The 115,343-nt window shown below is 34.2% G+C and carries 103 protein-coding genes, 1 tRNA gene and 1 pseudogene (1 of these 105 running past the window's edge); 18 read left to right on the forward strand and 87 right to left on the reverse strand.

The window, feature by feature from the left end; translation table 11 throughout:
• From uvrB to FP433_RS05770, 12 genes are all read right to left on the reverse strand, one after another.
• A protein-coding gene (gene uvrB, locus FP433_RS05715; protein WP_265486559.1) for an excinuclease ABC subunit UvrB crosses the window boundary here: on the reverse strand, nucleotides 1-940 show its 5' portion. 1,058 nt of this gene lie to the left of the window's left edge; the window shows 940 of its 1,998 coding nt (coding positions 1-940); the start codon lies at nucleotides 938-940; its stop codon lies off the left edge, out of view.
• Between the two features lie 114 nt (nucleotides 941-1,054).
• Complete coding sequence (locus FP433_RS05720) at nucleotides 1,055-2,779, reverse strand: phospho-sugar mutase (protein ID WP_265484137.1); 1,725 nt, start codon at nucleotides 2,777-2,779, stop codon at nucleotides 1,055-1,057.
• Between the two features lie 52 nt (nucleotides 2,780-2,831).
• Nucleotides 2,832-3,761: a thioredoxin-disulfide reductase gene (gene trxB, locus FP433_RS05725; protein WP_265484135.1), complete on the reverse strand. Its 930-nt coding sequence runs from the start codon at nucleotides 3,759-3,761 to the stop codon at nucleotides 2,832-2,834.
• A 66-nt stretch (nucleotides 3,762-3,827) separates the two neighbouring features.
• Nucleotides 3,828-4,853: an NAD(P)H-dependent glycerol-3-phosphate dehydrogenase gene (locus FP433_RS05730; protein ID WP_265486560.1), complete on the reverse strand. Its 1,026-nt coding sequence runs from the start codon at nucleotides 4,851-4,853 to the stop codon at nucleotides 3,828-3,830.
• 36 nt (nucleotides 4,854-4,889) lie between these two features.
• Nucleotides 4,890-5,726: a prolipoprotein diacylglyceryl transferase gene (gene lgt, locus FP433_RS05735; RefSeq protein WP_265486561.1), complete on the reverse strand. Its 837-nt coding sequence runs from the start codon at nucleotides 5,724-5,726 to the stop codon at nucleotides 4,890-4,892.
• Complete coding sequence (gene hprK / locus FP433_RS05740; RefSeq protein WP_265484132.1) at nucleotides 5,723-6,676, reverse strand: HPr(Ser) kinase/phosphatase; 954 nt, start codon at nucleotides 6,674-6,676, stop codon at nucleotides 5,723-5,725. Before hprK ends, lgt begins: the two co-directional genes overlap by 4 nt.
• Nucleotides 6,669-6,950, reverse strand: coding sequence for a hypothetical protein (locus FP433_RS05745; RefSeq protein ID WP_265484131.1), 282 nt, complete (start codon nucleotides 6,948-6,950; stop codon nucleotides 6,669-6,671). The genes hprK and FP433_RS05745 overlap by 8 nt, the downstream gene beginning before the upstream one ends.
• A 20-nt stretch (nucleotides 6,951-6,970) precedes the next feature.
• Nucleotides 6,971-8,087 (reverse strand): peptide chain release factor 2 gene (prfB, locus tag FP433_RS05750; protein ID WP_265486562.1). Its coding sequence is split into 2 segments (ribosomal slippage): nucleotides 6,971-8,014 and nucleotides 8,016-8,087, totalling 1,116 coding nucleotides; the frame shifts between segments, so codons are not numbered across the junction.
• Between the two features lie 57 nt (nucleotides 8,088-8,144).
• Nucleotides 8,145-10,544: a preprotein translocase subunit SecA gene (gene secA, locus FP433_RS05755; RefSeq protein ID WP_265486563.1), complete on the reverse strand. Its 2,400-nt coding sequence runs from the start codon at nucleotides 10,542-10,544 to the stop codon at nucleotides 8,145-8,147.
• A 132-nt stretch (nucleotides 10,545-10,676) separates the two neighbouring features.
• A complete protein-coding gene (hpf, locus tag FP433_RS05760; RefSeq protein ID WP_265484128.1) occupies nucleotides 10,677-11,222 on the reverse strand; it encodes a ribosome hibernation-promoting factor, HPF/YfiA family in 546 nt (181 codons plus the stop codon).
• 77 nt (nucleotides 11,223-11,299) lie between these two features.
• The gene (locus FP433_RS05765; protein ID WP_416202969.1) at nucleotides 11,300-11,974 is read right to left on the reverse strand and encodes a ComF family protein; all 675 of its coding nucleotides are present in this window, start codon (nucleotides 11,972-11,974) and stop codon (nucleotides 11,300-11,302) included.
• The gene (locus FP433_RS05770) at nucleotides 11,971-13,245 is read right to left on the reverse strand and encodes a DEAD/DEAH box helicase (RefSeq protein ID WP_416202982.1); all 1,275 of its coding nucleotides are present in this window, start codon (nucleotides 13,243-13,245) and stop codon (nucleotides 11,971-11,973) included. Before FP433_RS05770 ends, FP433_RS05765 begins: the two co-directional genes overlap by 4 nt.
• 39 nt (nucleotides 13,246-13,284) lie before the next feature.
• Here FP433_RS05770 and FP433_RS05775 point away from each other — a divergent pair, with 39 nt between their 5' ends.
• Entirely contained in the window at nucleotides 13,285-13,947 is a 663-nt protein-coding gene (locus FP433_RS05775) for a YigZ family protein (protein ID WP_265486566.1), read from the forward strand.
• Nucleotides 13,948-13,958: 11 nt separating this feature from the next.
• Here the strand turns inward: FP433_RS05775 and FP433_RS05780 are convergent, their stop codons facing one another.
• The 13 genes from FP433_RS05780 to FP433_RS05840 form a co-directional block, all read right to left on the reverse strand.
• On the reverse strand, nucleotides 13,959-15,107 hold the full coding sequence (locus FP433_RS05780; protein ID WP_265486567.1) for a glycosyltransferase family 4 protein: 1,149 nt from the start codon (nucleotides 15,105-15,107) through the stop codon (nucleotides 13,959-13,961).
• Nucleotides 15,108-15,203: 96 nt separating this feature from the next.
• A complete protein-coding gene (gene rny / locus FP433_RS05785; protein WP_265484122.1) occupies nucleotides 15,204-16,847 on the reverse strand; it encodes a ribonuclease Y in 1,644 nt (547 codons plus the stop codon).
• A 124-nt stretch (nucleotides 16,848-16,971) separates the two neighbouring features.
• Nucleotides 16,972-18,024 carry a recombinase RecA gene (gene recA, locus FP433_RS05790; RefSeq protein ID WP_265484121.1) on the reverse strand — a complete coding sequence of 351 codons (1,053 nt, stop codon included), beginning with the start codon at nucleotides 18,022-18,024 and terminating at the stop codon, nucleotides 16,972-16,974.
• 161 nt (nucleotides 18,025-18,185) lie between these two features.
• Nucleotides 18,186-18,764: a CDP-diacylglycerol--glycerol-3-phosphate 3-phosphatidyltransferase gene (gene pgsA / locus FP433_RS05795; protein WP_265484120.1), complete on the reverse strand. Its 579-nt coding sequence runs from the start codon at nucleotides 18,762-18,764 to the stop codon at nucleotides 18,186-18,188.
• Between the two features lie 2 nt (nucleotides 18,765-18,766).
• Complete coding sequence (locus tag FP433_RS05800) at nucleotides 18,767-19,750, reverse strand: helix-turn-helix domain-containing protein (RefSeq protein WP_265484119.1); 984 nt, start codon at nucleotides 19,748-19,750, stop codon at nucleotides 18,767-18,769.
• A 55-nt stretch (nucleotides 19,751-19,805) separates the two neighbouring features.
• Entirely contained in the window at nucleotides 19,806-20,534 is a 729-nt protein-coding gene (ymfI, locus tag FP433_RS05805; RefSeq protein ID WP_265484624.1) for an elongation factor P 5-aminopentanone reductase, read from the reverse strand.
• Nucleotides 20,535-20,556: 22 nt separating this feature from the next.
• Entirely contained in the window at nucleotides 20,557-21,774 is a 1,218-nt protein-coding gene (locus tag FP433_RS05810; protein ID WP_265486568.1) for a M16 family metallopeptidase, read from the reverse strand.
• Nucleotides 21,771-22,985, reverse strand: a complete 1,215-nt coding sequence (locus tag FP433_RS05815) for a M16 family metallopeptidase (RefSeq protein WP_265486569.1) — start codon at nucleotides 22,983-22,985, stop codon at nucleotides 21,771-21,773. Before FP433_RS05815 ends, FP433_RS05810 begins: the two co-directional genes overlap by 4 nt.
• A gap of 4 nt (nucleotides 22,986-22,989) precedes the next feature.
• The gene (locus tag FP433_RS05820) at nucleotides 22,990-25,431 is read right to left on the reverse strand and encodes a DNA translocase FtsK (protein ID WP_265486570.1); all 2,442 of its coding nucleotides are present in this window, start codon (nucleotides 25,429-25,431) and stop codon (nucleotides 22,990-22,992) included.
• Between the two features lie 18 nt (nucleotides 25,432-25,449).
• Nucleotides 25,450-25,860 carry a DUF1149 family protein gene (locus FP433_RS05825; protein WP_265484115.1) on the reverse strand — a complete coding sequence of 137 codons (411 nt, stop codon included), beginning with the start codon at nucleotides 25,858-25,860 and terminating at the stop codon, nucleotides 25,450-25,452.
• 17 nt (nucleotides 25,861-25,877) lie between these two features.
• Nucleotides 25,878-26,390: a tRNA (uridine(34)/cytosine(34)/5-carboxymethylaminomethyluridine(34)-2'-O)-methyltransferase TrmL gene (trmL, locus tag FP433_RS05830; protein WP_265484114.1), complete on the reverse strand. Its 513-nt coding sequence runs from the start codon at nucleotides 26,388-26,390 to the stop codon at nucleotides 25,878-25,880.
• 74 nt (nucleotides 26,391-26,464) lie between these two features.
• On the reverse strand, nucleotides 26,465-27,646 hold the full coding sequence (locus FP433_RS05835; RefSeq protein ID WP_265484113.1) for an AI-2E family transporter: 1,182 nt from the start codon (nucleotides 27,644-27,646) through the stop codon (nucleotides 26,465-26,467).
• Nucleotides 27,647-27,670: 24 nt separating this feature from the next.
• A complete protein-coding gene (locus FP433_RS05840; protein WP_265484112.1) occupies nucleotides 27,671-28,051 on the reverse strand; it encodes a PTS glucitol/sorbitol transporter subunit IIA in 381 nt (126 codons plus the stop codon).
• A gap of 123 nt (nucleotides 28,052-28,174) precedes the next feature.
• On the opposite strand from FP433_RS05840, the gene FP433_RS05845 reads away from it, so the two are divergent.
• Entirely contained in the window at nucleotides 28,175-29,197 is a 1,023-nt protein-coding gene (locus FP433_RS05845; protein ID WP_265484111.1) for a lactonase family protein, read from the forward strand.
• A gap of 23 nt (nucleotides 29,198-29,220) precedes the next feature.
• Here FP433_RS05845 and FP433_RS05850 read toward each other — a convergent pair whose 3' ends face one another.
• Genes FP433_RS05850 through FP433_RS05860 form a run of 3 tightly spaced genes read right to left on the reverse strand, consistent with a single transcriptional unit; the run spans nucleotide 29,221 to nucleotide 31,537 of the window.
• Nucleotides 29,221-30,108 carry an RluA family pseudouridine synthase gene (locus tag FP433_RS05850; protein WP_265486571.1) on the reverse strand — a complete coding sequence of 296 codons (888 nt, stop codon included), beginning with the start codon at nucleotides 30,106-30,108 and terminating at the stop codon, nucleotides 29,221-29,223.
• Nucleotides 30,108-30,914: an NAD kinase gene (locus FP433_RS05855; RefSeq protein ID WP_265486572.1), complete on the reverse strand. Its 807-nt coding sequence runs from the start codon at nucleotides 30,912-30,914 to the stop codon at nucleotides 30,108-30,110. Before FP433_RS05855 ends, FP433_RS05850 begins: the two co-directional genes overlap by 1 nt.
• A complete protein-coding gene (locus FP433_RS05860; protein ID WP_265487257.1) occupies nucleotides 30,914-31,537 on the reverse strand; it encodes a GTP pyrophosphokinase in 624 nt (207 codons plus the stop codon). The genes FP433_RS05855 and FP433_RS05860 overlap by 1 nt, the downstream gene beginning before the upstream one ends.
• An 81-nt stretch (nucleotides 31,538-31,618) precedes the next feature.
• Here FP433_RS05860 and FP433_RS05865 point away from each other — a divergent pair, with 81 nt between their 5' ends.
• Both FP433_RS05865 and FP433_RS05870 read left to right on the forward strand, forming a co-directional pair.
• A complete protein-coding gene (locus FP433_RS05865) occupies nucleotides 31,619-32,248 on the forward strand; it encodes a CYTH domain-containing protein (protein ID WP_265484107.1) in 630 nt (209 codons plus the stop codon).
• A 106-nt stretch (nucleotides 32,249-32,354) separates the two neighbouring features.
• Complete coding sequence (locus FP433_RS05870) at nucleotides 32,355-32,957, forward strand: DsbA family protein (RefSeq protein WP_265484106.1); 603 nt, start codon at nucleotides 32,355-32,357, stop codon at nucleotides 32,955-32,957.
• Nucleotides 32,958-32,972: 15 nt separating this feature from the next.
• Here FP433_RS05870 and FP433_RS05875 read toward each other — a convergent pair whose 3' ends face one another.
• From FP433_RS05875 to FP433_RS05900, 6 genes are all read right to left on the reverse strand, one after another.
• Nucleotides 32,973-33,839, reverse strand: coding sequence for a competence protein CoiA (locus tag FP433_RS05875; protein WP_265486573.1), 867 nt, complete (start codon nucleotides 33,837-33,839; stop codon nucleotides 32,973-32,975).
• 49 nt (nucleotides 33,840-33,888) lie between these two features.
• A complete protein-coding gene (locus tag FP433_RS05880; protein WP_265486574.1) occupies nucleotides 33,889-34,566 on the reverse strand; it encodes an adaptor protein MecA in 678 nt (225 codons plus the stop codon).
• A 138-nt stretch (nucleotides 34,567-34,704) separates the two neighbouring features.
• Nucleotides 34,705-35,103, reverse strand: coding sequence for a transcriptional regulator SpxA (gene spxA / locus FP433_RS05885; RefSeq protein WP_265484103.1), 399 nt, complete (start codon nucleotides 35,101-35,103; stop codon nucleotides 34,705-34,707).
• A 246-nt stretch (nucleotides 35,104-35,349) separates the two neighbouring features.
• Nucleotides 35,350-37,089 (reverse strand): phosphoenolpyruvate--protein phosphotransferase, encoded by a 1,740-nt coding sequence (gene ptsP, locus FP433_RS05890; RefSeq protein WP_265484102.1) that lies wholly within the window; start codon nucleotides 37,087-37,089, stop codon nucleotides 35,350-35,352.
• Complete coding sequence (locus FP433_RS05895) at nucleotides 37,089-37,355, reverse strand: phosphocarrier protein HPr (RefSeq protein ID WP_265484101.1); 267 nt, start codon at nucleotides 37,353-37,355, stop codon at nucleotides 37,089-37,091. The genes ptsP and FP433_RS05895 overlap by 1 nt, the downstream gene beginning before the upstream one ends.
• A 119-nt stretch (nucleotides 37,356-37,474) precedes the next feature.
• Entirely contained in the window at nucleotides 37,475-37,660 is a 186-nt protein-coding gene (locus FP433_RS05900) for a hypothetical protein (RefSeq protein ID WP_416202970.1), read from the reverse strand.
• Nucleotides 37,661-37,797: 137 nt separating this feature from the next.
• On the opposite strand from FP433_RS05900, the gene FP433_RS05905 reads away from it, so the two are divergent.
• The gene (locus FP433_RS05905) at nucleotides 37,798-39,954 is read left to right on the forward strand and encodes an ATP-dependent Clp protease ATP-binding subunit (RefSeq protein WP_265486575.1); all 2,157 of its coding nucleotides are present in this window, start codon (nucleotides 37,798-37,800) and stop codon (nucleotides 39,952-39,954) included.
• Nucleotides 39,955-40,038: 84 nt separating this feature from the next.
• A complete protein-coding gene (locus FP433_RS05910) occupies nucleotides 40,039-40,320 on the forward strand; it encodes a DUF1827 family protein (protein ID WP_265484098.1) in 282 nt (93 codons plus the stop codon).
• A 1,336-nt stretch (nucleotides 40,321-41,656) separates the two neighbouring features.
• Here the strand turns inward: FP433_RS05910 and FP433_RS05915 are convergent.
• Both FP433_RS05915 and FP433_RS05920 read right to left on the reverse strand, forming a co-directional pair.
• Entirely contained in the window at nucleotides 41,657-43,225 is a 1,569-nt protein-coding gene (locus FP433_RS05915; protein WP_265484097.1) for a peptide chain release factor 3, read from the reverse strand.
• Nucleotides 43,226-44,101 carry a hemolysin family protein gene (locus tag FP433_RS05920; protein ID WP_265484096.1) on the reverse strand — a complete coding sequence of 292 codons (876 nt, stop codon included), beginning with the start codon at nucleotides 44,099-44,101 and terminating at the stop codon, nucleotides 43,226-43,228.
• A 92-nt stretch (nucleotides 44,102-44,193) separates the two neighbouring features.
• Here FP433_RS05920 and FP433_RS05925 point away from each other — a divergent pair, with 92 nt between their 5' ends.
• Nucleotides 44,194-44,655, forward strand: coding sequence for a hypothetical protein (locus tag FP433_RS05925; RefSeq protein ID WP_265484095.1), 462 nt, complete (start codon nucleotides 44,194-44,196; stop codon nucleotides 44,653-44,655).
• A gap of 9 nt (nucleotides 44,656-44,664) precedes the next feature.
• Here FP433_RS05925 and FP433_RS05930 read toward each other — a convergent pair whose 3' ends face one another.
• Genes FP433_RS05930 through recX form a run of 3 tightly spaced genes read right to left on the reverse strand, consistent with a single transcriptional unit; the run spans nucleotide 44,665 to nucleotide 46,562 of the window.
• Complete coding sequence (locus tag FP433_RS05930) at nucleotides 44,665-45,144, reverse strand: hypothetical protein (RefSeq protein ID WP_265484094.1); 480 nt, start codon at nucleotides 45,142-45,144, stop codon at nucleotides 44,665-44,667.
• Nucleotides 45,144-45,704 (reverse strand): DUF402 domain-containing protein, encoded by a 561-nt coding sequence (locus tag FP433_RS05935; protein WP_265487258.1) that lies wholly within the window; start codon nucleotides 45,702-45,704, stop codon nucleotides 45,144-45,146. The genes FP433_RS05930 and FP433_RS05935 overlap by 1 nt, the downstream gene beginning before the upstream one ends.
• A 39-nt stretch (nucleotides 45,705-45,743) precedes the next feature.
• Nucleotides 45,744-46,562, reverse strand: coding sequence for a recombination regulator RecX (gene recX / locus FP433_RS05940; protein ID WP_265486576.1), 819 nt, complete (start codon nucleotides 46,560-46,562; stop codon nucleotides 45,744-45,746).
• A 93-nt stretch (nucleotides 46,563-46,655) separates the two neighbouring features.
• Between recX and rlmD the strand changes: the two genes are divergently transcribed.
• A complete protein-coding gene (rlmD, locus tag FP433_RS05945) occupies nucleotides 46,656-48,029 on the forward strand; it encodes a 23S rRNA (uracil(1939)-C(5))-methyltransferase RlmD (RefSeq protein ID WP_265486577.1) in 1,374 nt (457 codons plus the stop codon).
• A gap of 35 nt (nucleotides 48,030-48,064) precedes the next feature.
• Here the strand turns inward: rlmD and FP433_RS05950 are convergent, their stop codons facing one another.
• From FP433_RS05950 to FP433_RS05965, 4 genes are all read right to left on the reverse strand, one after another.
• Nucleotides 48,065-49,228 (reverse strand): hydroxymethylglutaryl-CoA synthase, encoded by a 1,164-nt coding sequence (locus tag FP433_RS05950; RefSeq protein ID WP_265486578.1) that lies wholly within the window; start codon nucleotides 49,226-49,228, stop codon nucleotides 48,065-48,067.
• The gene (locus FP433_RS05955) at nucleotides 49,225-50,445 is read right to left on the reverse strand and encodes a hydroxymethylglutaryl-CoA reductase, degradative (RefSeq protein ID WP_265486579.1); all 1,221 of its coding nucleotides are present in this window, start codon (nucleotides 50,443-50,445) and stop codon (nucleotides 49,225-49,227) included. Before FP433_RS05955 ends, FP433_RS05950 begins: the two co-directional genes overlap by 4 nt.
• Nucleotides 50,445-51,605 (reverse strand): thiolase family protein, encoded by a 1,161-nt coding sequence (locus FP433_RS05960; RefSeq protein ID WP_265486580.1) that lies wholly within the window; start codon nucleotides 51,603-51,605, stop codon nucleotides 50,445-50,447. The genes FP433_RS05955 and FP433_RS05960 overlap by 1 nt, the downstream gene beginning before the upstream one ends.
• Nucleotides 51,606-51,723: 118 nt before the next feature.
• On the reverse strand, nucleotides 51,724-52,671 hold the full coding sequence (locus FP433_RS05965; RefSeq protein ID WP_265484086.1) for an alpha/beta hydrolase: 948 nt from the start codon (nucleotides 52,669-52,671) through the stop codon (nucleotides 51,724-51,726).
• Between the two features lie 84 nt (nucleotides 52,672-52,755).
• Here FP433_RS05965 and FP433_RS05970 point away from each other — a divergent pair, with 84 nt between their 5' ends.
• Nucleotides 52,756-53,046, forward strand: a complete 291-nt coding sequence (locus FP433_RS05970; protein WP_265484085.1) for a hypothetical protein — start codon at nucleotides 52,756-52,758, stop codon at nucleotides 53,044-53,046.
• 29 nt (nucleotides 53,047-53,075) lie between these two features.
• Here the strand turns inward: FP433_RS05970 and galU are convergent, their stop codons facing one another.
• Genes galU through map form a run of 3 tightly spaced genes read right to left on the reverse strand, consistent with a single transcriptional unit; the run spans nucleotide 53,076 to nucleotide 55,803 of the window.
• The gene (gene galU / locus FP433_RS05975) at nucleotides 53,076-53,981 is read right to left on the reverse strand and encodes a UTP--glucose-1-phosphate uridylyltransferase GalU (protein WP_265484084.1); all 906 of its coding nucleotides are present in this window, start codon (nucleotides 53,979-53,981) and stop codon (nucleotides 53,076-53,078) included.
• A gap of 56 nt (nucleotides 53,982-54,037) precedes the next feature.
• A complete protein-coding gene (locus FP433_RS05980) occupies nucleotides 54,038-54,976 on the reverse strand; it encodes a YihY/virulence factor BrkB family protein (protein WP_265484083.1) in 939 nt (312 codons plus the stop codon).
• 5 nt (nucleotides 54,977-54,981) lie between these two features.
• On the reverse strand, nucleotides 54,982-55,803 hold the full coding sequence (map, locus tag FP433_RS05985) for a type I methionyl aminopeptidase (protein ID WP_265486581.1): 822 nt from the start codon (nucleotides 55,801-55,803) through the stop codon (nucleotides 54,982-54,984).
• Nucleotides 55,804-55,948: 145 nt separating this feature from the next.
• Here map and FP433_RS05990 point away from each other — a divergent pair, with 145 nt between their 5' ends.
• On the forward strand, nucleotides 55,949-56,395 hold the full coding sequence (locus FP433_RS05990) for a flavodoxin (RefSeq protein ID WP_265486582.1): 447 nt from the start codon (nucleotides 55,949-55,951) through the stop codon (nucleotides 56,393-56,395).
• Complete coding sequence (locus FP433_RS05995) at nucleotides 56,388-56,900, forward strand: GtrA family protein (RefSeq protein ID WP_265486583.1); 513 nt, start codon at nucleotides 56,388-56,390, stop codon at nucleotides 56,898-56,900. The genes FP433_RS05990 and FP433_RS05995 overlap by 8 nt, the downstream gene beginning before the upstream one ends.
• A gap of 145 nt (nucleotides 56,901-57,045) precedes the next feature.
• On the opposite strand, the gene FP433_RS06000 is transcribed toward FP433_RS05995, so the two are convergent.
• From FP433_RS06000 to FP433_RS06130, 27 genes and pseudogenes are all read right to left on the reverse strand, one after another.
• The gene (locus FP433_RS06000) at nucleotides 57,046-57,882 is read right to left on the reverse strand and encodes a hypothetical protein (RefSeq protein ID WP_265486584.1); all 837 of its coding nucleotides are present in this window, start codon (nucleotides 57,880-57,882) and stop codon (nucleotides 57,046-57,048) included.
• Between the two features lie 2 nt (nucleotides 57,883-57,884).
• Nucleotides 57,885-58,643 (reverse strand): ATP-binding cassette domain-containing protein, encoded by a 759-nt coding sequence (locus FP433_RS06005; protein ID WP_265486585.1) that lies wholly within the window; start codon nucleotides 58,641-58,643, stop codon nucleotides 57,885-57,887.
• Nucleotides 58,644-58,973: 330 nt separating this feature from the next.
• Nucleotides 58,974-60,095, reverse strand: coding sequence for a non-hydrolyzing UDP-N-acetylglucosamine 2-epimerase (wecB, locus tag FP433_RS06010; RefSeq protein WP_265486586.1), 1,122 nt, complete (start codon nucleotides 60,093-60,095; stop codon nucleotides 58,974-58,976).
• A gap of 53 nt (nucleotides 60,096-60,148) precedes the next feature.
• Nucleotides 60,149-60,221: transfer RNA gene (locus FP433_RS06015), tRNA-Arg, on the reverse strand.
• 80 nt (nucleotides 60,222-60,301) lie between these two features.
• The gene (locus tag FP433_RS06020) at nucleotides 60,302-61,627 is read right to left on the reverse strand and encodes a PTS sugar transporter subunit IIC (protein WP_265486587.1); all 1,326 of its coding nucleotides are present in this window, start codon (nucleotides 61,625-61,627) and stop codon (nucleotides 60,302-60,304) included.
• Nucleotides 61,627-62,862: a DEAD/DEAH box helicase gene (locus FP433_RS06025; RefSeq protein ID WP_265486588.1), complete on the reverse strand. Its 1,236-nt coding sequence runs from the start codon at nucleotides 62,860-62,862 to the stop codon at nucleotides 61,627-61,629. Before FP433_RS06025 ends, FP433_RS06020 begins: the two co-directional genes overlap by 1 nt.
• A gap of 19 nt (nucleotides 62,863-62,881) precedes the next feature.
• Entirely contained in the window at nucleotides 62,882-63,598 is a 717-nt protein-coding gene (locus FP433_RS06030; RefSeq protein WP_265486589.1) for a GH25 family lysozyme, read from the reverse strand.
• A 57-nt stretch (nucleotides 63,599-63,655) separates the two neighbouring features.
• A complete protein-coding gene (hpt, locus tag FP433_RS06035; protein WP_265486590.1) occupies nucleotides 63,656-64,225 on the reverse strand; it encodes a hypoxanthine phosphoribosyltransferase in 570 nt (189 codons plus the stop codon).
• 99 nt (nucleotides 64,226-64,324) lie between these two features.
• A complete protein-coding gene (locus tag FP433_RS06040; protein ID WP_265486591.1) occupies nucleotides 64,325-65,650 on the reverse strand; it encodes a hemolysin family protein in 1,326 nt (441 codons plus the stop codon).
• A gap of 79 nt (nucleotides 65,651-65,729) precedes the next feature.
• Nucleotides 65,730-66,002: a hypothetical protein gene (locus FP433_RS06045; RefSeq protein WP_265484073.1), complete on the reverse strand. Its 273-nt coding sequence runs from the start codon at nucleotides 66,000-66,002 to the stop codon at nucleotides 65,730-65,732.
• A gap of 55 nt (nucleotides 66,003-66,057) precedes the next feature.
• On the reverse strand, nucleotides 66,058-66,708 hold the full coding sequence (locus tag FP433_RS06050) for a nitroreductase (RefSeq protein WP_265484072.1): 651 nt from the start codon (nucleotides 66,706-66,708) through the stop codon (nucleotides 66,058-66,060).
• 133 nt (nucleotides 66,709-66,841) lie between these two features.
• Nucleotides 66,842-69,250 (reverse strand): phosphoketolase family protein, encoded by a 2,409-nt coding sequence (locus FP433_RS06055; protein ID WP_265486592.1) that lies wholly within the window; start codon nucleotides 69,248-69,250, stop codon nucleotides 66,842-66,844.
• Between the two features lie 134 nt (nucleotides 69,251-69,384).
• Entirely contained in the window at nucleotides 69,385-70,047 is a 663-nt protein-coding gene (locus FP433_RS06060) for a DNA alkylation repair protein (protein WP_265486593.1), read from the reverse strand.
• Between the two features lies 1 nt (nucleotide 70,048).
• Nucleotides 70,049-70,777, reverse strand: coding sequence for a GntR family transcriptional regulator (locus tag FP433_RS06065; protein ID WP_265484068.1), 729 nt, complete (start codon nucleotides 70,775-70,777; stop codon nucleotides 70,049-70,051).
• Entirely contained in the window at nucleotides 70,777-71,709 is a 933-nt protein-coding gene (locus FP433_RS06070) for a nucleoside hydrolase (protein ID WP_265484067.1), read from the reverse strand. Before FP433_RS06070 ends, FP433_RS06065 begins: the two co-directional genes overlap by 1 nt.
• 43 nt (nucleotides 71,710-71,752) lie before the next feature.
• A complete protein-coding gene (rpiA, locus tag FP433_RS06075; protein ID WP_265486594.1) occupies nucleotides 71,753-72,454 on the reverse strand; it encodes a ribose-5-phosphate isomerase RpiA in 702 nt (233 codons plus the stop codon).
• Entirely contained in the window at nucleotides 72,447-73,382 is a 936-nt protein-coding gene (rbsK, locus tag FP433_RS06080; RefSeq protein WP_265486595.1) for a ribokinase, read from the reverse strand. The genes rpiA and rbsK overlap by 8 nt, the downstream gene beginning before the upstream one ends.
• A gap of 149 nt (nucleotides 73,383-73,531) precedes the next feature.
• Nucleotides 73,532-75,301, reverse strand: coding sequence for an ABC transporter ATP-binding protein (locus FP433_RS06085; protein ID WP_265486596.1), 1,770 nt, complete (start codon nucleotides 75,299-75,301; stop codon nucleotides 73,532-73,534).
• 113 nt (nucleotides 75,302-75,414) lie between these two features.
• Nucleotides 75,415-75,873, reverse strand: coding sequence for a MarR family winged helix-turn-helix transcriptional regulator (locus tag FP433_RS06090; protein WP_265484062.1), 459 nt, complete (start codon nucleotides 75,871-75,873; stop codon nucleotides 75,415-75,417).
• 104 nt (nucleotides 75,874-75,977) lie between these two features.
• On the reverse strand, nucleotides 75,978-76,676 hold the full coding sequence (gene phoU, locus FP433_RS06095) for a phosphate signaling complex protein PhoU (protein WP_265484061.1): 699 nt from the start codon (nucleotides 76,674-76,676) through the stop codon (nucleotides 75,978-75,980).
• Between the two features lie 18 nt (nucleotides 76,677-76,694).
• Nucleotides 76,695-77,450, reverse strand: a complete 756-nt coding sequence (pstB, locus tag FP433_RS06100) for a phosphate ABC transporter ATP-binding protein PstB (protein ID WP_265484060.1) — start codon at nucleotides 77,448-77,450, stop codon at nucleotides 76,695-76,697.
• A 9-nt stretch (nucleotides 77,451-77,459) separates the two neighbouring features.
• Nucleotides 77,460-78,260, reverse strand: a complete 801-nt coding sequence (pstB, locus tag FP433_RS06105; RefSeq protein ID WP_265484059.1) for a phosphate ABC transporter ATP-binding protein PstB — start codon at nucleotides 78,258-78,260, stop codon at nucleotides 77,460-77,462.
• 11 nt (nucleotides 78,261-78,271) lie between these two features.
• A complete protein-coding gene (gene pstA, locus FP433_RS06110; protein WP_265484058.1) occupies nucleotides 78,272-79,162 on the reverse strand; it encodes a phosphate ABC transporter permease PstA in 891 nt (296 codons plus the stop codon).
• A gap of 1 nt (nucleotide 79,163) precedes the next feature.
• Nucleotides 79,164-80,159, reverse strand: coding sequence for a phosphate ABC transporter permease subunit PstC (gene pstC, locus FP433_RS06115; protein WP_265486597.1), 996 nt, complete (start codon nucleotides 80,157-80,159; stop codon nucleotides 79,164-79,166).
• A gap of 12 nt (nucleotides 80,160-80,171) precedes the next feature.
• Nucleotides 80,172-80,990 (reverse strand): phosphate ABC transporter substrate-binding protein, encoded by an 819-nt coding sequence (locus FP433_RS06120; protein WP_416202983.1) that lies wholly within the window; start codon nucleotides 80,988-80,990, stop codon nucleotides 80,172-80,174.
• A 256-nt stretch (nucleotides 80,991-81,246) separates the two neighbouring features.
• Nucleotides 81,247-81,981 (reverse strand): amino acid ABC transporter ATP-binding protein, encoded by a 735-nt coding sequence (locus FP433_RS06125; protein WP_322555906.1) that lies wholly within the window; start codon nucleotides 81,979-81,981, stop codon nucleotides 81,247-81,249.
• Nucleotides 81,974-83,472, reverse strand: a pseudogene (locus tag FP433_RS06130) (ABC transporter substrate-binding protein/permease). The gene FP433_RS06125 and the pseudogene FP433_RS06130 overlap by 8 nt, the downstream one beginning before the upstream one ends.
• Before the next feature lie 298 nt (nucleotides 83,473-83,770).
• Between FP433_RS06130 and udk the strand changes: the two are divergent.
• Nucleotides 83,771-84,406, forward strand: coding sequence for a uridine kinase (gene udk, locus FP433_RS06135; protein ID WP_265484054.1), 636 nt, complete (start codon nucleotides 83,771-83,773; stop codon nucleotides 84,404-84,406).
• A gap of 99 nt (nucleotides 84,407-84,505) precedes the next feature.
• Here udk and FP433_RS06140 read toward each other — a convergent pair whose 3' ends face one another.
• The 7 genes from FP433_RS06140 to FP433_RS06170 form a co-directional block, all read right to left on the reverse strand.
• Nucleotides 84,506-85,162, reverse strand: coding sequence for an amino acid ABC transporter permease (locus FP433_RS06140; protein WP_265484053.1), 657 nt, complete (start codon nucleotides 85,160-85,162; stop codon nucleotides 84,506-84,508).
• A gap of 21 nt (nucleotides 85,163-85,183) precedes the next feature.
• A complete protein-coding gene (locus tag FP433_RS06145) occupies nucleotides 85,184-85,825 on the reverse strand; it encodes an amino acid ABC transporter permease (protein WP_265484052.1) in 642 nt (213 codons plus the stop codon).
• A 14-nt stretch (nucleotides 85,826-85,839) separates the two neighbouring features.
• Entirely contained in the window at nucleotides 85,840-86,646 is an 807-nt protein-coding gene (locus FP433_RS06150) for a transporter substrate-binding domain-containing protein (protein WP_265484051.1), read from the reverse strand.
• Between the two features lies 1 nt (nucleotide 86,647).
• A complete protein-coding gene (locus tag FP433_RS06155; RefSeq protein WP_265484049.1) occupies nucleotides 86,648-87,397 on the reverse strand; it encodes an amino acid ABC transporter ATP-binding protein in 750 nt (249 codons plus the stop codon).
• 151 nt (nucleotides 87,398-87,548) lie between these two features.
• Nucleotides 87,549-88,313: a transporter substrate-binding domain-containing protein gene (locus tag FP433_RS06160; RefSeq protein ID WP_265484620.1), complete on the reverse strand. Its 765-nt coding sequence runs from the start codon at nucleotides 88,311-88,313 to the stop codon at nucleotides 87,549-87,551.
• A gap of 110 nt (nucleotides 88,314-88,423) precedes the next feature.
• A complete protein-coding gene (locus tag FP433_RS06165) occupies nucleotides 88,424-88,867 on the reverse strand; it encodes a MarR family transcriptional regulator (RefSeq protein ID WP_265484048.1) in 444 nt (147 codons plus the stop codon).
• A 130-nt stretch (nucleotides 88,868-88,997) separates the two neighbouring features.
• Nucleotides 88,998-90,056: an LLM class flavin-dependent oxidoreductase gene (locus tag FP433_RS06170; RefSeq protein ID WP_265486599.1), complete on the reverse strand. Its 1,059-nt coding sequence runs from the start codon at nucleotides 90,054-90,056 to the stop codon at nucleotides 88,998-89,000.
• A gap of 315 nt (nucleotides 90,057-90,371) precedes the next feature.
• Between FP433_RS06170 and FP433_RS06175 the strand changes: the two genes are divergently transcribed.
• Nucleotides 90,372-91,805, forward strand: coding sequence for a basic amino acid/polyamine antiporter (locus tag FP433_RS06175; RefSeq protein WP_265486600.1), 1,434 nt, complete (start codon nucleotides 90,372-90,374; stop codon nucleotides 91,803-91,805).
• 19 nt (nucleotides 91,806-91,824) lie between these two features.
• The gene (locus FP433_RS06180) at nucleotides 91,825-93,111 is read left to right on the forward strand and encodes a phosphatidylserine decarboxylase family protein (protein WP_265486601.1); all 1,287 of its coding nucleotides are present in this window, start codon (nucleotides 91,825-91,827) and stop codon (nucleotides 93,109-93,111) included.
• A gap of 72 nt (nucleotides 93,112-93,183) precedes the next feature.
• Here FP433_RS06180 and FP433_RS06185 read toward each other — a convergent pair whose 3' ends face one another.
• Together FP433_RS06185 and FP433_RS06190 are read right to left on the reverse strand one after the other, a co-directional pair.
• Nucleotides 93,184-94,050, reverse strand: a complete 867-nt coding sequence (locus tag FP433_RS06185) for an aldo/keto reductase (protein ID WP_265486602.1) — start codon at nucleotides 94,048-94,050, stop codon at nucleotides 93,184-93,186.
• Between the two features lie 68 nt (nucleotides 94,051-94,118).
• On the reverse strand, nucleotides 94,119-94,529 hold the full coding sequence (locus FP433_RS06190) for a hypothetical protein (protein ID WP_265484043.1): 411 nt from the start codon (nucleotides 94,527-94,529) through the stop codon (nucleotides 94,119-94,121).
• A 224-nt stretch (nucleotides 94,530-94,753) separates the two neighbouring features.
• Between FP433_RS06190 and FP433_RS06195 the strand changes: the two genes are divergently transcribed.
• A complete protein-coding gene (locus tag FP433_RS06195; protein ID WP_265486603.1) occupies nucleotides 94,754-95,959 on the forward strand; it encodes a multidrug efflux MFS transporter in 1,206 nt (401 codons plus the stop codon).
• A 42-nt stretch (nucleotides 95,960-96,001) separates the two neighbouring features.
• Here FP433_RS06195 and FP433_RS06200 read toward each other — a convergent pair whose 3' ends face one another.
• Nucleotides 96,002-97,312, reverse strand: a complete 1,311-nt coding sequence (locus FP433_RS06200) for an APC family permease (protein ID WP_265487262.1) — start codon at nucleotides 97,310-97,312, stop codon at nucleotides 96,002-96,004.
• A 502-nt stretch (nucleotides 97,313-97,814) separates the two neighbouring features.
• Here FP433_RS06200 and FP433_RS06205 point away from each other — a divergent pair.
• The 3 genes from FP433_RS06205 to FP433_RS06215 are packed head-to-tail and all read left to right on the forward strand — an operon-like array spanning nucleotide 97,815 to nucleotide 102,285.
• A complete protein-coding gene (locus FP433_RS06205; RefSeq protein WP_265484037.1) occupies nucleotides 97,815-99,455 on the forward strand; it encodes an APC family permease in 1,641 nt (546 codons plus the stop codon).
• 40 nt (nucleotides 99,456-99,495) lie between these two features.
• Entirely contained in the window at nucleotides 99,496-100,827 is a 1,332-nt protein-coding gene (locus tag FP433_RS06210) for a C1 family peptidase (protein ID WP_265484036.1), read from the forward strand.
• Between the two features lie 33 nt (nucleotides 100,828-100,860).
• On the forward strand, nucleotides 100,861-102,285 hold the full coding sequence (locus tag FP433_RS06215; protein WP_265484035.1) for a C69 family dipeptidase: 1,425 nt from the start codon (nucleotides 100,861-100,863) through the stop codon (nucleotides 102,283-102,285).
• Nucleotides 102,286-102,361: 76 nt separating this feature from the next.
• Here the strand turns inward: FP433_RS06215 and FP433_RS06220 are convergent, their stop codons facing one another.
• The 4 genes from FP433_RS06220 to FP433_RS06230 all read right to left on the reverse strand — a co-directional run bounded on the left by FP433_RS06220 (nucleotide 102,362) and on the right by FP433_RS06230 (nucleotide 115,076).
• Nucleotides 102,362-103,828: an MFS transporter gene (locus FP433_RS06220; RefSeq protein ID WP_265484034.1), complete on the reverse strand. Its 1,467-nt coding sequence runs from the start codon at nucleotides 103,826-103,828 to the stop codon at nucleotides 102,362-102,364.
• 215 nt (nucleotides 103,829-104,043) lie between these two features.
• Nucleotides 104,044-107,841 (reverse strand): Rib/alpha-like domain-containing protein, encoded by a 3,798-nt coding sequence (locus FP433_RS06225; RefSeq protein ID WP_265486604.1) that lies wholly within the window; start codon nucleotides 107,839-107,841, stop codon nucleotides 104,044-104,046.
• On the reverse strand, nucleotides 107,732-108,019 hold the full coding sequence (locus FP433_RS07540; RefSeq protein ID WP_416202984.1) for a mucin-binding protein: 288 nt from the start codon (nucleotides 108,017-108,019) through the stop codon (nucleotides 107,732-107,734). The genes FP433_RS06225 and FP433_RS07540 overlap by 110 nt, the downstream gene beginning before the upstream one ends.
• Nucleotides 108,003-115,076 carry a Rib/alpha-like domain-containing protein gene (locus tag FP433_RS06230; protein WP_265486605.1) on the reverse strand — a complete coding sequence of 2,358 codons (7,074 nt, stop codon included), beginning with the start codon at nucleotides 115,074-115,076 and terminating at the stop codon, nucleotides 108,003-108,005. Before FP433_RS06230 ends, FP433_RS07540 begins: the two co-directional genes overlap by 17 nt.
• Nucleotides 115,077-115,343 lie beyond the last annotated feature (267 nt).

The following is a 115,343-nucleotide window of genomic DNA, read 5'->3' on the forward strand; positions in this document are numbered from 1 at the left end:
AGTTTTCTACCCCATTTGTGTAGCCAACTTCGCTAAGCATTTCAATATCATACGTTGTTCTTTGCTTTATTCTTTGTGCTTCAAGCAGTTTTCCTTTTCCTTCAAAGTCTTTTACTTGAATATCTAATTCATCTTTAATTGAATTTAAAGCCTTGGTCATGCGCTCTTCATTCGTCATAAAGTGAGTAGCTGGAAAAAGTGAAATTTGTTCCCTTTCACCTATTATTTCTCCAGTTAATGAATCTAATTCAACGATTCTGTCAATATCATCGCCAAAAAACTCTACTCGATAAGAATGCTTTGAGTTACCAGCTGGGAAAATTTCCACACTATCTCCACGAACTCTAAAGCGTCCACGTTGGAAATCAATATCATTACGGTCGTATTGAATATTTACCAAATCACGCAATAAATTATCGCGCCCATATTCATCCCCCTCATGAAGTGAAAGTACACTTTTAGCATATTCATTTGGGTCACCTAAACCAAAAATAGATGAAACTGATGCTACTACAATTACATCATTACGTTCCATTAAAGCTGAGGTAGCTGCATGTCGCAATTGATCAATTTCATCATTAATGGAAGAATCTTTTTCAATGTAAGTATCAGAACTTGGTACATAAGCTTCTGGTTGATAATAGTCATAATATGAGACAAAGTACTCTACGGCATTCTTAGGAAAGAATTGCTTAAATTCTCCATATAATTGTCCTACTAATGTTTTATTATGCGACAACACCAAAGTAGGTTTATTTAACTTAGCAATTACATTGGCCATGGTAAAGGTCTTTCCAGTCCCAGTAGCACCTTGCAAAATTTGTTCTTTAGTACCTGTTTGAAAATTATGTGTTAACTGATCAATCGCTTGCTGCTGATCTCCAGCCGGTTTAAACTTAGATACCAATTCAAATTTACGATCTTTTTGTCTTTTTATCATCTCAGCCACCTACTTTCAATTTAACACTGCAAAAAAAGCTGGACTAAAGTCCAACTTTTTATTTATCTATAATAATTTTACTACATCGAACAAATTTTCGCACTAAATAATGTTCTATTTTAATAAGGCATTTAAAGCTGCTTGATATTCTTGAGCAGCCTTTTTAGCAGATTCAATATCTGGCTTATTCACTCCGACATAGGCCTTAATTACAGGCTCAGTACCAGATGGACGTAATGCTACCCAAGTTTCGTCAGCAAGTAAATATTTCAAAACATTTGATTTTGGAAAACCAGTTAATGGTTGCTTTTGTCCATCTATAATAATTTCTTGGGTTAAAAAGTCCTGGATTTCCACAACCTTTTCACCATTTATTTCAGTAAGATGATCATTTCTTAAACTGGTCATCAATTCTGCCATCTTCTTTTGGCCTCCAATACCTGGCATCTCAATGGCTCTTGTTATTTCATAAGCAGTACCATATTTTTGCCAAATTTCTTGTAACCCATCAAAAACTGTCATCTCTTTTGAAGCATAGTACGCAGCAACTTCCGCAAACATGATGGCACCTTGCATTGCATCTTTATCACGAGCAAATGGCTGGAAAAGATAACCGTAACTTTCTTCAAATCCCATTAAAAATTTACCGTCATCTTCTTTATTCATGCGGTCAACTTCTTCACCAATATATTTAAAACCAGTTAAAACATGGTGAGTTCTAATTCCAAAATCTTTAGCTATCTTAAAGGGAAGAGCACTAGAAACTACTGAAGTTACAATTTCATAATCAGGTTCCAATTTACCCTCATTCTTTAAGTTTTCTAATAAATAATATGCCATTAAAGTTGCAATTTGATTTCCTGTTAATACTTGAAAATCTCCTTTATCTGTTCTAACTGCTGCTCCCATTCGATCAGCATCAGGATCAGTTGCCACAATTAAATCCGCATTTTCTTGATTAGCTAATTCAATTCCTGGAAGAAAAACATCCTTATACTCTGGATTTGGTTTAACAGTAGTTGGAAATTCAGGATCAATTATTGATTGACTTGGAACAGGAATTACTTTAGTAAAGCCACCTTGTCTAAAAGCACGATCATATAACATCTTTCCAGTACCATGCAAAGGCGTATAGACAATTTTTAAATTATCTGCATTTGCTTTAACTAGCTTTGGATTAACAGTTACCTTTTTTAATTCAGCTAAGTAAGCTTCATCAACATCTTCACCAATTAATTGTAAAAGTCCCTTTGCTCTTAATTCTTCAACAGGAGCTGCTTTTACCGCAAAAAGGTCAGTAACTTTTTGAGCAAATTCAAATAAGCGTTCCGCATTTTCTGGAGCCATTTGTGCTCCATCTTCCCCATAAATTTTATAACCATTATATTGTTTAGCATTATGAGAAGCAGTAATATTAATTCCTGCAAAAGTTTTTAAGTAGCGCACTGCAAAAGAAAGTTCAGGCGTCGGACGTAAATCATCAAAAAGATATACTTTAATACCATGATTACCTAAAATTCGAGCTGCATGCATTGCAAATTCACGTGAATAATACCGTGAGTCAAAAGAAATTGCTACTCCACGCTCCTTAGCAGTTGGGCCTTTTTCTTCAATTAAACGAGCTAATCCTTCTGTTACTCGCCCAATAGTAAACAAGTTAATTCTATTAGTACCAGGCTCTAATTTTCCTCGCATCCCTGCTGTACCAAAATTAATATCTTGGCCAAAAGCATCTTCAATCCACTCTTCATTTTTACCTAATTCATTTAACTGGGTTTGAAGATAATCAGGCATATTGCTAGCTTGTTGCCAGACGGTAAAACTTTCCTTTGCGTTCATAAGGTCCTCCCAAAAATTAATTTCATCTCTACAAGTATTATTTTACTATTTTTTACTTATCATTTAAATCTTGCAAATACTTAAATGCTTCTTGTCCAGCAATGCTTCCTTCGCCAACTGCAGTCGCAATTTGACGTAAATCCTTTTTTCTCACATCCCCAAAAGCAAAAATTCCAGGAATTGTGGTCTTCATATGATCATCACTGATAATCCATCCTTGCTCATCAGTAATCCCCAAATTTTTAAAAGGCTTACTTTGTGGAATAACTCCAACATAAATAAATACCCCAGCTACTGGCAAAACTTCTTGCTCTCCAGTTTCTTTATTTTTATACTTAACTCCTGTAACTTTTTGTCCATCACCAATAATTTCTTCAGTTTGAGCATTCCAAATAAAATTAATTTTATCATTAGCAAAAGCTCGTTTTTGTAAAATTGGTTGGGCTCTCAAGGTATCACGACGATGAATAATAGTAACTTTTTTGGCAGTTTGGGCTAAAAAGATTCCTTCTTCTACTGCTGAATCTCCGCCACCGATTACTGCAAGGTTCTCATTTTTAAAAAACGCTGCATCACAGACTGCACAATAAGATACTCCTCGGCCGCTATACTCTTCTTCTCCAGGAACACCCAAATGCCGATGGTCAGCTCCTGTACCAATTAAAACAACTGGCGCTTCAAAGTCGCCATTATCTGTAACCACAATTCTCTTTGTACCTTCTAACTTAATATCTTTAACTTCTCCATAAGCAAATTCAGGTCCAAATTTCATTGTTCCTTGATACATTTTTTCACTTAGCTCTGGTCCTGTAATATCTGGTAGCCCAGGGTAATTATCAATTGCACCCGTATTATTCATTTGACCACCATAAATACCTCGATCAAGCATTAAAACTGACAAATTAGCTCTTGCCGCATATAAAGCGGCTGTCATTCCACCAGGGCCTGCTCCAATAATAATTACATCATACTTTTTTGTCATAAAAATCTCTCCTTTAAAAAAAGGACATGATTATTTTTCATATCCTTTTCTTTATTATACTTTTTATTATAAATTAATCTCAGATTTTGGCTCTCTACCCATCATTTGTTTAATTTCTTCGTCTACATCCGCATCTTCATATAATACACGATATACTGCTTCACTAATTGGCATTTCGATTGCTTTTTCTTGGGCAAGTTCATGAATGGCTTTTACAGTAGTTGCACCTTCAACAGTTTGTCCCATATTTTCCAAAATTTCTTTTAAGTGTTTGCCTTCACCCAGTTGCTTCCCTGCGCGCCAATTACGTGAATTTACTGATGTGGCAGTAACAATTAAATCACCAATTCCTGCTAAACCACTAAAAGTCATTGGTTCAGCATCAAAGTACTGTACTCCTAGGCGAGTAATTTCAGCTAATCCTCTTGTCATCAATGCTGCTTTGGCATCATCACCGTAATTTTTACCAGCTAAAATTCCTGCAGCAATAGCAATTACATTTTTAACGGCCCCACCGACTTCAACACCATTCAAATCAGAATTAGTGTATAAACGTAAATAGTCATTTGAAAATAACTTTTGCACTCTTTTTGCATTTTCTTCATCCAAAGATGCACAAGCAATCGCAGTCAAATCTTTTTTAGCAACATTTTCTGCATGACTTGGTCCAGAGATTGCTACAATCTTTTTAGCATCTTCAGCTTCTGGATAAATTTCTTCAGTTAAAATTTCAGTAATTAGTTTTTTACTTCCAGGTTCGATACCTTTTGTTGCTGTAACTAAAAGTGGCTTATTATTTGTTTTATCTAAAACTTTGCGAACATTTTTAGCTACAATTCTCACAGCACTTGTTGGTAAAACAAACAATACTATTTCTGCACCTTCAAGTGCTTTTTCTAAGTCACCAGTGGCACTAACTGAAGGATTCAAACTCCAGTCCTTCATATAATGGCTATTGGTATGTGTAGCATTAATTTCTTCATTAACACTTTCAATATTTCCATAAAGGACAACATCTTCACCATTATCAGCTAATAATGATCCTAATACTGAGCCCCATGACCCATTACCTAAAACTGCAATCTTTGTCATTCTTATTTACTCAAACTTTCTATTTACAATTATGCTTCAATCTATATTATACGGGTATTTTAAACCACTTCCAGCTAAATACCACTTTGGCTTAACAACTTTTCTACGGTAAACCCATAATAAAATTGCTCCAAAAAATAGTATTAAACTTAACGCTTGCGAAACCCGAATAGTATTTGCAATGTATAAACTATCCGTTCGCATCCCTTCAACAATGAATCTTACCAGTGAATACCAAATAACATATGATAAGAATATTTCTCCTTGTTTAAAAAGATGCTTTCGATGTCTTAAAGACAAAATCAAAATTAATCCAATCAAATTTCCAACAGATTCATACAAATAAGTTGGTTGATAATAATGCCCATTGATATACATTTGTTGGATTACAAATTGGGGAAGATGTAATTTTTGTAAAAAAGCCAAGGTAGTAATTCCCCCATGTGCTTCTTGATTCATAAAATTTCCCCATCTCCCAATTACTTGGGCAGCCATAACACCAGGAGCAATAATATCTAACATTAAAAAAATTGGTAAATGTCTTTTTTTACAAAAAACTATTAGTACTGCTAATCCGGCTAACAGCCCCCCATAAATTGCAATTCCACCATTCCAAATTGCAATTATTTCACCAGGATGCTGGGAAAAATAGCCCCATTCAAAAATTACATAATAAATTCTAGCACCAACAAAGCCAATTGGGACAGCCCAAAGCAAAAAATCAATAAAATCATCAGGCATTATTTGCCGTCTTTTTCCCTCTTGAATTGCCATTAAGGTTGCTACTACTACCCCAGTGGCCATTAAAATTCCATACCATTTCACTGATAAATTTCCAAGGTGAAAGGCAATCGGACTTAAAGCTGCACTCATTTAATTTCTCCTTCGGAATGAGAATTATCTGAAATTAACTCTGTAAGGTTTTTTTCAAATTTTTTACTAGCATCATAACCCATTTTTTTAGCTCGAAAGTTCATCGCAGCTACTTCTATAATAATTGCAAGATTTCGTCCAACCTTAACGGGAACTGTTACTTGAGGTACATAAACATCACAAATCTCTTTCTTGTCTTCATTAAATCCCAAGCGGTCATAATTTGCATTTGGATCCCAATTTTGCAAACGAATGATTAATTGAATATCCGACTTATCCTTAACTGCACCTGCTCCAAACAAATTCATTACATCAATGATTCCAATTCCTCTAATTTCCATTAGATGTTTAAGAATCTTAGGTGCTTCACCAACTACAGTTTTTTCATCTCTTTGGTAAACATCTACTCGATCATCCGCAATCAAGCGATGTCCTCTTTTGACCAAATCTAAAGCTGTTTCTGATTTTCCTACGCCTGAATTTCCAATGATCATGACACCCATCCCATAGATTTCTACTAGCACCCCATGGATACTCTTTCTTGGCGCAAGCTTTTCATCTAGATATTCCATTAACACACTCGATAAATGAGTGGTTGCCATATCACTACTTAAAACTGGAATTCCAGTTTTTTGAGCTGCAACAATTAATTCATCAGGAATTGGTAAGCCACGAGAAATGATAAAACACGGCGTTTCTGGAGTACACATTTTTTCAAAAACTTTCTGCCTTGAAGCAGTATCTAGTCGTGCACTATAAGAAATTTCGGTTCGCCCCAATAATTGGATTCTTTCTTTAGGATAAAAATCAAAATAACCTGTTAGTTCTAGACCTGGACGAGAAATATCGGAAACCTTGATTACTTTTTTAGATAAAAATTCTTCTCCCTCTACAACACGTAAAGTAGGATTATCTTTTACTAACTGACTTACTTTAACTCCTTCAGCCATTGTCGTCACCCCCATCGTCAATATCTTTGATTTCTACATCTCGTGCTGGTTTACGCTTAGAATTACCATCTGAATGTCCATTAGAAGACGCTGCTTTTTTATCAGTTGATATAGTGTTTTTATTTTTATCAGAGCGATAAATAAGCCAAAAAATGAAGGCCACTATGATCGCTGCTGGTAATAATCCAATCATAAATTTAAAAACTGCAAATAAAATGCTTAAAATTACCAAGGCAACTATTACTAATAGAAGAATTATCATAAAAGACATCATCTGCTCTCACCTCTAATTCTTTAAGTTGGATTCTTTTGACTTAATAACCATTGCAGATAACTATAAATAAAGTTATCTATTTTCCCATCCATTACAGCACTGACATTACTTGTTTCTTGACCTGTCCGCAAATCTTTAACCATGCTATAGGGATGGAAAACATATGAACGAATTTGGGAACCAAAGCCAATTTCTTTTTGATTTCCCTTCAATTCTTGAGTTTGTTTCCGCTTTTTTTCTTCTTCTAATTGAAAAAGTTTAGCTCGCAACATATTCATTGCTGTTTCACGATTTTGAATCTGAGAACGTTGTGCTTGAGATGAAGTTACAATTCCTGTTGGCAAGTGCGTAATTCGGACTGCACTAGAAGTTTTATTAATGTGCTGACCACCTGCTCCACTAGAGCGAAAAACATCTACACGTAAATCATCAGGATTAATTTCAATATTAATACTCTGGTCTATTTCTGGAATTACTTCTACCGAGGCAAAGGAAGTGTGGCGACGCTTTGCAGAATCAAAAGGAGATAAACGCACAAGACGATGGACTCCATTTTCTGATTTCAATAATCCAAAAGCATTTTTTCCTTGAATTCGGATACTTACACTTTTTACTCCCGCTTCATCTCCTGGTTCATAGTTTTCAATCTCAAATTTTAAATTATGATTTTCACTATAACGCCTATACATTCGTAATAGCATATCTGCCCAGTCCATTGCTTCTGTTCCTCCTGCACCAGGATGGATCTCCATTAATGCATTATGATCGTCATACTTTTCAGATAGCAACAGGGATAATTCATAATTTTGAAAGCTAATCTTTAACTCTTCAACTTGTGCTGCTACTTCACTTTCTAAATCTTTATCCTCTTCTTCTCGCAAAAGTTCTAAGGCTGCCTCAGTATCTTCAAGTTGAGTAGATAAATTTTGAAAGCTTTCACTTTTTTCTTTCATGCGATTGGTTTCACTAATCACTTTTTGTGCTTGCTCTTGATGATCCCAAAAATTAGGTTCAGACATTTTCTGTTCATTAATTGAAATTGATTCGCTTAATGCTTCAAAGTCAAAGAGACCTCCTAAAATGAGCTAATTTAGTTTTTAAGTTATCTAATTCATTTTGGATTTCACTAATTTCCATTGCTTTTCTCCCTTTTCTCTTTAACGAAAAAAGGGGGGCTTAATGCCTCCCTTTTGATTAGCGACTAAGATTTTGTCTAATTTGAGCTTTCATAAATAAGCGGGTGGCATCATATTCGATGTTGCTTATCATTTCCTCAAACATTCGATAACCAGCTTCTTGATATTCAACTAATGGGTTTAATTGTCCATATCCACGTAATCCTACCGATTGACGCAACTGATCCATTGCATCAATATGATCTGTCCAGTGATCATCAACTACACGTAGGATAACAACCTTTTCGAATTCTAATAAGTCCTTAGGATCTGCTAGTTGCTTTTCTTTTTCTTCATAATTTTTATTAGCAATCTCATATAACTTCTTCTTTAACTCTTCTGCAGAAAGATTTTTAAGATCTACCTTTTTAGCGGTTTCCTCATCAGTTAAGCAGGAAGCAATGAAATCACGGATTTGGTCATTACGCCAATCCTTCTTATCACCTTGCGTATACATGTCAATTTGATGATCAATTGTACGTTTAATCATTGGACGTAAAACATATTGAAGAGAATGGTCTTCTTCAATAACTTTCATTCGTTCGGCATAGATAATTTCACGTTGAATTCTCATAACATCATCATATTGTAATGTTTGCTTACGTGTATCATAGTTATTACCTTCAACACGCTTTTGTGCTGATTCAACCTGTTTGGTTATCATACGACTTTCAATGACCTTTTCATCATCATTATCCGAAATTCTATCTAAAAACATTTTTACACGTTCTGAGCCAAAACGTTTCATTAAATCATCTTCTAGTGAAAGATAGAATCTTGTAGTTCCTGGATCACCCTGACGACCAGAACGTCCTCGTAACTGGTTATCAATTCGACGTGATTCATGTCTTTCGGTACCGATAACTGCTAATCCTCCAAGTTCTTTAACACCTGGTCCCAGTTTAATGTCAGTACCACGTCCGGCCATATTGGTAGCTATTGTTACTGCACCTTTTTGACCCGCATTCATAACTATTTCAGCTTCTTTAGCATGATTTTTAGCATTTAAAACTGCATGAGGGATGCCTTCCTTATCCAGTAAGTGACTTAGGCGCTCTGAACTTTCAATTGCAACAGTCCCTACTAGAACAGGTTGTCCCTTAGCATGACGCTCCTTAATTTCTCTAACTACAGCATCAAATTTAGAATCTAATGATGGGTAAAGAAGATCTGGTTTATCCTTTCTTGCAATTGGGCGATTAGTAGGAATTGGAATAACTTGCATATTGTAAATTTCACGAAATTCTTCTTCTTCAGTTTTACCTGTACCAGTCATCCCTGATAATTTTTTGTACATTCTAAAGAAGTTCTGATAAGTAATAGTCGCTTGAGTTTGAGACTCTTCCTGAATTTGAACGCCTTCTTTGGCTTCGATAGCTTGGTGAAGACCGTCCGAGAAACGACGTCCTTCCATAACACGTCCTGTGAAAGAATCAACGATCATTACCTCACCATTCTGCACCACATAATCAATATCTTTAAGCATAATATAGTTTGCTCGTAAAGCTTGATCAATATGGTGCACTAATGCTTGGTTTTCAATATCATACAAATTCTTTAACTTAAAGTATTTACATGCTTTTTGAATTCCTTGATTGGTCAAACCTATAGTCTTAGTTTGCCAGTCAATCTTATAATCACCATGATCTTCTTTATCGTCTGCATCATCATCACTTTTATCTTCAACTAACGTTTTAACAAAACGATCAGCTTGGATATAATCACCAGTAGCTTGCTGTGCTTGTCCAGAAATAATTAAAGGTGTTCTAGCCTCATCAATTAAAATCGAATCAACCTCATCAATAATTGCATAATTTAATGGTCTTTGCACCATTTGATCTTTATAGACAACCATATTGTCTCTTAAATAATCAAATCCTAATTCTGAATTAGTAGAATAAGTTACATCACAGTTATACGCTTCTCTTTTTTCGTCTGGGGAAAGCTCGTTAAGGTTTAATCCTACAGTTAAACCAAGCCACTTATATAACTGACCCATTTCACTTTCATCACGACTTGATAAATACTCGTTAACAGTTACTACGTGTACACCCTTACCAGTCAAAGCATTTAAATACACTGGCATAGTAGCTGTTAAAGTCTTACCTTCCCCCGTCATCATTTCAGCAATATTACCCTTATGCAAAGCAATACCACCAATTATTTGAACACGATATGGATAAAGTCCTAAAACCCTTTTTGCTCCTTCGCGTGCAGTTGCAAATGCTTCTGGTAAAATATCATCTAATGTTTCCCCATCTTCTAGGCGCTTGCGAAACTCAGGGGTTTTTTCTTTTAATTGTTCATCAGTTAATTTGCTATATTCATCTGCTAACGCTTCTACTTTGTCAGCAATTTTTTCGAATTGTTTTAATTCACGTTTATCAACGTCATAAAGTTTTTTTAGAATATTTGCCATTAAAATCGGTCCTTATATTTTATAGTTTTACATAAGTCTAAATATACTAAGTAATTTTACCATTTTTTAGCCAAAATGAGAAATCGATAGTAAATAAAAAATCTTCTAAGTTGACCTTAGAAGATTTTTTATTTATTCGTTGGTTTCAATCAAGCCATATTTACCATCATTTCTTTTATAAACGATACTAGTACCATTTGTATCAGCATCTTCAAAAACAAAGAAATCATGTCCTAGCAAATCCATTTGCAATACAGCTTCTTCAGCTTTCATTGGCTTTAAGTCTAAATGCTTATTACGTACAATTTCAAATTCACTTGGAGTTTCTTGTTCTTCACTTGTTTCTTCTAAGAAGTAATCCTTTAATCCCTTTTCACGGTTGCGACGATTAATCTTAGTTTTATACTTTCTAATTTGACGTTCAAGCTTTTCAGATACAAAATCAATGCTCTTATACATATCATCAGTAGTCTCTTCAGCACGTAAAACTAAGTATGGAAGGATAATCGTAACTTCAACTTTTGCACTGTCATCCTTATAAACTTTCAAATTAACATGTGCAACTACATCAGAGTCTACTTCAAAATACTTTTCTAATTTTGAAAGGCGTTTTTCAACATATTCTCTTAAAGCATCTGTAACTTCGATATTTTCTCCACGAACATTGTATTTTAACATAAAGCTTCTCCTTTCAACGTCGTTTAAATTTTATCTATAATAATTATAGCAGTAATGAAAGCGCTTTGTCTAATGTTTTACCTTGCAATTGTAAAACTTTTTATTTCTAAATTAGGATATTTTTTTATTAAAGCATCCCTTGCATGATAAAGGGTTCTACCGGTTGTATAAATATCATCTAATAAGACTACTTGGCCCTCAATCTTTACTCCTTCAATTGCTTCAAAGCTCTGGTTAGCCATCATCCTCTCTTTTTTACTCTTTTCCCCTTGAGCCTCTTCAGTATTTAATTTGGTTAAAAGTGGTGTAAGCGGCACTAAAGAATTAAAAATTTCATAGATTGTATCGTACTTTCTCTTTTTTCGGTGATCCAAAGATGTTGGAATTGGCACATAATAATCTGCTTGCGGCACCTTATCATAAACTAATTCTGCTAATACTTTTCGTAATACATAATCCCCATAACGCTTATAATTTACCATTAAATCATGAAAAGCACGATTATATTCGTAACAAGCCTGATTAATTAATACTTTATCTTTATAACTTTCCTGCCATTTTTTGCAATCTTGGCAAATATCATCTTTATCCATCTTTTTATGGCAAATTTTACAATATTTATTTGAAATCTTTTTGAATTTTTTAAAACAAGTACTACAAATAACTGGCTCATGAATTTTTTTAAACAAAAATAATTCTTTAAAATTTATGGTCGGTCTATAGTGACTCTCACATAATAAACAATAACTCATCGATTCATCTCCAATATTTTCCTTTTAGCCTCTTTAATTTCCTTGGTGTAACGATGGTAACAAAAAATAACATTTCCTGTTTTATCAGCTTTATTTCTTCCTACTCTTCCTGCAATTTGAACTAAAGAAGGTGTTGTATATATTGGATCATCTGCTGCAACCACAATTACCTGTACACTTTTAAAAGTAACTCCTCGCTCCAAAATAGTTGTGGTAAGTAATAAATCAAACTTTCCTTGGCGAAAATCCAAAATTTTTTCTTGTCTATATTCATCTTGTGCATGAACACCTGTTATCCTTAGCTTAGAAAAATTATGCTTTAAAATTTTTTCATAGACTGGAATTTGAACTATTTTCGGAACAAATACTAATACAGGTTTTTTCAAAGTCAGAAGGCTTCTAATTTCCTTTACTAATTTCGGATGAATCCTTTTATTTTTTATAAATGGTCTTACGAACATCTTTTCTTGCGGAACAGGTAATTTTCCACCATGGAAGCGATGCTTCAAAATTGAATACCCTATCTTATTACTTTTTGCTTGAATTAATAGCGAGTGATCAGGTGTAGCAGTTAGATAAAAAATTACTCCTTTTTCTTTAATAGCATTTTTTGTTCCATAATATAACATTAGGTTGTTACGATAAGGAAAAGAATCAACTTCATCAATAATTAAGAGGTCAAATGCTTGATAAAATTTTAAAAGTTGGTGAGTAGTACAAATAATTAATTGTTCATCCCTTGCCTCAAAGTATTCTTTTCCATGGTATTTACCAATTTTCACACTTTCAAACGCAGCTTGAAACCTTGGGAATAATTCATTTACTACATCAATTCTCGGGGTAGCTACCCCTACTCTTTTACCAGTGCACAAAGCAAAATTTATTGTTTCAAACAGCATTTCTGTCTTTCCAGCTCCTGTTACTGCATGAACTAAATGATTACGTCTTTGTTTTAAAGAATTAAGTAAATCTTGTGAAACTTGCTTTTGGTCTAAAGTTAGCTCACCTTGCCAGCTTAATAAATTCTCTTTTGGAGGATACTGAATTTGCTCCAAACTTTGGTATAGAAAATCTCCCTCACAAATTCTTCCTAATCCAATACAAACTCGACAGTATTTTTTCCCATTAGGAAGTGTAAACTTAACCAGAGAATTACACCTTTGACACCTATTTTGAAAAATTCCGGCAACTTTTTTCAATTTCAAATTTGTGGTATCGTTATTTTGACCTTTAAGCCACTGACGACCTGCAAGAACTATCTTCACTTCAATTCACCTCAATTTTAATTACGCAAAGGAAAGGAAATAATTTTGGCAGAAATCAAAAAATATCTTACTTTAAAAGAGGATGGCGCCCACGAACTAATTATCAAAAAAAGTCGTTTTATTTGTTCAATGAAGCGAACCGAAAATGTACAACAAGCTCAAGAATTTATTAAATCTATTTCAAAAAAATACCATGATGCCACCCATAATACTTTTGCTTATACAATTGGTTTAAATGATGATCAAGTTAAAGCAAGTGACAATGGAGAACCATCTGGAACAGCAGGAATTCCAGAACTCAAAGCTTTACAATTAATGAATCTAAAAAACGTAACCGCCGTCGTCACAAGATATTTTGGTGGTATCAAACTAGGTGCTGGTGGTTTAATTCGCGCTTACTCTAATTCTATAACTGAAGCCAGTGAAGCAATTGGTGTAGTTAAATGTGTATTACAACAAGATATTACTTTTGAAATACCTTATAATCGTGTTGATGAAATTAATCACTATTTTAAAAAAAATAATACCTTTGTTGCAAAGCAAGAATATGGAACTCAAGTTACTATTACTGTTTCTTTAGATATGGACCAAATTGAAGGATTCAAAAACGATTTAACTAACCTCTTGGCTGGAAAAATTGCATTTAACGATGGCGAAAAGCACTTCAACGAAATTCCTGTATCAAAAATGAATTATCGCGAGCAATAAAAAAAACACCTTTATTGGTGTCTTTTTTTATTATGAGTTTTTTTATCTTCTAAGTGGTGTACTGAAACTTCTGGATCTTTACGCCCCATCTTTTCAATATTTTTTTGAAACAAATGTAATAATGGTTTGTACCTTTCTCCCAATAACCCTATTGTTTCTACAAAAATTTCTAATGCAAACGCTAGTCCAATTATTAATAGCCAGACACCCCACTTTGGTGCAGCTAACATCAATAATGATACAAAAGCAAATATCAATGAAAGCCCATAAATAGCTAATACAGTTTGACGATGAGTTAATCCCATTTTCATCAATTGGTGATGCAAGTGATGCTTATCTGCTTCTGAGATTGGCTTTTTGTTTAATTTACGTCTAATCATCGCATAGACAGTATCAGTAATAGGTACTCCTAAGATAATAATGGGAACTAGCAAAGTAATAAAGGTAACGTTTTTCAAGCCTTTTAGAGACAAAACTGAGATCATGAAACCAATATAAAGTGCGCCAGTATCTCCTAAAAATATTTTTGCGGGATGAAAATTATAAGGTAAAAATCCTAACAAACAGGCTGCTAACATGATACAGGCAATTGGAACGTAAACTTGCGCATTCTGCAAGAAGAAAAAGCCTACAATACCCATTGTTACTAAGGAAATCATGGAGACTCCTGTTGCCAATCCATCTAACCCATCAATTAAATTAACAGCATTGGTTAATGCTAAAATCCAAAAAATAGTTAAAGGTAGGCTCCACCACCATCCCAATTGTAGGGTACCCACCCAAGGAAGTGTAATTTCACTCATCTTTATTCCAGCTAAAAAATAAATAATTAATGCTGCAACAAAAATTCCTAACATTTTTTGTCGGGGTTTTAATTCTAAAATATCATCAACTAATCCAGTCAAGATAATAGCACTCTCTGCTAATAAAATTGAAAACAATTCATGCGTTGGAAATTGGTTCCTTAATAAAATAAACTCCCCAATACTGAAAGCTACAAAAATTCCTAGCCCACCAATCGTCGGCATTGGCTTTTTATTAACTCTCCTAGCATTTGGATTATCCACTGCCCCTAAGACGAATGCTAGCTTTCGAATAAAAGGCGTGATAATTGCTGATATTATAATTAATAAAAATATCTTAATGATTATTTGAAACATAAACAGCTACTTTCTTAATCTTCTTGTTCAATTATACAAATCTCCCACAAGAAAGACAATTTCCAAATAAAAAAAGCCGGAATTATCTTCCGACTTTTATTTAGCAATCGCAACTGCTCTTTTTTCTCGAATAACCGTAATTTTAATATTACCAGGATAATCCATTTCATTTTCAATACGATTTTTCAGATTTCTTGCTAATATTATTGTACGATTATCAGAAATTTTATCAGGTTCAACCATTACTCTAATTTCACGCCCTGCTTGAATTGCGTAAGCTTGTGCAACTCCTTGATAACTCTTAGCGATTGTTTCTAATTGTTCCAATCGCTTGACATAGTTTTCAAGAGATTCACTTCTAGCTCCGGGACGAGCTGAAGAAATTGTATCTGCAGCTACAACCAATTCTGCAATAAATGACAATTTTGGTACATCATCATGATGGGCCGCAATCGCATTAATAACAACATCAGGTTCATGGTATTTGCGAGCTAGTTCAACACCAATCTCAACATGAGAACCATCAATTTCGTGATCAATTGCTTTCCCAATATCGTGTAATAATCCTGCACGTACCGCTACCTTTTCATCTAAACCAAGTTCTGCGGCCATAACTCCTGTTAACTTACCTACTTCAATTGAATGAGCTAATACATTCTGACCATAAGATGTCCGATACTTTAAGCGACCTAGAATTTTAACCAATTCTGGGTGCATCCTATGAATTCCTAATTCCATTAATGCACCCTCTCCTGCTTCGTAAATATCGTCATTAACTTCTTTACGAGCACGATCTACTACTTCTTCAATACGAGCTGGGTGAATTCTACCATCCTTAATTAAGCGCTCTAAAGCTCTTTTGGCAATTTCACGTCTAATTGGATCAAAGCCACTAAGCACCACTACATCCGGCGTATCATCAATAATGACATCTATTCCAGTTAAAGCTTCAAATGAGCGAATATTACGTCCCTCACGACCAATAATCCGCCCCTTCATGTCATCATTTGGTAAATTGACTACAGAAACAGTTTTTTCAGCTACAGTATCAGCTGCGCTACTTTGAATAGCGTCTACAATAATCTTTCTAGCAAAATGATCAGCCTTGGCCTTAAATTTTTCATTGCTTTCTTTAATTAAAGTAGCTTTTTCGTTAACTAATTGTTCTGAAAGTTGATCTAAAATAATCTTTTTTGCATCTTCACGTTCTAAGTGAGCTACTTCATAAAGTTTATTTTCTCGTTCAGTAATTAACTCATCAGCTCTTTTGTCTTTTTCTAAAACTTCTTGCTGATGCTGATTTACTTGGTTTTCCTTTAAAGTGAGCTGATTTTCTCTCTTATCGAGAAGATTATCTTTGTGATCAATCGCATCTTCGCGTTGTAATAAACGGTTCTCTTGACGAGTAATTTCTTGGCGACGCTCATTTAATTCAGTTTCTACTCTTTCCCGATAGTTATGAATTTCTTCTTGCGCTTCCAGAATTTTTTCTTTTTTACTTGCAGCAGCTTCTTTTTTAGAATTTTCTGTAAATTCTTTTAACGCCTTTTTTTTCTGTTCAATCTCATCTTGAGCTTTTTTTCTTTCATTATTTGCTTCGCTCAAAATATGTTTTGCATCATTTTTGGCGTTTTGAGCCTGCTTTTCCCATTTATTTTTACGAAGTGAATAACCACCAATTCCACCCACACAGGCAAAAACAATAGCGACAGCTACAGGAACTATAATTGTGTTTATCATATATACTATCGCCTTTTTATTAGAATTATTCACACATATTAATAATAAAAGTATCGTTAAATAATGTCAATCTAACAATCTTTACCTGTAATTTTATTTCTCAACAAAAAAACTAGGATAAATCCTAGTTTTCCTTCTTATTTCCCTCATCTTTAGTTTTTTCTTGAGGTGTTTCTTCGTTCTCTTCTTCCATTCCATACGCTTGGCGCACAAGTTTGTTTACTTCTGCATAAACATCTGGATTCTCTTCAAGATAATGCTTAGCATTTTCTCTACCTTGTCCAATACGGTCATCTCCGTAAGAATACCAAGCACCCGCTTTATTGATAATGTCTTTTTCAACAGCCATATCAAGCAATTCACCAGTCTGAGAGATTCCTTGCCCATACATGATGTCTACTTCAGCTAGTCTAAATGGAGGAGCCACCTTATTTTTGACTACTTTAATTTTTGTTCTATTACCTACGGCTTCGCTATTTTGTTTAATTTGTTCACCTCGACGAACTTCCAAACGAATCGTTGAATAGAACTTCAAAGCACGTCCACCTGGGGTGGTTTCTGGATTACCAAACATTACTCCAACTTTTTCACGGATTTGATTAATAAAAATCGCAATTGTTTTTGTTTTAGAAATATTACCAGATAACTTACGTAAAGCTTGACTCATTAATCTTGCTTGTAAACCAACATGGGAATCTCCCATTTCTCCATCAATTTCTGCACGTGGAACCAAAGCAGCTACAGAGTCCACTACCAAAATATCAATTGCACCACTAGCTATTAAAGTATCCGCTATCTGTAAACCTTCTTCTCCAGTATTTGGCTGGGAGAGAATTAATGAATCAATATCTACTCCCAAAGCAGTAGCGTAAGCAGGGTCCATTGCATTTTCAGCATCAATATAAGCAGCTGTGCCACCACGCTTTTGAACCTCTGCTACTGCATGAAGTGCCACAGTAGTCTTACCAGAACTTTCTGGTCCGTACATTTCAATGATTCTTCCACGTGGATATCCACCAACACCTAGCGCTGCATCTAAAGCTAATGAACCAGTAGGAACAGTAGAAATTTGGGTATCTACTTTATCACCCATTCTCATTACTGCACCTTTACCAAAGTCCTTTTCAATCTTTTTCAAAGCAGCTTCTAAAGCTGATTTCTTACCATCTTTAGCCATGTTCTCGCTACCTCCTTAATAAAAGTTACTCTTAATATTATACTTGGTTTTCTTGCTAAAAACAAGAAAAAAGCGAACATAAGTTTTTTATTTTTACTTCAACTCTATTTACGCAAATATTAATTTTTTTCACAAAAAAAAGCGAAATTAATCGCTTTTAATTACATTGAACCTTTAAATACATCCCAACTTTGGTGGAAATAATCCCAACCAGAGTAGATAGTAAATACTAAACAAATATATAACAAAATTGATCCAATATAGAAAATATTTCCAATTAATAAGAAAATTATCGATAACATTTGAGTGGTCGTTTTAATCTTACCTGGCATCTTTGCAGCGATAACTTCACCATCATTTTCAACTACAATTAAACGTAGTCCAGTTACTGCAAGTTCGCGACAAACAATAATTGCAACTACCCACGCAGGTGCCAAACTTTGTCCATTACTCTTAAGGTTTACTAAAAAGATAAATGCAGTCATTGTTAACATTTTATCAGCTAAAGGATCGGCAAATTTTCCAAAGTTTGTTACCAAATTTCTAGCTCTCGCAATGTGTCCATCTAAGAAGTCTGTAAATGAGGCAATTGCAAATACAATAGCAGCTAAAACTTGATTCCAATAAATTGTGAAGCCTGCTACATCCACATGACCAGCTGGCCAATTAAAGATTAAAAGTAGCATAAACACAGGAATCATAAAAATTCTAAATACGGTTAATTTATTTGGTAAATTCATTCTTAGTTATTTTGTCCTCCATTTACTCTAGTAGTATTTTGGTTGTTAGTTGTAGTGGTTGAGCCACTTGTTACCACTTGACTAGTGGCCGCCTGAGACGATGACTGAGTAGTACTTTGAGTACTTGATTGTGTAGCACTACTACTTGAGCTAGTAGCTTTTGCATTTCCAAATACCAATTTTACAGTTAAAGGTCTATTCGATTTGGTGAAAGGAACAGTCTTGCCACCAATCGTTAAAGTGGTAGTTTGAGTATTACCTAAGTTAATTGAAACATTTTTAACATTTTCTCCTAACTTTAGCGTATGCTTTTGATTTGCTGTCAGCGTTCCTTGCCAAATCGCATTGTCGTTAGCAGAAACTTGAGCCCAAACAGTAGCAGTCGTCGTTGCTAATTTTAAAGTTCGGTTAGTCTTTAAACCAGTTACACGGTAAGAATTATCTCCAATCTTTGTGACTTTAACACCTGTAGCTACTGATGGCTTTACACTAGATTTTTTGACACTGCTCTTAGAAGAACTAGTTGAAGAGACTGTTACATTATCTTGTTGATCAGTTGCAGATTGTTGGTTTGATCCTGAGAAAAAGTGTGCATATACTAAGTAAACAATTAAAATAATTACTAAAACTCCGATAACAGTCGCAATCTTAGGTAAATATCCTTGCCATTTACCCTTTTTACTGTTTGTCGTCTTTTTAATTTCTTCACTTTTATTATCAATTGAATTTTCCACATATTCTTCTGGTTTTGCTTGTGGTACTTCTGATTGAAAATCTTCTAGTAATTCTTTTCCATTGAGCCCTACAACATCTGCATACTGACGAATAAAAGCTCTAACATAAAAGTCACCAGGTAATTGATCAAATTCATTATTTTCGATTGCCGTTAAATACCGTCGTTGAATTTTTGTAATCTTCTCAACATCTTCAACAGACATTCCTTTATCTTTTCTAGCTTTTTTTAACTTATCTCCAATATCTGCCATAATAACCTCTCACTTTAAGCAATATTTACTATGAGTATAACAAAATTAGCGCCCTTTAAACAAGCCATCCACCATCAACATAAATCGTTTGCCCAGTAAAATAATCAGCTTGAGGACTTAAAATATTTTTCACCCAAAATGAAATATCACTTGTCTTGGCTAAACGGGCAGCCGGAATTTCTTGTCTTACTTCTTCAAGAGTCTGCTCGGAAAATATCGAATTCATTTCCGTAGCGACTGCTCCTGGTGCAATAACATTTACTGTTAAGTGACTAGAAGCTACTTCTCTTCCGTAGCCTTGAGCAAAACTACTTAATGCACCCTTAGTTGAACTATAAACTGTTTCCATTGCGCTGGCTTGTTCTCCATAAACTGAGCCAATAAAAATTACTCGACTATGGTCTTTATTCATTAATTTTGATTCTAATAAATTCAAAATTTTAATTGGTGTAATAACATTGATTTGAAAAATTTGGTCAATTTTTTCTAAAGATTGACTTCCTAAAAAGTTAAAATCAGTAATTCCTTGAGAAAAAATTACTGCATTCACTGGGAGTAAATTTAAAATAACTTTTTTCAATTCTTCGTTTCCTACCTGAAAACTCAATTTTAATGGTAAAAAATCCTGCTGAGGATATGCAATAGTCAATTCTTCACACATTCTTTTTGCCTTTTCAACTTGATGGACACCATGGATATACAAAGACCAGCCATCTTTAGCTAAATCTTGTGCAATTTGTTTACCTATTCCACCAGTCGCACCAAAAATTATTGCTCTTTTCACAACTAATTTCACTTTCTAACCTTTAACGCATTATTGCGCTAAAAATTTCGACCTTATCGACGATTTCATTATAATAATTTGCAAAATCATTGAAACTTAAATTACCAAATCTTTGAACTAATTTAAGTAAATCCTCTTTTTCAAGCATCATTTCTGCACTTTCAATCGCTAATTCTTCAATTTGATCCAATTTTCTTTTCATTTCAGCAATATACTCTTTTTTCTGAATTTCAAATAATGCTTGATCACCCTTACCATTAAAAATTAATTTTTTTATTTCTTCAATTAATTCTTCAGGCTTTGGGCTCATACCAGATATTAAGGCAAAATTTCCTTCACGTGTATAATTTACCTTAATTGCAAGGGGAGAATTAAGTAATTTATCTTTTTGAAATTTTTCAAATCCCTTACTCATTAAACCTAGATTTTGCTCTAGATAAGCTTCAACTATTGTTTCCATTAATTCATTACTTGAATCAAATAATTTAAAATCAGGTAATTTAATTCCTATGCATACCCGCGCACTAATTACTTCTGCTGGAATTTCAAGTTGAGTTTCCTCTTTTGAAATAGCAGGTTTAATTTGAGGAAGGGGGCGACTTTGAGGACGCAAGTATTTTTTCTGAAGTTTATCTACTTCCTCTAAAATTTCTCTTACTTCTGCTTTAGTAAAACCTCCACAGGCCACAAATTTCATATTTCCAGCAAAGTAATGTTCTTCATAAATTTCTTGCAAAATTTGTGGGGTCATTTCTGATAGTGATTGCTGAGTTCCTGTCAAATCAAGTGCTAAATTTGTTTGTGGGAACATCATTTCCAAAACTTGGTGTTGTAACTCCCAATTTGGATCTTCTTGATACATTGCTAATTCTTGTGCAATAATTTCCGCTTCCTTTTGTACATTCTCCTTTGTAAAATAGGTTGTTCCTACTAATTCAAAGAGCAAATTTGTCACTTGAAGTGAATGGTCAATAAAATTAGCAAAATACATTGTTTCATTGTAAGAAGTGAAAGCATTAGTATTCGCTCCTAATTCTTCAAAGCGATGCGAAATATCTCCATGCTTTTTAGCAAATAATTTATGTTCCAAAAAATGGGCCCCACCAGCTAATTTTTGCGGATCACTTCCCCCAAAATCAACGATTATCCCCATAAACTTTTTCACAAAATGATGACGAAGAATTATTTGTGCTTCAAACCCAGATGAAAAGCTTTTCTTTATAGTGTCTAATTTTTTCATACTAAATAATACCTTTCGTTTATAAAGAGTGTTTTTGCAAATTCAATCATTTGCTCACTAGTGAATTCTTCTACTACTTTGACCCGATCTTTAAAAGTTGTCTCTCTACCGCGCAAACTATTAGTTAACATTTGTACAATTTCGATTCCTTGACGATCTGGAGCTTCCAAATAAATTCTTTTAAGTGCTTTCTTTGACTTCTTAAATACTTCTTGATCCACTACCCCATTTTGAATTTTCTTAATGGAATCAATAATTATTTTTTCAACTTCACTATATTTATTTTTATCAATTGAACTACTAATTAAAAACATGGAATTATTGAAATAATCAACAGCTTCAATTCCATAAGCTGCTCCAAGCTTTTCTCGCACATCGGTAAATAATTTAGAAGATTCATCCCCAGCCAAATAATGACTTAAAAATAGTCCCCCAAATTGGCGAATCCGTCGCTCTAATTTTTGCCCATAGCCATATCCCACTAATATTTGACCTTGCAAACTTTTATGGGGAGCAACTTTTTCAATTGGTTCTTCTATGGCTGCAATGGTTAAATCCTCTACTTTAAATTCTTTCTCAAAGCCTTCATTTGTTAAATGTTTTTGGAGATAGTCTGTAATTGTATCAGGATCCATTGCTTGGCCTAAGCAGATACTTGGAGCCTTCTTTAACCCTTCAAAAAAATCTTGAAGATCTTTTATACTAGCATCTTCTAAATCTTCAATTGAGCCAAATAGTTGACTAGCATACTGTGGTTTATTTCGATACCAAGTTTCTAAAAATTCCTTATATCCTAAATTAGCTGGAATATCATAGAAACTTTCATATTCTTCCTTTAACTGATTTTTAGCTAATTGCATCAATGTTTCATTAAATAAGGGATTATCAATTATTTCAAAAAATAGTTCAATAATTTTTTTATAATTATAATCAGGATCCAAAATTTGACTTGGTTCTACGAAATTTATTACATATTGCATAATAATTTGATTACCAAATACCTCTGGAAAAATATCTAGTTGAGCATCATATAGTTCGTCCAAAGCAGTGGTTTGGTTACGAATTCCTGGATAAAGAATACTTGCATTTGACTGCATAGTAGCTAACAAAGTAGCTAATGCTAAATTTTTCTTTGATAGTGGCACACGCAAAAAACAGCCAATAGTGGCTGTTGTAAATTTAATGTTATGATCAATTTTTATATTTGTCATTTAACTAACCTTCCTGATTATCTGGTGGAACTAAAACTTGACGTGGCTTGGAGCCTTCTGAAGGACCGACAACCCCTTTAGCTTCCATCTCATCAATAATTCTTGCTGCTCGATTATAGCCAATTCTAAAGCGTCTCTGAAGCATAGAAACACTTGCAGATTGCTGCTTTTTAACTAACGCTACTGCATCTTGATACAATTCATCTTCTGGTTCTTCATTGTCATCAGCTGTTTCTTCTTTAGCAGATGGAATCATCTGCTCATCATATTGAGCTTCTTGTTGCTGCTTTACCCATTGCACTACTTTTTCTACTTCATCTACTGAAATATAGGCACCTTGTACACGTTCAGGCTTAGAAGCGCCAATTGGTAAAAAGAGCATATCGCCTCGACCAAGTAATTTTTCAGCTCCTACTTGATCTAAAATTGTTCGTGAATCCACTCCACTCGAAACAGCAAAAGCAATTCTAGAAGGAACATTTGCCTTAATTAAGCCAGTAATAACATCTACACTAGGACGTTGAGTTGCTAAAATCATGTGAATTCCCGCTGCTCTAGCCATTTGAGCTAAGCGGACAATTGCATCTTCAACTTCTCGACCAGCTACCATCATCAAGTCACTTAATTCATCTACGATCACCACAATATAAGGCAACTTTTGCATCACTGGATTATTTTTGTCAGCATTATTTTCCTGGACTTTTTTATTATATTCAGTTATATTGCGCACCCCGCTACTTGCAAATAACTTGTAGCGTCTTTCCATTTCTTTAACAGTTTTTCTCAACGCATTGGCTGCAAGCTTAGCATCTGTAACAACTGGAATTAATAAATGAGGTACACCATTGTAAACGGATAATTCAACCATTTTTGGGTCTATTAACACCAGTTTCACATCTTCAGGATAAGATTTCATTAAAATACTTGTGATAATTGTATTAATCGCTACTGATTTCCCTGAACCAGTTGAACCCGCAATCAAAAGATGGGGCATTTTGGTCAAATCAGCTGAAATAATTTGTGCTTCAACATCTTTTCCAAGAGGTACATCTAAATCAACTTTCTTTGCTTTCTCATCTTGATGAACCATAACATCCTTAAATGAAACTGCTGAAGTCGTCTTGTTAGGTACTTCAATACCCACTAATGGTTTACCTGGAATCGGCGCTTCGATACGAATATCTTTTGCAGCTAAAGCCAACGCTAAATCATCAGCCAAGTTAACTATTCTACTTACCTTAACTCCCACAGCTGGCTGGACCTCATACCGAGTAACAGTTGGCCCAATAACAGCTTTTTTGACATTAACTTTTACGCCAAAGCTTTTAAAAGTTGATTCTAAAATTTGGGTATTTTTTTCAATCAATTCTCGATCTTGACTTTGATCCACCTTTTTTACAGGCTCTAATAAAGTTAATGGGGGCTTCTTATAAGTACCATGATTTACTGAAGCAGTTGGCTGAGCAGAATCATTTTTTGATTGATTAGCCTTGCTTTTTGCTTCTTGGATAATCTTTTTATCTTCTTCTAAGTTACCATGCGATGGTGGCAGGTCATCTTCATCACTTAAATGAGTAACTGTAGGCGCTACTTCAAATGGATCATTTTGTTCGTCTTGATTAGGCATTGAAATTTCCACTTTTGATTGCTGACTAGCTTGACTGCTAGCTGGTTCTTGAGAAGAAACTGGATCAGCTTCTGAAGAAAAATCACTCAAATCTGGGAAAAATTCGTCTGAAGATTTTATTGGGTCAGATAATTTTTCTCTATTATCTTTACTTTGTTTCTTTTCTTGATAATTTTCTACAAAATCTACATATTTATCTTTTAATTTATCTCCAGCATCTTTGTTTTTCTGAATAAAAAGTTGAGAAAAATCTTGAAACCCATGGAGTAAGCTCAAAAACTTCACATTCAAAAGCATTAAGATTCCAATTAAAAGCATTAAAAAAGCTAATACCTTACTTCCAATGCCACCAAATAAAGGAAAAAGTAATTGGTAAATAAATGCGCCAATAATTCCTCCACCAGCATCCGTTGTATTTTGAGAGCGACTAAACTCCCCAGAGATAGTATGCAAAAAGGTATTTACAAAGCCATGGTTAATCATTAATCCTTCAAACCAAAGCGTACTTTGAAAAAAAGCTAGCCCTAAATAAAAAACGCCTAACCCAACTTCTTTTTTTAGTCCTAACTTTGGTGGTTGATTGTAAATTAGCATCACTAACCCAAAAATTCCAATCAGAAAGCTGGCAAAATAGTGACTATCTCCTACAAAAAAGCGTAGGCAATTAATCAACTGCCGACTAAATAAGCCAAACTTTACACAACTTAAAATTGCTATTAATAATAAGATTAGCCCTATAATCGACCAAGTATAGTCCTGTTTTTTTACATTCTTCTTTTTAGAAGAGCCTTTTTTTCTGCGCTTCTTTTTTTGCGCCATTAATTTACCTTTCTAATCTTACTTTTCTTCTGGATCGTTAAATTCTGCTTCAAAGTTTAAGTTTACTGCTTCACCTAAAGTCAAACTAGTCACTGCAGCTGTTAATTCCCTAATTTTATCAACTAATGGTTTAGAAACATATTGATAATCTTCAGCACTTAAATCAGTTCCATCACCAAAGTAATTCTCAAACTGAATTACTCTAGTAATTAAGCCACTGACTGTGAAAAGTCCTGGTTCAGGGGAAATCTCAAATGGTACCCCCATTTCAAAGTATTTTCCATCTTTACCTTCATCTTGACTTCCATCTTCACTATTTTGAATTACTTGTCTAAGTGACACATTAATTTCATTTTTTAGTGTCTTTTCTTCATTTAAGTCATAGTGAAAATTTTGTACTGTTACTGGCGTCATTTCTTTAAATTTCATAAATTTACCTTTCTTACTTAATCTTTTAATTTATCAACTGGATAATGATGTTCTTTCTCTAAATGTGGAAAATTTTGCTGGCGCAAGGCTTCAAACAAAACTATTGCTACTGAATTGGATAAATTAAATGCTCTAATATTATCTGACATGGGGATGCGCAGATTTCGTTCATAGTATTGTCTCATGAAAGTCTCTGGCAAACCAGTCGTCTCTTTTCCAAAAATAAAATAATAATTTTTATTCGAATCAGTATAATCAACATCAGTATAGGACTTACTAGAAAACTTTGAAATTAAATACAATTCATCATTTTCATCTAAAGTATTTAAAAATGCATCTAAACTTTCGTGTTTACGCACATCTACTTTATCCCAATAATCAAGTCCTGCTCTTTTCATATGTTTATCATCTAATCTGAAACCAAGTGGCTCTATTAAATGAAGCACTGTATCTGTTCCTGCACATGAACGAGCAATATTACCAGTATTAGCTGGCATTAGTGGTTCATATAATACTACATGATTTGTCATAATTAATTATAAATTCAACTCCTTAATCAAAAAAACGTAGCACACCTGCCACGTTCACTTGTATTTATATTTTACTATTTACCAACAGAATTATCATCTGTTCCTGTCTCTTTTTCTTGTCCATTTTGATAAAAGGTAGACATTTTTTGATAGTATTTAAATATCCTTGTAACAATTATTTTTACTACCGCATAAACCGGAATAGCAAAAATAACTCCCCACAATCCAGAAACTGCGCTAGCACCAATTAACAATAAAATTGTTGTTACTGGATTCATATTCATCTTATTTCCCATTACTAATGGTGAAATCACTCTTCCTTCAATCGTCTGTTCAACTGCAAAAACAATTATCACCTTTAAAAGCATCATTGGTGAATTCATAATTCCTAAAATTAAAGCAGGAATTATTGCAATAAATGTTCCAAAATAAGGAATCATATTTAAAAAACCAGCCGCTACAGCCAAAGTTACTCCATAAGGTAAGCCAATGATGGAGTAGCCAATTGCAAACATTACTCCCACCCAAAAGGCAACTGTAATTTGACCCCTCACATATGAAGCTACTGCATGATTAATGTCGTGTAATAAACTTGCAAAGCTTTCCTGTAAATTCTTAGGCGCTACTTTAGTAATATAAGGTTTTAATTGATGACCATCTTTTAACATAAAAAACAAAACAAATGGTGCTGTTAAAAGCGTCATAAAAATCATTGTTAAAACATTTACTGCAGACAGGACATTATTAATTGCTAAATTCAAACTCTCTTGTCCACTCTTAAAAATTTTAGCTTGAGCATCAGAAACCGCTTGATTTAAATTACCCTTTACTTTACTTAAATGTGGATCACGTAATAATTTTTCAACCGCAGTTTGAGCATCATTCCAAATATTTGGCCAATTTTTTACTAAGGAATCTGTTTGCCTTTGTAAAACTGGAACAATTGACGTAATAATCCATACTAATAGCCCTACTACAATTAAATACAAAATTCCAATTGTTAAAATTCGCGGAAAATGTAATTTCTTTTCCAAAAAATCAACTACTGGATTCATCAAGTAATACTGAATTACCGCAACCAAAATAGGCGGTAAAATTGCATTAAAAAACGTCCAAAAAGGATTTAGAATAAAAGAAATTTTATTAAAAACTAAAATTATTAAAAAGAATAGCAGTATATTTAGTAATGCCACACTAAAACGGTTATTTAAAAACCATTTTTGAAAAAAATTAGTTGAACTTTTTTTCGTATTCACTTATCTTTCCCCAATTAATTTATTTTACCTATGTTCAAACACTATTTCATCCCCAACTGCAAACTGTGCAATTGGCTCTTCTTCTGCTTTTTCTAAATAAATTGCATTCTTCATCGGCTCTTGTGGTAACTCATCAGTAAAAATCAAAGTCGCATGTCCCATGCTCCGCATATTTATTTTTACAAGTGAACCCACAAAAAGAGCCAAATAAGTTTCTCCATTGATCGTGATAGTGTCATCTTTTTTTAAAATAAAACTATTAACAGGAGTATCCTGGTCAAATTTTTGAATGACAGAAACTTGCTTTAAATGTGGGGTTGCTGTTTCATTAAATAGAATTACTACATTCTCATTTTCTGAAACAGCTTCCGGTCCAATTTCTTGAATGGTACTAGTCCATTTCATTTACTTCACCTCTTAATAAAAGTGTATCATAACCAATCAGTTGAAAAAATAACAATTAAGTCTGCACAAATTCTTAAATCGTGGTATATTTTAGAAAATAACAGTTTAAGTAAGGAGAAAATAATGGAAATTTGGTTTGGTGGTTATACTAGCCACACCTCAAAAGGAATTTACTTAGGAAATAGCACCCAAGAAGGTCAACACCTTAAAATTAGTAAGATTGATAACCTACTTGAACTTAAGCGACCTACTTATTTTCAAATCAGCAGCGATAACTTATTATTTTCAATTATTGAAAAAGACGGCCAAGCTGGTATTGCTAGTTTTAATTTAAATACTAATCCGCCGGCCTTTATTGATGCCTTTTTGCACGATGGAGCTGCTCCTTGTTATGTTGGTTTAAATGAAGATAAACACCTTATTTACACGGCCAATTATCACTTAGCAACAATTAATGTTTTTTCCTATGATAATCAAGGAAAGCTAACTTTTATTACTTCAACCCACCACACCGGTCAAGGCCCTTTACCTGAACAAGCTAGTGCCCATCCTCATTTTTTTGATGAAACTCCTGATGGTAACCTAGTTTCTTGTGATTTAGGCCTAGATCAAGTCGAATTCTATCAATTAGAAAATAAGGAACTTACTTCAGTAGCTAAATATCAATTAGAACCTGGGTTTGGAGTTCGTCATCTTACTTTTTCTCCTGATGGGAAGTTTATGTTTATTGTGGGAGAACTCTCGAGCCAAGTTCACGTTGCTAAATTTAATGAAAAGAATTGGGCATTTGAAGCTATTGGTACTTATTCAACTATTCCAAATTTTGAAGGAAAAAATGGCGCAGCTGCTATTCGTATATCCAAAGACGGAAAATTTCTCTATGTTTCAAATCGCGGCGATAATAGCTTGGTTGTTTTTAAAGTTTTTGAAGATGGCAAACTAGAAATGATCCAAAGAATATCAACTTTTGGGGCCTTCCCGCGCGACTTTAATTGGAGCAATGATCAACGCTACGTAATTGCAGTAAATCAAAATTCTGATAATGCAACTTTGTATAAACGAAACTCAAAATTGGGTACTTTAACTCCCCTTCAAAAAAACATTACAGTTCCCGAAGCTACAAGGATTATTTTTAAAGAAGATTAAAGGGCTGACTATAGGTCAGCCCTTTAATTATCTAAACTATTCCATAAATTTTTCATATCCTCTGGATCGGGAATCTCAATTTGTTGCTCTTTTGAGGTGAATGGATCAGGATAACTCAACAAAAAACAATGTAAAGCTTGGCGCTTAAAATTATCCTTAATCCCATAAAGGGTGTCACCGTACAAGGGATGGCCCAAATGTTCCATATGAACTCTAATTTGGTGGGTACGACCTGTAAATAGCTGTAATTCAACTAAGGCTGCTCCTTTTTTTTGAGCCAAAACCCTATATTTTGTTTGAGATGATTTCCCACTAGCTACCACATACCTTTTTACAGTCTCATCTTTTTTTCCAATTGGTTCATCAATCACCCCAGCTAGTTCTTCTTGTGCAAAATTTCCATGAACAATTGCATGGTACTTTTTAATAAAAGTCTTTTTATTCATCTCACTAAATCTAGCTTGAGCCACTGAGTTTTTTCCAACTAAAACTAAGCCAGAGGTATTGCGATCTAAGCGTGTGACAATATGAGGTTTAGCATTCTTGTTTTCTTGACGTAAATAGCTTAAAAGGCGATTAACTATCGCATCACTATCTTCATAGCGGGAAGGAATTGATAAAACCCCAGCTTCTTTATTAACAATCAAATAATCATTCGTTTCAAAAACAATGTTTACTTTTTTATTAGAAGGTCTTAAGAAGCTATTTTCCTTTTCCTGTCCTAAAATAAAAATTACTTCATCATTTTTCTTTAAATGAAAACTTGTATGTCGCCGCTTGTGATTTACTAAGATCATCCCTTGATGATGATTACTATTAATAATTGCCCTTTTGGAAAAACCATTTTTTTGTAAAAATCGTCCTAATTTACCTGGACTATCACTAGTTACTTTTAATTTAAAAAATTGCATTACTCTTTCTCATCGCCAATAAACGCATCTTTAACTCGACTCCAAAAGTGAGTATGTTGATATTTATCAAAACGAATTACATGTTGTGAAATACGATATTCAATTTTCTTAATATGTTTATGATTGAATCTAATTCCATCATAAGTTACCACATAGTGGTCATCATCACCTACTTCAGGCTTAATTGTAATCCATTCGTCAGGTGCAATAACAATTGGTGAAGATAAAGTTCTAAAAACTCGATTATTAATTGAAGCAATCTCTGTCATCTGTAAGGCTTTTAAACGTGGATGAATGACAGCACCCCCTAATGATTTACTATAAGCAGTTGATCCGGTAGGTGTTGAGACACACAAGCCATCGCCTTTAAAACTTTCAAAAAATTTATCTCGAATAAATACATCAGCTCGCAAAGTTTTAGAAACACGTTTGATAGTTGCCTCATTTAAGGCTAATAACTTCTTTTTCTCCCCTTTACGCGTTGTAATTACTAATTCTAAAAGTGGGTAAGACACAGCTGAAGGCTCTTTTTTTGATAAACTATCAACCATTTTTTCAATTTCAAAATGACGCCAATCAGTATAAAAACCTAAGTGGCCAGTATGCACTCCAATAAATCTTACCTTATCAATAATACTAATATACTTATGGAAAGCAGAAATGAGGGTTCCATCCCCACCAATAGTAATTACCACATCAGGATTTTCATTATCGATTTCTATCTTTTTAATTTCTAAAAGCTTTTTAATGTTTTTTTCTACAGCTTTTGTTTCGACACGATCATTTGCAACAATTGCTACTTTCATCAATTTTTACCTTTTGTTTTCGCATAAATTTTATGTGCTTCACGCACTTCTTCCTTAATTGCAGACATTTCCTCATCAAGCTTATAAGCAGCCTCAGCAGTTGATTTAAGGCGTTCTGAGATGTCTTCTGGATATTTACCTTGATATTTATAATTCAAAGTATGTTCAACAGTAGCCCAGAAATTCATTGCTAAAGTTCTAATTTGAATTTCAGCGATGATTTTTTTTGATCCTTCAGGCAAAAAAATGGGGTATTCAATTACCATGTGATAAGACCGATAACCTGAAGGCTTAGCATTTTTTATATAATCTCTTTCTTCAATTACTTGCATATCTTGCCGCTCATGAATTAAATCTACAACCTTATAGATATCGTCAACAAATTGGCACATGATTCTAATTCCGGCAATATCCTGCATATCTGTTTCAATAACTTCAGGCGCAATTACACGTCTTTTCATTTTTTCCTTAATTGAATCAACAGTCTTTACTCGTCCAACCACAAATTCAATTGGTGAGTGCTCCCCTTTATTTAAGTAACTTTTACGCAATGACCGAAATTTAACTTTCAATTCAGACACTGCTTGCTCATATGGCCATAAAAACAAATTCCAATCTTGCATTACTTCAGTTCCTTTCATTTTCAAACAAAATCATTCTAACATATAATAGTAATATAACGATTAATAATGGAGGATTAATTTATGGCAAAAAATATAGAAATTGAGTCAAAAACCTTATTAGATAAGGATACTTATGAAAAAATTAGACAAGCTTTTATTGCTAAATCTGATTTTATTCAAGAAAATTATTACTTTGATACGCCAGATTTCACCCTTAAAAATAACAATGCAAGTCTAAGAATTCGTCTTCTTGTTAATAACGGCGAACAAACTTTAAAAGTTAAAGAAGACCATCCTAAACAAGATAAGTATCATGAAGTCGTTGAAATCAACGACGTGCTTTCATTAGCTCGTGCAGAACAAATGGTTCACGCTGCTGCTGATAACGAACACTTTACCTTTGGTGGGGATGCTGGTGCGTACGTTGAAGAACATTTCGGTAAAGAAGTAGCTAATACTTTACAAATGTTTTCTTGGAGCAAAACTCGCCGCATGATTATTAATGGACCTCAAAATTGTGATCTTACTTTAGACTTGACAGAATTCCCAGATGGATACTATGATTTTGAGTTAGAGATCGAAAATGATGATCCTGATACCATCAAGAAGGTCCTCAATGAATTAGAAACCCAATTTGATTTTAAATCTACTAAAGAGAATACTAATCAAAACAAAGTTTCTCGTTCATTTGAACACCGTATTAAAAAATAATAAATTTAGATTAGTTATTTCGAAAATTCATTCCTATATATATATATATATATATATATGGCTATATTTTTAACTATATAACTTATCAACGATAAGGAGACCCTATATGTATGAAGTTTTTTTCTTTACTAACCCTATAGGAATTAACTGTTTTGAAATGGAGCAAGAAATACTAACTGCTATTGATCAATCAAAAGAAAATGTGCTCTATCACTTTATTCCTATGGCAAATATCAATACTATCAGAAGCGATTTAATGGCACGTGGTTTATCTCCAAACAATCTAAAGTTGTTGAACCATTACTCTCAATCAACTTTTCATGCAATCAGAGACTATCATGCAATCAAACTTCTTAAAGGTAATAAGATTGCGCGGCAATTTTTATTTACCCTCCAAAACCAGATCAATGTAAAGCACATTGATTTTTCTCAACAAATTGTCGAAAAGATAGTCAATGATTTAGGGATTAATCTTAAAAACTTTAACCAAACACGTGAAAGTGCCTACACAAAACTTTCTATTGATAAAGATCAGAAATTAATTGAAGATTATAAAGTAACTACTACCCCTACAACCATGATCTACAATTACGATCAAGATATGGCAGGTGTCATGATTGAAGGAAATATTACCAGTGACAAGATTATTTCAGCTCTTCATCCAAATGATGATTCAGATTCTCAAACTTCTGAGTTACATTTAGTTTAGATTAAAATAGAGATGTCAATCGACATCTCTATTTTTTTGTCTTAAATACGCTAAAATTTTATTTTCTTCTAAAGGTTCTCTCCAACTTTGAAAAATCTCTTTAGGCAGATTTTCCAAAGTTAAATGATTAAGATAGAGAGCTTCTGCCACTCGAACTCCTAATTTTGTCTTGAGTCTAATTTGGTTAAGCAAGAAATTCTGTTCTTCCTTAATATTAACTTTTTTAGAAAAAGGAACCACACTTTTAAACGCAAATAACTTCTTAATTCCTAGTTCATTTAATTGAAAATTCTCTTGGAAATAAAAAATCTTATTAGATACTGGTGCCAAATGCATGTGATATTTCAAAGTAATCCTTTCTTTAAAAGGATTAATCTCCAAATAATACCAATTCCAATACTTACTTTTACGTAAAAAAATTTTTTGAGATTTTTTCAAACTCCGTTTTAAATAATGTCGTTGACCTACAATCCAAATATCTTTTACTCCAATTGCTTTATATAAATTATGCCGGTGGTTAAATTCTTCTCGTGACAAAGGCGCACATTGAACTTCAAAGGCTAGATTATTTTCAACCAAAACATCTGCACGTAACTGTTGATTAGCAAGTGGGATTTCAGTTCTTGCATAATACCCAGCTGCTATTAAACTACTACACATTAATTCTTTAGCTAATAGATGTTCTTGCTTTTCACCCTCCCCTTTAATAATGTGAACATGCTTAAAAAAGGGTACTTTCGTTTCTGATAAAATTAGGATTACCTTTTTCTGACAATTTGGACAGCGATAATTTTCAATATTTAGTTTTTTAATTCCTTCTTGAACCAAATTTGCTTCATTAACAGCTAAAACTAAGTTTTTCTTCAATAAAGCTGCATACAATGTAATTCACCCTAATTTTAATACGAAAAAAAGAAGCAAATTTGCTTCTTTAATCAAAATACTGACGTAAATTATTTAATGCATCTTGTCTAATCAAACACTTACCCATTTTCTTAATTGGTGCAAATTCCTTTTCAGTCATACCTTGACCAAATTCATTTGCAATTACCCATGCATCTGACGGCTTTATTTCGCTAAAGCCACTATCCAAAAATGCACAATCCAGATAATAAGTATGGCGATAAACGTAAAGACTTGAAGCTAGTTCTGGAACCACCAAGGCATCTGCGAGAGAAATAGCAGAATCAATATTTTCAAATTTAAAAATACGACGATTACTATTTAAGTCTTCCTTTGAACTTTCACTTTTACCATTGGAAGAACCAAAAATAGTATCTGCATTTGCAGGTTTAAAATTCTTTTCTCCTAGTCCTTCTAAAAGTTGACGTAATGGATCATCTTTATTTGATTTAGGTTTTTCTTCACCATCAGGTACTTTGGAAATTAAAAGTTCTAATCCAGAGTTGCTTGGCATCACTTGAAAAGTAACAGGCTGTTCTTTAGTAAATTCATGTTCAGTGTCAACTTCACTCAAAATATCATAGAAAAACTTTTGTATTTCATCTTTATTACCTAAAAGATCTAGAATTGTAATTCCACGCTCTTTCAATTCTTCAGCATTCATTGAGACTTTAATTGTATTTGCATTAATACGGTGTACTTGCATTTACTTTCACCTCACTATATTTTACTGACTGGTTCTATTGTACCCTAATTTTTTCAAGGAAACAAAAACGCTAGCTCAAAATAGCTAGCGTTCTTCGTTATTAATTGATTTTGTTTTTTGTTAAACTAAAAAATACTTTTATAAACTAATCATAGCTTGTGCTTGTTCTAATTCTAAACGACGTACTGAACGTGGCAAGAATCTTCTAATTTCATCTTCATTGTAGCCAACTTGAAGACGGCGATCATCCATGATAATTGGACGACGTAGTAAACTTGGATTGTTTTCCACTAAATCGAGTAATTCATCAAGTGAAAGGTCATCCAAATTAACCTTTAAATTTTGAAATGTTCTTGAACGAGTTGAAATAATTTCCTCAGTTCCATTTTCGGTCATTCGCAATACTTGCAAAATTTCTGTCTTTGTTAATGGATTAGCAAAGATATTTCTTTCTTTAAATGGAATATCATGATCAACTAACCAAGCCTTAGCTTTACGACATGATGTACAACTAGGTGATGTATATAAATTTACCAATTAAATCCACGCTCCTTTTTTTGCGTGTAGTGTATCAAAACTACAAAACTACTAATAACAATTAATATTATAACCGCTTTCACTCTATACCACAATCAAAAACACTTAATATAACAATTTTTTTGAAAATTTTTTGTTTTTTCATTTATACGTTATATATTAAAGGAAATAAGTGAATTAATTGTGACTAAATTGTAAATTTTATACAATAAAAAGCAGTGGCTTTACTTTTCCACTGCTTTTTCATTAAATTTGAATATTAAGTTTTGCCATTGTTTCTTCAACTAATTTCTTATTTTCTTCATTAGTTTCAGATACATAACATGCCTTATTTGCTAATTCCTTAATATCTTCAGTATTAATCTTCTTCATTAAACTTCTGATACGTAAAATAGAAGTTGCACTCATTGAATATTCATCAAGTCCCATTGATAAAAGAATTGGGAACATAATACTATCACCTGCAGCTTCACCACACATACCACACCAAATACCATTTTCATGGGCTCCATCAATTGTATGCTTAATTAAACGTAAAACAGATGGATTATATGGTTGGTAAAGATATGAAAGACTGTCATTACCACGGTCAGCTGCCATCGTATATTGAATTAAGTCATTAGTACCAATTGAGAAGAAATCGACTTCCTTAGCAAATTGATCAGCAAGAACTGCAGCTGCTGGTACTTCAATCATCATACCAACTTGTAAGTCATCACCAATCTTAACCCCTTCTTCTACTAATTCAGCTTTTACGCCAGCCAAAATTTCTTTTGCCTTACGTAATTCTCCCAAAGTACCAATCATTGGGAACATAATACCAAGCTTACCGTAAGCAGAAGCACGAAGTAATGCTCTTAATTGAGTCTTAAAGATTTCTGTATTTTGCATTGATAAACGAATTGCGCGAACGCCTAGGAATGGATTCATTTCTTCCGGAAGATCCCAGTAGTCTAAGTGCTTGTCTCCCCCGATATCACAAGTTCTAATAATGACCTGCTTGCCATCCATACCTTCTAAGACTTCTTTATAAGCCTTAAATTGTTCTTCTTCTGTTGGGAAATCAGATGAATCCATGTATAAAAATTCAGTTCTGTATAATCCAACAGCTTCTGCACCGTTTTCTTTTACCCCTTTCATATCTTCTGGGGTACCAATATTAGCTGCAATAGTAAAGTGTTTGCCATTAGCAGTTACAGAAGGTTCATCTTTTAACTTCTTCCATTCTGCTTTTTGCTTAGCAAAAGCTTCACTTTTTGCTTTATACTCAGCAATTTGATCATCAGTAGGATTAATTAAGACATCCCCATCTAAACCATCAGCAATTACCATTTCTCCAGGTTCAACATCTGAAGTAATAGTTTCTGTACCAACTACAGCTGGAATTTCTAATGAACGAGCCATAATTGCTGAGTGAGCAGTTCTACCACCAATGTCAGTTACAAATCCTTTAACATATTTCTTATTAAGTTGAGCAGTATCACTTGGAGTTAAATCGTGAGCAATTACTACTACTTCATGATCAATAGCTGCAGGATCTGGTAAAGTTACACCTAATAAGTGAGCCATGATCCGCTTAGATACATCACGCACATCAGCAGCACGCTCTTGCATATAAGCATTATCTGTCATACCTTCAAAAATAGTGATGTATTTTTGAGCGGTCTCATCTAAGGCAGCTTCTGCGTTAATTTTTTGATTTTTAATTTCTTGTTCAATTGCACCAGTAAATTCAGGATCGCTTAAGAATAAAAGGTGAGCATCGAAGACTTGTGCTTCTTCCTCACCTAAACTTTCTTTAGCTTTATCGCGAACTTGTTCAAGTTCCTTAGTTGATTCTTCAACTGCTTTCTTAAAACGAGCAATTTCAGCATCAACATCTGTCACTGAAGTCTTTGAAAACGAAAGGTCAGGTTCTACCAACAAATATGCTGGAGCCACTGCAATTCCATCACTGGCTGCAATACCCTTTAAAGTTTTCGTCATTAGTCAGCTAAGCCTTCCTTTTTCATAGTATCAGCAATTGCTTCAATTGCTTCCTTAGCATCGTCACCTTCTGCAGTAACAGTTACGTCAGCACCTTGACCAACACCAAGTGACATAACACCCATAATAGACTTCAAGTTTACAGTCTTACCATTGTATTCTAAATTAATATCTGAACCAAACTTTGAAGCAGTTTGAACTAATAAAGTTGCTGGGCGAGCATGGATACCTGTTTCTGCAATAATATGAAATTCACGTTTTTCCATTTTTGAATCTCCTTTGAATCTTTAATGTTTTAGGGGTGTAACCCCTTTCTTGTTATTAGAATATCATTTTTTTAATTTTAAAACAAGAATCTTCACTGAAATTGTTTTCATTTTAATAATTAAGTTTCACTTTTAATTTTCGTATATAAAATTGTACCGCCTCTTTCAGCTTTTCCTGTTATTTCCTGACGTCGCCCAAATTTTCGTAAGGTCTCTTGAAAACTAAAAGCTTTTTGAGGCTCTACTCGATACTCAGTTAATTCTCCATCAGCTAATTTTATTAAAATTTCTTCATATTCTTTCATCTTTTCAATCACCATTTTAAATTTATTAAGTTTTTCTTACGAAAAGTAAGAAATTGAAGTTTAGCACTTGACGAATTAGAGTGCTAACGATTACAATTACCAATAACATATTATACAAATAAAAAGGAGGCTGGCACATGTTATGTGAAAATTGTAATGAGCGCCCGGCTACTATTCGCTTCTATGCAAACGTAAATGGCCAAGGCCGCAATATATCTTTATGTCAACAATGCTATCAAGAATTAAAAAATATGCAAGGAACTAATAAAAATATGAATAATGAATTTTTTGGTGATTTCGATGAATTTTTAAATGCATTTTCTGGAAATCAAAATCGTAATAATCAAAATCCTAACCAAAGAAATATGGGAGCAGGCGGACGTAATGGTGGACGTCGTCCTAAAAGACCTTCCCTTTTAGACCAATACGGAACTGATCTCACCGAATTAGCCAAAAAAGGCAAAATAGATCCTGTAATTGGTCGTGATCAAGAAATCGCTCGTGTAATTGAAATTCTAAACCGAAGAACTAAGAATAATCCAGTTTTAATTGGTGAAGCTGGTGTAGGTAAAACGGCTGTTGCTGAAGGACTAGCACAACAAATTGTTGACGGCTCTGTTCCAGCAAAATTACAAGATAAACGCATTATTTCTTTAAATATGGTTTCTTTAGTTCAAGGAACCGGAATCCGGGGCCAATTTGAACAACGGATGGAACAATTAATTAAAGAATTAGAAAAAAAAGACGACATCATACTTTTCATTGACGAAATTCATGAAATTGTTGGTGCTGGTAATTCTGAAGGTGGAATGGATGCTGGTAACATTATTAAACCAGCCTTAGCTCGGGGTGAATTTCAATTAATTGGAGCTACTACTATCAAAGAATTTAGAAATATTGAAAAAGATTCTGCCTTAGCTAGAAGATTCCAACCAGTTCAGGTAAAAGAACCTTCAATTGAAGAAACTATTAAGATCTTACAAGGTATTCGTCCACGCTATGAAGATTATCATCATGTAAATTACACTGATCAAGCAATCGAAGCAGCCGTTAAACTTTCTTCACGTTATATCCAAGACCGCTTCTTACCTGATAAGGCAATTGACTTACTTGATGAAGCTGGGTCAAGAATGAACCTAACCATTCCTTATGTTGATAGTAATAAATTAGCAGAACGTGTTAATGCTGCTGAAGATCTCAAAAAACAAGCTTTATCTAATGAAGATTATGAAAAAGCTGCTTACTATCGGGATCAGATCGACAAGTATAACAAATTAAAGGATCAAAAAGTTGATCCAGATAAGACCCCTGTCATCACTGATAAGATCATGAATAAGATTATTGAAGAAAAAACTAACATCCCTGTTGGCGAATTACAAAAACAAGAACAAGCTCAATTGATTAATTTAGCAACCGATTTGCAAAAGAATGTTATTGGTCAAGATGAAGCTGTTAATACAGTTGCTCGTGCTATTCGTCGTAATCGTGTTGGTTTTAACAAAACAGGCCGACCAATTGGCTCCTTTCTTTTTGTAGGTCCTACAGGTGTTGGAAAGACTGAATTAGCTAAACAACTTGCAAAACAAGTCTTTGGTACTGAAGAAGCAATGATTCGCTTTGACATGAGTGAATACATGGAAAGCTATTCTGTCTCTAAGTTAATTGGATCTGCTCCAGGTTACGTTGGTTATGAAGAAGCCGGTCAATTAACCGAACGAGTTCGTCATAATCCATACAGCTTAATTTTATTTGATGAAATTGAAAAAGCACATCCTGATGTCTTACACCTTTTCTTACAAATTTTAGATGATGGGCGTTTAACTGATTCTCAAGGTAGAACAGTATCATTTAAAGATACAATCATCATTATGACTTCAAATGCTGGTCAAGGCATCAAAGAAGCTTCTGTTGGATTTGCTGCTGAAAATTCTCATCAAGAACAATTTAAACGTGTCATGAGTCAATACTTTAAACCAGAATTTCTTAACCGTTTAGATGATATTGTTGAATTTAAGCCATTAGTTAAGGATAATTTACTTAAAATCGTTGATTTAATGCTTAATGAAACCAATGAAATGGTTAAAGATGAAAATCTTCACATTGATGTTGCAGACGATGTTAAACAACTACTTGTTGAAAAAGGATATGATCCTACAATGGGTGCGCGTCCATTACGTCGCATCATTCAGGAACTCATTGAAGATAAAGTTGCTGATTATAAATTAGATAATCCAACTGCTAATGATTTGACTGCCTCATTAGAAAATGAAGAAGTAGCTATTCACGAAAAATAATTTAATTTTCAACTTCCTTCTAAAAAAGCGTATACTAACTACTAGAGGTTTTTACTTACTAAAACTAGATGAGGATGTGAAATTATGCATTTAATTGACGTTACTAATACACATCGTGACTTAGTTGAAAAACAACTATCTTCTACAGTTAGTCAATTTGTTAAAGTATATTCTTTAGGAAACACTACAGTTGTATATACTGAAACACCTAACAAAATTGAAATTGTAATGGAAAATCATGATCGCGGTATTCGCCAAGATGAAGTTGAATTTGTGATTAAACGTTTAATTCATGGTGATAAAATCTATGATATTCATGTTGATCGCAGCCGAAAGGTCATTTCAATCATTTGTGACAAAGACTAATCAATAATAAAAGAGTCTGGGAAGAACTAATTCCCTAGACTAAAAATTAATTAAGAGTAAGAATTCTACTTTTAGAAATCTTACTCTTTTTTTGTACCTCTTTTTGTCAAAACAGTCATCTCTAAGACTTTTGTATTCCAATAATTCCTTAGATTCCTCATAAACATCAGTCCAGCATTAATTTATTTATTCTCATACCTTTTTACTCTCTTGACACTTAACCTTGAAATTTGTAGATTTTTCTTTTATAATGGATAAAGAAAAGGAGCTAACGAATCCTACTCGTTAACTCCAATCGTAACTTGAATGACTAGAGTGTTAGCTAATCCTTGTGATTAGCTTTTTTTATTATTGCATAAGCTTTTGCACACTTAATAACAAAGTTTCCTAAGCTATTAAGCACAATGCTTATCACAATAGCATCAGCTATGGACAAGGTAGCCTACTTCTCCAGTCTATTCCATTTGACATGGCTCTCACCTCCGTAACTGAAATAATGTTGAGGGGTGTGCAGCCAGTCGAAGTTACTAAGTTATCAATTCGCGTCTACTGATAACCTAATTAATATTTTAGCAATATTCTTACTTAAAAACTAACCCTCACAGAAAAAACTTCTTTATTGGATAAAGAAACGGTCTCTATTTTAAAGTATTATCTAGGGAAAATGACGCTGTTCCCACCTGCCATCTTGAAATTTGTGGATTTTTTTTTATAATAGATAAAGAAAAGGAGCTAACGAATGCGACTCGTTAACTCCAATCGTAACTTGAATGACTAGATTGTTAGCTAATCCTTGTGATTAGCTTTTTTTATTATTGCATAAGCATTTGCACACTTAATAACAAAGTTTCCTAAGCTATTAAGGACGATGCTTATCACAATAGCATCAGCTATGGACAAGGTAGCCTACTTCTCCAGTCTATTCCATTTGACATGGCTCTCACCTCCGTAACTGAAATAATGTTGAGGGGTGTGCAGCCAATCGAAGTTACTAAGTTATCAATTAGCTACATTGATAACCTAATTAATATTTTAGCAATATTCTTACTTAAAAACTAACCCTTACAAAAACTTCTTTATTAAATAAAGAAATACACCCCTCTTTTTAAGTGATAGAAAATTTCACAATTATTTTGGAGAGGGGGTATAAAAATTAGTGAGAGTAAAATAAAGCCGAGGGCTTTGGGTAACCCTCGGTAAATAGAAATGGGCAAGACGATGACCATTACATTCTTCTTACCCCAAACTTTACTTTATATAGCTACAATTATAAAGCATAAGAGAACTAACTGTTTTAAGTGTCTGAGAAAAATTGATTTTTCCCAGCACTTTTTTCTTATAATCTTGAAGTTAATTCAACATCTGGATATTTATCTTGGAACCATCTCTCAGCAAATGCATTCTCAAATAAAAATAGAGGTTCTCCTTCACGGTCTTTAACAAGTAAGTTTCTTGAAGAAGACATTTTGGGATCAAGTTGTTCTGGATTAATCCAACGTGCAACTCTATTTCCTAATGAATGCAATTCTACTTCTGAATTATATTCATTTTTCATTCGATAAGAAAATACTTCAAATTGCAATTGCCCAACAGCACCCAAAATATAATCATCTGTTGACCACCCACGATAAAGTTGAATTGCTCCTTCTTGAACTAATTGTGTAATTCCCTTATGGAAAGATTTCTGTTTCATAACATTTTTTGCAGTTACGCGCATAAAAATTTCTGGTGTAAATTGTGGCAATTCAGGGTATTCAATTTTCTTTTTGCCAGCGTAAATACTGTCACCAATTTGGAAATTTCCAGTATCATATAAACCTACAATATCGCCAGCTACTGCATTTGAAACTTGAACTCGTTCACTAGACATAAACTCTGTAGCATTGTTCAAGCGAACTGGTTTACCTGTTCTTGCTAAAGTGACATCCATCCCCTTATTAAATTCACCACTACCAATTCTTACAAAAGCAATTCGATCACGGTGATTAGGATTCATATTGGCCTGAATCTTAAAAATAAATCCAGAAAATTCATTGTCATCTGCTTTCAACTTTTCATCCCCATTAACAGTGTGTTCTTGAGGTGCAGGTGCAATATTTACAAAACTATCAAGAAAAGTTTCCACTCCAAAATTAGTTAAAGCTGAGCCAAAAAATACTGGGGTTTGTTCTCCCTTTAAAATCTTTTCTTTATCAAATTGATTACCTGCTTCAGTTAAAAGATCAATTTCATCCAAAGTGCTTTCAAATAAGCTATCTTTAGCTAGTTCTTCATTTTCAGATAACTTTCCTTCGTCATTTAAAGGCAAAAAGCGATCAGCTTCATCTTTACGATATAGTTCTACCCGATGATTAGCAATATCATACAATCCTTTTAATTGTTTTCCCATACCGATAGGCCAATTCATTGCGACCCCTTCGATACCTAGTAAATCTTCTAATTCCGCAATTAAATCCAAGGGATCTCGTCCATCTCGGTCCAACTTATTCATAAAAGTAAAAATTGGAATTCCACGTTGCTTAACAACTTTAAATAACTTTTTGGTTTGAGGTTCGATACCTTTAGCAGAATCAATTACCATTACTGCAGCATCAACTGCCATTAAAGTTCGATAAGTATCTTCAGAGAAATCTTGGTGCCCAGGAGTATCTAAAATATTGATTCTTTTTCCTTGATATTCAAACTGCATAACAGAACTAGTAACAGAAATTCCACGCTTTTTTTCAATATCCATCCAGTCACTAGTAGCAAAGTGTCCACTTTTTCTTGCTTTAACAGTCCCTGCACTTCTAATTACTCCACCAAACAAAAGCATTTGTTCAGTAATTGTAGTTTTACCAGCATCAGGGTGAGAAATAATTGCAAAAGTTCGCCGTTTATTTACTTCATCAGTTAATTTTGTCATTTATTCTTTTTCTTCCTTTTTTTCTAAATTTTCTTGATCATCAGGTAAGGTTAATAAAAGGGTTAAAATTCTTGACCCTTTCATTCTGCGGGTAGTCAAGGTCATCCCATTATCTAGCTTAACACTCAATTGTTCTCCCTTTGCAGGAATTAATCCCAACTTGGTAATTACATAGCCTGCAACTGTATCCACATCTTCCATCTCTAAATGCGTTCCAAATTCATCGTTAAAATCATTTAATGGCATTTTACCACGAATCACATATTGTCTGTCATTTATTTTTCTAAATAAAATTTCGGTCCGATCTACTTCATCATCAATATCACCAACAATTTCTTCAATAATATCTTCAATTGTTGCTAAACCCACAACTCCTCCGTACTCATCAGTTAAAATCGCTAACTGACGCTGAGTTTGTTGCATTTCTAAAAGTAATTCTCCCAAATCAATTGTTTCAGGTGCAAAAAGTGGTTTAAACATTACATCTTTATAATTTAAATTATCAAATCCTACTTCACGCGCTTTGCGTAAAACAGTTCGAATATGAATGACACCTACTATTTTATCTTTATCCCCATCATAAACTGGGATTCTTGAATAAGGATTTTTTAAGATCTCATCTAGATTTTCTTGAAAAGGCACCTTTAAATCTACCATAAAGGCATCAATTCGCGGCACCATAATTTCACGCGCAATTCTATTTTCAAAATTAATAATTCCATCTACCATTGCGAATTCTCTTTCACTCAAAAGTTTTTCATGGTAGAGTTTATTAATTTCTTTTTCTAATCTTTCTGCGCCACTAATTGGCGCTTCATTATGAAATTTCGCCTTTAATTTTGTTAAAAAATTTCCAGACTTGGGGTCACTACTCATTGAGTATCTCACTTTCGTTAAATAATTACTTTTCTTTTAATTAGGTCATTAACCATTTATGTTAAAATTAAGGTTAAGAAATGAGGTTAAATATGAAAAAAGAACGAATCTACTTAGTCTTTATTTTTCTTTTATTGATTCCTTACCTCTGTAGCTTGGGAATTATTGGAATTTGTTACAATGCGCTAGTAATGCACTCAGCCAGCCCATGGCGTACACTTGTGGGGGCCCTTGTAGGAGCTTTAATTATGTTTGCAGTTAAGGCAACTGTTCAGCGTCCATTACATCTTTTATCAAGTGATAGTCCTAATAAATTTTTTAGACAAGTTTTACTCTTCTTTAGTATTCGCAGACGTCGTCTTTTACTAATCAGTAATTTCTTACTTGACTTTATCTTATGCACCATCAGCACAATCTTAGTACGGCAATTTTTACCTTTAAAATTTATTATCGGAACTGCAACTGGTTGGGCTTTATTAATAATGCTTATCTCAACTTGTATTGGAGCTTACCTAGAATACGATAATCTTTCAATCGATCCCCAACAGCGTTAACTTCTTAAACTAACTCTCTTTTAAGTATAAAGATTGAGTTAGTTTTTTTGTCTCTAAATTTAATTCTGACAAAATATATGGGGTAGGACTATCTCCAATATTTTCATAGTGTTTAATATCAGCTTCTGTAACCTTCTCTAAAAATTTGGGAATAGTTACATTCAAAGGTTGACTAAAGTAGCTTAAGTTTACTCCCTCAGTTAATTCCTGAGCAACTTCTGCCTTAGGTAAGTCATAATGATTAAAGCCAGCAGGAAGAGCTACTTTTTCATCAAAAGCTGCTCCATAAAAAAGCATAAAACTTTCAGGATTAAAGACAATTAAGCTAGTACGTTGATTTTGAACATTATTGGTACTTAAGAAATTTTGAAATTCTGGATCTGTCTCAGCTTGTTGAATTAGTTGAGCAAAACTACGATTTTCATCAAGTTGACTTGCCATAAAAATTTTCCCAACTACTACTTTAGAGTTTACATTCTTAATTTCCATTATTGTTTTCCTCTTCTATAATTATTTTTTATTGGACGCATCTGTTGATATCTTTCATACCATATTTTCGGAAATGCTGGTGCAAAAGGTCCCTTTTTCTTATCAATCCACTCTAATAATTCTAAACTAGAATCACGCAAAATCGAATCAATTTTTTCACCATAGTTCCATCTTTTTTTATTTAATGCGTATTCTTCAACATCAAGTAATCTTTTTTCGCCATCAGGAAAAACTTTCACATCTAAATCGTAGTCAATATACTTTAGTGCTTCACGATCAATTATAAATGGAGTAGCTAGGTTGCAATAATAAGCTATTCCTTCTGGGCGAAACATTACTATTATATTAAACCAATATTTTTTGTGAAAATAAACTAGGGCTGGTTCTCGACTAACCCATTTTCTTCCATCCCCTTCAGTAATTAACGTCCTATCATTTGCTCCTATTAAAATATTTTGTTCTGTTTTTACTACCATTGTACTTTGCCAAGTACGATGGAGATTGCCATTATGTTTATAACTCTGAATGGCAATATAATCTCCCTCTTTAGGAAGTGCCAATCTAATCACCTTCAATTTTCTCTCATTATTATTATAAAACTAATAGTCTGAATTGAGGTCTTGAAGGTCCATAATTTCTCCATTTAAAAAATCATCAATTTCACTTCCTGAAAAACCATGCTGGTATAATGCTCGTCGTACTTTCTGCTTTCTTGTATACTCATCATTATTTCGATAACGACGCCATGCTTTACTGGCTTGTTTTTTTAACGCTTCTATTCGTTCACTAGCATCTTCTTGTAAATCTAAGGCTTCAATTACTAAATCACTTAGTTCACTTGTAAAACCATGACTAATTAGTTTAGTTTTTGCCTTCCTTTGAATTTCTTTTAAAGTTAGCCTTCCGGTTTGGTTACGCAAGGAATTTGTTAACCGTATTCCTGCTTCTATCCAGTCCTCAGGTACAATTTTTTCAATAAGGGGTTCACTAATATTCTTTGCTACTCCCTTTTGTGTCAGCTTAAAAATAAGCGTTTTAGGTCCATCTTTGCCAACCCGCAAATCATTTTTTATAAAAAGCTCTGCATATTTTTCATCATCTAAATAACCCAAATTAGTTAATTGAGTAATTATATTTTCTACTGCCTCTTCACTTACCTCTTTTTTATGTAAATATTGCTTTATTTCACTCACAGTTCTTGGTTGATAGCTCAAGTAATTAATTGCTACTTGTAAGGCCTTATCATTTAGTTCAAATTGTTTAATTACTTTAATTTGTTCATCAGTAAGCTCTACTCCAACGAGTAATCTGTATTCACTTAACGTTCTTTCACTTACTCCAAAGGCAAAAGAATTATTTAAAAAAATATTGTAATAACCTTTACGCTTTTGTCTACTTACTTTAGTAATAATTTGCATTTTTTCTCCCTTCTTTTGCTTGTGTTCTTGCTCTAATCCCCTTATTATAATTGTGACATACTTTTTAAGATGAATCGAAATGAGGTCTTAATTTTGACAAAATTTACAAAAAATAAAACCAAAGACGTTATTGTAACAATTAAACGCCTTGGAATTAATGGTGAAGGAATTGGCTATTATAAAAAGAAAATCATCTTTATTCCAGGTGCCTTGCCAGATGAAGTAGTTGTAGCAAAAATCACCAAATCTTATCCTCACTATCTTGAAGGAGAATTAGTCCGTATTAAAGAAAAATCTCCTGATCGTGTAACTTTCCCTAAAGGAGTAGATCCACGCACAGGAGGCTTAGAATTAGCAAATTTAGCTTATCCTAAGCAGCTTGAGTTTAAACAACATTTAATACTTGATGCATTAAGAAAATACCATCCACGTAATTACCAAAAAATTAAAGTTAAAAAGACTCTCCCTGCTCCACAACAATGGCACTATCGTAATAAAGCACAATATCAAATTGAACTTAATCGAGGAAAGTCTAAGCTTGGATTATACGCCCCAAATTCACATAATTTGATTGATCTTCCCGAAATGCCTACTCAATCTAAGGCAACTCAAAAAACTGAACGTGAAATCAAAAAATTAATTTCTAAATTTCAAGTTCCAATTGCTAATTTCCGTCGCAAAGCTGAGGGAATTAAGACCGTAGTTGTTAGAGAATCATTTTCTACTAAAGAAATTCAAGTAACTTTAATTACCGTTGGTAAAAAAATTAAAAACTTAATTCCATTAGCAAAAGAAATTATGAAACTTCCAAATGTAGTAAGTGTATTTCAAAATGAAACGCAATGGAATAATCCTCAAGTTTGGGGTAATAAAACCACTAAACTATTTGGTAAAGATACAATTACTGAAGAAATTTTAGGTAAAAAATTTAAGCTCTCACCTCGGGCCTTTTTCCAGTTAAATCCAGAACAAACTACCAACTTATACAGTGAAGCTTTAAAATACCTTGACTTAACTCCTGATCAAACTTTAATTGACGCCTACAGTGGAGTTGGAACATTAGGAATTTTAGCCAGTGATCGGGCTCATCAAGTTATCGGAATTGAAAGCATCCCTGAAGCAGTAACTGATGCCCAAACTAATACCTCGCTTAATCACGTTAAAAATGCTGAATATATTCAAGGCAATGTTGAAAAACTTTTACCACAACTTCGCAAAGAAGGAATTAATATTGATGCTGTAATTGTTGATCCTCCTCGAACAGGTCTTAATAAAAAACTTATAAAAACTCTACTAGACGTTAAACCAGAAACCTTTGTTTACATTTCATGTAATCCATCAACTCTAGCTAAAGATTTAGTTCTTTTGAGTGAAGCATATGATGTGCGTGTAATTAAACCAATTGACATGATGCCTCAAACCCCACGTTGGGAAGGCGTTGCCAAATTAGTTTTACGCAAAAAATAATCTCTAACTAAAAAGCCATCCTCTTGGGTGGTTTTTTAGTTTACAGAATATTGTCGAATATCATTTTTAATTCCAGCAAAATACCATTTACCTTCTACTTCATCGCTCTTTAATGTAACGCTATCTTCAGGATCAAGCAAACTATTATTAAAAACCTCTTCATATTCAGCAACTGATAATTTCTTACGTTGGTCAATTAAAACTTGGTCTGCTTCTTTATTGAGTTTATTTTGATAACCTTCAACTAAAGTACCAGAGAAAAATTCCGCCATGGCTCCTGAACCATAGGAGAATAATCCAATTCTAGCACCAGGGTTCAAGTTAGCATTTTCAAGTAAACTTAAAAGACTTAAATAAAGTGATCCAGTATAAATATTTCCAACTTTTGCACTCCACTTTTTACTTGCTTCAAAGTTATCTTGAAGACGCTGGGTAGTTTCTTCATCTTCACCTTCAACAGCTAAACGATTTGCCTTCAGCCCCATTTTTGTAAAAGGTAAGTGATAAATTAAGGCATCAAAATTTTTAGTAGCCAATTTTTGTTCTTTTTTATACTGATTAAAAGTTTTGGTAAAGAAATCTAAGTATACTTGTGTTGAATACTTTCCGTCTACTTTTGCAAGTTTAGAATTATTAGGACGCCAGAAATCGTTAATATCTTCACTATAGGCACTATGACCCTCATTTAATTCCATAATTTGCGGGTCTTTCTTTACTAAGATACTAATACTTCCAGCTCCCTGGGTAACTTCTCCACCACTATTTACTCCATAACGCGCAATGTCACTTCCAATTACAATCGCAGTTTTATCTGGATGACTATAAACATAATCACGTGCCATCATTAAACCTGCTGTCAATCCAAAACAAGCTTCTTTAACTTCAAAAGTTCGCACTTGTGGTGATAAATTAAGGGCAGTTTTAACGAATAAAGAGGCAGATTTAGATTGATCTACACTACTTTCAGTTCCAAAAATTAACAACCCTACTTTATCTTTATCAATTTGATCAAGATATCTTAGTGTCGAATTAATCCCCATTGAGACAGCATCTTGAGTTTGGTCAGCAATTGTCATTGTTTCTTGTCCAATTCCAATTAAAAACTTATTTGGATCTTGCTTTCTCGCATGAGCTAGATCAACCATATCTACATATTTGTTAGGAGTGTAAAATCCTATTTGATCAATACCTATTTTCATTTGTCTTCCTCTTGCTTTCTAACCTTTTCCAATATCTCCTGCGCTTGAGCTTGAGAATAGTGTTTTAATTTTATGATTTCTTTTAAAACTTTACTCTTCTCTACGGAACTTGCATCTAAATTTGCAACTAAATTTCGAGCTTGCAACTTCATATGGCCTGCTTGAATACCCTTAGTAGAAATTGCATGTAAAGCCGCAAAATTATTGGCTAACCCTACAGTTACAATTAAGCTTGCTAAAAGTTCGCTACTTACTTGTTCTCCTAAAATTGAATAGGCCTGCTGTATATCTGAACGACTATTAATCGAGCCACCTACCACACCAAGAGCAAGAGGCAAAGTTAAACTCCCAATTAATTTATCATCTACTACTTCCCACTTACTCAGACTACGATATTTACCAGATTTACTAGCAAACACTCCACAAGCTGCTTCAACACTGCGATAATCATTTCCAGTAGCAATTAAGATGCTATCAACGCCATTCATAATTCCCTTATTATTTGTGACCGCCCGATAAGGATCCTGGTAACCAATTTTACTCAATAAAGCAATTTTCTTAGCTACCTGCATCCCTCCAACACTGGCAACAGTTAACTCAACTTTCACAGTCGCAAATTGACTAGGATAATTCGACAAGATAGCAAACATTTTTTCTCGAACATGAGGCAATCTAACTAATTTATTACTCAAAAATTCCAAAATCGAATTTGTTTTATTTGCCCCCATGGCTTGGGCTGGATCTACTAAAACTTTTAGATATACTAAGTCACCTTTAATTTCTCCAGTTATCTCTTTAACGCCTCCACCATGGTTAACTAAACTAGCAAATTCCTTGTTAGCCAAAGAGACATAATAAGGGAAATCTTTTGCTAATTTTTCTAAAGAAAAAGCTTGATCAACTTTTAAAACAATTTGCCCATAAATTCCTTCACGCTTACTTACTACATGGCTGCCCCCATTTTTAGCAAACACCTTAGCTCCATGATTGGCTGCTGCTACAACTGAAGGTTCTTCAACTGCCATTGGTACAAGATAAGACTTATTATTTACCACAACATCTTGCACAACTCCCAATGGCAAATCTATTTCGCCAATAACATTTTCACTTAATTGATTTAAGCGAGCTAATTTTTCCGGCTCTATTTTAACTAATTTAATTCCTTTTTCCTTTAAGAGTTCACGTCTTTGGTAAGGATCTAATTTATAAAAGTGCATTATTGATTCCACACTTCATAAGCAATTGCTTGTCCTCCACCAATACATAGAGAAACAATTGCGCGCTTGCCACCAATCTTTTTCAAATTATTCAAGGCAGTCAACACTAAACGAGTACCTGTTGCGCCTAAGGGATGGCCTAAACTAATGGCACCACCAGCAATATTCAATTTTTCTGCTGGGATCTTCAAATCACGTGCTACTGCATAAGCTTGTACTGCAAAAGCTTCATTAATTTCAATTAGGTCATAATCATCAATTGTGGTGTGATTTTTGGCGAGTAACTTTTTAATAGCATCATATGGTCCATAACCCATGTAATCAGGATCACATCCAATTTCACTAAAATCACCTATTTTACCAATTGGTTTTAGATTTAATTCTTTAACTTTTTCTGCACTTGCTACCAATAACATGCTAGCCCCATCATTTAATGGTGAAGAGTTTCCTGCAGTTACGTCACCATCTTCTTTAAAGACAGGTTTCAAATTACTTAGAGCAGCTACACTTGTATCAGGACGAATACTTTCATCTTGGGTTAAAGTTTCTCCATTAATTGTTACAGGAACGATTTCATCCTTAAACCAATTTTCATTAGTTGCCTTAGTTGCTTTTAGATGTGAATTGTAGGCAAATTCATCCATTTCTTGACGACTTACATGATAACGCTCAGCTACTTTTTCAGCGGTAAGTCCCATTGGCTTTTGGCTGTAAGCATCTCCAATTCCATCAATTTGAAGTGAATCACGAAACTTAGGATTCTCACTATGCTTATCTGCTTTGCTCAAAAGCAAGGGCGCATTGGTCATATTTTCTACTCCACCTACAGCGGCTAGCTCTAAGTCTCCTAATGCCATCTGACCTTGCGCAAAGCGTAAAGCCTTTAAACTAGAACCACAAACATCATCAACTACAGTGGCTACTACATCATAAGGAAGTCCAGACTTCAACGCAATTTGACGCGCAACATTTTGTCCTAGTCCTGCACTTAGTACATTTCCCACCAAGACTCCTTCAATTTGTTCTGGGGCAAGTTTAGTTTCTTTTAAAAGCTCTTTTAAAACTATGCTTCCTAGTTCAACGGGAGTTGTATCTTTAAAAAATCCCCGATACTTTCCAAACGGTGTCCGTTTTCCTGCAATAATATACATATCTCTCATTTTTTTACTTCCTTAAAATTGGTATCTATAAAAATAATAACTAATCTTGGAAAATAAGTCATACAAACTTCAATTAATTTAAAAAAACGTAAAAAATACCGAGATATTCTCGGTATTTTTAACTCACATATTCTTTTAAAAATTCATTGACTTTCTTCTCGTACAATTTTGGATGTGTTTTAAATGACTTAGCATGTACTGCTCCTGGAACAACCCATAATTTTTTAGGTCCCTTGGTAGCATGATAATTTTCATACACCATTTCTGTTGGGACAAAAGTATCTTTACTACCATGAATAAACATCATTGGTCGTTTATTTTTAGCCAGTTGCTTCACGCTACTAGCGTCATTTAAAAAGTACCCTGCTCGAATGCGAGTTATTCCACTTAAAACTTCAACTAACGGGAAACGTGGAAAGGCAGTCATATGATATAAACTCTGTGCTTCATGTTCAATTTCGGTTTTCGCATTTGTGTAACCACAATCTTCCACAAAAGCTTTGACTTGTTTAGGCAATTTTTCTCCACTTGTCATCATCGTGGTTGCACCACCCATACTTACCCCAAAAATTACAATTTTACTATTTTTGCCATTATGAGCTACTACTTTACGGGCCCATTTTGCAACATCGGCTTTTTCTCGCCAACCATAGCCCACATAATTACCTTGACTTTGCCCATGTCCTCGCGCATCTGGCAACAAAGTATTATAGCCTAACTTGTGAAATAAGGCTGCATAAGGACCCATGGTATCTTTGTTATTCATATACCCATGAAGAATAATCACAGTTTTATTCGATCCCTTTTTAGGGATGTAATTAGCATCTAATTTTAAATTGTCATCTGCTGATTTCATGTACCACTTTTGCTTTTTAGTATCTTGATACCATTTTGTCTGCTGATAGAGGGGATCAGATTTAGCTACTTTAGTACTATTATTAATAAAGTTCTTATGCCCTGGCACTAAAGCTACATGGTAAAAGTACATCCCTGCCCCCAGAAAAATAACAACTATAGCTGCTATAATAGAGGTTAGAGTAATCCATAACTTTTTATGTTTATGCATATTATTCCTTTTCTAATTTTAAAAAATATAGGTTTAGTACTTATCCTATCTTTTTACTCATTTAATTTCAAGGCTTTTTATCAAATGCAACTAAGTTCTTTTTTACAACTAACAAACGATCTTAACAAAAACTATTCATTATTTTATCGTCCTGATAAAAAAAGAAAGTTTTATCCCTTAAATAAGGTAACAATTACTTCTACAGGAGCATATTTTTCAACTGGTAATTCATCTAAAACACTAGCTTCATTCAAACAAATTGTAGCTACTCTTCATCATAAGAAGCTGCCACTTTTAATTAAATATCAAAATAAGATAATAAAAATTTACGGCATCCAAATTGATATGGAACATCAAAGAATTTATTTATTTTAAAAGCGAGACCGGCTAGATCTCGCTTTTAATTATTTATTTTTGGGGTGATTATTTGTTTGAGATAACTTTTTGGCTAAATTAATAATGTATTCCCTTAAATCATCCTTAGTTTCTGGATGAGTTAAACCATACTCAATTGAAGTTTCAAGATAGCCTTCCTTATTTCCCACATCATGGCGATCACCTTTAAACTCATGTGCAAATACTCTTTGAGTCTTATTCATAGTATCAATTGCATCAGTTAATTGGATTTCACCACCACGACCAGGTTTTTGCTTAGCTAAAATATCAAAAATTTCTGGGGTAAGAAGGTAACGTCCAATAATTGCTAAATCACTTGGTGCGTCTTCAACAGCTGGTTTTTCTACAAATGAATCTACATTAAACAAGCCATCTTCAATTTCACCTGCTGGAGCAATTACACCATATTTGGAAACTTCTTCGTGAGGAACCTTCATTACTGCAATTGTTGAAGCATGGGTTGCATTATAGCGCTCAATTAATTGCTGAGTTAATGGTGTCTTATCAGCCATTAAATCATCTCCAAGCATAACTACAAATGGTTCATCTCCCACAAAACTACGTGCTCGTGAAATTGCATCTCCTAGTCCTGCTGGATGCGGCTGCCGAGTATAGTAAAGATTTACTCCTAAGTCTGTAATTGATTGGGTTAATTTTAATAATTTATCTTTATGCTTTTCTTCAAGATCTTGTTCAAGTTCTGGATTTGCATCAAAATGATCCTCAATCGATCTCTTATTTTTTCCAGTAACAATTAAAATATCTTCAATTCCTGACTTTTTAGCTTCTTCTACAATAAATTGAATTGTAGGTTTATCCACAATTGGTAACATTTCTTTAGGCATTGCTTTTGTAGCTGGAAGGAAACGGGTTCCTAATCCAGCTGCTGGAATAACTGCTTTTCTTACTTTCATAATTTTCTCTTTCTTGATTAAATTTTTTCTTTAACTATATCTTACCAAAAATAACCCTAACTTTCATTTTGCTTTGATTTTAGTAGATAATTGTTCTTTATTGCTCTCCAAAATGAAGTCCTACTATAAGAAACATCTCCATTTTTCAGCTTATTAATTGTCGCATTAATACAAACCCCAAATAAATAAAGAAGTGCCATAATATTCAGCCAAAGCATAAATACGATAAATGTTCCTACAATCCCATAATTTTGCCATTTTGTTCCAAAATATTGTAAATATAAACCAAAAAAATAAGCTAAAGCTCCCCAAGAGATCACTGTAACAATTGTTCCCGGCCAAACTACATGTTTAAATTGAGAAATATTTGGTAAAGCATAATTAAGATAAATATTTAAAATTACCATCATCACTAAGACCAAAGGCCACTTGTAACTATCTAATTTATAAATCCAAGTTACATCAATGTTCAGAATCGGGCCTAAAAATTCTACAATTTGTTTACCAAATGCTAGTCCTAAACTCAATAAGATCATGACAATAATCATTAACGTTGTTACAAATAAGGTTATTACCCTACTTAATAAATAATTCCACCATGGTTTACCCTTTTCTTGGCTATAAACTCCATAGATCTTATTCATTGACATCCTAATTGAATTAATCAGACTAGAGAAAGACCACAAAGCTACAATAATACCAAAAGAAATAAATCCACTAGAATGTTGATTTAGCAAACTTGAAATAATTGGTATTACGAATTCTGCTACTTGCTTAGGTAAAATTAAATTCAGATATTCTGTAAGTGGCTTAGCATTAATCTGAAAAAGTGGTAAGATATTTCCCACTATAATAATAATTGGAAATATACTGAATAGCATATAGTAAGCAATAATAATAGAATTTTGTGTAATTTCCCCTTGAGAAATTATTTTAGATAAGTCTTTGAAAAACTGCTTAAAGTAAGTAGAAAATACTTTATTAGCTTTTTTCATAAATCTTATTCTTCATCAAAATGGGGTACATATTTTTCTAAACCATCATATGGTTTTTGAAGAGTAAGAATCTTAGGACCATCTTTTGTAATAGCAAAAGTATGTTCAAATTGAGCAGACTTAGAACCATCTGGTGTTGCATAGAAAATCCAATCGTCATTAGGATCATCTACACTAGTTTGCTTGATACGCCAGTCTCCACCTGCTTCTACCATTGGTTCAACAGTAATTGTCATTCCTTCACGTAAACGTAAGCCGTGGCCAGCTTTACCATAATGAGGTACTTCTGGATCTTCATGGATTGTTGGTTGAATACCATGACCTACTAATTCACGTACATCTCCAAAACCATTGTCATCTTCAACATACTTTTGAATAACACTACCAATATCCCCAATACGGTTACCTACTACTGCTTGATCAATTCCCATGTACATTGCTTTTTCAGTAACATCTAGTAATCTTTGATCTTCTTTAGAAATTTTACCTACAGCATAAGTCGTACATGAATCTGTTTCGTAGCCATCTAGGTTGCAAGTTACATCAACACTAACAAGATCACCTTCTTTTAAAACACGATCCTTACGTGGAATTTGGTGGGCAATTTCTTCATTAACACTGATACAAGTTCCGTACTTGTAGCCTTCAAAACCCTGTTCAGATAAACGACCACCATGTTTCTTCATAAAATCTTGGCAAAACTCTTCAATATCCCAAGCAGTAATTCCGGGTTTAATAAAGTCTCGTAACGCTTCAAACATTGAAGCAAGCAAACGACCAGATTTTTGCATTCCGATCAATTCTCTTTTTGATTTAATTGTAATCATTAATAATTCTCCTTTAAATATAATTAGGCAAATATTCTGTTATATATTATAAAGCTTTTTTAAAATAATTTCTCTAACTCTTTACACATTCTTTGTCTCCTTTAGTATAATAAGAGGAAAAAAGATAAAAGAGGCAACCTAAATTATGAAAGCACAAATAGTTTTTGCTAGTATGACTGGCAATAACGAAGATATGGCAGAAATTTTAGAAGAGAACTTACTACAAGCAGGTTTGGATGTAACTACTACTGACATCAGTTTTGCAGATGCAACTTCTTTTTTAGATAGTGATCTTTGCATCGTAGTAACCTATACCTACGGCGAAGGTGTAATGACTGATGAATTAAAAGACTTTTATGACCAACTACTTACCTTAAATTTAACAGGGAAAAAGTTTGCGGTTATGGGGTCAGGAGATCGAACTTACAAAGATCATTTTTGTGAAAATGTAAATGACTTTGAAAAAGCTTTTAAAAAAGTTGGTGCAATCGAAGTAGCTGATCCAGTAAAAATTGAAAATGCTGTTGAAGATGAAGATATTGACTTAATTGATCAAGCAGCAAAGCAAATGGTTGAGGGCTTACATGACTAAAAAGCATAAAGATTCTTCTGATATTACTAGAGCACAAATTAGACAACTCGGAGCTCGACTAGTAGCAAGACATCGTAATTTTTATGCTTACACTTTTTTTGGCTTTTTAGCTGCCTTAATTAATATTGTTAGTTTTATTCTTTTTCATAGTTGGTGGAAAATTCCTTTAATCTACGCCAACACTTTATCATTTATTGTTTCTAACTTAGTTTCTTTTGTTTTTAACAAGCATGGAGTATTTGTGGAGAACGTAGACACTCGCCATGGAACAATTTATCAATTGGGCTTGTTTTTTCTTTATCGGATTTTAAGTTTAATTCCTGACAACTTAATTATGTTAGTCGGACTTTCTTGGCTTCACTGGAATACATTATTTGTTAAAACAATTGACCAAATTTTAGTGGGGATCTTCAACTATCTAACTACTAAATCTATTTTCCTTAATACTAGTAGTCGCTTTACCAAATATTTTAAAAATAAAAGAGCAAAAAATAAGATCAAGTAATAATAAATAAAATTCTCTAACTACACTATATGAATAAGAATAGTAATAAGAAATTCTTCATCATAATTTGTCCAAATGAATGACCGTAGACCATTTATATGAAAAGTAAAAAGGAAGTAGACTGAAAGGTTAAAATGACCATTCTCTACTTCCTTTTACTTATCAGAGTATTCAAATTTTTTAGAATGTTTAATTTGCCATAAATAATGAGTAGTAAAGCTAAAATCTCGATACATGTTAGAAGAATCGGAAAATTACTATCAATAATTCCCAATTTTTTTAAGATTAGATGTGGTACATGATCTATGGGACAAAGATTGCTACGTATGATTGCTGCTAATCCAAATCCTGGCCAATAATCTAGAAATTTCCTCATTAATTTTGGTAGCTCTCCAACAATAATGTATGATCCTGATAAAAAGCCTGTAACTGTTCCTATCAATGCTGAAAAAGAGGCAAAACTTGAATTAGTGCTTATAAAATTAGTTATTAAATAAAAAAGTAAAGTAGAAAAGATAATTAAAAGTAGCATACAAATCAATATTTTAAAAATGTTTCTTACGGGAATATTAATAGTATATTGGGCTTTTAAATAGATAAAACATATCAAAGAAAATATAAAAGTCGATATGACAGCTTCAATAAAAGCAGTAATTAAATATAAAAAACCAATCATCTTTTTATTAATTTTCGAATTAATTATGAAATCTTTTATCTTTTGACTATTTTTATCATCAATCATTTGTTCAAATCCTGACAATGAACTTGTTACCGCAACAATTGATATTAAACCTGATATCATCCATAAATCAATAAATTCTGAGGCATTATCAAGATATGAAAATGAGCTTACAAGATTATTTTTTAAGAATAATATATAAATAATTAAACTAATTAACATTCCTAAAAAAGAAAATACTACATTTGAGATATCCCTATAGTAGAGTATAAGATTTCTAACTACAAATTTCACTTTCAACATATCTACTCTCCCTCTTGATACATAAATATATCTTCATAGCTTACTTTTCTTATTTCAAAAGATTGAGTGAGATATGTAGGATGTTTTTCTAGATAGTCAAAGGCTTTTTTAGGAGTTAAAAAATATTCAGTATTTTTTTCATTTAAAACCAATTTATACATTGGTAATTTTTCTCTGAAGTTTTTTGAATCTCCATAATAAATGATTTTCCCTCTCTTTAAATATAAAATTTTGTCAGCATAAGCTAATTCCTCAAGAACGTGAGTTGTATATATAATTGCTAATTTTTCCGCATAATCCGTCCTTAAGATTTCCCACATCATTTTTCTAATTTTTGCATCCACACCAGCAGATAACTCATCTAGTATTAATAAATCTATTGGCATTGCAGTTACTCTAAGTAAGTTAACTATCCTTTTTTGACCTCCAGATAATTCTTTATATTTTAATGATGTATTGCTAATTCCATAACTTTTTAGCATTTTTTCAACACTAGCATATTCTTTCTTTGAAGGTAATCTCATACGCAAATTTTGTTTAATAGTTAAATTATCATCCAAAAGATTTTCTTGAAATACCATTTCTTTTCTGTAATTCCCGATAATTTTTCCTTTTATCGGAGTATTAAATCCACTCACTATATTTAATAAAGTAGTCTTACCAGCCCCATTTGGCCCAATAACAGCAAGTCTTTCTCCTTTTTTAATAGAAAAACTCACTCCCTTTAAAATATTCTTGTCAAATATATTTACAATTTCCATAGTTACTCCTTAATATTATTTTTATTTCCTCCAATAGTTAGTATTTAGTTATAGATTAATAATAAAAATTTGTAAAGTCACGTATTTATATCCTTACAAATTCTTAATACATAACATTTTTCTTCTATTATTTATTCCACAATTGTTAGATAAGTCATTCATATAAAATAAAAAAGTAGAAAAATATATGATGTTATTTTTTACCAAAATGATAACCTATTGATAGAATTTAACTAAAAAATAGCTTGTTTCCAAAAAAGCACCAAGCTTTAATCGCTTGATGCTAATTTACTGCTCCATCAATAATATTTACTAAAGATCAAGTAATAATTACCTGGTCTTATTTTTTTCATATTCAATCATTGCCTCTAATATTTTTTCACTTGCATGGCCATCTCCATAAGGATTTGTAGCAGTTGCCATCTGATTATAAAATTCTTTATCTTCTAAAAGTTTTATCATTGCTTGGCGCACTTTTGTTTGATCTGTCCCTACTAATTTTAACGTTCCCGCCTTAACTCCTTCTGGTCTTTCAGTTGTATCACGCAATACCAAAACTGGCTTTCCTAAGCTAGGTGCTTCTTCTTGCACTCCTCCTGAATCAGTCATAATAAAGTAACTTCTTTTAGCAAGATTATGAAAATCTACTACATCAACAGGATCAATTAAGTGAATGCGCTTGTCATTACCCAATACTTCTGTTGCTACTTTACGTACTGCTGGTGATAGGTGAACTGGATAAATAATTTCAACATCATTGTAACTATCTACAACTTCTTTCATCACCTGAAATACTCTTTTCATCGGCTCACCTTGATTTTCACGTCGGTGCATTGTCACTAAAATAATTCTTTTACCATCTTCAATTTGATCTAAAACCTCATGATGATACTCTTGTTGAACAGTTTGCTGTAAAGCATCAATTGCTGTATTTCCAGTTACATAAATATTTTTAGCAGGATGGTTTTCTTTTATTAAATTTTCTTTGCTTAACTCTGTCGGTGCAAAATATAAATCGGCTAAGTCATCAGTCATTTGACGATTCATTTCTTCAGGAAATGGAGAATATTTATTCCAAGTTCGCAAACCTGCTTCCACATGTCCCAAAGTAGTTTGTTGATAAAAGGTAGCTAGACTTGCTGCAAAACTTGTTGTGGTATCACCATGCACCAACACAATATCTGGCTTTTCTTTTTTGATAACTTTAGACAAATCAAGCATCACTTTAGAAGTAATTTCTTCTAAAGTTTGATTCTTGTGCATAATATTAAAATCATAATCAGGCACAATTTTAAAAATTTCTAGTACTTGATCTAACATTTCGCGATGTTGAGCAGTTACTACTGTTACCGGCTTAAAGCGTGAATCAGCTTGCAGCTTTAGAACAACAGGTGCCATTTTAATTGCTTCTGGTCGAGTACCAAAAACAGTCATTACCTTTAATTGCTTCATATTCTTCTCTCACCTTTTAATAAGAAAAGGAAGGCAAGCCCTTCCTTTAGTAATGACCCCGGTGAGATTCGAACTCACCTCTACGGTTTAGGAGACCATTGTTCTATCCAGATGAACTACGGGGTCATAATTAGCATAATCTAATTATACCTTTATTTTTTAATAGACTAAAGTCTTGAAGTATAAGAAAATTACTAATTATTTAATTAATATTGATACATTTGGAAGTTTCTTTGTTCATCTTGGGCAATTTTATCAGCCGCAAAGACAAATGGCATCCAAATTATTAAAGCAATTACCATATTAACTAATACCAAAATAATGGCTCGCCAGTCATAGTTTGTTCCTAAAAATGCATTAAGCAATGGTGGCATTACTCCTGGAACAAAGATTTGTACTGGATTCACCCATCCTAACTTAGTAACCCAATAAGCTAAACTTACATTTACCATTGGTGCTGCCACAAAAGGAATGAGATATACCGGATTAAAGACTACTGGCAATCCAAAAAGCATTGGTTCATTGATATTAAACACTGCGGGGGCAAAAGCCATTTTAGCAACTGTCCTAAAATCGGACCTTTTTGAAAATAATAATATTGCCACTACCAACATTAGCGTGCCACCCGCACCACCAAACCAGGCAAAAACATTGAATGAGTCTTTTACCCAAGTGTAAGGAATTACATTTCCATTTCTTACAGCAGTCACATTAATATTTTCTGGCGTAAGCCATAAGGAATCAATTACGGGTGTTAAGACACTAACACCATTAATCCCAAAGAACCAAAATAACTGCACCAAGGCTGTTAATAAAAGTACTACGCCAAATCCTTGCCCCAAATTAACTAGAGGTGATTGGATTGATTTTAATAGCCAATCACCAAAATAGGTCCCTGTTATTTCCTGGAAAGCACAATTAATTGCTGCTACCACAAAAATTGCTAGCAAAATTGGGAGCAAGGTTGTAAAGGCTACCCATTCAGCATGGGGTAAAGTAGGATTTACTCTCAAGGTAGCTCTTGCTCGTGAAGCCAAGATGAAAACTCCCATACCAATTAAGCCAAAAATAATTGCTGTAAACAATCCTGTTGTTGAAAATTGCTTAATATCTACTACGTTTTTGACATCAATTTGCTTGCCACGATAATCCAACTGAATAACATCACTTACGCTCATTACAAACGAAGCCAAGGTTACTACCGCTCCAGCCAAAGTATTTACTTCATAAGTCTTAGCTAAGTGATATCCCCAAGAAAGTGCAAAATAAATTGCAAAAATTGCAAAAGTACCATTCCACACAATATTATCCATAATCATTACAGGATGCATTAAACTATAAAAATGTTCCCAACTAAAACGATAATGGACAGCTTTTATTAAACTATTAAAAAGCATAGCAATTGAGCCAGCCATTGTAATAGGTAATAGAGAAATAAATGTATCTCGCAGTGCTACCAACCAGCGAATCTGACCTAATTTAGTTGCAATTGGTAAAACATAATTTTCTAGCCAATTTACTAAGCGCGCCATTACTTACCTTCTTTTCTCTTATGAGGATGGTATCCTTTATTTTTCTTATTACGCCATCTCTTCTTTTTAGAAGTTCTCTTTACTTTGCTCGTTTTTTCTTCATTTTGTACTTTATTTATCTTTTTCTTTTGATCTTGAGGTTTGGTGGTAGTTAAATGATAACCTTCAAAATATACTCTTTGTAAGTCAAATTCATTATTTAAGAGCTTTTTCAAATCACGAAAATCATGGTCATCTCCCAATGTCACCACATGACCTTCATTATTCATTCTTCCTGTTCTACCACTACGGTGAATATAAGTGTTAAGTTCACTTGGAATTTCAAAATTAATTACATAAGTTAAGTCTGGAATATCTAAGCCACGAGCAGCTAAATCGGTCGCAAACAATAATTTACTATGACCCAATCTAAATTTGCGTAAAATTCTTTCTCTTTCTTGTTTGTTAGTTTGATTGCTTAAGACCGAAAATGGTGTTTTGCTATGAGCAAAAATTCTTGCAAATTTCATTTCCGTTTCTGTCGAATCAAAAAAGAGAATTCCTTTAAACTTATCTAACTTAGCTAGTCTTTGTAAAAATTGTATTTTATATTGGTTAGAAACTTGCAAAAAACTATGGTCAACTGATGATTTTTGATCTGGACGCACGTCTATTAAGATAAATTGACGTTCAAATAAATTTTCAGCATCTTTGGTAACTCTTGATTCAGAAGCTCCAAAAAGCAAAATTTGTGAATCTTGTTCTAAATTTTGACTTAAAGATACTAATAAATCCGCCTTTGTAAATTCTAAAATATCATCTGCTTCATCAATTACTAAAGATTTTATTTTTTCCAGATCTACTTTCCTTTCTGAAATAAAATCAAATAAACGTCCTGGTGTTGCAATCAAAATTTCTGGTTTTTCCTTACGTAAACGTTCTAGTTGACGCTTGCGATTTCCAGCTCCAACTAAAGTTAAAGACTTTAATTGCAAGGCACTAAGGTATTTTTGTAAAGCATTGCGTGTTTGAATAGCTAATTCCGTTGTTGGCTCTAAAATTATCGCTTGGCCACCAACTTTTTTAATGCGCTCTAAAACAGGCAAGCCATAAGCTAGGGTCTTCCCGGTTCCAGTTTTAGCTAATCCAACAACATCGTCTCCATTTATAATTGGTTCATAAGTTTTTTCTTGAATTAAAGTCGGCTTTAACTTTTTTTCTTGTGCCAAGACATCTTTAATTTTTGAACTATACATCTACTTTCCCTTTCATTTTTTATTGTGTCAAATCTGAATCATAAAGCTGCTGATAAGAAGCCATACTTCCTAAATAAGCAAACATTGTCACATCTCGATCTAAATAATCAGTATCTTTAACTCGTCCTTTTTGAGTATAGCACCAAAATGAATAATCTTTTCTTTTCTTTAAACTAGCTCCCGTATAAAGAAATTGTGTTTGGGATGAAAAAAGCTTTTGCCACTGATGGTTATCAGCCACTATTACGCTACGTCCACTTTGTTGGAAATAGGTTGTTAACCTGGCCAATTTTTCCCAATACTTTTTACTATCATTTTTCTCTGCTGGAACAATCATAATTGGCAAATTTCCACTATATTTACCTACTTTTTTATTAAAATAATTGTACTGTTCCAGCGGTGTACTTTCATCACTAAAAGTTAAAATTGAACCATATGACAGCTTGGTTCCCTTTAACTGATCTCGATAAAGATAATAATCATCGTCGAAATAAGTCTTTCCTTGGGTAGATCTCAAATAAACAAAAGAAATTCCATTTTCTTGTACTTGATGCAAATCAACTTTATTAATATTTTGATTTAACTCAATTCCTAATACGCTCATATTAGCTCCTCTTGGAACTGTCGTATTTTTATTATTCAAAATATTAAAGAAACCTATTCCTAAAATCCCCAATACAATAATCAAGGTTAAAATAATCAGAGGCAATGTTATCCGATGGTGGTATCTATGCACTTCTCAATCCTTCTTTCTAATGAAAAACGATTCTCAAATGAGAACCGTTTTGAGAAGTTATTTATTTAAGTTTGCCTTAATAACTTCAGGCTTTAAAACGCCAATATAAGGAATATTACGGTACTTATTAAGATAATCTAATCCATACCCAACTACAAATTGATTTTGTACTTCTGCACCATAATAGTCAACTGTCACATCTTCTTCGCGGCGTGCTGGTTTATTTAAAAGTGCACAACACTTAACCGATTTGGCCCCACGTTGTAACAAAAGATCTTCCATAAATTTTAAAGTATGGCCTGTATCTACGATATCTTCTACAATTAAGACATCGCGACCTTTGACATCTGCTTTAACATCAGTGTCTAATGTCACTTTACCGCTTGATTCAAAGCCATCCCCATAACTAGACACATCAATAAAGTCGTTTTCCATTACAACGTCCATATTACGAACTAAGTCAGTTAAGAAAAAGACAGCACCTTTTAGAGCACCCACTACAAGTGGATTCTTTCCAGCATAATCTTGTGTAAGTTGTTGTCCTAAACGTTTACACATTTCTTGAATATCTTCTTGACTATATAAAACGTGATCAATGATATTAGTAATGTTGTCACCTTTTGCCATGTCTAATCCCCTTACTCTCTAATTGTTTTATTATAAATACGATTATAACATTATGTTAATAAAAAAAGCACCATTACAGTGCTTAATTATTCATGATTCTTACTTAGAAGTTTCAGAAACAATAAACCAACGCATGAAACCTTGTTCAACATCTACTAACTCAAATTTAAAGCCTTCAAATTCAACACTTTCTCCACGCTTTAAGTTGGGATAATGCTCCATCATGTAGCCCCCAATTGTAATAATATCGCTATCTTCAAAATTCTTTAGCTTCTTGTGGAAGAATCTCTCAAAGTCATAAAGTGTTGTCTTGCCAGAAACATGAATATTACCATGATCATCTCGAACAATGTATTCATCTGCAACATCGTCAATTTCATCTTTAATTGACCCAAAAAGTTCTTCATAAATATCTTTATCAGTGACTATCCCACTTGTACCACCATATTCATCAACAACTAATACAATTGGTGTGTGTTTTTTAATCATTAGTTGTAAAATATCTTGAATTAACATCGATTCTGGGACCGTAATAATTGCTCGAATAATTCTTGTAATAGGTACTTGAGGATTATTTTGATCTTGTAAAACAATATCATAAGAATAAACATATCCAACTACATCATCTTTATTATGATCTCTAACTACCGGAAATCTGCTAAAACCATATTCTAGATATTTTTGGAGCGCTGTTTGAACATTATCCTTATAATTTAATACTTCAAGTTGAGTCCGATCCGTCATAATATCCTTAGCAATCTTATCATTTAATTCAAAGGCACGTTCCATATAAAGTAAATCATCTTTATCAAGTGAACCACCACTTACAGCATTACGTGATAAACGTAAGATTTCTGACTGTGAATAAACTTCGTCTTCTTCACTAGCAGTTTTCATTCCCATCAGATGTAATAAACCATTTGCACTAATATTGAGTAACCACACAAATGGATATACTAATGTATGAAAAACTGTTAACGGCGTTACAACTGCCATCAAACATTTTACGGGTGTATCAATAGCGACATTTTTAGGCACAATTTCTGTAATAACCACTTCTAAATAAGTTAACAAAATAATTCCGACAATCGCTCCCAAAAAGCCACTTGTTTTCGGACCAAACCATGGAGTTAATTTAAACAAATCAGTTAGGGCTTCTTCAATTGTAGCCTCACCTAACCACCCTAAAATAACTCCCACTAATGTAGTTCCCACTTGAGTTGTAGAGAGGTATTCATTTAAATTATGCGCCATATGGAGCGCTCTTTTTAGCTTTTTAGTATTTCCCTTTTTATTAGCAATCATATCCTCTAATTGACTGGGACGCACAGTAACTAATGCAAATTCAGCCACAACAAAGAAAATCGCAACAATAAAAATCAATAATATAATAATTAAATTTGTTGTTAAAGTAGCAGACGACAACTTCCTTCACCTTTACATTTAAAATTCATTCTTAATTCTAACCATTTCACTATCCAGTTTATACTATCATAGTCAAATATCAATTATTTTTCTGCTCTTTATTTTTCTTACGCAAACTTTTATTTTCATTCATATCATTTTTTCTAATTGCAATAAAAGCTGCTACTACCAAAATCAAGCATCCTATTCCCATTAAAATCCAGCCAACTGGAATCAAAATAAAACTTTCTCGAAAAAATGTTGCCCCACTTATTGTTAAATTATTAAGCCATAAATTTCCTAAGCCACAAATTATTCCCAAAATAATAAGTGCTAGGCCCCAAAACATAGCCTTTTTATTTATCCGATGCATGAATTTTCCTTTCTCACAGAAAAACTCTCAATTGATTGCAACTGAGAGTTCTTGATTACTTAGTAATTTTTAAAATTGAATCTACTGGTAAACGTTTTGAATGATATGAATTAATTGAAGCACGTTTATCTGGATATCCAATACCAATTGCCATTCCAATTGCTTCATCTTCTGAAATTGGTAAGTATTTTCTAATTACATCTGGATACTTAACAATTTGGTGTGATGGCATAGTAGCAAGTCCATGATTTGCAGCAGAAAGCATTAAAGTTTGTGAAAATGCTCCCAAATCAAACAATGACCAAGCTGGAGATTTCTTAGGAATTGTCATGTAGATAAAAGTATGGGCATCATATAACCATTCTTGGGCATCTTGGAATTGATCCATTTCTCCTCTTAAAAAGAAACTAAGATTGTCACTCATACTAGACATATTCTTACTCGGAAAAACATCCCATTCAACTTTTAATAACTTAGAAAAATCTTCTCTCGAAGGTTCTCCAGCTTCTACCAAATCTTGAAATTCTTTTCGAATTTTATCTACTACTTCACCTTGCGCTACATAAACACGCCAAGGCTGTGAATTTAATAATGAAGGTGCACGTTGAGCATCTTCAATTATTTGAGTAAGCACCTTGTCATTTACTTGTTGACTACTGAATTTTCTTGTTGCTCTTCTATGATCTAAAACATCTTTAAAGTCCACTAATTCTCCTCCTACTCTCAACTGATAGCCACTTAATTTTTCTATATTAATATCTTATCATGTTAGAAAATATTATGCACATCATATCAAAATGAAGGGAATTGTCTTTGAGGACTTCCCTTCATTAAATGAACTATTTATTTAAGCCACTCCATTGCCATTGAGTAACTTCTGGCATATCTTTACCATTATCACGAATGTATTGATGATGCTTAGCTAAGAGAGCATTCATTTTTTCGATAAATCCAGCATTATTTTGAACTAATTCTGGTAAACTTTCAACAGCATCTTTAGCCAAATTAAAGCGATCAATGTGATTAAGAACACGCATATCAAATGGTGTAGTAATATCACCATTTTCTTCATAACCATGAATGTGAACAGCATTTTTACCACGACCACGGTCAAACCAAATTGATTCCATCATTGGTTTGAAACCATGCCAAGCAAAGACTACTGGGACATCTTCTGGGAAAAGGCGGTTAAATTCTTCATCACTCATAGCCTCTGGGTTCTTTTCAGGAGTCATCATCTTCATTACATCAATTACATTAATATAACGAATTTTGAGTTCTGGGAATTGTTTATGAAGTAAATCAATTGCTGCCAAAGTTTCAATTGTAGGTTCAGTTCCAGTAGAAGCAAAAACAATATCAGGCTTAGCATTTTGATCAGTTGAAGCCCAATCAACATAACCTAAACCTTTATCAACTAATTTCTTAGCTTCTTCAATACTAAACCATTGTGGACGTGGTTGCTTAGAAGTTACTAATAAATTAATTACTTCTCGATCTCTAAAGGCTTTATCAGAAACAGCCAAAAGTGAGTTAGTGTCAGCTGGTAAGTATTCATGAATTAAATCTGGACGATTCTTTTCAAATAAGTGAGTTAACATTCCAGGATCTTGGTGAGTATAGCCATTATGATCTTGTTGGAAAACAGTAGAAGTATCCACAATATTCAAAGCAGGGTAATCATGACGCCATTGTTGTTCTTTAGCCTTGCGAAGCCATTTCATGTGTTGTGTCAGCATTGAATCTACTACGCGTCCAAAAGATTCATATGTTGCAAAAAAGCCATGACGTCCAGTTAATACATAGCCTTCAAGCCAACCTTCATCTTGGTGTTCTGAAAGTTGGGAGTCAATCAAACGGCCTGTCCGTGATAGATCTTCATCATTTGGTTCATGAATTTCTTCCATCCATTGACGTTTTTGATCATCAAGAAGTTCAAAGAGACGGTTAGATTTAGACTCATCTGGACCAAAGCCACGGAAATTATCTGGATTTAATTTGGCAATCTCATTTAAATACTTTGCCCATTCTGCCATGTCTTGTTTTTCAACAGAACCAGGCTTACCAATTTCGACAGCAAAGTCTCGGTAATCTGGTAAATTCAAGGCACGTGGATTAATTCCACCATTAGTTACCGGATTCATTGCCATGCGTTTATCGCCCTTTAGAGTATTTTGTAAGACAATTTCCTTTGGTGAACCATCTTCATTAAATAGTTCTTCTGGCTTGTAACTCTTCATCCAATCGATCAATATATCTTTATGTTCCATTGCATCTTGGGCAACTGGAATTGGAATTTGGTGAGCACGGAAACTATTTTCAATTGGATTTCCATCTAAGTCTTCTTTAGGGCCAGTCCAACCCTTTGGTACTCTAAAGACAATCATTGGCCATTTCACTTGTGAATCATCATTATTTTCACGAGCATTTTTTTGAATAGCTTTAATATCCTCAACAACTTGATCCATTGTCTTAGCCATTTCTTCATGAACCTGCATATGATCTTTATACCCATTAAATTGTCCATCTTTATATGCAGTAACAAAGTAAGGTTTCCAACCCATCCCTTCAAAGTATTTGGTTAAATCTTCATCGCTCATACGAGAGACAATAGTTGGGTTAGAAATTTTAAATCCATTAATTTGTAAAATTGGAATTACTGCTCCATCTTTAATTGGGTTGATAAATTTACTTGAAAACCAAGAAGCTGCTAATGGACCAGTTTCTGCTTCACCATCACCAATTTCAACAGCTGCAATTACATCAGGATTATCTAAAATTGCTCCTACACCATGAGACAATGCATATCCTAATTCCCCACCTTCATGGATTGAACCAGGTGTTTCTGGTGCTGCATGAGAAGCTACTCCACCAGGAAAACTAAATTGTTTAAATAATTTAGCCATTCCCTTTTCATCTTGAGTAATTTCTGGGTATCTTTCAGTATATGATCCATCAAGATAAGAATTTGATACCATTACTTGTCCACCATGACCTGAACCTTCAATATAGAACATATTTAGATCATACTTTTTAATGGCACGATTTAAGTGAGCGTAAATAAAGTTTTGTGGCACAATAGTACCCCAGTGACCAATTGGCTTAGGCTTTACATCGGAAGGTTTCAAATCTTCCTTTAAAAGCGGATTATTCATCAAAAATAATTGACCTACAGATAAGTAATTAGCTGCACGCCAAAAGGCATCTACACTATTTAAGTATTCTTTTGAATCATAATTGACTGCCATGACAATTCTCCTTTAAGTAAAAGTTTCTTTTTATTTAATAGTAATGGAGTTAGAGCGTAAAAGCAACCATTTTAAAAATTGGTAGGTATCAATTTATTTTTTCTTAAAAAAAGCTAGACTGAATGTCTAACTTTCTAATTATCTAAGTATTTACTGGCTTCTTTAATTGATAAAGGCGCCATTTGATTTTTATACTCTCCCAAAAATTCTTTTACCCAGGCAGGGTTAGTTTTTGAATAATCTCGCAATGCCCAGCCAATTGCTTTATTAATAAAAAATTCTTCACTGTTGAAGTTATTTTTAATTATTTGTTTTAGCAACTCAGTATCCATTTTTTCTTTACGTAGTAATTGATGTTCAATAGCTGTCCTTCTAATCCAAAAGTTACTATCCTTAGACCATTTAAGCATCTCTTTACCTACACGATTATCTTTTAACCCAAGATAGCCGATGGGTTTAATTAAACTATCAATTGTATCCCACCACGACTTTTGCAAAATAAAATGGCGTAGCTTAGGAAGATCTTCAAATTTTAAAAACTTCTTCATAGCTATCAAATAATCACAAACAAAATATTGTAATTCACGATGAGAATCATTCCAAGCTCTTTCCAGCAACTCCCAATCAACTTGCTTTTTCTTTTTTTCAGCGAGCAAATCCTGGTGGTAAATTTCCTTACGATCAGCTGAATGATAGCCATAAAAATCAAATTGATTCCGCATATACTTTTTCATCTGCAAAGCCTGGACTTGATTTTGGTTCTCTAAGAATTTTTGTTGGAGTTTTTGGTAATTCATTTTATTCCTGACCTAAGTTCACAAATGTATTATATTTCATGTATTTATAATGAATCCGCATATTTGAAACTTCAAAGGGAGTCCCATCATCTAGAAAAAATATTCCTGATAAAACACCCACTGGTTCATTTGGTGCTAGCATTAGTTTAGCCTGATCATCTAAAGTAGATGGCTCAACTGTAATTGTCAAAAAAGACCGTGTAACTGTTTTTTGTTGAGTATCTTCTAAATAATTGAATAATGAACCCTTTAAAATATTTTCATTTAATTCTGGTGCAATTCTAATGGGAATATATCCAGTCTCAATTAAAAAAGGTTGATCATCTAAAAGACGCAAACGTTTAATTTTATAAACAAAATCGGAATCCTTCAAAAATAAATCTTGTTTTAAATCTTGATCTGCTTTTATGACCTGATAATCAAGTACCTCAATATTCTGCTTTTTTCCAGGTACACTGAAAGAGTCAGTAATTCCTAAATTAGACCCCTCATATTTAAACAAAGCCTGATTTTTCAAATAAAGAGGATTGATAAAAGTCCCACTGCCTCTTTTTTTAAAAATAATTCCTTGTTGTGCTAGTAATTCCAAGGCTCTTTTCATTGAAGAACGACTTACTTGATATTCTTGGCTAAGACTTCGTTCATCCGGTAGTCGCATTTCTTGATACTCATTATTTAAAATTTTCTTTTTAATATCCCGCATTACCACACGATAAACTAAATCTGGCATTATTTTCTCCCTTGATTAGCTGTCTTGATTGCTTCCACAAACCACTTAGCAAATTTTTGGGTATCAACACTTACAGCCACTTGCGCATTCTTGGGTTTTTCCAAATATCCTTTAAAGTCCATTACACTTGCCCCATAAGTGTAACGTCCATCTAGTTCAATTTCGACTGTTGCAGGCTTAAAAGTATAGATTTCAGGGGCAAGTAACATCCCTACTGCAGTTGCATCATAAATTTCAGTTCCATCTCCTTCAGTATCTTCATGAATACTAGTAAAGAGACCGTAGAGCATTTCCCCAACTTCACCACAATGTCTAATTTCTTCCATCTGAGCAGGTGTTACTTGAGCAATATGACCAAGTTCTAATGGTGCTACCTCAATTGGTACTCCACTTTGAAATACCATCTGAGCAGCTTCAGGGTCACCAGCAAAATTATATTCTGAAAATGCTGTAAAATTACCTCGATCAATATTTCCACCCATTAAAACAAATTTTTCCACATTAGCTAAATCTTCAGGATATTGATTAATAAATAGTGCAAAATCAGTCAAAGGTCCAATTCCCATTAAAATGACCTTTTCATTACTTTGACTAACAATTTCATGAATATGACTAGCAGCTAACCCTTCTTTAAGTAAGCTCATCTCAGGCTTATCAAAATCATATCCTGCCATGCCACTTTCACCATGGACTGAAGCAGCTGAAATTGCTTTACGTAAAAGTGGTTGCTTTGCTCCTTTAATTACTGGCACCTTAGTATGCAAAAAAGTTTCTAACTTTAAACTATTATCTAAAGTTCTATCTAAACTAACATTACCCCAGGTAGCCACAATTGCCTTCACATCTAACTGCTTAGCAAATAAACTGATAGTTATAGCAGCTGCATCGTCAATTCCAGGATCTGTACTAATTATTAAAGGTTTCTTATTCACTTTTTTCTCTCTTTTCTTAAATTAGTGGTTTAATTTATATCAATTATCTATTTACTTTTCTATCTTCAATCTTGCCATCAGCATGAGCGATAATTACCTCTTTGCACATGTTTAAAAATAATCCATGTTCAACTACACCAACAGTATGGTCAAGATAATCAGCTAACCCAGAAATTACTGGTAAAGGATCAATCCCTAAATCAATTATGTAATTTCCGTAGTGAGTTTGATACCGGCTTCCATCTTCAGCTAAGCGAAAACGAGGCTCTAATCCTTCCTTTTTAAAACGGCGAAAGTTCTGTTCAGCTGATACTGGTAAAACTTCAACTGGAAGTGGAAAGTCTCCTAAACGATCAACTAATTTACTTTCATCAACAATCCAAATTACTTTATCTGAATTATCAGCTACATTTTTTTCCAAGGTTAAGGCACCACCGCCACCTTTGATCCCATTTAAATCTGGATCCACTCGATCTGCACCATCAATTGTTAAGTCAACATGATCAACATCAGCTAGCTTATCTACTTTAAAGCCTAACCCTTCAAGTTGTTTTTTGCTGCGATTAGAAGTTGTAACAATATGCTTTAACTTTAAGCCTTCAGTTTCTTTTCTTTTACCTAATGCATCAATAAAAAAAGCAACTGTCGAGCCAGTTCCAACTCCTAGAACTGAATCATTTTCAACTAACTGTGCTGCCTTAATTGCAGCTTGCTTTTTTAATTCATCTTGTTGTGTTTTATCCATTTAATTCATCTTCTTTCAAAGCTTTTTCTACAGTGCTACGTCTTGGAATTGAAGGAAAAGCCCCCAATGATTGAACAGTAAATGAAGAGGATTTAGAAGCATAAATTACACTTTCTTTTAAGTTACTTAAATCTCTATTTAATTCACTCGCTAAAGCCCCAATGAAAGTATCACCAGCCGCAGTGGTGTCTACAGCCTTTACAGTGAAAGCTGGTACAATTTCTTGCAGCTTACTAGTTGAAACATATGAGCCAGCTTTACCCAAAGTTATAATTACTCCCCTAACTCCTAAATCGTGGAAATAATCTGCACTTTTTCTCATCGACTCTTCATCCGTCACCGCAATTCCAGTAATACTTTCACTTTCAGTTTCATTTGGTGTAATTAAATCTGTTAATTCAAGCAATTCTTGAGGAATATCTTCTCGCGCTGGAGCAGGATTCAAAATAGTAGGAATACCTGCTTGACGTGCAATTCTGAAAGCTTCAATTGTAGCAGGAATTGGAGTTTCAAATTGCGCCACTACAAAATTACTCGTTCTAATTTCATTTTCAGCTTTTCTTACATCTGCTGGAGTTAAGTCAAAGTTAGCTCCATGTTGAATAATAATTGAATTTTGTCCACTTTCTTGAAGTAAAATATAAGCTTGACCGGTATTTTGGTTTGGGGTTACAGATACATATGTTGTATCAATTCCATTTTCTTTAAATTGATTTAACATATAACTTCCATTTTCATCATCACCAACACGACCAATAAAAATTATTTTGCTATCTGCACGTGCACCAGCGACTGCTTGGTTGGCTCCTTTTCCTCCAGCAGCCTTAGAAAAATTAGACATCGCAATTGTTTCTCCTGGTTGAGGTAAGTTTTTTACATGCAAAATATTATCAACATTTATTGATCCAATAATAGTCACTTTATTCATCAATTACTATATCCTTTCATCAGCTATTTTAGTACCTTAATTATATCAAAAAGCATCCCTGCTTGAGCTGCTTTAACTATTATTTAAGCTATAAAACTAATTCTAATCTTCAACAAAAAGTGCTTATCTTTTTTGATAAGCACTTTTAATTATTTTTTAAACTGATTCTTTACGTATTGAGCATATTTAGGCGTAGATTTAATTAATTCTTCATGTGTTCCTGCTCCATCAACAGTTCCATGATCAATAAAGTAGATTTTATTAGCATCAACAATTGTGCTCAAGCGGTGAGCAATTACTAATGTAGTTCTATTTTTCATTAATTCATTTAAGGCTTTTTGGACCATTGCTTCTGATTCAGAATCTAGACTAGCAGTAGCTTCATCAAGCATTAAAATTTTTGGATCACGTAAAAATGCTCTTGCGATCGCAATCCGCTGCCTTTGTCCTCCAGACAACTTGATACCGCGTTCACCAATTTGCGTTTCAAGCCCATCTTCCATTTCTTTAACAAAATTATCAGCATAGGCAAGTTTTAAGACATGCCATAATTCTTCATCTGTAACTTTTTGATCTAAACCATAAACCAGGTTTTCTCTAATTGTACCTGGCATTACTGCTGAATCTTGTCCGACTAAGCCAATTTGTTTACGCCAGTGAGTTAAATCAATATCAGCAATATTTTCATTACCTATTACGATTTCACCAGAAGTTGGTTGATAGAACCGTTCAATTAAGGCAAAAATAGTTGATTTACCACCACCTGATGGACCTGCAAAAGCAATTACTGAATTTGGCTCCGCTTCTAAATTAATATTGTGTAAGATTTGTTTACCATTTTCATAAGAAAAATTTACATTTTCAAATTTTAAGGCTTTATTTGCAATGTCTATTTCTTTTTTATCAGATAAAAATTCTTCATTTTCATTAAGAATTTGTTGTAACCGTTCAGTAGAACCACTTGTTTTAGATAACTCAGTAAAGAATTGACTGATAATAATTACTGGACTCATGATTTGGAAAAGGTACATTAAAAATGAAACTAGAGCCCCCATCGTCATTGACCCGTTCATCACGCGAATAGCACCATAACCGAGAATTCCTAAAAATAGAATCATCATCAGCATATTCGTAATTGGCTGAGTTAAAGAATTAATAAAAGCCTCTTTTACTCCTACATTATAAAGTTTGTGAATACGTTTATGCCCATTGGTAAGTTCATGTGTTTCACTATTAGAAGATTTTACTAAGCGAATTTCACTTAGAACAGTAGTTGAATCACTAGAAAACTTTGCTAGTTCATCTTGTCGCTGTCGACCAATTTTACGTGATTGTCTCATAATTGGCAACATTGCTAACACTAACAAAGGTACACCAACAAACATAATAATCGTCATTTGCCAATCCATGGCAATCATAATTACTAATGCACCAAAGAATTGAAAAAGTGATGTTAAAGCATTAGGTAAAGTTGATGCTAATAATTGTTTTACTTGGGAAGTATCGTTTACTAAACGAGATGTAGTATCACCAGTTTTATTATTATCAAAATATTTAACTGGTAAATGTAATAACTTCTGCCAAATTAATTCACGTAAGTTAGAAACGACATTTTCACCAAATACGCCTAACACATATCCAGAAATGGCACTGACTATTAACCCGCCAATAAAAACTATCAACGCTAAAATAATAAGTTGTGGTTTTAATGACTTAAAATTGTTAATTAAACGTTGGGCCAACTGGGGAACAACTAAATTTGCTCCTGTGCCCAAGAGACCTAATAATACCCCAATTATTAAACGTGAATAATGAGGATGTAACTTATTAATTAAAGCAAAAAAGTCTTTAACGCTAAATTTTGATCTTGAATTTTGTTTAAATTCATCAATATGTTCTGTTTGTGCTGAATTTCTCATTAATTTTTCTCCTCTCCAAATAGTTAGATACCTAACTTATATTTTATATTTAAACATTTAGGTATCTAACTGTCAACTACCTAACTAAAAATTATTCAAAAATAAAAGACACATTAACGTCTTTCAAAATCTACATCCATTTTTTCAAGATCATCAATTAGGTGTGTCATAGCCTCATTCAGCATATCAAGATCATGTTCATCAATTTGCTTTAAAAACTGATCATTAATTTTTGTAAAAGCTGATTCAATCTCTTGAGCATAATTTTTTCCCTTATCGGTTAAATATATCCTTTTTATACGTGCTGAATCCTTATCTTTTTTTCGTTCAATGAAACCATCTCGCTCTAAATTTTTCAACATGTTAGTAACAGATGCGTTTCTCACATGAAATTTTTCACCTAATTCACGTTGAATTAAACCCGGATTTCTATTTATGTAGGCAATAGATCGGGCTTGTTGCGAAGTTAAATGCAATTTTGATCCATAAGCATTATAAATTCTTTGAGTATTTCTCATATATAATCTAAAAAGTCGATTAGTCTTTTCAAATTTTTCTTTTTTGCTTACCATCCAACCAGTCCTTTACATTTTTCTTTTATTATAACAGTTAGATATCTAATAGTCATTTTTAGACAAAAAATCTTCCTATCGGAAGATTTTAAATTAACTATTTTTTAATCAGTAGTGCCAAGATCTAATTCATCTTCTACACTCTTATCTTCATTTAAATCAATCAATTCACCAGATACTTTATATACGACCCATTGAGCTAAGTTAACCACATGATCTCCAATTCTTTCTAAGAGTCGAATTACCATAAAGTAACTTGATGAGGCTACTGCAGCATCAGGATTCTTTTTAATTCCCTCAATAATTGCTCGCCGTGCTTTAACATATTCTTCATCAACTTCATCGTCTTTTTTGGCAACTTTACGCGCTAATTTTTCATCATCTTGAACATAAGATTTCAAGATTTGATCTAACATGAAATTAACCTTGGTTGACATACTTTGAATTAACTCTTCAACTTCTGGGATTCGCTTATTTCCTTTAACTCGAATTGTTTCTAAAGCAATTGAATTAGAATTTTCACCAATTCTTTCCAAGTCGCTGGCTGCCTCTAAAACACTAATTACATTTCTAAAATCAGTCGCTACCGGTTGCTGGAGAGCCATCAATTTTAAAGTTCTCTTTTCAACTTTGAGTCCCATTTTAGAAAATTTTTTATCATCTTCAATCAAACTTTGTGCTACTCGCTTGTCATGATCAATGTATGCTTGAGTCGCTTCTTCAATTTGTTCGCTGACTTCAATTCCCATCCCCATGAAACGAGTATTTAACTTCCTTAATTCATCTAGAAAAACTTCATGCATTATTCTTTACCTCAATTTTTATCCAAAACGTCCATTTAAATAATCACTTGTAAGTTGTTTTTTAGGATTCATAAACATTTCTGCGGTACTGCCGTATTCAATCAAATCACCATTCATGAAAAAAGCAGTCATATCACTAATTCGACTCGCTTGTTGCAAATTATGGGTAACCATAATAAAAGTGAATTCATGTTTCAAATTCATTAGGGTTTCTTCAACTTCAGAACTAGAAATTGGATCCAAGGCACTAGTTGGCTCATCTAATAACACTACTTTTGGATGAACAGCCAAAGCTCGGGCAATACAAATTCGTTGCTGCTGACCACCAGAAAATGCTTGCGCATTTTTATTTAGATCATCTTTTACCTCATTCCAAATAGCTGCTTGTTTTAAACTTTCTTCTACTCTTTCATCAATTAAATTTTTATCATGAATTCCCGATAGTTTTAAGCCATAGGCTACATTATCATAAACAGAAAAAGGAAAGGGAGCAGGTTGTTGAAACACCATCCCTACTTCTTTTCTAAGCTCTACTAAATCTACTTTTGGACTATAAATATCTTTATTTTCAAAAGTAATTTCTCCAGTAATTTTAACATTATCAATATCATCATTCATGCGATTAAGACAACGCAAAAAAGTTGATTTACCACATCCTGATGGACCTAAAAGTGCTGTTAATTCATTTTCATTAAAAGCCATAGTTATCCCATGCAAAGCTTCAACTGGACCATAGCTTAAATGAACATCATCTGCTGCCATTATTTTTGTCATAATTTCCTCCTAGCCAAAACTACCACGGATATAATCTTCTGTAATTTTTCCTTGCGGATTAGTGAAAATTTGTTCAGTAGTATTATACTCAAGCACATGACCCAAATGGAAAAAAGCGGTATAGTCACTAATTCGACTTGCTTGTTGCATATTATGAGTAACCATAATCATTGTATATTCTGAGCGTAGCTGCTTTAAAGTATCTTCTAATTTAGAAGTAGAAACAGGATCCAAAGCACTTGCAGGTTCATCTAATAACAGAACTTCAGGTTGAATAGCTAAAGCTCGGGCAATACATAAACGTTGCTGCTGACCACCAGAAAGAGCTAGTGCGCTTTTATCAAGCTTATCTTTTACTTCATCCCAAAGTGCCGCTGCACGTAGGCTTTCTTCTACAACCTGATCCAGTCTTTGTTTGTTTGTAATTCCATTTGCTTTTAAAGCGTAAGTAATGTTTTCTCTAATTGACTTGGGAAAAGGATTTGGCTTTTGAAAAACCATCCCAATATTTTTACGCAATTCATAAACATTAATGCTAGCTTTATTGACATCTAAGCCATGGTACCAGATTTGCCCTGTTACTTTTGCTACTTTATCATTCATTCTATTTAAAGATCGTAAAAAAGTGGATTTACCTGACCCAGAGCCACCAATCAAGGCAGTAATTGAGTTTCTCTTAAACTGTAAACTAGCATCAAATAATTTTTGGACAGTCCCACCATAAAAAACACTCAAATCTTTTGTCGAAACTATGGCATCTTCTGGTTCAAAAGTTTTGATATAAGTTTCAGGATTCTTATTTTCGCTCATTACACTCTCCTTTAAGACTTAGCTGCGGTTAATTTTCGATATAAATGATTTCCGAGTATTCTTGCGCCAAAATTAAATAAAATTACTACAATAATTAGTAAAGCAGAAGTTGCGGCAGAAACAATATTTGCATCTGGAATTATTCCTTCAGTGTTAACTTTCCAAATATGAACTGCTAAAGTTTCCGCTGGACGCATCACATTTAAAAAACTAGTAGCACTAAAAGGATTCCAATTGGTAAAATCGATTGTTGAACCACTTTGTCCAGCAGTATAAATTAAAGCTGCTGCTTCCCCAAAGATTCTCCCTGCACTTAAAATTACCCCAGTTAAAATTCCTGGTAAGGCAGCTGGCAATACAATACCACGAATAGTCTTCCAATTGGAAAGCCCTAACGCTAATCCAGCATCTCTTTGTTCTTGTGGCACACCCTCTAAGGCCTGTTCAATATTGCTTGTTAAAGTTGGCAAGTTAAAAAATGTCAATGCAATTGCACCTGAGATAATTGAAAATCCAAACCCAAATTGGACCACAAACAATAAATATCCAAATAAACCTACCACAATTGATGGTAATGAACTCAAAATTTCAATTGTTGTTCTAATCAAACTAGTAAACCAATTATCCCTTGCATATTCAGCAAGATAGATTGCTGCTCCTAGGGCAATTGGAATTGAAATAATCATGGTTAAGATTAATAAATATAAAGAATTAAATAATTGGTCTCTGACCCCTCCACCAGCTTGATAAGAAGAAGCTTGCGAAGTTAAAAAGTGCCAAGATAAATGAGGAACACCTGAAACCAAGATATTTCCAATTATTCCTACTAAAATTACTACTACAATACTTACTAAGGTATAAATTCCTGCAGTCGCTATTTTGTCACGTGTTTTTGCATTCATCTTAGTTTTGTCCTTTCTTACCAATTAGACGTACTAAAAAGTTAAATACTAAAGCCATTATTAATAAAAGTAATGCCAATGACCAAAGAGCATTATTAGGTAAAGTTCCCATAACGGTATTTCCCATTTGACTAGTTAACTGACTAGTTAATGTTGCTGAAGGACTAACTAAGTTATATGGCATCAACACTGCATTACCAATTACCATTTGAACAGCTAATGCTTCCCCAAAAGCTCTCGCCATTCCAAAAATTACTGCTGTCATAATCCTTGGAGTTGCTACACGTAATACAACTTTATAAATAGTTTGCCAATGTGTAGCACCCAAGGCGAGTGAAGCTTGACGATAATGTTTAGGTACTGCTTTTAAGCTATCAACAGTTAAAGAGGTAATTGTTGGTAATACCATTACAAATAAAACTAAAGTTGCTGATAAAATACCAAATCCAGTGCCACCAAAGAGATTTCTCATTACTGGTACGATAATTGTTAACCCTAAGAAACCATATACTACCGATGGAATTCCAACAAGTAATTCCATTACTGACTGAAGAAACTTTCCACCCTTTTTAGAAGAATATTCTGTCATAAAAAGCGCTACTGCAATTGCAAAAGGAGTAGCAACCAAGGCCGCTAAAATAGTTACCGCAAACGAAGTAACAATCATGGCTGCAGCACCTATATGATTTTTTCCTTCACTAGGTTCCCAATCAGAGGAGGTAAGAAAATGGAAGACATTGACATGATCTTGGAAAAAAGTTGCCAAGCCATGAACTGCGATAAATCCAATAATTGAAGCTACTAAGACAATAATTAAGATAATCGCTGCACTAGTTAATCCTTTTCCCCAGTACTCTTGTCTTGTTTCTTTAGAAGGTTTGGTTAGTTTTTCAATATCAACTTTTTCTGTGCCTAATCTTTTTAATTTAACATGAGGTACTTTTTGCTCAGCTAAAGCAGTTTCCACTACTTTTTTTAAGTTATCTTTTTTATCCATTTTTGTCCTATCTTACTTTTTAACAATTTGATTATTACTCTTTCGAATAACTTTCATATCATTCACACTGATATATCCTAAGTTAGGAATAAGATCTTTTTGTACTTTATTAGAAAGCATATACTTGATAAATGCCTTTGTTTTTTGATTGACCTTTTTCTTTGTATACATATGTTCATAAGACCAAAGTGGCCATGCATTTGTAGTAACATGGGCGTTTGTTGGAGTAACCCCATTCAAACTTAATTTTTGAATATTTTTATCATTTGCATAAGGAAAAGAAATATATGAAATTGTTCCTGGAGTTGAATTTACTATCTTTCTTACAGTTCCATTTGAATCCTGTTCTTGGGCCTTAATTGGTTTAGCATTATCTAAGGCAATTGCTTCAAAAGTTGAGCGCGTTCCACTTCCCTTAGAACGATTAATAACTGTTATCGGTAAATTTCTACCTCCTACTTGGCGCCAATTAGAAATTTTTCCAGTAAAAATTTCTTTTAATTGCTTAAGTGTAAGATTCTTAATTCCTACACCCTTATTAACAATAGGAACAATTCCCACTACAGCTATTGGATAGTCCACTAATTCTGAAGCACGAATTCCTTTTTGCGTTTCTGCATAAACATCAGAAGTTCCAATTTCTACCGCTCCAGCTTGCACTTGACTTAATCCTGTCCCAGATCCTCCACCTTGAACAACAATATTGCTATTTGCATGAGTTAAGCGATAGTCATTTCCTGCTTGTTCTGCTAATAATTGCATCGCACTTGAACCAACTACAGTAATTTTATCTGCTTGACTACATGCAGTGAGAATTGTGACTAATCCCATTCCTAAAAAAAGAAGGAGAAACTTTTTAAAAGTATTAATTTTCACTTTTCACTTCATACCTTTACTAAATCATGATTTAACAAAATACTTGTCTATCAATTCCACAGATTACTCTTCTCAAAATAGAAAAAAGCAAAAAAATACGGCTAGAAATTCTAGTCATATTCTTATAATTCTATTTTCCAGTTTCTCAACCCTGTCGTCAATATCTTTTTAAGCAAGTTAAAAAGTTAGGCTAAAATCGCCTAACTTTTTCTCATAATACTTTCGAAAGAAAGTCCTTTGCTCTTTCTGATTTTGGATGATCAAATACTTCTTCAGGTGTTCCCTTTTCCTGTAAATAGCCATCTGCCATAAACCAAATTTCATCAGAAACCTCTTTGGCAAATCCCATTTCATGAGTAACAATTACCATGGTCATGCCAGAATTTGCTAAGTCTTTCATCGTTTTTAACACTTCGCCAACCATCTCAGGATCTAATGCACTTGTTGGTTCATCAAACAGCATCATCTCTGGATTCATGGCTAAAGCACGCGCAATAGCTACCCTTTGCTGCTGACCACCTGATAAACTAGTAGGATATTGATGAGCACGGTCTTTTAAACCAACTTTATCTAATAACTCTAAGCCCAAAGCTTCTGCCTCTTTTTCATCCATCCCTTTTACCTTGACAGGTGCTAGTTTAATATTTTCTATTACATTCATATTAGGGAAAAGATTGAAATTTTGAAAAACCATTCCCAGTTTTTCCCGTAATTTATCTAAACGCTTTTCATCAATATGCGCTAAATCTTCCCCATCAAAGATTATTTTTCCAGATGTTGGAATTTCTAAAACGTTTAAGCAGCGTAATAATGTACTTTTCCCTGAACCAGATGGACCAATAATACAAATTACTTGTCCTTTATTCACATTGGCCGAGATATCTTTTAAAACTTCATTATCTCCAAATTTCTTTTGTAGATGTTCAATTTGTAACATTTTAGTCATGTATCTTCATCCTCTTTTCAAAGTAATTCAAAAGTCTAGTCAAAGAGAACGTCATAATAAAGTAGAGAATCATCGCAATAAAGAGTGGTAACACTCCTCGATAAGTCGAAGTTTGAATTAATTGAGTTTGGTACATTAATTCTGAAACCCCAATAATTGAAACTAAAGAACTATCCTTAAGGAGAGTAATTAATTCATTTCCTAAAGCTGGCCAAATATTTTTTATAGCTTGGGGAATAATTACATATCTGTATGTTTTAGCTTGACTCAAACCTAGAGAACGTGCTGCCTCTGTTTGGCCCTTTGGTAGTGAATCAATTCCTGACCGAATATCTTCAGCAACATAAGCTCCCGAATTAAGTCCAATCGCAATAATACCGGCAACAATTGCTGATAAATTAGAAATCAGGTAGCCAATTCCAAAATAAACAAACAAAATTTGGACCATTTGAGGGGTGCCCCGAATAAACTCAATATAAGCTACGGCAATCCAATGCAGAAGTTTATTACTGGACAAACGCATTAAGGCTAAAACAATTCCTAAAATAATTCCAATCAATACTGAAAAAATTGTAATTACAATAGTGTACCAAATACCTTTTACAAAATACATCCAGTACTGACTCATCTTATTTGAAGCTGAACTGGTTTTCATTGCTTTGGCAGCTGCAGGTAAATATTCTTTGTTAACTAGATCTTTATTTTTTATTTTAGTAATTGCTTGATTAACAGCAGTCAGTAAATCTGGTTGTCCTTTTGCAATTGCAACAGCGTTCCCTGGCTGGTTATCTTTTAAATTTGATTTAATTGCCGCTAAGTTTTTGTTGTTCTGGGCATAAGCCTTAGCAGTTAATTCTTCCATTACAACTGCTGAAACTTTGCCTGATTGCAATGCTAAAACTAAGTTATTAATCTTTCCCAATCCTTTTATTGTTGAATCAGGCATTTGACTTTTTACTAAATTATATTGCAAACTTCCTGTTTGCACTCCAATGGTTTGTCTTTTCAGACTTTGAATTGAATTATATTTATCTTTATCTTTTTATTTACCAAAAAGTATTGACCACTTGCTTTATAATAAATTTTTGAAAAATCAACACTTTTTTTCCTTGCTGGTGTTGGAGAAAGTCCCGAAATTACCATATCAACTTTCCCAGTTTCAAGAGCTACTAAAAGAGAATCAAAACTCATATTTTTAATAACCAATTTAACTCCAAGTTCTTTGGCAATTCCCTTGGCTAATTCAATATCTACACCCACATATTTAGTTTTTCCATTTTTGCTGGTCGTAAATTCTAACGGGGGGTAATCTGCAGAAGTTCCTACTACTAATTCACCACTTTTTTTGATCTTTTTCATCACACTGTTAGTTGCCACAGTTTTTGACTCACTATCAGCGGCATGAACCTGCTGTGAATTAAAAATTTCAACTATTGGCGTAACTAACAGAAACAAAAGCAGCACAAATCTAATTAATTTTAAGTCTTTCATTAAAATAAACTCCGATCTACTTATTTAATGTTTCATTTTACTTGCAATTTTAGTTACGTCGTCGTTTCATTTATTTTTCCCCCAATGTTTCTAATATTAATATAGTAATTATACAGACTGATTTTTTTATTATCAACAACATTATTAAAAATAATTGAAAAAATCAATTAAAAGAAATTAATAATCAAGAAATTCCCAAATTATCTAGCTTTTTGCCCTCTTTTGTACTAAAATTCAAGGTTGATAGTTAATTTATTTATAGGGTATCATAATACTAGCAAACAAAAGGAGTTGCCCAATGCAAAAAAATAAACAACCCATTGTAATTGGAATCGCTGGTGGATCAGGTAGTGGTAAAACTACTATTGCTCACGAAATCTATGAAAGATTACATCAAAATGATCATATGTTGATTTTGACACAAGATTCTTACTACAAAAATAACGATAATCTTTCTATGGCAGAACGCCAAAAGATTAACTATGATCATCCAGATGCTTTTGACATGCCATTACTAACTAAACAACTTAAGCAACTAATGAATCGTCAGGCTATTGAAATGCCAGTTTATGATTTTACTGCTCACACTCGCAGTAAAGAAACTGTTCATACTGAGCCAGCTGATATTATCATCTTAGAAGGAATTTTAGTTCTATCTGATAAACAACTTCGCGACTTAATGAGCATTAAGATTTTTGTTGATACTGACGATGACATTCGGTTTATTCGTCGGCTAGAACGTGATACCCAAGAACGTGGACGAACAATGGATTCAGTCATTACGCAATACTTAGCAACAGTTAAGCCAATGTATCACCAATTTTTGGAACCAACTAAACGTTACGCTGATATCATTGTTCCTGAAGGTGGAGAAAATGATGTCGCAATTGATATGTTAACCACTAAACTTCGTTCTGTTTTGGCAAATAAATAATCAATACAAAAAAAGCTTTAGCTAATTTTCAAGTACCTCATAATTGTTTAGATCTCAATCTAGCGAGTATGAGGTATTTTTATAACTAAAGCTTTCTTTTTAATTGTTATATTTCTTTTGTAAATGGCTTGCAAAAATTGAAAGTGAGAAACAAACCACAAAATACATTACTGAGATAATCAAATACATTGGAATTAAATAAGTAGTATTTTGACTATAGATTATTTGTGCGTGGAATAATAATTCTGGCAATACAATAATCGTTGCAAGTGAAGTATCTTTTACTAAGGAAACAAATTGTGATAATAGTGCTGGAATCATTTTATGAAGTGCTTGCGGTAATATCACATGATACATCGCCTGCATATATGTCATCCCATTAGAGCGAGCACCTTCCATTTGTCCTTGAGGAACAGCATTAATACCACTTCTTACAATTTCAGCTAACATTGCCCCTTCAAAAATTACCAACGCAATAATTGAAGCTACTGTAGGATTAGTAATAATTCCTAATTCTGGTAAGCCAAAATAAGTAAAGAAGATTATTAATAATAGAGGTAGATTTCTGATTATATCAATACAAAAACCAACTATTGGAGATAGGATCTTGACATTCATATTTCGGACAAAACCTAATACTAGCCCCACTACAAAACTAAGAACAATTGAAATTAATGAAACATAAATTGTCACCCATAAACCTTGCAAAAGGAAACGAATGTCAACCCATGAATACGCGTGTATAAAGTTTTCCATTTATTTTTTCCTTTCTATAAGTTATCGAGACAATTTCTTTTCCAAGTGACGCATATAATAACTTAAAGGCAAAGTTAAAACTAAGTAAAATAGTCCAACTACAATGTAAGTATTAATCGTTTGGAAAGATGACAAGGCAATTACATCTGCTTGATACATTAAGTCAAAGCCGGCCACAAAGGCTAACACAGATGAATTCTTAATCAAGTTGACAAATTGGTTTCCTAAAGGAGGAATTACAATTTTCATTGCTTGTGGCAAAATCACATAACGCATTGCTTGAGTATAAGTCATCCCGTTGGAGCGAGCACCTTCCATTTGTCCTTCACCAACTGAATTAATTCCTGATCTTACAGTTTCCGCAATGAATGCTGAAGTATAAAGAGTTAATCCGATCGTTCCAGCCACAAATCCAGAAATCTTAACCCAAAATTGTGGGATTACCAAATAAAATACCATTGTGATAACTAATAAAGGAATATTACGAAATAATTCAATGTAGATTCTTGCAATTACTCTTCCAAATTTTGGTGGAGCTACTTCTAAAAGTGCAAATCCCACTCCTAAAATCAAACTGAAAAATAAGGCAATTATACTACACAAAATTGTATTCCAAAATCCATTTAGGAATTCAGACCAATGGTTTATTAGGATATTTATCATTCATTTTCAACTCCTTAATACTCAATTCCTGCTACATTACCGAACCATTTTTTAGATATTTTCTGATAAGTTCCATCCTTTTTTAATTCATTGAGTGCACTATTTAAATGCTCAAGTAATTGAGGTTGTCCCTTGTCTACAGCCATTCCATATGGTTCGTGAGTAAATGTTCCCCCAACTAACTTATAACCTGGATTTTCTGCGGCAATTCCCGCTAAAATTCCGTTATCAGTTGTCATTGCTTGGCCCTGACCGGCTTTTAATGCAGTAAAGGCTTGACCATAATCATCATATTCTAATACTTTAGCCTTGGGGGCGAATTTAGCCACATTTTCTACAGCAGTTGTTCCTTTAACAGCTAAAACTGTCTTTCCATTTAATTGCCGAATATTTTTAATCTTAGAATTCTTCGGCACTAAAAGGGCTTGGCCTGCTGGAAAATAGGGTTTAGTAAAGTCTACCTGCTTTTGTCTTTCAGGTGTTATTGTCATTGTTGCCAAAATAATATCAATATTTCCATTCCTTAATAATGGAATACGAGTTTTAGGACTTGTTTGAACAAACTTCGCTTTCCCCTTTTTACCTAACATTTGCTTGGTAAGGGCCTTGGCAAGATCAATTTCAAATCCTTCAATTTTTCCAGTTTTTGTACTCATTAATCCAAACAAACGCGTATCAGCTCGAACTCCCCAAGTAATGGTTTTTGTCTGTTGAATTTTTTTATAAACATTCTGCTTGCGGCTACTTTTTCCACAAGCGGTTAAAGCTAATAAAAATAATGCTAAAAAACTTAACATTAAAAATCGATATTTTTTCTTCATATTAGCCACCTAATTTTTCAGTAATTACTTTACTTAAGAATTGGCGAGCACGTTCACTTTTTGGATGTTCAAAAAATTCTTCTGGTTTTTCATCTTCAATAATTTGACCTTTATCAAAGAAAATTAATCGATCACCAACTTGACGTGCAAAGCCCATTTCATGAGTTACTACTACCATCGTTAATCCCTGATCAGCGACAAATTTCATTACATCTAATACGTCCTGAATCATTTCAGGGTCAAGAGCACTTGTTGGTTCATCAAATAAAATTACCTTTGGACTCATTGCAAGTGAACGAGCAATTGCAACACGTTGCTTCTGTCCACCAGAGAGTTGCTTAGGGTAGTAATCTGCCTTATCTTCAAGACCTACTTTTTTGAGTAAGTCCATTGCCATTTGCTTATTTTCTGCATCTGGACGTTTAAGTACAATCTTCGGAGCTAAAGTAATATTTTCAAGCACAGTATGATTTTCATATAAGTTAAAGTGTTGAAATACCATTCCTACATCCTTACGAATGTCATTTAAGTCAGTTTTTTTATTGGCAATGTTTTTTCCAGTGACAATTAGTTCACCTGAATTAATTTTTTCTAATCCATTCATTGTTCTTATTAAAGTACTTTTTCCTGAACCAGAAGGACCAATAATACTTACAACCTGACCTTCTTCAATGGATAGATTAATATTTTTTAAAGCATGAAGTTTACCATAATATTTATTTACATCTTTAAATTCAATAATCGCAGCCATGCTTGCGCTCCTCTCATGTTATTATATGTTCTTATTCTAAACTAAATTTCAACTTTTTGCTTAAAAAGGATCATTTTATTTAAAAATAGCCTATTTGTTACGTAAAAAAGTCTTAAAATACTTTTTAATCAATAAATTGTTCGAGTTTTAACTATTCTTTCTCTGCAGCTTTGATATCAAACCCAGAAATATTACCAAACCATTTTCTTACGAGACGATCATAAGTCCCATCTTTTCTTAGAGACTGTAGGGCTTGATTGATTTTATCTAAAAATTTTGTCTGTCCTTTATTAACTGCAATTCCGTATGGTTCACTTGTAAAAGTCCCTCCTACTAGCTTATAACCCGAACTTTCCTTCGCTAACCCAGCTAAAATACCACTATCACTGGTTAAGGCCTTTCCTTGTCCTGCCTTTAAAGCAGTGAAAGCTTGGCCGTAATCATCATACTCAAGAGTTTTAGCCTTAGGAGCAAACTTCTTTATATTAGCTACAGCAGTTGTCCCCTTTACAGCTAGTACAACTACGCCTTTTTTATTTAAGTCCTTGACTGACTTAATATTTGATGTTTTTGGAACTAACAATGACTGACCAGCTTGAAAATAAGGCTTGGAGAAACTGACCTCTTTTTTTCTTTCTGGAGTTATAGTCATTGCTGCTAAAACTGCATCAATATTTCCATTCTTCAATAGAGGAATTTTAGTCTTAGTGGTGGTTTGAATAAATTCTGCTTTACCCTGACTGCCAAGTATTTTTTTAGTTAAGGCATTAGCTAAATCAATTTCAAATCCTTCAATTTTTCCATCTTTGATACTCATCAATCCAAATAATCTTGTATCAGCCTTTACCCCCCAAACAATCTTATCCGATTCTGTTACTTCTTGCTTTACACTTTTTCTCCCACAAGCACTCAACATTAGAAAAAAAGAACATAAAAAAGCTAACAGTAAAATTTTTCTTCCCTGTTTTTTCACTTTAAATTCTCTCCTTTAAATAAATTATTTTCCACTTATTACTTATTAACTATTTAATCTTCTTTACTTTCATCTTTTAATAACTTTAGAAAGATATTGCGCCATTCTTCCATTAATGATGTAAGTTGTTCCATCTTTTTAACTCCCATTATCTGAGCAGTTTTTGACTCTAAATCAAGTAGTGGTTCCAATAATTTTTCTGCATACTTCTCTCCTTCTTCTGTTAGCCTGCATGATTTTACACGGCTATCTTTCTTTAAGGGCACTAAATAAAGATACCCTTGCTCTTTTAAGAGATGAATTCCTTTATTAATTGATTGTTTAGGGTAGCTGGATAATGCTACTAATTCTCGCTGGCTTAGCTTCTTTTTAAGAAGTAGCTCATGCAAGATAAAAATTAAATATCCAGGTAAATTAACTTTTTCATACCACTTTTCATAAGCTTTACTTGCTCGAATAATTAATGTATTTAACTTTTCAATTTCTTGATTTAGCATCATCGCACCTCTTTCAGTTAGTCCACACATGTACCTTATATTAATATAATAGTATCTACAGAGACTATTGTCAATAAAAAACGCATTCCGACTTAACTCAGAATGCATTCTAAATTTTATTTTAATAATACTAATTTTTTGAATTTATTTCTTTCACCGTCTGTGCCAAAAGCTCATAAGAATGGAAAAATGCTTGTTCATCAAACACCAAACTGTTAACAATAATTTCGTCGAAATCAACCTGAGCTTTTAAATTCATTAACTGTTGTTTAACTTCCTGCTTGGTTCCAACTAACGTTACGGCACCCATTCTCTCAACTACAGCTTTTTCTTGACCAATTAAGTCATCTGGATCAAATTTTATTGGCCCAAAGTGAGGACTGACTTTTCCTAATTTTTCTTCGCTATAGTTATCCCAAACCTCTTGGTTAGAAGCTACTGGTGGCTGCAATGCACTACTATTACCCAAAACAATATTTAAAAATGCTTGTGTCTGAGTAGTAACTAATTTTTTTGCTTCTTCATTGGTATCAGCTAGATAAGCATTTACTCCAATAATTACATAAGGTTTTGCCAAGTATTTTGAAGGTTTAAATTCTTGTCGATAAATTTTTACTGCATCAATTAACATTGCAGGCGCAAAATGGGATGCAAAAGCATAAGGCAAGCCTAACTTAGCAGCAAGGTGAGCACTATCTGTACTTGAACCTAAGATATAAAACGGTACATTTAAATTCGCCGCAGGATATGCATGCACCTTATTCGTATCTTTAAAGTAACCTTCTAATTCCTTTACATCCTCTTCAAAGTTACTATCTAAATTCTTTCTACGTAGTGCTACTGCAGTTTGCATATCTGTACCAGGAGCTCTACCTAACCCTAAATCTACCCGATTTGGAAACATTGTTTCTAAAGTTCCAAATTGTTCAGCAACAACATAAGGACTGTGATTAGGTAACATAATACCCCCTGAACCAACACGAATCTTTTTAGTTTTCGCTAAGGTTTCATCCATCAAAATAGTTGTCGCAGCACTAGCCATCCCCATAGCGTTATGGTGTTCTGCAATCCAATAACGTTCATAACCCCAATCTTCTGCTTTTTGAGCTAACTGAATCATAACGTCAATTGCTTGGGCATAATTTTCCTTTTGCCTTAATGGAGCTAAATTTAAAATAGAATATTTCATAATTTTCACCTTGACTGTAATAATATTTACAAAAATTTACCATCTTTTTACTTAGCATACCACTTACTTTTTCTTAGGTAAAAAAATTACTCTTATATTTAAAAATGCGCTTTCATTCCTTTCTATTCTAAATTCTCTAATATCTAATTCTTTATTCCACAAATCTCTCTAATACTTATCATTTGCCTTGAAGAATTATCTAGGATTATTCTAGAAGTGATTGTTGTTTTTGAGCGCTCACTCATAGTCCGAACTGACACATTAAAGTCTACTATGGGACAACAGCAAATTTAGGAATTTTTAAGAGGAGAAAAAATGACGAAATCAAATAGTCGAAAAATTGGACTCTTTGGTTTAATTGCAATGGTTGTCGGAGCGATGATCGGTGGCGGAATTTTTGATATTCCCCAAAATATGGCTGCCTCATCTTCGCTAGGTGCCGTCATTATTGCATGGATTTTAACAGGAATTGGTATGATGGGATTGGCCTTTACCTTTAAGATCTTAGCCGAAGAACGTCCAGATTTAAATATTGGTATTTATTCCTATGCTCGTGCAGGCTTTGGTAGATACGTTGGATTCAACTCAGCTTGGGGTTATTGGATTGAAGCAATTACAGGAAATGTAGCTTATGCTGTGATGCTTAATGACTCATTTGGGCACTACTTCCCTGTTTTACTTAAACACCAATGGCCAACGGTTATTTTTGGAATTGTATTAATTTGGATTTATAATTTTTTAGTTCTTAACGGAGTTAAAGAAGCAAGTTTTGTTAATAATATTACTGTTGTGATTAAGTTCATCAGTTTAGCAGTTATCTTAGTGTGCATGTTTATCTTCTTCCGTTTCCCAACCTTCTTTTGGGGATTCTGGGGACAAGGATTACATTTAGGTAACTTTATGGAACAAGTTAAGGCTCCAATGTTGGTTACTTTGTGGTGCTTCATCGGTATCGAAGGGGCAGTTGTAATCTCAAACCATGCCAAAAATAAGTCTGATGTTGGTAAAGCAACCGTTATTGGTTATCTTACTTCTTTAGTTGCTTATGTCATGATTAGTATTGTAGCTTATGGTATTTATCACCAACCTCATCTTTCTAAGCTAACTGATCCTTCAACTGCCTACCTCATGAAAAACTTACTTGGTCCTTGGTTTGTTGACTTTGTAACTATTTCAGTAATTATTTCTGTGGGTGGTTCTTGGATTGCTTGGACTGTGATGATGGCCCAATTACCATACGCTGCAGCTAAAGGACATGTACTGCCTTCATTCTTTGCACATGAAAATAAGAAAAAAGTTCCTAGTGTTTCCTTATACATTTCTAGTATCTTAATGAGTCTATTTATGATATTAGTTGTCACCGCAAATAATGTTTATTTGGCAGCAATCGATATTACTGGGGTCTTAATCTTGCCATGTTATTTACTAAGCTCAATGTACTTATGGAAGATAGCACAAAAGAAAGAAATATTTAATGACGATCCTGCTAAACGTAATAAGAGCCTTTTCATTGGAATTTTATCTACAATTTATTGTCTCTGGCTTTTGTATGCTGCAGGATTAAACTACTTATTGATTTCTACAATTATCTATGCGGTTGGAATAATCTTCTTCTGGATTGCTCGAAAAGAAAATCCAGAAGGTGACAAGCATATTTTCACAAAATGGGAAGCTGTTTTAGCAATTATTTTATGTATTTTAGCAATTATTTCTATTTACTTGCTAATCACCAAGAAAGTTAGTTTCTAATTAAGGAAAGAAGAAAACTATGAAACAAAATGAAAAATTTAATGTTGGTCAATGGTTACCTAGTGATCAAGCCTTCTATGATAAATGGTTAAAAAAGGTTTTAAAAGAAGCTGAAGAAGAAGAAAATCAAAAGCTCCTTCCTCCTATTCAAGACTTCAAAGATTTAATTGAAGGGGATCAAACATTATGGAATCTATTCCATATGATGTTTGATGAAGTTCCACTAAAATATGAAAAAACTCCAATGGGAACTCCTGCTATTCATGACTACCGCCAAATGCTTCGTGCTTTAAATAGAATTATGCACCGTGCACCAGAATTTAACACAACTGGTTTAGTTGGATTCCCAATTAATGCAATTTTAGATTGGCCAATGGCTACTAAAGCAGGTTATGTTGCTTTCATGGATCCACGTGTTAACGAAAAGTTGCGTGCTATCTTAGATTACTGGGGCAAGTTTTTACAAGGACCTGATTCTACCTATGTCCTTAATCGTTCCAAAAATGGTTGGTTAAGTGATGAAGCTTTAAAGAGTATGGAAGATGCTGCTTATGGTGATAATTTTAGAACCATTTTCCAAACTCCTAATGATGACATTAACAATAACTTTGGCTTTAAATCTTGGGATGAATTTTTCACCCGAACATTTAATCCTGGAATCCGCCCTGTTGCTAACCCCGATGATTTAGATTCAATTGCCAACGCTTGTGAATCTGCACCTTACCGTATTGCACGTAACTTACCTAAACAATCTAAATTCTGGATTAAAGGTCAACCTTACTCATTAGTAGATTTACTTCATAATGATCCATTAACTGATCAATTTGTTGGTGGTACTTTATACCAAGCCTTCTTAAGTGCTTTGAGCTACCACAGATGGAATAGTCCAGTTAGCGGAAAGATTGTTAAAGCTTATAATCTTTATGGTTCATACTACTCAGAAACTCTTAACCAAGGATTTGCAAATCCAGATGGTCCAGACCCAGCTGCTCCAAATGATTCACAGGCTTATATTACTCAAACTGCTTCTCGTGCAGTTATCTTTATTGAAGCTGATAATCCTAAGATTGGTTTGATGGCCTTTGTAGCTGTAGGAATGGCTGAAGTTTCAGGTAATGAAATTACTGTTAAGGAAGGTCAACATGTTAATAAAGGTGAACAACTAGGAATTTTCCACTTTGGTGGTTCTACTCACGTTTTATTATTCAGACCTGGTGTCGATGTAGAATTTAACTTACATGGCCAAGAACCAAGTTTAGGTTCATCAAACATTAAAGTGCGTGATGAAATTGGACGTGTTAAGTAAAAATTAGATTATTAATTTTAAAACAAAAAAGTCTATCATTACTGATAGGCTTTTTTCATGTTTATAAATAAGCTACATTTTACCACCAAAGACTGGGAAAATACTTGCATCCCCATAATCTAGTGGCTTCATTTTTTTCAAGATATCCATATCTTCTGACGTAATTTCAAAATCAATTTCACTGTTGGCTTTCATATGTTCTGGATTTGCAGATTTAGGAAGTACAACTGTATTCAATTGCCAATCATAGCGAATACACAATTGTGGTACTGAAACACCATATTTTTCTGCCATCTTCACAATTTCAGGATCTTTCATTGCTGCTCCATGAGCTACTGGTGAGAAACTTTCAACCACAATATCATTATCTTGACTGTATTTGATCAAATCAAGCGGAGTCGCTGCAATATGACAAAGAATTTGGTTAACCATTGGTTTAGTAGAAGAATTAACCATCAAATTATCTAAATCTTCTTTTTCAAATGAAGAAACCCCAATTGCACGCAACTTTCCTTCTTTCATTGCATCTTCTAAGGCACGCCAAGCTTCTAGGTTACCTTCAAAATGGCGATCACTTGATTGATTTACTTCATTCCAAGGTTGAGGATTGTGGATAATCATCATATCTAAGTAATCCATTCTCATCTTTTGCAGTGTTTCATCAATTGAGGCCTTTGCATCTTTATAATTTTTAATGCCCGCCTCAACTTTAGAGTTGATAAAGATCTCATCCCGACCAATTCCACTCTTACGTACACCTTCACCTACACCCTCTTCATTACCATAAGCTTGCGCAGTATCAATATGGCGGTAACCAATTTTAATAGCCTCTTCAACAGCCTTAGGGGTTTGATCATTGGGAATTTCCCATACACCTAATGCTAAACGAGGAATTTTAACTCCATTATTTAAAGTATAAGTATCGTGAAAAATAGACATCTATCTCTTTTCCTTTCATAATCAATTTCACTTTTAGTTTAGCAAGATTAGTTTCAAAAGAGAAATACTTAATTCTTATTAACTTTCATAATTTTTAAGTATGGAAGGATTTTTCTCATACAGAAAAAGAAATAACTGATAATTACTATTATTACTTCAGATTTTATTGGTAATTCCAAAAAATATGGAGATTGCTTAATTACAACTAAGGTAGAAATTAGCGCTACTATAAGTAGACTTAGGCTAATCATCCATCCCAAAAATTCATTTATATATTTTGTCCACATATTTGGTAGACAACCCCATAACAGAACTAAAAATATTATTCCCGATAATAACTCAGATGTTACGGATGCTTTTGCATCATGTCCCAAATAAGCCAAAAAAATGATAGAGTGAATTGTAAAATAGCTACCAATTAAGAACCAACTAATGGTTGATACAATTTTTAAAGTAGTAAGAACTTCTCTTGCTTTCATGAATCCTTCTTTCCTATTTATTAATTCAATAATTTAATCAACATAATATTTTCTAACTATATAATTTTTTAAAGGGATATCATTGTATTATATGAAAGATTATTTTCCCCATTCTCCCAAAAATATTATCAATAATCCTATAATATCAATCTTTTCTTACTAAACCAACCTTTCTCAAAGTGCTACAATAGAAACTATCTTATTAATTAAGGAAGTTTTATTTTATGTCAAAATCACAAGCACCAATCTGGAAACGTAACTTGCGAGTTCTTTCAGTTGCTGTTTTTATTGCAGGTATTGCATTTTCAGAAATTATGCCTTTCTTGCCACTTTATATCAATACCTTAGGGCATTTTACTCATGCTCAACTTAACTTTTGGTCAGGTTTTGTTTTTTCTGGCATTTACTTTGTCTCTGCAATCGTCTCGCCTTGGTGGGGAAAACTTGCTGACAAAAAAGGCCGTAAGTTAATGATCTTACGAGCCTCACTAGGAATGGCAATTGTTTTAGCTGCCATGGGACTAGTTACAAATGTTTGGCAATTATTCTTCCTAAGAATGACACAAGGATTTTTCGCAGGATTTGTTTCTAATTCAAATGCTTTAATTGCTACAGAAACTCCTAAAGAAAAATCAGGTCAAGCACTAGGGACAATGGCCTCTTCCTTTACAGCGGGTAACTTACTCGGGCCATTTGTTGGTGGTGCACTTGCTTCTGCTTTTAGTTATCGCATTACCTTCTTTATCACTGGTGCTTTACTGCTGATTGCATTTTTCTTATCATTATTTTTTGTTCATGAAGATGATTTCAAACCTATTACTGAAAAGAAACTTGAAAAAACTAGTGGTGTTATTCATGCCTTACGCTCACCAATGTTGATTTTTGGTCTCTTATTAACCACCTTAATCATTCAAGCTGCTAATAATTCAATTAATCCAATTGTATCTCTCTACGTTGAACAATTAATGCACAACCATGGAAACGTAGTCTTTATTTCTGGAGTAATTGCTGCGTTGCCAGGGATTGCAACTTTCTTAGCCGCTTCAAGACTTGGAGCTTGGGGTGATAGAATTGGTACTCACAAAATCATTATCGGCGGATTTATTGGTGCCACCATTCTTTTCTTCCTCACTGCTTTTGTCCATAATACTTGGCAACTTGGAATTTTGCGCTTTTTAGTTGGCTTTACAGATGCTTGCCTATTTCCGCAAGTACAAACTCTCTTAACTAAAAATTCTCCAACACAAGTTACAGGACGTATCTTTTCCTGGAATCAAAGTGCAATGTACATTGGAAATATTGTGGGACCCCTTCTTGGTTCAACAGTTGCTGGTTTATCTAGCTATAGCATGGTATTTATTGTTACTGCAGGAATTGTCTTATTAAACTTAATTTTATTTAGAATTAATGTAGTTAAAAATTTAGCATAATAAAAAATCATCTTCTCGCAATATTAAGAAGATGATTTTTTATTATTTAGAAGTTTGCTCTTCAGATATATCTTTCCCAGGATGAGGATCTTTTCTCTTTCGTCCTGAAAATAGGTAAAGTAAAGCTGCAGCAACTGCGACAACTAATCCTACTAAAATTGTTTTCCAAGTAAAGTTAAAGATTAAATAGCAAGATACTAATAATGCCAAAACAGGAATTATATATCCACCAGGTAATTTAAATCCTTTATTTGGATATTGACCTGTATGTTTAAATTTAATAACGGCAAAAATTGAAGGGACATATTGTACAAATGAAGCAAGTACAATACATGAGACTAAGAAAATATATGATTGAGTAATCAATCCTCCAGTCACAATAGCAGTCATAATAATTGCTACCCATGGAGCATCATATTTATTCTTTTTTCCTACCCATTCAGGAGGTAAATTATGTTCATGAGAAAGTGAAGAAATTAAAGAAGGGGTATTAAATGAGCAAGTAAATGCTACCCCAAAAATACTTAGGAGCATCCCCACAATAATTACAATATATCCCCATTCACCAACAGCTTTTTGGAAGGCATTCGCAATTGGAGTAGTATATGCACCCATCTTTGATCCTAAAATACCAATTCCTACTATTACAGTTAGTGTATAAAGAATAGTTACCGAAATCATTACTCCAATTAAAACCCGGGGAATATTTTTGGTCGGATTTTGCATTTGTCTAGCTGCGATTGGAATAAATGAAAAACCAGTAAATAAGTAGAATACTTCACTAAATGCAGCACCAAAATGCTTAAAAAATGGTCCTACTCCTGTAGTTGCAGCATGAGGAATAACTGGTGTAAAGTTAGCCCAATGCATAAAGAAGGCACCTACAACTATGAATAAGATAATTGTAAAAAGCTTTGCAGCTGCTGAAGCATTATCAATAAACTTAACTAATTTTCTTCCATAAAAGTTAATAACTGAAAATAATACAATCAATCCAATTGCTGTCCAAATATAAATAGCTTCGTTTCTATAAGCAGGCACGAAACTTCTTAAAGTTGTCAAAAACGCTACAACTTCTGCTGCATAAGTACAACAACCCAAAAACCACGTAAATAATCCTAACTCATACCCTGCAAATCTCCCAAATGCAAAATATGAATACAGCCACGCCGCTCCTGAACCAGTAAAACGGCTTGATAAATCGGCATAACACAATGCAATCATGCTAATCGTGAATGCAGCACATAAAAGAACTACCACACTCATTAAGTCCATGTCATTGTAAATATATTGTGGCAGTAAAAAAGCACCTGATCCGATGATTCCGTTAATTCCTAAAAAGAATATCGAAATAAACGATAATTTTTTGCGGGCGCCCCACTTTTTCCCATTCTTACATCTTCTTTCTCAATTAATTTCTATCACTCTTAGCTTAAAGAGTTGAAAAACAAATTGCAAAAGATACGCCTTACTAGAAAATGATGCGTAAAATATTTTTTCTTACGGCATAATATAAGAAGTTATTTTTTCTATGCACTTTTTCATGTAAATTTCAAGTCTTTATTTTTGTAAAAAAATGAGATTTGTTCTAGAGTTAAAACCGAATCAACAAAGAAGTTCTTTGCTGATTAAGCTATAGGATTTTCTAATCAATGAGAAACTTGTAGGAATTATTTTATGTGACTCAGTCATTAAAACACTATATTTTGAAAACTAAGTAACTTTGAATTAAAGTTTATTTTTCCAACTCAATTATAGTTTTTAGTTAATAAACAAGAGTTAGTGCATTTGGCTATCCGCAAGATAATATTCAGGTACCTCATATTAGATTGAGTACAAGGAGTTGAATTTATTTATGGTTGAAAGTAAGACCAAACAAAAGAAAGTCTATATTTCTGTTTTGGCCCTAACCATGATGAATGTCTCTATGGTTGCAGGTTTAGCAAATGACGTTCAACAATCATTTTATGGACTTGCTTCAATTACTTATTTTGCAATCGGTGCAATTTGTTTCTTCATTCCAACAGCTTTAGTAGCTGCAGAACTTGCTACCGGTTGGAGTAACCGTGGAGGTATTTTCCGTTGGGTAGGTGAAGGACTAGGAAAAGGCTGGGCACTTACTTGTTTACTAATTTTATGGTTTGAAACTATGCTAAACTTCGGGATTGCGATGCCAAGTTTTACTGCAACAATCATGTTTTATACACCAAATTATGATGCAGCGGTAAAATTTGCTCAAAACCCACAACACGAAGTTTTAATTATGACTGGTTTCATCATCCTTTACTGGTTATTAACATTCCTTGCTACCAAGGGTGTTAAAGCTTTTGCTAACTTAGCAAAATATGGTGTTATTATCGGTAGTCTAATTCCATTAGCTGTAATGATTATCTTGGCTATCGTTTGGGTAGCTCAAGGCCACCAACCAGTAATTCCAATTACACCAAAGGGATTAATTCCTAAGTGGAATGGAATGGGAACACTAGCACTAGCTGCCGGAGTATTCTTCTCATATACAGGAATTGATATGAATGCTGCTCACATTAAGCAACTACGTAATCCTGAAAAAGAATTTCCAAAAGCTATGTTTATTTCAGTTATTTTAGCGTTCTTAATTTTCGTTGTTGGGACTGTAATTATTGCTATCATCATTCCAGAAAAGCAGATTAACATTCTTTATACTTTATATTCAGTATTTAGAATTTTAGGTTCTACTATTGGAATGCCATGGCTTTACATGGTCTTAGTTTGGGCCCTACTTTGCAACACCATTGCGATGGTTGTTACTAACATGGCTGGTCCTTCATTTATGTTAGGACAAGCTGGTGGTAGTGGATTCTTACCACACTGGTTCCAAAAGAAAAATAAGCACCACATGCCATCACGTTTAATGTACACTCAAATTGCTGGAATGACTGTAATTGCTTACCTAGTTAAATTAATTCCAAATGTTGAAGGATTTGTAATTTTACTTACTCAAACAATTACTGTTTTATACTTGTTCTACTATGTTTTAATGTTTACTGCATTTATCAAGCTACGTTACGACCAGCCTAACCGCCCTCGTTCATTCAAGATCCCTGGTGGAAAATTTGGTGCTTGGCTTGTCGGTGGAATTGGTATTATTTCATCAATTTTTGGGATTGTATTAGCAATTTATCCTCCAACACAGGTTAAATCAGAAGTTGGATCACCTATAGTTTATGTTTCAGTAATTTTAATCTTGGTTGCCGTAGTCTTAGGAATTTGCTTTATCCTTTACCAACTCTCTAAGCACCACAACTGGGTTGATCCTAACAATAAATTTGCACCTTTCACTTGGGAAATTGAAGGTCTTAAAAAACCAGGTAAGGTAACCTCAAACGTACCTACTACGGTGATGTCAAAAGACCAAAACCCAATGGGGATGCCAATTAAGCGACCTTATAAGCCTGATGCTCAAGTTTCAGAAGCTGTCATTAAAGCTTCTGAAACACCAGATATTCCTAATAATTAATTAGGTTAGATTAGATTCATTTAAAGAAAAGAGATTCAAAATGACAAAAGATAATTTAAATCCAGAAGACTTAAACACTATGAGAACTGACTTCTTAGGTGAAGAAAAATACCGTAATACTCAAAATGCGGTTATGCAAAATGGTATTAAGAAGTCAATTACTAATCAAAGTGCAATTGAAAAACACCCATTCGAATTTTCAATTGATGTAGATTCAGATACTCCTTTAAATCAAAAGAAGTCTGGTCGTTGCTGGATGTTTTCAGCATTGAACTTTATTAGATACCATATTGAAAAAGAATATCATATCAAGGATATGAAACTTTCCACTTCTTACTTATTCTTTTACGACAAATTGGAAAAAGCTAACTACTTCTACCACAACATTTTAAAGACTGCTGATAAGCCAATGTCTGACCGCAAAGTTAGATGGTTATTAAAGACCCCTCAACAAGATGGTGGTGACTGGAGCCTATTAGTAAGCTTAATTGAAAAATACGGTATCGTTCCAATGTCTGCTATGGGTGAAACTGCTGTTAGTGCTAACACTCAAGAGTTAGACTTTATGTTTAACCGTAAGTTACAAAAAGATGCTATGAAATTAAGAGATTTAGCTAATGCAGATGCTTCTGACGAAAAAATTGCTAGCGTTTTACGTCAAATGAATTCAGAAAACTACAAGATTGTAGCTATTTCTTTAGGTACTCCTCCAGAAAAATTCACTTATTCTTACAGAGATAAAGATAATGAATTCCACACCACTGGTGAAGTTACTCCAATGGAATTCTTCAAGAAATTTGTCAACATTAACTTAGAAGACTACGTTGAAATCATGAACCTTCCAGGTCACGGCTACAAGTATGATCAAGTTTACGGCATTGAATCTTCTAAGAACATGGTTGATGGTATTGAAAACCGTTACCTTAATGTTTCAATGCACGAAATGGAAAAAATGGTTATCGAACAATTAAAAGATGACGAACCTGTTTGGTTTGGTTGTGATGTATTACAAGAATGGAACAACCCTACTGGTGCATTAATTACTGATGTTTATGACTGGGAACGTTCATTTGGTTCTACTTTAGGTCATGACAAGACTTTACGTTTTGACTATGGCGAAAGTTTACCAACTCACGCAATGCTTATTTCAGGTGTTGATATGCGTAATGACAAACCAGTTAACTGGAAGATCCAAAACTCTTGGGGTACTAAAGTTGGTCACAAAGGTTACTTCATTATGAGTAACGACTGGATGGAAAACTACACTTATGAAACAGTTGTTAACAAGAAGTACTTAACTAGCCACCAACTTAAGGCTTATGAAGAAGAACCTATTGTGCTTCCTTACTGGAACGCAATGAACCCAATCTAAAGATTGAGCTAACGATTAGAAAGAGATGATTAAATGGGCTGTACAACAGTCATTGTAGGAAAGCGTGCCAGTATCAATAATTCAACAATGATTGCAAGAAATTGTGATGCTGAACGTCCTGATGTCCCAGTAAAATGGGTTGTAGTTCCCGCTAAGAATGAAAAACAAACTTTTCACTCTTACGTAAGTGGTGCAGATATTCCTCTTCCTACGCATGCCCTTCGATACCAAATGGCTCCTTTTGTTAATTACAAAAAACATGGTCAATTTGGTGAATGTGGTATCAATAGTGCTAATGTTGCTATGAGTGCTACTGAAAGTATTTATGGTAATCCCCAAGTATTAGCTCTTGATCCTTTAGTAGCAACTGGTATTGGTGAAGATGCTTTATTAAGTATTGTTTTACCCTTTATTCACTCAGCACGTGAAGGTGTCGAATATCTGGGCAAACTAATTGCTAAATATGGTTCTCATGAAGGAAACGGTATTATTTTTAGCGATAAAGATGAAGTTTGGTACATGGAAATTCCTACCGGACATTATTGGGTTGCTAGCAAATTAGCTGATGATAAAGCTGCCGTTATTGCCAATCAAGTCTCTCAACAAGAAATTGACTTTGATGATTCAAGTCGCTTTCTTTGGGCTGATGGTATTCAAGAATTTGTTAAAAAGAATCACTTAAATCCTGATCCTGATACTTTTAACTTCCGTCGTATTTTCGGCACTTCTAATGCTCGCGACCGTGTTTACAATACTCCTCGCGTTTGGTTTGGACAAAATTACCTAGGTCACTTTGCTATTGCACCTGATAGTAATGATTTAGATTTCAGTTTTAAACCAAATCGTAAGCTCAAGCGTGAAGATGTAGCTTATGTGTTAAGTTCTCATTATAACGAAACCCAGTATGATCCGTTGGCTGTTAATACGCCAAAAGATGATCGAACAAAGTTCCGTCCTATCTCTATGGCTCGTTGCGCTGAGTCTCACATTCTTGAAATCCGTAGTGATGTCCCTGAAGAATATGCTGGTATTGCTTGGTTTAATTCTGCTCCAACTGCTTTTAATCCATACGTACCATTCTATTCCAATGCAAATGATACAGCTAGTGCCTACAATTCCACTAGTTTAACCTATGATAGTCAAAATGCTTATTGGTTATCTAGAACACTCGCTGCACTCATTCAGCCAAGTTATAATGAAATGAAGTCTCTTTTAATTGGCTTAGGTGGATTTTTACCTACAGCTGATCAATTAACAGATCAACTTGTCCATGATACAGATGCTGCTGCTTCTACTCTTTCAGGTCAAAAACTTACTCAATTTTTGACTCAAGCAAATGAGCAAAATGCAACCAAAGTCTTAAATCTTGCACATGAAACAGTTGGTAAGTTAGTTGATAAGGAGATGCACTTATCTCGTCTGTCATTCTCTATTAATACTGACAGATTACAAAACTAAACTTAAATTATTCTTACCTCTAATAAATTCCCATAAAAGGCGTATGCTTCTCCTCGCATACGCCTTTTTTCTTATCTTATTTATTTTTTAAATTATTTACTTTAAAGTTAAAGTAAAAATTAAAGATAGTTGCAATGATTAACAAGATAAACGATACAACCATAATTTCGTGAATTCCACCATGAAAAATTCTTCTCATTAATGGTAATAGATTTTGTGGCAAAGCACGGGCTGTCTTAGCATCACTTAATTCATTTAACATTCCCATCGTAATATGATGGTGCTGCGCCACTCCACGTTCTAGAGCCAAATTCATTATTACCCCATAAACAGCGGCCATTAAAGTTTGCGCTAAAATTCGAATTAAATATGAAGTGGAGGTAGCTGTCGCCATCTCTTTCCTTCCAGCATCGATTTGAACCTTTACCTGTAAAGCTACGAAAATAAAACCCACACCGATTCCTGAAAAAGTTCCAATAACCACTAAACTCCAAAGTGGTGTAGTAACTTTGGAAAAAAGTAGTCCCACCACTGAGATCATCATCGTAATAATTCCAATCATTACTAATGTGAAAGTGCGCAAATGCTCTTGAATTGAGGCTACTGTTTGGGAAGCTCCAATTTCAAAAATTGAATTTGGAATCAAAGTCATTCCTCCAGCTAGCGCTGACATTCCAAGTAAAGCTTGCGCCCACATTGGTAAATAAGTATTAACAGCAATAAATGCTCCCCAAGTAAAAGCAAAAAGTAGAAAATCTCCATTTAACGCCTTATTTTTAAAGATAGTTAGCGGAATAATTGGATTCTTAGCTTTTCCTTCAAAGTAAAAGAACATTCCTAAAATTATCAAGCTAATTACAATTAATCCGATTACTAGAGTATTAGAGGCCAGACCCAAAAGCTGAATTCCCATCAAAAAGGTTAGTAATCCTGCTACTAAGAACAAAGCTCCCCGAATATCAAAAACTGGCGTTGCTTTTGGCGTAACTGGCTTGTAAAAGATCAAACTAATGATGATTGCTAAAAGGCCAATTGGAATATTAATATAAAAAATCCAATGCCAAGAAAACGCATCTATTAACCAACCACCAATTAATGGACCCATAATTGCTGCCCCATTAAAGCTAGCAGTTAAATATCCTAAGACTTGAGTTCGCTTTTTAATATTAGGGAAAACAAACCCAACAATGATATAAGGTAATGATCCCATACCTCCTGCTCCAATTCCCATGAGCAAACGCGCTGCTAAAAAGAAATAAATATTTGGTGCAATCCCCTCTAAAGCTGACCCTACTACAAACAATACTAGGGAAATTTCAAAAGCTAACTTATTAGTAATTTTCTCTCCTATTTTGGTCCAAATTGGGATTGAAATCGACATTCCTAATAGAAAGATTGCTACAATCCAGCCCATAAACTGGATTCCATGGAGGGCTGACACAATTGCTGGAATTGCTGTATTGATAATTGTTCCATCAAGTCCTGCCATTACATTACCTAGCATTAACGCCACAGTTACCATCGTAATCTGTTTTTTATTCATTACATTCACAATTACTTACATTCCTTACTTATTATCCAAAAATTAATCCTCTCTTACTTTAACCAAAAAATCATTCAAAATCTACCTATTTTTGCAATAAAAAACCAAGGCCTCTAGCCTTGGTTTTTTAGCTTTATTAATTAGCTTGTTTTAAATTTTTAATCTATTTAATCTCAAACTAAATCTATTCAAAAATTTAATTTCACTTAATTAGCTTAATTTTTACGCTTCTTTTTGCTACCAGCTAAGCCAAAGAGTGATCCGATACCGGCAAGTGCAATGCCAAGTACGGCAGCTAAACTACTATCTTTTGAACCAGTTTGTGGCAATCTTCCTTGCTTGCTACTCATGGACTTCTTAGCAGTTGTAATATTGGCCTTTGGAGCTATAGCTCTTGAAGTAAATCCATTTCTATATTCTCCCTTAGGTCCCACATTGCTTTCGCTCTTCTTAGTAGCATGCTTATGAGTTGAGTTAGTTGGTTCATTAGTTGCATTAGCCTTTGGAGCAACTAGGATATCTACATCGACATCTTTTGTTGTACCATCTGGGTAAATTACTTGAATTACACCATGATGAGTACCTGGGGTTGAGACATCTGGTTTTTCTTTCCAAGTAACTTTAGCTCCTTCAGGAACCTTTACCTTATCTTTGATTACTTGTGTTGGATTTGGAATTGTACCTTGTGGAGTCTTAGTATGAACTGTTTCCTTTGGAGTATCCGCTGGATTATTCTTTGGATTATCTGTTGGATTTTCCTTTGGAGTTGAAGCTGGTTCTTCTACTGTTATCTTAGTAGTTACAGTGTCAGTTGAACCATCTGGATAGTGAACAGTAATTTCGACACTCTTTGTTCCTGGTGTTGAAACATCTGGATTACCATTGGTCCAAGTGTATGTTGTGCCAGTTGGTAAGTTTGGAATATTACCGATTCCTTCTTCTGCACTTGGTACTACGCCTACCTGAGTAGTAATATCCTTTGGTTCTGGTGTGTACTTGTCTGCATCAGTTGGATTCTTAGTTGGTTCTTCTACGGTTACCTTTGTAGTTACAGTGTCAGTTGAACCATCTGGGTAGTGAACAGTAATTTCTACACTCTTTGTTCCTGGTGTTGAAACATCTGGATTACCATTGGTCCAAGTGTATGTTGTGCCAGTTGGTAAGTTTGGAATATTACCGATTCCTTCTTCTGCACTTGGTACTACGCCTACTTGAGTAGTGATATCCTTTGGTTCTGGTGTGTACTTGTCTGCATCAGTTGGGTTCTTAGCTGGTTCTTCCACTGTTACCTTTGTAGTTACAGTGTCAGTTGAACCATCTGGGTAACGTACTGTAATAGTTACGCTCTTAGTTCCCGGTGTTGAAACATCTGGATTACCATTAGTCCAAGTGTATGTTGTGCCAGCTGGTAAGTTTGGTACGTTACCAATTCCATCTTCTGGATTTGGAGTTACACCAACTTGTGTCTTGATATCCTTTGGTTCTGGAGTGTACTTATCTGCATCTGTTGGGTTCTTAGTTGGTTCTTCAACTACAACCTTAGTAGTTACAGTATCAGTTGTACCGTCTGGGTAGTGAACTGTGATTTCAGTACTCTTAGTTCCTGGAGTGGTTACATCTGGAGCGCCGTTGGTCCAAGTAAATGTAGTACCACTTGGTAAGCTTGGAATATTGCCAATTCCTTGTTCTGGACTTGGTTCCTTACCTACCTGTGTCTTGATGTCCTTTGGTTCTGGAGTGTACTTGTCTGCATCACTTGGGTTCTTAGTTGGTTCTTCAACAATTACCTTAGTAGTTACAGTGTCAGTTGTACCATCTGGGTAGTGAACTGTGATTTCTACACTCTTAGTTCCTGGGGTTGTTACATCTGGAGCACCATTGGTCCAAGTGTAAGTTGTACCACTTGGCAAGTTTGGAATGTTGCCAATTCCTTGTTCTGGAGTTGGTTCCTTACCTACTTGCGTCTTGATGTCCTTTGGTTCTGGGGTGTATTTGTCTGCATCTGTTGGGTTTACGTTCTTTTCAACGTGAACAGTAATTGGTGCAGGATCATTTGAACCAAATGTAATTGAACCTGGAACAGAGCTATCAGTAATATGGTAACCATTTGGTACGTGAGCTCGAATTGCTGGGTCTACTGTTTCACCAGTAGTACCAGTTTCAGTGTAACTATCAACCTTCTTACCGTTATTATCAACATAAGTAATAGTTACTGAATGTTCATTAGCCTTGTAAATGAAGGTTACAGTTGAACTCTTAGTATCACTAGTTATATCCATTGCTGGAGCAGCATCTGGGTTAGTTACTGTGTAACCTGGTTCTGCTGGAGCAGTTACAGCATCAAACTTAGAAGTTTCCCATGCACCGTAAGTTACCTTATTAGTTACTAAGTCCTTAGTTGCGGTTCTTTGAAGAGTAACTGTTTGCTTAGTGTATTCACTAGTCTTACCTGCAACATCAACATCAACAGTTCTAGTAATAGTCTTATTTACATTATCCTTTTCATTTGGATCATTAGTTACGTCTTCAGTCTTATGTTCAACGTAAATAATAGTGTCCTTAATTGGCTCTGATCCAAATGTGAATTCACTTGGGATTTCTTGTCCGCCCACTACTTGCCAGTTTGCTGGTACTTCAAGTTTTACTGGGACTGTTTGACCAGTCTTACCACCAACTACTTGGGTACTTACAACGTCGTTGTGATCAGCATTGTTTACAAACTTAATTGTAGCTGTTTGATCTGAGTAAACGTAGTTTACAGTTACGTTGATGTTGTTTACTGGTGTACCATCACTCAAACCACTTACTGAGGCTACATAATCCTTACCATCCTTGGTAGTGATTGTGCCGCCAGTAATTGTTCTAGTGTAACCTGCTGCACTTGGAATTTCTACTGGTGCAAAGCTAGTTGACCCATCAGTCATGTTTGAAGTCCAGTCAGTGTAAGTTGTCTTACCTGTTGCTTCATTAGTTGACTTGATTCTGTAGAAGTCAAGAGTTTGAGTTCTAACTTGAGGTTCTTGACCTTCAATGTTTACGGTAATAGTTCTAGTTACTTGACGGTAAACATCGCTATTACTCTTGTCGTTACGTCCATCTACAGTATCAACCTTAGCTTGAACCTTAACAGTGATATCTGGATTATCCTTACTATCTGCATTAAATGGAACCTTGGTTGGTACTTCAGTATTTGGAACAATTTCGTAGCCTGTTGGAATGTTCAACGGAGTTTGACCTTCACCATTACCAATAGTTACGCTGGTTCCTGTCTTACCAGTTAAGGTTTGAGTTGAAACGGTCTTACCATCTGGATCAACGAAGTTAATCTTTCTAGTTTGACTGTTTGCATCGTAGTTAAAGGTTACAGTTGAGTCTGCTGTATCACCTGTTACTGCTACTTCTGGAGCTGCGTCTGGGTTTTGAACTGTGTAACCTGCTTCTGCTGGGGCAGTTACAGCGTCGAACTTAGCACCTTCTGTATTCCATGGGCCGTAAGTTACTTCCTTAGTTACTAAATCTTCTGTAGCTGTTCTGTGGAGAGTTACTGATTGAGTGGTGTATTCACTAGTCTTACCTGCAACATCAACATCAATTGTTCTAGTAACAGTCTTGTTTACCTTGTCTGCTTGATCTGGATCATCAGTTACATCCTTAGTTCCATGTTCAATAGTTACATTGATTGGGGCTGGAGTGTTTGATCCAAATGTGATTTGACCTGGAACTGTCTTATCAGTAATTACCCAACCTTCTGGTACATTAGTTTGGATGTTGGTATCTACTGTTGCTCCAGTGGTTCCTGTTACATCATAGGTCTTAATAATCTTACCACTCTTATCAACGTAGTTGATTACTTGGCTGTGGGTATCTGCACCATAGATAAAGGTTACTGTTGAATCTGCTGTATCACCGGTTACGGCTACTTCTGGTGCGGCATCTGGGTTTGATACTGTGTAACCTGCTTCTGCTGGGGCTGTTACTGCGTCGAAACTTAGCACCTTCAGTGTTCCAGTCACCGTAAGTTACTTCCTTAGTTACTAAGTCTTCGGTTGCAGTTCTGTGAAGAGTTACTGATTGAGTAGTGTATTCACTAGTCTTACCTGCAACATCAACATCAATAGTTCTAGTAACTGTCTTGCTTACCTTATCTGCTTGACTTGGATCGTCAGTTACATCCTTAGTACCATGCTTGATGTTTCACAGTAATTGGAGCTGGATCATCTGTTCCGAAGGTAATTTGACTTGTTACCTTAGGATCAGTGATTACCCAACCTTCTGGAATATTACTTTGGATGTTAGTATCTACAGTTTCACCAGTCTTACCGGCTACATCGTAGGTCTTAACAACTGTGCCATCTGGACCTACGTAGTTAATTACTTGAGTATGACTATTTGCATCGTAGTTGAAGGTTACTGTTGAGTCTGCTGTTTCACCAGTTACTGCTACTTCTGGTGCTGCGTCTGGGTTTTGAACAGTGTAACCTGCTTCTGCTGGAGCAGTTACAGCTTCAAACTTAGCTCCTTCAGTGTTCCATGGACCATAAGTTACTTCCTTAGTTACTAAGTCTTCAGTTGCAGTTCTGTGAAGAGTTACAGTTTGAGTAGTGTATTCACTAGTCTTGCCAGCTACATTTACATCAATAGTTCTTGTAACGGTCTTAACTACCTTGTCTGCTTGACTTGGATCATCAGTTACATCCTTAGTACCATGCTTGATGTTTACAGTAATTGGAGTTGGATCATCTGTTCCGAAGGTAATTTGACTTGTTACCTTTGGATCTGTGATTACCCAACCATCTGGAACATTACTTTGGATGTTCGTATCTACAGTTTCACCTGTCTTACCGACTACATCGTATGTCTTAACAACTGTGCCATCTGGACCCACGTAGTTGATTACTTGAGTATGACTATTTGCATCGTAGTTGAAGGTTACTGTTGAATCTACTGTATCACCGGTTACAGCTACTTCTGGTGCGGCATTTGGGTTTTGAACAGTGTAACCTGCTTCTGCTGGAGCTGTTACTGCGTCAAACTTAGCTCCTTCAGTATTCCAGTTACCGTAACTTACTTCCTTAGTTACTAAGTCTTCAGTTGCAGTTCTGTGGAGAGTTACTGATTGGGTAGTGTAAGTTGAAGTCTTGCCAGCAATATTAAGATCAATTGTTCTAGTAACTGTCTTCTTTACCTTGTCTGCTTGACTTGGATCGTCAGTTACATCCTTAGTACCGTGCTTGATGTTTACAGTAATTGGAGTTGGATCATCTGCACCGAAGGTTACTTGTGTAGTTACCTTTGGATCAGTGATTACCCAACCATCTGGTAAGTTAGTTTGGATGTTAGTATCAACAGTTTCACCAGTCTTACCTGTTACATCGTAGGTCTTAACAACTGTACCATCTGGGCCAACGTAGTTAATTACTTGGTTGTGACTATTTGCATCATAGTTAAAGGTTACAGTTGAGTCACCTGTATCACCAGTTACTGCTACTTCTGGAGCTGCGTCTGGGTTTTGAACTGTGTAACCTGCTTCTGCTGGAGCTGTTACGGCATCGAACTTAGCTCCTTCAGTGTTCCAGTCACCGTAAGTTACTTGCTTAGTTACTAAGTCTTCGGTTGCAGTTCTGTGAAGAGTTACTGATTGAGTAGTGTATTCACTAGTCTTGCCAGCTACATTTACATCAATAGTTCTTGTAACGGTCTTAACTACCTTGTCTGCTTGACTTGGATCATCAGTTACATCCTTAGTAGCATGTTCAATCTTCACAGTAACAGTTGGGATACCACTATCAGTAGCAGTTACTGAAGTTGGAATATCTTGTCCTGGAACAATCTTCCAGTTCTCTGGTGCCACAGGATTAATAGCTACAGGTTCATCAGTCTTACCAGTAAGTGGTGTTGAACCAATTTCTGTACCCGTGCTATCCACATAAGAAATCTTACCAGTCTGAGTATTTGCAGTATAAGTTATTTCTTGGTAAACCTCAGTAGGAACCTCTGCAGTTATATTTTCACCACCAATATTTAGCGTTGGCACCATTTGTGGATTGGCAGTATATCCCTTAAAGTATGGTGCTGGCATATTAATAATTGTGCCAGTACCCCAAGTTGAATTTGAGTTGAAAATTGGCTCTGGTATGCCGGCTGCATTGTACTCATATATACCTGGTGCCAAAGTAATACTTGTTGCTTGAGAAAGTGGAACAGTATCTACTTTTTGTCCCTTATTTGGTCCCGATGGAATTGTGTATACAAGATGTCTTTGAACTGTTAACTTGTTTGACTTTACAGTCACATTAATTGGAACATCAGTACTGCTGCCATCTGGATAATTTACTGTTACTACTGCTGGAACTACTGTTGATTTTCCGTAGTTTTCAGTACCTTCCAAGCCTGCTGGATTAATAGTATCTGGTGCTGTCTTCCAAGTGTAAGTAGTACCATCTGGTAGCTCGCTTGCATTTGCAATACCTTCAGCAGCACCTGGCACTGCAGTTTGGTATACAGTAAAGTCTTGTCCCTTTGGTGTATAAATTTGTGCATCATTAGTTACAGTTACTGGCACAGTAGCAGTAGTAGTGTTGCCATCTGGGTAGGTTACTCTAACAGTGTAATCAGTAGTACCTGGCTTAGTTGGATCGATTACTGGAGTAGTAGTCCATTCAACCTTTGAAGGGTAGCCTGCTTTACCAGTTGGATCGTAGTTCTTGATACCAGTTGTAGCATCTGGAACCTTACCATCACTTACAGTAATTGGTTGTACCTCTGGAACAGCATCAACAGTTACACTAGCAGTTGGAGTATCAGTGTTGCCATCTGGGTAAGTTACTGTAACCGGAATGTTGTAAGCACCTGGAGTGGTACCTGCTGGAACAGTAATAGTACCAGTGGTTGAATCAATAGTTACACCAGTTGGAACTTCATCAGGGTTAGTAAAGGTATAAGTAGTACCAGTTGGAACACTTGCAGTGTTACCCTTGTCGTCCTTAACTACTGGAGTGATAGTTTGTGGCTTATCATTTAAGCCCGCCGTATCTGGGTATGAAGGTACATAAGTATCAGCATCGTTGTCGGTTACCTTAATTGGTACATCAACATCAAGGTGAGTACCATCAGTAAAGTTAATTCTTACAGTACCGGTAGTATCGCCAACCTTAGAGATATCAGGCTTAGTTTGCCATTCGGTTGATGAAACAGCAGCATTATGAGCTGCAGTTAATTGTGATTCATCAACTGCACTAGTTGCAGCAGGAATTGAAGCATCTTCATTGTGAATAGCAGTTAAACCAGTAACTGGAGTTGCTGCATAGAAGTTAATGAATTGGTTGTGCCAAGTAGTAGCAACTGAAGCAGGAATCAATAACTTAGTTAAGGCATCCCCACTAAGAGTACTATTTGCACGATATCTTGAATTACCTACCAAGTAACCAGTAGTATTTTTTTCAATTGGATCGTTAGCTAAAGTATCGCCAACAACTACTTGACCATCAGCATTCTTGAATTGGTCAACATTAGTGTTAGGAGTGTAGTCTGGAAGCCATGCATAGCTAATAGTGTCAGCTGCAAAAGTATCACTTGGATCATCTGCGTTGACATAAGTTGTACCATCACTACTCAAGTTGTAGGTCTTAGACTTACCGTAAACACCAGTATCATAGTTGTAGTCGCTTTGAACAACAATTGAATTAAATTTACTTGGAGTTACAGTGGCAGAACCATCAGTGGTCTTGTGAGTATTAGCGGGATCACCATTGAAAGTAGTCATACTCATTGGACCGTAAACAGTAGTATGGTCGCCGTCTTCTTTGGCACCAACTACAGTTACAGGAATCTTAGTAGTAGTGGTAGTGCCATCTGGGTAAGTTACACTTGCTTCATAAGGAGTAGTACCTGGGTTTGATGGATCAATAGTTGGAGTAGTAGTCCATTCAACTTTTGAAGGGTAACCTGCTTTACCTGTTGCATCGTAGTTCTTAATACCAGTTGAAGCATCTGGAACCTTACCATCACTTACAGCAATTGGTTGTACTTCTGGCATAGCATCTACAGTTACACTTGCGTTAGTATCATCAGTACTCTTATCAGGGTAAGTTACAGTAACTGGAATAGTATAAGCACCTGGAGTAGTACCTGCTGGAACAGTAATTGTACCAGTAGAACTATCAATAGTTACACCAGTTGGTACATTATCAGGATTTGTAAAGGCATAAGTAGTATCTGCGGGAGCAGTAGTTGCGTTACCGTCAGCATCCTTAAATGTTGGTGTAGTAGTTTGATCCTTATCATTTAAGCCTGCTACAGCTGGGTATGCAGGTTCGTATTGATCAGCTTGAGGTTTAGTAATATTCAATGGAATATCAACAAAGTCAACTGAACCGTCTTTGTAAGTTAACTTAGCCCATGCTGATTTATCAGTGGTCTTTAACTTACCAGTTGGGTTAGTTGGTTGAGCTTCAGCTGCACCATTATTATCAAGCATATTGGCATTCCAGTCAGCAGCATCAGTACTTGCATTGTACCAATCAACGCTACCAATCAAATCATTTGCTTCAGCATCAGAAATTGGTGTACCAGATAAAGTAGTAATACCACCCTTTTCAACTAAATCAGCCTTCAAAAGACCCTTAATACCATCGCGTGCATTTAAGTCAGCTAAAGTTTGGTCAGTAGTACCGTCGATAGTTTGAACTTCTGGATCATACAAATCACTATCTTTTGACTTGATTGGAGAATCCTTAGCTACTAACTCAGTACCCATTGCTAAACGTTGAGGGGTTGCGTAACTAAAGTTGTTCAATAATGAATTCAAGTGAACATTGTTGTTAATAACTGTACCTTGGTTGGTAGAACTATTAGCAACTTGGGCACCGTTATATTGGCCACCACCTTGGTTAGAACTCATTACAACAGTAGCATTTGAAGTTAAAAGTGTTGGCACACCTTTTCCACTTTGAGTTGTAGTCTTACCTGCAGGGGTAAATCCAGTACCAGCATTAGTTCCCCAGTTGTTCATGGTATCTAACTTATCAACCATCCAAGTGAAACTTGGGCTATTAGTCATATTACCAGCTTGCCATTCAGCAATTGGCGCATTAGTAATAAATTCTTGTGGGTTACCTTCAAGGTAAACTAATTGACCACCAACTGATGGAAGTGGATTGTTTAATCTTTGTAAGTTAACGTAACCTGGGTTAGTAACGTTGAATGAGGACTTAGTACCAGCACCTGATACATAAATCATCCCTAAATCGTATTGGTTAGCACCATCTTGTAAGTCAAGCTTTGCACCATTATTAACATTAACTCTGAAGTCACCATCATGTAATGATGAACCTGAACCCAAAGCAATAAGTGGAGTTAAAGTTTTCTTAGTAGAAGTACGAACAATCTTAAGTGAACCATTATCATTAATGGCGTTCATGGCTGCGGCATTACCAGTAGTTGCTGGGTTACCTTGACCAATTGAAATAACACCATATTGGCCACCTTTAAAACTGTTAAGGTCTTTCCCACCATCAGAAGCTTGTTGGGTAGTAATGTCAACAGAACCAGTCTTACCGATATTTAAGTTACCACCAAAAATAGCTAATGAGCGACCGGTACCCATGTTCATGTTTACAGTACCATCAATGTTAACTGAACCGTGTTGACCATCAGCTTCAAAAATACCTTTAGCATAGCCAGTGCCAGTAATATTTACAGTAGCACCTTGCTTAACATCAACACTGTATTTAGTAACATTGCCGTCGTTATCACTAACATCAAATTGTGAACTACGGATAGCATCAGCACCATAGTTATTCATGGCGTCCCATGTAGAACCTACATTAATAGTGGTAGTGCCATCTTCAACACTTACATAACCAGCATCTAAAGCTGAACCACTTACTCCAAGCGTATCACCAGCTGTATGGTCATTGAACGATGCAGTAATGTTGTTATTACCACTTAATTTTAAAGTGTAGTATTCATTTGAGTGATTATCTTTAGAAGCACCTTCAACGATTGGACGATTGGTAGTAGTAGCAGTTACATCATGTAAAGTAACTGTATCCTTCTTTTGATTAGCACCACTAACGTCTTCAAATGAAAGGAGACCGTAGAGAGTTGGCGCAGCAGAAGCAGTTTCACCACTACCATCTTTTTCAACACCTTTAAGAGTAAGGTTATCAAGAGTAATATCCCAACCGTTACCATTCTTTTGGTTACTGTTTTGGAACATTAAGCTGTAGTGACCAAAGTCAATTGTGCTGTTATCGGCACTGGTAATAGTAACTTTACGAGCATTATTAGTAGTAGGTAAAGTTAAACAACCATTGTAACCTAAAGCTTGTCCACCTAAGTTAGCAGTTTTACCAGTTACAGTAATGTCCTTAGTAACGTTAATCACACCAACATTAGCATCATTTAATGCGCCAATAAAACTAGCCCAGTCAGAAACATCTTGACTATTTACAGTTGGATCAGTAGCTTGAGTAGCATCTAACATTGCATAAGTACCCTTGTCGTTTTTACCGACAGCTGCACCTTGAGCCACTAATGATTTAAGTTCATTAGCCATGTTAGCAGTCTTCAAGTTATTAAGTGCTTGAGAAGTAACTGGTTGAACTGAATTTACATCAGAATTTGCAATAGGTTGAACTTGTAAATTAGCTGCACTACTTGCTGCTTTTTCTTCCTTATTTGCATTATTTGCAGAACTTGCTGCTGAACTAATAGAAGCTGCACTAGTATTAACAGCAACTGATGAGCTAGCTGGTGTTGTAGATTCTGCAGAAGCTACTGATGTCAACTTTTGCTTATCTTCTTTAGCAGCTGAACTACTTTGTACAGTCTCTTTCTTATCTGCACTACTCTTTACACTCTCACTTGCTTGAGAGTGAGTGCTTTTTTCGCTAGTAGCTTCTTGAGAAGCAGCTGATGAGGCAGAGATTGATTCTGCATCTGAAGCAGCACTGCTTGCTTGTGAAGTAGCTGAACTAGAAGCTAGTGATTCATTTTCTTTATTACTTGATTGAATTGCAGCTTCACTGGTTGCTGGCTTAGTTTCTTGGTCATTAGAACTAGACACGTTTTCAGCTTGTACTTTTGTAGCAACATCTGCATGCACTACAGATTGAGTACCAGCACCCATGAAAAAGAATCCAATTAAAACTGAAGCAGCTCCAACAGAAAACTTACGAATTGAGAAACGTTCTTTCTTTTGTTCCATTTTACGTAGTTTCTCTTGGTAATTCTTTTTTGATAGCATTTAAATCCTCCTTTATAGAAAAGGTCCACAGGACTTTCCTATAACAACATTACCAATGAATTGTCCTTATCCCTTAACGTAGTGTCAGTGGGTAATATTATTTATAACAATTCTCTACATTTACATAGTATATTATACTATTTTTTTTATTTTATTTAACCTTTTTTATCACTTATATTTTTGTTATTAAAAATTCACCCTATAAATTATTACTATTATTAGGATTTAACTTTATAAAATTAGTAGCTAAAAAAATAAAAATTTTTA

The sequence above is a fragment of the Lactobacillus sp. PV012 genome, from assembly GCF_014522325.1.
Lineage (GTDB): Bacteria > Bacillota > Bacilli > Lactobacillales > Lactobacillaceae > Lactobacillus.

What these genes read in the sequence shown, in the direction of transcription:
- ptsP (WP_265484102.1), bottom strand. Translation starts at nt 37,089, where the DNA reads ATGACGAAAACTTTAAAGGGTATTGCAGCCAGTGATGGAATTGCAGTG.
- FP433_RS05765 (WP_416202969.1), bottom strand. Translation starts at nt 11,974, where the DNA reads ATGAGTTATTGTTTATTATGTGAGAGTCACTATAGACCGACCATAAAT.
- recX (WP_265486576.1), bottom strand. Translation starts at nt 46,562, where the DNA reads ATGCAAATTATTACTAAAGTAAGTAGACAAAAGCGTAAAGGTTATTAC.
- FP433_RS06230 (WP_265486605.1), bottom strand. Translation starts at nt 115,076, where the DNA reads ATGCTATCAAAAAAGAATTACCAAGAGAAACTACGTAAAATGGAACAA.
- FP433_RS05910 (WP_265484098.1), top strand. Translation starts at nt 40,039, where the DNA reads ATGCATTTAATTGACGTTACTAATACACATCGTGACTTAGTTGAAAAA.
- lgt (WP_265486561.1), bottom strand. Translation starts at nt 5,726, where the DNA reads ATGAGTGCAGCTTTAAGTCCGATTGCCTTTCACCTTGGAAATTTATCA.
- FP433_RS05730 (WP_265486560.1), bottom strand. Translation starts at nt 4,853, where the DNA reads ATGACAAAGATTGCAGTTTTAGGTAATGGGTCATGGGGCTCAGTATTA.
- hprK (WP_265484132.1), bottom strand. Translation starts at nt 6,676, where the DNA reads ATGGCTGAAGGAGTTAAAGTAAGTCAGTTAGTAAAAGATAATCCTACT.
- FP433_RS06005 (WP_265486585.1), bottom strand. Translation starts at nt 58,643, where the DNA reads ATGGAAATTGTAAATATATTTGACAAGAATATTTTAAAGGGAGTGAGT.
- FP433_RS06170 (WP_265486599.1), bottom strand. Translation starts at nt 90,056, where the DNA reads ATGAAATATTCTATTTTAAATTTAGCTCCATTAAGGCAAAAGGAAAAT.
- pstB (WP_265484060.1), bottom strand. Translation starts at nt 77,450, where the DNA reads ATGACAAAAATAATGGCAGCAGATGATGTTCATTTAAGCTATGGTCCA.
- FP433_RS06185 (WP_265486602.1), bottom strand. Translation starts at nt 94,050, where the DNA reads ATGTCTATTTTTCACGATACTTATACTTTAAATAATGGAGTTAAAATT.
- FP433_RS05895 (WP_265484101.1), bottom strand. Translation starts at nt 37,355, where the DNA reads ATGGAAAAACGTGAATTTCATATTATTGCAGAAACAGGTATCCATGCT.
- secA (WP_265486563.1), bottom strand. Translation starts at nt 10,544, where the DNA reads ATGGCAAATATTCTAAAAAAACTTTATGACGTTGATAAACGTGAATTA.
- FP433_RS06020 (WP_265486587.1), bottom strand. Translation starts at nt 61,627, where the DNA reads ATGGCGCGCTTAGTAAATTGGCTAGAAAATTATGTTTTACCAATTGCA.
- FP433_RS06155 (WP_265484049.1), bottom strand. Translation starts at nt 87,397, where the DNA reads ATGGCTGCGATTATTGAATTTAAAGATGTAAATAAATATTATGGTAAA.
- FP433_RS06090 (WP_265484062.1), bottom strand. Translation starts at nt 75,873, where the DNA reads ATGGTAAGCAAAAAAGAAAAATTTGAAAAGACTAATCGACTTTTTAGA.
- rbsK (WP_265486595.1), bottom strand. Translation starts at nt 73,382, where the DNA reads ATGAATAAAGTGACTATTATTGGATCAATAAATGTTGATAATATTTTG.
- FP433_RS05915 (WP_265484097.1), bottom strand. Translation starts at nt 43,225, where the DNA reads ATGACAAAATTAACTGATGAAGTAAATAAACGGCGAACTTTTGCAATT.
- FP433_RS05995 (WP_265486583.1), top strand. Translation starts at nt 56,388, where the DNA reads ATGACTAAAAAGCATAAAGATTCTTCTGATATTACTAGAGCACAAATT.
- galU (WP_265484084.1), bottom strand. Translation starts at nt 53,981, where the DNA reads ATGAAAGTAAGAAAAGCAGTTATTCCAGCAGCTGGATTAGGAACCCGT.
- FP433_RS05965 (WP_265484086.1), bottom strand. Translation starts at nt 52,671, where the DNA reads ATGCATAAACATAAAAAGTTATGGATTACTCTAACCTCTATTATAGCA.
- hpt (WP_265486590.1), bottom strand. Translation starts at nt 64,225, where the DNA reads ATGGCAAAAGGTGACAACATTACTAATATCATTGATCACGTTTTATAT.
- FP433_RS05980 (WP_265484083.1), bottom strand. Translation starts at nt 54,976, where the DNA reads ATGAAAAAAGCTAATAAAGTATTTTCTACTTACTTTAAGCAGTTTTTC.
- FP433_RS05880 (WP_265486574.1), bottom strand. Translation starts at nt 34,566, where the DNA reads ATGCAAGTACACCGTATTAATGCAAATACAATTAAAGTCTCAATGAAT.
- FP433_RS05900 (WP_416202970.1), bottom strand. Translation starts at nt 37,660, where the DNA reads ATGAAAGAATATGAAGAAATTTTAATAAAATTAGCTGATGGAGAATTA.
- trmL (WP_265484114.1), bottom strand. Translation starts at nt 26,390, where the DNA reads ATGACAAATCATGTAGTATTATATGAACCACTAATGCCAGCTAATACT.
- FP433_RS06150 (WP_265484051.1), bottom strand. Translation starts at nt 86,646, where the DNA reads ATGAAGAAAAAATATCGATTTTTAATGTTAAGTTTTTTAGCATTATTT.
- FP433_RS06065 (WP_265484068.1), bottom strand. Translation starts at nt 70,777, where the DNA reads ATGCCAGATTTAGTTTATCGTGTGGTAATGCGGGATATTAAAAAGAAA.
- FP433_RS06120 (WP_416202983.1), bottom strand. Translation starts at nt 80,990, where the DNA reads ATGGGATTAGTCACAATTCTCACTGCATGTAGTCAAGCAGATAAAATT.
- FP433_RS06125 (WP_322555906.1), bottom strand. Translation starts at nt 81,981, where the DNA reads ATGACTAAAATGTTACAAATTGAACATCTACAAAAGAAATTTGGAGAT.
- FP433_RS06215 (WP_265484035.1), top strand. Translation starts at nt 100,861, where the DNA reads ATGGGCTGTACAACAGTCATTGTAGGAAAGCGTGCCAGTATCAATAAT.
- FP433_RS06160 (WP_265484620.1), bottom strand. Translation starts at nt 88,313, where the DNA reads ATGTTGAGTGCTTGTGGGAGAAAAAGTGTAAAGCAAGAAGTAACAGAA.
- map (WP_265486581.1), bottom strand. Translation starts at nt 55,803, where the DNA reads ATGATTACAATTAAATCAAAAAGAGAATTGATCGGAATGCAAAAATCT.
- FP433_RS06060 (WP_265486593.1), bottom strand. Translation starts at nt 70,047, where the DNA reads ATGAATTACCAAAAACTCCAACAAAAATTCTTAGAGAACCAAAATCAA.
- pstB (WP_265484059.1), bottom strand. Translation starts at nt 78,260, where the DNA reads ATGAGCGAAAATAAGAATCCTGAAACTTATATCAAAACTTTTGAACCA.
- FP433_RS06025 (WP_265486588.1), bottom strand. Translation starts at nt 62,862, where the DNA reads ATGTATAGTTCAAAAATTAAAGATGTCTTGGCACAAGAAAAAAAGTTA.
- FP433_RS06055 (WP_265486592.1), bottom strand. Translation starts at nt 69,250, where the DNA reads ATGGCAGTCAATTATGATTCAAAAGAATACTTAAATAGTGTAGATGCC.
- FP433_RS05990 (WP_265486582.1), top strand. Translation starts at nt 55,949, where the DNA reads ATGAAAGCACAAATAGTTTTTGCTAGTATGACTGGCAATAACGAAGAT.
- FP433_RS06180 (WP_265486601.1), top strand. Translation starts at nt 91,825, where the DNA reads ATGAAACAAAATGAAAAATTTAATGTTGGTCAATGGTTACCTAGTGAT.
- FP433_RS06000 (WP_265486584.1), bottom strand. Translation starts at nt 57,882, where the DNA reads ATGTTGAAAGTGAAATTTGTAGTTAGAAATCTTATACTCTACTATAGG.
- FP433_RS05745 (WP_265484131.1), bottom strand. Translation starts at nt 6,950, where the DNA reads ATGATGTCTTTTATGATAATTCTTCTATTAGTAATAGTTGCCTTGGTA.
- FP433_RS05800 (WP_265484119.1), bottom strand. Translation starts at nt 19,750, where the DNA reads ATGGCAGATATTGGAGATAAGTTAAAAAAAGCTAGAAAAGATAAAGGA.
- recA (WP_265484121.1), bottom strand. Translation starts at nt 18,024, where the DNA reads ATGGCTAAAGATGGTAAGAAATCAGCTTTAGAAGCTGCTTTGAAAAAG.
- FP433_RS05930 (WP_265484094.1), bottom strand. Translation starts at nt 45,144, where the DNA reads ATGGAAATTAAGAATGTAAACTCTAAAGTAGTAGTTGGGAAAATTTTT.
- FP433_RS05845 (WP_265484111.1), top strand. Translation starts at nt 28,175, where the DNA reads ATGGAAATTTGGTTTGGTGGTTATACTAGCCACACCTCAAAAGGAATT.
- FP433_RS06145 (WP_265484052.1), bottom strand. Translation starts at nt 85,825, where the DNA reads ATGATAAATATCCTAATAAACCATTGGTCTGAATTCCTAAATGGATTT.
- pstC (WP_265486597.1), bottom strand. Translation starts at nt 80,159, where the DNA reads ATGGATAAAAAAGATAACTTAAAAAAAGTAGTGGAAACTGCTTTAGCT.
- FP433_RS05865 (WP_265484107.1), top strand. Translation starts at nt 31,619, where the DNA reads ATGGCAAAAAATATAGAAATTGAGTCAAAAACCTTATTAGATAAGGAT.
- FP433_RS05855 (WP_265486572.1), bottom strand. Translation starts at nt 30,914, where the DNA reads ATGAAAGTAGCAATTGTTGCAAATGATCGTGTCGAAACAAAAGCTGTA.
- trxB (WP_265484135.1), bottom strand. Translation starts at nt 3,761, where the DNA reads ATGACAAAAAAGTATGATGTAATTATTATTGGAGCAGGCCCTGGTGGA.
- FP433_RS05905 (WP_265486575.1), top strand. Translation starts at nt 37,798, where the DNA reads ATGTTATGTGAAAATTGTAATGAGCGCCCGGCTACTATTCGCTTCTAT.
- FP433_RS05955 (WP_265486579.1), bottom strand. Translation starts at nt 50,445, where the DNA reads ATGCACTTTTATAAATTAGATCCTTACCAAAGACGTGAACTCTTAAAG.
- FP433_RS05960 (WP_265486580.1), bottom strand. Translation starts at nt 51,605, where the DNA reads ATGAGAGATATGTATATTATTGCAGGAAAACGGACACCGTTTGGAAAG.
- hpf (WP_265484128.1), bottom strand. Translation starts at nt 11,222, where the DNA reads ATGTTAAAATACAATGTTCGTGGAGAAAATATCGAAGTTACAGATGCT.
- FP433_RS05815 (WP_265486569.1), bottom strand. Translation starts at nt 22,985, where the DNA reads ATGACAAATATAAAAATTGATCATAACATTAAATTTACAACAGCCACT.
- wecB (WP_265486586.1), bottom strand. Translation starts at nt 60,095, where the DNA reads ATGAAGCAATTAAAGGTAATGACTGTTTTTGGTACTCGACCAGAAGCA.
- FP433_RS05950 (WP_265486578.1), bottom strand. Translation starts at nt 49,228, where the DNA reads ATGAAAATAGGTATTGATCAAATAGGATTTTACACTCCTAACAAATAT.
- FP433_RS06195 (WP_265486603.1), top strand. Translation starts at nt 94,754, where the DNA reads ATGTCAAAATCACAAGCACCAATCTGGAAACGTAACTTGCGAGTTCTT.
- FP433_RS06045 (WP_265484073.1), bottom strand. Translation starts at nt 66,002, where the DNA reads ATGCATCGGATAAATAAAAAGGCTATGTTTTGGGGCCTAGCACTTATT.
- FP433_RS06140 (WP_265484053.1), bottom strand. Translation starts at nt 85,162, where the DNA reads ATGGAAAACTTTATACACGCGTATTCATGGGTTGACATTCGTTTCCTT.
- FP433_RS06220 (WP_265484034.1), bottom strand. Translation starts at nt 103,828, where the DNA reads ATGAATAAAAAACAGATTACGATGGTAACTGTGGCGTTAATGCTAGGT.
- FP433_RS06205 (WP_265484037.1), top strand. Translation starts at nt 97,815, where the DNA reads ATGGTTGAAAGTAAGACCAAACAAAAGAAAGTCTATATTTCTGTTTTG.
- phoU (WP_265484061.1), bottom strand. Translation starts at nt 76,676, where the DNA reads ATGCATGAAGTTTTTCTAGATGAATTAAGGAAGTTAAATACTCGTTTC.
- FP433_RS06165 (WP_265484048.1), bottom strand. Translation starts at nt 88,867, where the DNA reads ATGCTAAATCAAGAAATTGAAAAGTTAAATACATTAATTATTCGAGCA.
- FP433_RS05870 (WP_265484106.1), top strand. Translation starts at nt 32,355, where the DNA reads ATGTATGAAGTTTTTTTCTTTACTAACCCTATAGGAATTAACTGTTTT.
- FP433_RS05825 (WP_265484115.1), bottom strand. Translation starts at nt 25,860, where the DNA reads ATGAAATTTAAAGAAATGACGCCAGTAACAGTACAAAATTTTCACTAT.
- FP433_RS06210 (WP_265484036.1), top strand. Translation starts at nt 99,496, where the DNA reads ATGACAAAAGATAATTTAAATCCAGAAGACTTAAACACTATGAGAACT.
- FP433_RS05860 (WP_265487257.1), bottom strand. Translation starts at nt 31,537, where the DNA reads ATGCAAGATTGGAATTTGTTTTTATGGCCATATGAGCAAGCAGTGTCT.
- FP433_RS05840 (WP_265484112.1), bottom strand. Translation starts at nt 28,051, where the DNA reads ATGAAATGGACTAGTACCATTCAAGAAATTGGACCGGAAGCTGTTTCA.
- rny (WP_265484122.1), bottom strand. Translation starts at nt 16,847, where the DNA reads ATGATAAACACAATTATAGTTCCTGTAGCTGTCGCTATTGTTTTTGCC.
- FP433_RS06085 (WP_265486596.1), bottom strand. Translation starts at nt 75,301, where the DNA reads ATGAGAAATTCAGCACAAACAGAACATATTGATGAATTTAAACAAAAT.
- FP433_RS06190 (WP_265484043.1), bottom strand. Translation starts at nt 94,529, where the DNA reads ATGAAAGCAAGAGAAGTTCTTACTACTTTAAAAATTGTATCAACCATT.
- FP433_RS05820 (WP_265486570.1), bottom strand. Translation starts at nt 25,431, where the DNA reads ATGGCGCAAAAAAAGAAGCGCAGAAAAAAAGGCTCTTCTAAAAAGAAG.
- udk (WP_265484054.1), top strand. Translation starts at nt 83,771, where the DNA reads ATGCAAAAAAATAAACAACCCATTGTAATTGGAATCGCTGGTGGATCA.
- FP433_RS05810 (WP_265486568.1), bottom strand. Translation starts at nt 21,774, where the DNA reads ATGAAAAAATTAGACACTATAAAGAAAAGCTTTTCATCTGGGTTTGAA.
- FP433_RS05850 (WP_265486571.1), bottom strand. Translation starts at nt 30,108, where the DNA reads ATGCAATTTTTTAAATTAAAAGTAACTAGTGATAGTCCAGGTAAATTA.
- FP433_RS05920 (WP_265484096.1), bottom strand. Translation starts at nt 44,101, where the DNA reads ATGAGTAGTGACCCCAAGTCTGGAAATTTTTTAACAAAATTAAAGGCG.
- pstA (WP_265484058.1), bottom strand. Translation starts at nt 79,162, where the DNA reads ATGAATGCAAAAACACGTGACAAAATAGCGACTGCAGGAATTTATACC.
- FP433_RS05780 (WP_265486567.1), bottom strand. Translation starts at nt 15,107, where the DNA reads ATGTTTCAAATAATCATTAAGATATTTTTATTAATTATAATATCAGCA.
- FP433_RS05720 (WP_265484137.1), bottom strand. Translation starts at nt 2,779, where the DNA reads ATGAACGCAAAGGAAAGTTTTACCGTCTGGCAACAAGCTAGCAATATG.
- FP433_RS05970 (WP_265484085.1), top strand. Translation starts at nt 52,756, where the DNA reads ATGCAACTAAGTTCTTTTTTACAACTAACAAACGATCTTAACAAAAAC.
- FP433_RS06175 (WP_265486600.1), top strand. Translation starts at nt 90,372, where the DNA reads ATGACGAAATCAAATAGTCGAAAAATTGGACTCTTTGGTTTAATTGCA.
- FP433_RS05925 (WP_265484095.1), top strand. Translation starts at nt 44,194, where the DNA reads ATGAAAAAAGAACGAATCTACTTAGTCTTTATTTTTCTTTTATTGATT.
- rpiA (WP_265486594.1), bottom strand. Translation starts at nt 72,454, where the DNA reads ATGGATAAAACACAACAAGATGAATTAAAAAAGCAAGCTGCAATTAAG.
- pgsA (WP_265484120.1), bottom strand. Translation starts at nt 18,764, where the DNA reads ATGAATTTACCAAATAAATTAACCGTATTTAGAATTTTTATGATTCCT.